This window comes from Salmonella sp. 741265055_HSA (genome assembly GCF_046569525.1).
GTDB classification, from domain to species: Bacteria; Pseudomonadota; Gammaproteobacteria; order Enterobacterales; family Enterobacteriaceae; genus Salmonella; species Salmonella enterica.
Genome location: NZ_JBKFSQ010000010.1, coordinates 1 through 114,658, shown reverse-complemented (window position 1 = coordinate 114,658; position 114,658 = coordinate 1). Strand labels below are relative to the sequence as shown.

Sequence of the window (114,658 nt, the reverse complement as noted above, 5' to 3'; positions counted from 1 at the left end):
TCTTCCGGCGTCAGTGCACCGTTATAATGGTGAGGTCTGACGCTGTTGTAGTCGTTCAAGATGTAACCATTAATTTGTCCGGTTTTCTTGTTCATTAAGTCACCTGTTTTGTGTTGAGGTGAGAATAGATGAAATGCTACCTTCAACACAGGGATATAATAATCCTGGTAATGAAAATTTATGTTTACTTATAAAGTACCAATGATATCGAATCTCTCTTTCCACAAATAAATCAACCCAATACAGTTACAATGAGTTAAGCGAATGGAATTTTAAATTCAGTTAGCTGTTTATCTATAGTTCTCTCTTTGGTCTTAACAATAATTAATTGTACTAAATAAACTATCATTTTGCCTCTGTAATAGACATCTATTTTAGTTTTATTGACGTTAGACTATGTATCTTACTACCTGCACAAGACATAGAACCAGAAACAAGTCAGGCGTTGCCAGAGTAAAATCAACGTTATGAAAAAATGGGTTATGAAAGCATATATCATTCAGATAAAGAAGTAATAATGGGGAGAGTAGATATCATGAAAAAACCTGCTTTTTTCCTTCTGACCATGATCATCTGCAGCTATATTTCTTTTGCCTGCGCTAATATCAGTGACTACAAAGTTATGACCTGGAATATTCAGAGTTCATCAGCCGCCACTGAAAGTAAATGGAACATCAATGTCAGTCGGCTTCTCAGTGGTAGTGACGGGGTAGATATTCTCATAGTTCAGGAGGCCGACGTTATACCTACCTCAGCGATTCCAACCGGGCGACATATTCAGCCCTTTGGAGTGGGTATTCCTGTCGAAGAATATACCTGGAATCCCGGAACTTCCAGTCATGAAGATATACGCTATATCTACTACTCACGTATTGATGTTGGAGCGCGTCGCGTTAATCTGGCCATTGTTCCCAGACAAAGAGCGGATACTGTTTATGTTTTGCGCCCGGTAACCGTCGCATCTCGCCCTATCATTGGCATCGGACTGGGTAATGATGTTTTTCTGACGACACATGCACTGGCCAGTGGAGGCCCGGATGCCGCGGCTATTGTCAGAGCGACTCATGAGTATTTTAACCAACTTTCGACACGGCATTTTTCCTGGCTTCTTGCGGGAGATTTCAACCGAGCCCCAGCCAGGCTTGAGAATGATCTCGTAACTGAAAGGCTGAATCGCGAAGCCACCATACTCGCGCCCAGTAAACCTACGCAAGTTGGTGGCGGAGTATTAGATTATGGGCTCATTGTCGATAGAGCACCTTATTCGCACCGGATAGAAGTATTACGTAATGAGACTACGCCACAATTGGCTTCTGATCATTATCCCGTAGCCTTTTTGGCATGAAGCTGTTAATGAGTAAATAGCGTTTACGGCATGTGCTTTGAGGGTGCAGAATATAGATTATAAGGTAAACTTATGAGTTGTTTTACCAGTCCAGCAATAATGGAAATGTTAGGTCATTATAAATGGCGTGTTTATAAACCATTTAGATTTTATCTCAGTGAAGATAAAAATGATGTCATTGAAGTACCGGTAGGATTTGTTACTGACCTTGCCACTGTTCCGCGTATTTTCTGGTCATTATTGCCACCGGATGGTGAATATGCCAAAGCGGCAATCATTCATGACTACCTGTATCATTATCCATTACGTAACAGAAAAGAGTCCGATCTCATATTCCTGGATGGGATGAAAGTTCTGGGCGTGCCAAAATGGAAAAGGATAATAATGTATTTAGCCGTAAGGATATTTGGCTGGAAATACTATCATTCTCATACCATACAACATAATTAATTTCTCGTTTTTTAACACACAAAGAACTATAGAAAAACCAGACCCTTAATATAGTAGTAATGAGACTTAGTGGCTTTCACCAGTTCTCTGTGTGAATATATCATTATATGCTGTCATCACAAACCGCCATAGTGGTAAGTAAGGGAATTACAACCTTACCCGTTCCTTTATCCACCCATAAACAAATGACTCATTCTCCTGGCGCTTTTCTGCTAACTCCAGGTAGCGTTGTCCCTGACTACAATTTAATGCCCGGATAAGTATCATTTCGCCCTCATCTCTCCGGTGAGAGAGAAAAAATGTTAGCGCCGAAAGCGTTCGTGGCCCAATCTGACCATCTGCTATCAAATCCGGATAAATTTTTTGCTGATCATTAAAAACATTAAGCCAACGCTGGAAGTACTTAATCGGGATTGAGGGTCCCATGTTCACACCAGTATCACAAAGCTCAGCTGCGATAGGGTGAGAGATAATGGCAACCTGATCAAGTCGTGGACCATACCAATAATCTGCCTCAAGGATTTTTAATGCTTGATTACGGGTAAGATTCCGCATATCCCCCATATAGCCATTAGCCCGGGCCGTCGTCAGGGTTATACCCCAATGCGTTGGTCCCCCCCTGTCGTCAGGGTGATCAACGTAACCGCCTTCTCTACTAAGGATAGCTGCAAAGATTTCATCTTTAGTCATAATGACTCCTTCTAATATTAATAAAATACGGGGAGCAAGCTGTAGAAATTATTATCTGCACGAATCTAATATCTGTATAAATTACCTTTGAAGGTTGAGCGAGAATAGTACGCTCTGGCTATAGCATATGTTTGATTAACACTTGAGGTTGTTGCAATATAGCGACTGTCACTACCTCCACCACTACATGACCTTCCACTGATAAATTGCTGAAAGTTGCGGTTATACCTAAGTAGTGAAAACCCATCGCGAAAAATAACGTCCGGTGGAGTTGAGTCCACACGATACACAAAATCTACTGCATAGTTATTAAAGCTAACTATAGATAATGTTAAAAATATTAAATTTTTCATTATTTCTTTTCCCCTCTTACTTGGGTCCAAAGCATTGTGTCGCACTGCACGATGATAGTCCCACAAGAACACCTGCTGAAAAGGTATTTACAAAAAGCGAATAGGTTCAGATATTTTTTTGAACATGAATCCTTACGGATTGCCCTGTACTGTAAAAATATCTTGCCTGGTCAAGAAGTTCTTTAAAGGAGGGTGCCCATATGCTCTGCTTTGATACCGCACATGCAACAACCTGTGTACCACTACCGTTAGCTTTAACCGTTTTTATGCAAAAATAAGGACTAGTATCTATCTGACCAACATGTACATCACTGATAACTTCGTCTGAGTAACAGGCATTCGTATTATCTCCTGTCCACTCAGCGCTGGCTTTGAAAGAATAAATGAGAATTAGTAATGTATAAACAGGCACAAACTTATTCATATACACACTACTCTCCTGTACATTTAAAATAATTAACAAAACACAAATTTATTATATCTCACCACATCAAAATTCAGTCTATCATGATTTACTTCAACACAATGTTACCGACCACAACAAACACTCAAATTACTTGTAAATAGCAATTAATACATATATAAAAATTTCATCACTGATAATAAGCACACCTATTTTATCAGTTACAGAATTCCTGCCACGGTAATAACACAGGTACTTCCGGCTCATATTGATCGCCGTCGTCTGTCTACTGGTTTTTATTTTCAGCAAAGCATGACATAACTCATTAAGAAATTGATGGTAATTTAATAATCCCGCCCTCTGCAAGAACGTTCTGGATAACTATCAGATCACTATTGTAGGATCAAAAAGTGGGGAATAAATCATTATCATCCAACTGAATCATGGACGACATCTTATTAACTGGCAATTTTTTTCCGGTGTAGTGATCTTATCCGCGTAATCTGTCTGTACCCTCCAGGTAAAGTGTCCGGCAATTTAGTCAGCCTATTGTTGATAACTGCCAGAAAAGTAATATGTTCATGAAGATGATCTGGTAAAGTTGTGAGCCGTAGGTCACTGAGATCTAGTATAAAGCAATGATATTTCGAACATTTCCGCATCCAATCGACCGCTTTACTCCGTTTTTCAATCTCTTCCGGCGGAGCATCATTTATCCAGGCTGTCCATATGGACTCATATTCCCTGTTTTCTAACGGCGCGCCAACATCTCCAGTCTGCTGAGTGTCAACGCTACATGTTACCGTACCTCCTTCCCATTCAAGTGTACAATGTTGGGAATCAATGCCAACCACCAAAACGTCCTTGCTATCGGCACCCAAAATACAAAATTGATGTATACCCTTCATACTTCAAGTCGCTTATGTGTTGGCTACGCTCACTCACCCCAGTCACATAGTTATCTATGCTCCTGGGGACTCACTCCCTTGCCGCCTTTAAGCAACTCGAATTATTTTGGGTATATACCATCCCTGTTACACTGAATATCTTCCTCCCACGCCGAGAAGGTAAGTGCTTTTAAATGCTTAAACCAACTGCTGATATGATCCAACAATGTTCCCTGAGTCGGATGGCAAATTTCAGCGAGACACCGTTATACTTCTTCGTGATTTTCCTGCGGGAAAAAACTGAATTTTTCCCATACAGTTTTTTCTGGAGATACCTTTGGTACCACTGAACCAGCAGTAGCCTCCATACTTACAGAAGGTTGCGTAGTGCGGATATTAAACATATTCTATCTCCTGATTTACAGCATAATAAGAACGCAGGCTCACGTACTAAATTTTTAATTTACGTCCAAAACTAAGGTTTACGGGAATGTCAGAATGACGCATAAATGGCGAAATAACGCTACATAAGAAGCCATTTTATGGCGTAAATAGGCTAAATTCATGGTTCAATAAATAACAAGAATGCACAATTACAACAATGCGCATTAATTCGCGTGGAATATGAGCGGCTTTTGAAGATAAAATAAGCGTAACGGTAGCCAACATACAGGCTTACGCAATGAGGTAAATTCACAACTCCCGCAATTCTTGAAATGCTCGATCACTACCTTTGGCGTGTACATGAACCCTTTGAGTTTTATCTCAGCGATAACAACCGCGATATGATAAGCGTACCAGCCAGATTCGTAACTGATCTCGCCACCGTTTCGCGTATATTCTGATCAGTCTTACTGCCAGACGACAAATATGCCAAAGCAACGATTATTCGCGATTAGCTGTATGACAACGCACGACGCACCATCCATTCGTCCTCCATTAACTGACAGTGCCTCGGGATAAAGCAGATATTGACTGGGGATCTAGTACTCCAGCTGCCTTCCATGAGCGCGCTCACTTGCTGAGCGACTTTACGAGACGCAGGGGATCAATATTCAAAAGCTGCTCGGACATAAATCACCAAATCAGACAGCCCGTTATCATGACGATTGGGGTAAAGAATGGGCTACTATTGCAGTCTAAATTGAGGGAGTTTTGATAAATTTTTTTGATAAAATTTTGATAACCGTTCGAATACTAATAATAAAAACGGGAACGTTAAGTCCCCGTTTTTGTTTTTAACAATTATCGTTATTACATATTCGCGATAATCGCGTCGCCAAACTCACTACATTTCAGCAGCTTAGCGCCTTCCATCAGGCGTTCAAAGTCATAGGTCACGGTCTTCGCGGCAATCGCGCCTTCCATACCTTTAACGATCAGATCCGCCGCTTCGAACCACTGCATGTGACGCAGCATCATCTCCGCAGACAGAATAATGGAGCCTGGGTTGACTTTATCCTGGCCCGCATATTTCGGCGCAGTCCCGTGAGTCGCTTCAAACAACGCGCATTCGTCGCCGATATTCGCACCCGGTGCAATACCGATACCGCCAACCTGAGCCGCCAGGGCATCGGAAATATAGTCACCGTTCAGGTTCATACAGGCGATAACGTCGTATTCCGCCGGACGCAACAGGATCTGTTGCAGGAAGGCATCGGCAATAACGTCTTTAACCACGATCTCTTTACCCGTGTTCGGGTTCTTAATTTTCAGCCACGGACCGCCGTCAATAAGCTCACCGCCGAACTCGTCGCGCGCCAACTGGTAGCCCCAGTCTTTAAACGCGCCTTCGGTGAACTTCATGATATTGCCTTTATGTACCAGCGTAACGGAATCGCGATCGTTGGTAATAGCGTATTCAATCGCCGCGCGAACCAGACGTTTAGTGCCTTCTTCAGAACACGGTTTGATACCGATACCGCAGTGCTCCGGGAAGCGAATTTTCTTCACGCCCATCTCTTCGCGCAGGAACTTGATCACTTTCTCAGCGTCTGCAGAGTCAGCTTTCCATTCAATTCCGGCGTAGATATCTTCAGAGTTTTCACGGAAGATGACCATATCGGTCAGCTCCGGATGTTTCACCGGACTTGGCGTGCCCTGATAGTAACGAACGGGACGCAGACAAACGTACAGGTCAAGCTCCTGACGCAGGGCAACGTTCAGAGAGCGAATACCGCCGCCAACCGGCGTGGTCAACGGACCTTTAATCGCTACGCGGTAATCACGAATTAAATCAAGGGTTTCAGCGGGAAGCCAGACATCCTGGCCGTAAACCTGTGTAGATTTTTCTCCGGTGTAAATTTCCATCCAGGAAATTTTACGCTCGCCTTTATAGGCTTTCTCGACGGCGGCATCGACCACTTTAAGCATGGCTGGAGTGACATCAACACCGATACCATCGCCTTCAATAAACGGGATAATCGGATTCTCAGGAACGTTGAGTTTGCCGTTTTGCAGGGTGATCTTCTTACCTTCCACCGGAACAACTACTTTGCTTTCCATTCACCTCTCCTTCGAGCGCTTCTGGTTTGCTCGTCTGTCATCGCGCTGCATGTGCAATGGCGTCCTGCTGCACGACTGCGTTAGAGCAATTTTTTGTTAATGTTTTGTAATGAGCATGTCAATACTACCCTATTGTTTGCCGCCATGAAAGACACTCATTATTGCGCTATAATGCGGCAATTAATAAGTTCTGAAAACACCATGCAAAAAACTTCTTTTAGGAATCACTACGTTAAGCGATTCAGCTCACGACAAGCATCTAAATCACGGAAAGAAAACCAGCCAAAACGCGTGGTTTTGTTCAATAAACCTTACGATGTGTTGCCGCAGTTCACGGATGAAGCAGGTCGCCGCACGTTAAAAGATTTTATTCCTGTGCAAGGCGTTTATGCCGCAGGCCGTCTGGATCGCGACAGCGAAGGGCTTTTGGTGCTGACTAATGACGGCGCGCTGCAGGCGCGCCTCACGCAACCGGGCAAGCGCACCGGCAAGATTTACTATGTGCAGGTTGAAGGCATCCCGGATAATGCAGCGCTGCAGGCGCTTCGTACTGGCGTCACGCTCAACGATGGCCCTACCCTGCCCGCCGGTATTGAGATTGTCGCGGAGCCTGACTGGCTGTGGCCGCGCACCCCGCCGATTCGCGAACGGAAGAATATTCCCACCAGTTGGCTAAAAGTCACCTTATATGAAGGCCGCAACCGCCAGGTAAGACGCATGACAGCGCATGTCGGTCATCCCACTCTACGATTAATTCGTTACAGCATGGGCGACTACACGCTCAACGGCCTCGATAATGGACAGTGGCGCGAGATCGCACAGGAGAAAGACAGATGAAACGGCTTCTCATTGCTTTTGCTTTATTAACACCGTTATCCGTTAATGCGGCCAGCTTCGACTGCCAGAAAGCGCAGGCTGCGGATGAAAAGGCTATCTGCGCGCACCTGACGCTGAATGATAAAGACGTGGAAATGCACACCAAATATCAGTTTCTGAAAGGGTTGTTCGCGATGGGCAGTCGCGGCGCGCTGCAGGACGCCCAGCAGAGCTGGCTTAAACAGCGTCAGCAGTGCAAGGCCGACGTCACCTGCCTGACAAAAGCTTATAACGAGCGTCTGAAACAGCTTGACGCGATCTATGACCACATTGATAAACCGCTTTAATAAGGATGCCTATGTTCAAGCCGCACGTGACCGTTGCCTGCATCGTACATGCCGAAGATAAATTTCTGGTGGTGGAAGAGACCATCAACGGTAAATCGTTATGGAATCAACCTGCCGGACACCTGGAGGCAGATGAAACGCTGGCGCAGGCCGCCGCGCGTGAACTGTGGGAAGAGACTGGCATCACGGCGCAACCACAGTATTTTATCCGTATGCATCAGTGGATTGCGCCGGATAAGACCCCGTTCCTGCGCTTTTTATTCGCCATCAAGCTTGATCATATTTGCGCGACCGACCCCCATGACAATGACATCGATTGCTGCCGTTGGGTGAGCGCCGACGAGATTCTGAACGCGCCGAATTTACGTTCTCCGCTGGTGGCTGAAAGCATTCGCAGTTATCAAACGGGACAACGTTACCCCTTATCCATAGTGGGCGAATTTAACTGGCCGTTTACAGAGGGTGTCAAGTAAAGGGCTGCGTGGTAGAATACGCCGCCTTGAAGTTCAATGTCGCGAGTATTCCAATGTCAGAAAGCCCAAAAAAAGTGATCGTCGGCATGTCCGGCGGTGTCGATTCCTCCGTTTCCGCCTGGCTGTTGCAACAACAGGGTTATCAGGTAGAAGGCCTGTTCATGAAGAACTGGGAAGAGGACGATGGTGAGGAATACTGTACCGCGGCAGCCGATCTGGCTGACGCGCAGGCCGTGTGCGACAAGCTTGGCATTGAACTGCATACCGTTAATTTTGCCGCAGAATATTGGGATAACGTCTTTGAACTGTTCCTTGAAGAGTACAAAGCGGGCCGTACGCCGAACCCGGATATTCTGTGCAATAAAGAGATCAAATTTAAAGCCTTCCTTGAATTTGCCGCAGAAGATTTAGGCGCCGACTATATCGCCACCGGTCACTACGTCCGCCGCGCGGATGTCAACGGCAAAAGCCGGTTGTTGCGCGGGCTCGACGGCAACAAAGATCAGAGCTACTTCCTCTACACGCTTGGTCATGAGCAGATTGCGCAAAGTCTGTTCCCGGTTGGCGAGCTGGAAAAACCGCAGGTGCGTAAAATCGCCGAAGATCTGGGGCTGGTAACCGCAAAGAAAAAAGATTCTACCGGTATCTGCTTTATCGGCGAGCGCAAATTCCGCGACTTTTTAGGGCGCTATCTGCCTGCGCAGCCGGGGAAAATCATGACCGTTGACGGCGATGAAATCGGCGAGCATCAGGGTCTGATGTATCATACGCTCGGTCAGCGTAAAGGGCTGGGAATCGGCGGCACCAAAGACGGTAGCGAAGACCCCTGGTATGTGGTGGATAAAGACGTTGAAAACAATGTGTTAATTGTCGCCCAGGGACATGAGCACCCACGCCTGATGTCGGTAGGCCTCATCGCCCAGCAGCTACATTGGGTCGATCGCGAACCGTTCACCGGCACTCTGCGCTGTACGGTAAAAACCCGCTACCGCCAGACCGATATTCCGTGCACGATTAACGCACTGGATGACGATCGTATCGAGGTCATTTTTGATGAGCCAGTTGCCGCCGTTACGCCGGGCCAGTCCGCTGTCTTTTACAGCGGCGAAGTGTGCCTGGGCGGCGGCATTATCGAGCAGCGACTGCCGCTGACGGTCTGATTATTCAATACACAACACCATTCAAGTCGCCTCAAAGCGGCTTAAAAGATGAAGTGTATTTTATTTGATACAAGGAAGCAGTGATTGTGGCAAAGAATTATTATGACATCACCCTCGCGCTGTCTGGCATTTGCCAGTCGGCACGCCTGGTGCAACAACTGGCGCACCAGGGGCACTGTGATGCCGACGCGTTGCACGTTTCACTCAACAGTGTCATTGATATGAATCCCAGTTCTACTCTGGGCGTGTTCGGCGGCAGCGAAGCTAACCTGCGTCTTGGTCTGGAAACACTGCTCGGCGTGCTGAATGCCAGCAGCCGACAAGGACTTAACGCCGAACTGACGCGTTACACGCTTAGCCTGATGGTGCTGGAGCGCAAGCTGTCATCCGCCAAAGGCGCGTTGAATACGTTAGGCGATCGCATTAACGGCCTGCAGCGCCAGCTTGACCATTTTGATTTGCAGTCAGACACGCTAATGAGCGCCATGGCGGGTATCTACGTGGATGTGATTAGCCCATTGGGCCCGCGCATTCAGGTGACGGGCTCCCCGGCCGTTCTGCAAAGTCCGCAGGTTCAGGCCAAAGTCCGCGCTTCGCTACTGGCAGGCATCCGTGCAGCCGTGCTCTGGCATCAGGTAGGCGGTGGTCGCCTACAGCTTATGTTTTCTCGTCATCGCCTGACGACTCAGGCAAAACAAATTCTTGCTCATTTAACCCCGGAGTTATGATCTATGGAATTATCCTCACTGACCGCCGTTTCCCCTGTCGATGGACGCTACGGCGATAAAGTCAGCGCGCTGCGCGGAATTTTTAGCGAATACGGTTTGCTGAAATTTCGTGTACAAGTCGAAGTACGTTGGCTGCAGAAATTAGCCGCGCACGCAGCGATCAAGGAAGTTCCTGCTTTTGCTGCCGACGCAAACGGTTACCTGGATACGCTTGTTGCAAACTTCAATGAAGAAGATGCCGCGCGCATTAAAACCATTGAGCGCACCACGAATCACGATGTGAAAGCGGTTGAGTATTTTCTGAAAGAAAAAGTCGCCGCGATCCCGGCGCTACATGACGTTTCCGAGTTTATCCACTTTGCCTGCACCTCTGAGGATATTAACAACCTGTCGCACGCGTTAATGCTCAAAACCGCGCGCGATGAAGTGATCCTGCCTTACTGGCGTCAGGTGATTAACGCGGTTAAAGATCTCGCTACGCAGTATCGCGACATTCCTCTGCTCTCCCGCACCCACGGCCAGCCGGCAACACCTTCCACTCTGGGTAAAGAGATGGCGAACGTGGCGTATCGTATGGAGCGTCAGTTCCGCCAGCTCAACCAGGTGGAGATCCTCGGTAAAATTAACGGCGCCGTAGGCAACTATAACGCGCATATCGCTGCCTATCCGGAAGTTGACTGGCATCAGTTCAGCGAAGAGTTCGTCACCTCGCTGGGCATCCAGTGGAACCCTTACACCACCCAGATTGAACCGCATGATTATATTGCGGAACTGTTTGACTGTATCGCGCGCTTTAACACCATCCTGATCGATTTCGATCGCGATGTCTGGGGCTATATTGCGTTGAACCATTTCAAACAGAAAACCATCGCCGGGGAGATCGGTTCTTCTACCATGCCACATAAAGTTAACCCCATTGACTTTGAAAACTCAGAAGGCAACCTCGGTCTGTCTAATGCAGTGTTGCACCATCTGGCAAACAAACTGCCGGTTTCCCGCTGGCAGCGCGATCTGACCGACTCAACCGTCCTGCGTAACCTGGGTGTCGGCATCGGCTACGCGCTTATCGCTTATCAGTCCACCCTGAAGGGCGTCAGCAAGCTGGAAGTAAACCGCGATCATCTGCTTGACGAACTGGATCACAACTGGGAAGTATTAGCCGAACCGATCCAGACCGTCATGCGCCGCTATGGTATTGAAAAACCATATGAAAAACTGAAAGAGTTGACCCGTGGCAAGCGTGTCGATGCCGAAGGAATGAAACAGTTTATTGATAGTCTGGCCCTGCCGGAAGCAGAAAAAACGCGCCTTAAAGCCATGACGCCGGCAAATTATATCGGTCGCGCTGTGACTCTGGTCGACGAACTTAAATAATGCGTGCCTCACCCTCTTTTCTTCAGAAAGAGGGTGACTATTTGTCTGGTTTATTAACTGTTTATCCCCAAAGCACCATAATCAACGCTAGACTGTTCTTATTGTTAACACAAGGGAGAAGAGATGATGCGCGTACTGGTTGTAGAGGATAATGCATTATTACGCCACCACCTGAAGGTTCAGCTCCAGGATTCAGGTCACCAGGTCGATGCCGCAGAAGATGCCAGGGAAGCTGATTACTACCTTAATGAACACCTTCCGGATATCGCTATTGTCGATTTAGGTCTGCCGGATGAAGACGGCCTTTCCTTAATACGCCGCTGGCGCAGCAGTGATGTTTCACTGCCGGTTCTGGTGTTAACCGCGCGCGAAGGCTGGCAGGATAAAGTCGAGGTTCTCAGCTCCGGGGCCGATGACTACGTGACGAAGCCATTCCACATTGAAGAGGTAATGGCGCGTATGCAGGCGTTAATGCGCCGTAATAGCGGTCTGGCCTCCCAGGTGATCAACATCCCGCCTTTCCAGGTGGATCTCTCACGCCGGGAATTATCCGTCAATGAAGAGGTCATCAAACTCACGGCGTTCGAATACACCATTATGGAAACGCTTATCCGTAACAAGGGTAAAGTGGTCAGCAAAGATTCGCTGATGCTTCAACTGTATCCGGATGCGGAACTGCGGGAAAGTCATACCATTGATGTTCTCATGGGGCGTCTGCGGAAAAAAATACAGGCCCAGTATCCGCACGATGTCATTACCACCGTACGCGGACAAGGATATCTTTTTGAATTGCGCTAATGAATAAATTTACTCGCCATTTTCTGCCGCTGTCGCTGCGGGTTCGTTTTTTGCTGGCGACAGCCGGCGTCGTGCTGGTGCTTTCTCTGGCATATGGCATAGTGGCGCTGGTCGGCTATAGCGTCAGTTTTGATAAAACCACCTTTCGTTTGCTGCGCGGCGAAAGCAACCTGTTTTATACCCTCGCCAAATGGGAAAATAATAAAATCAGCGTTGAGCTGCCTGAAAATCTGGACATGCAAAGCCCGACCATGACGCTGATTTACGATGAAACGGGCAAATTATTATGGACGCAGCGCAACATCCCCTGGCTGATTAAAAGCATTCAACCGGAATGGTTAAAAACGAACGGCTTCCATGAAATTGAAACCAACGTAGACGCCACCAGCACGCTGTTGAGCGAGGACCATTCCGCGCAGGAAAAACTCAAAGAAGTACGTGAAGATGACGATGATGCGGAGATGACCCACTCGGTAGCGGTAAATATTTATCCTGCCACGGCGCGGATGCCGCAGTTAACCATCGTGGTGGTCGATACCATTCCGATAGAGCTAAAACGCTCGTATATGGTGTGGAGCTGGTTCGTATACGTGCTGGCCGCCAATTTACTGTTAGTCATTCCTTTACTGTGGATCGCCGCCTGGTGGAGCTTACGCCCTATCGAGGCGCTGGCGCGGGAAGTCCGCGAGCTTGAAGATCATCACCGCGAAATGCTTAATCCGGAGACGACGCGTGAGCTGACCAGCCTCGTGCGCAACCTTAATCAACTGCTCAAAAGCGAGCGCGAACGTTATAACAAATACCGCACGACACTGACCGACCTGACGCACAGTTTAAAAACGCCGCTCGCGGTTTTGCAGAGTACGTTACGCTCTTTACGCAACGAAAAGATGAGCGTCAGCAAAGCTGAACCGGTGATGCTGGAACAGATCAGCCGGATTTCCCAGCAGATCGGCTATTATCTGCATCGCGCCAGTGTGCGCGGTAGCGGCGTGTTGTTAAGCCGCGAACTGCATCCCGTCGCGCCATTGTTAGATAACCTGATCTCCGCGCTCAATAAAGTTTATCAGCGTAAAGGGGTGAATATCAGTATGGATATTTCACCAGAGATCAGTTTTGTCGGCGAGCAAAACGACTTTGTCGAAGTGATGGGCAACGTACTGGACAACGCTTGTAAATATTGCCTGGAGTTTGTCGAGATTTCGGCTCGCCAGACCGACGATCATTTGCATATTTTCGTCGAAGATGACGGCCCAGGCATACCCCACAGCAAACGTTCCCTGGTGTTTGATCGCGGTCAGCGCGCCGATACCCTGCGACCAGGACAAGGCGTGGGGCTGGCTGTCGCGCGCGAGATTACGGAACAATACGCCGGGCAGATCATTGCCAGCGACAGTCTGCTCGGCGGCGCCCGTATGGAGGTCGTTTTTGGCCGACAGCACCCCACACAGAAAGAGGAATAAACATTTCTGTGCGTTCTTCCACGCATCTCGTTAAGCATCCGTTATAATCGGTGTCAGATACCAGCCTGCGGATACTTAACATGGAATACCAATTAACTCTTAACTGGCCCGACTTTCTTGAACGCCACTGGCAAAAACGCCCGGTGGTCTTAAAACGTGGGTTTAGCAACTTTATCGATCCGCTCTCGCCGGATGAGCTGGCGGGGCTGGCGATGGAAAGCGAAATCGACAGCCGACTCGTTAGCCATCAGGATGGCAAATGGCAGGTCAGCCATGGCCCTTTCGAAAGCTACGATCATCTGGGTGAGAGCAACTGGTCGCTGCTGGTACAGGCGGTAAACCACTGGCACGAACCCACCGCCGCCTTGATGCGCCCGTTCCGCGCTCTGCCGGACTGGCGTATCGACGATCTGATGATCTCCTTTTCCGTCCCCGGTGGCGGCGTTGGCCCGCATCTGGATCAGTATGATGTGTTTATTATCCAGGGAACCGGTCGCCGTCGCTGGCGCGTGGGCGAAAAGCTGCAAATGCGTCAGCACTGCCCGCATCCCGACCTGTTACAAGTCGATCCATTCGAGGCCATTATTGATGAAGAGCTGGAGCCGGGCGACATTCTGTATATTCCGCCAGGATTCCCGCATGAAGGCTATGCGCTGGAAAACGCCATGAACTATTCGGTCGGTTTTCGCGCGCCCAATAGCCGTGAGCTGATCAGCGGCTTTGCCGATTACGTCCTGCAACGGGAGCTGGGCAACACATATTACAGCGATCCGGATATGCCGTCCCGCAAGCATCCGGCGGATATCCTGCCGCAGGAGATGGATAAACTGCGTAATATGATGCTCGATTTGATCAATCAACCCGCGCATTTCCAACAGTGGCTTGGCGAGTTTCTCTCTCAGTCACGCCACGAACTGGATATTGCGCCGCCGGAGCCGCCGTATCAGCCTGATGAAATTTACGATACCTTAAAGCAAGGCGAGGTATTAGTACGTCTCGGCGGGCTTCGCGTATTGCGTATCGGCGATGAGGTCTATGCGAATGGCGAAAAAATAGACTCTCCGCATCGCCCCGCTCTGGAGGCGCTCGCCAGTCATATTGTACTGACCGCTGAAAACTTCGGCGATGCGCTGGAAGACCCGTCCTTCCTCGCGATGCTGGCGGCGCTGGTGAATAGCGGGTACTGGTTCTTCGAAGGATAAGAACATCGCAATGCCCGGCGGCGGCCGGGCTGGCGCAAACTATCCACAACGATCGCCGCCAGGGTTGGCGACATCGTTATATTGCGGATCGCCCGGATAAAGCGAGTGGGCCATTCGATGGCGAAATGATAATTGTCGGTAACGTCGCGCCAGCACGTTCTCCCCAAGACCTTCGGCAATATGAGCCAATTGCTGTAATTGTTCATACTGCATTTTTGCTGGATAAGCTGCAGTATCAAGCGCAAAGGCGCGTTCCGCAAAGTTTTTTGCTTGTTCAAGTTCTTGATTATTCTGATAAAGCAGCGAAATACCATACAACACCATTGAAACGTCAGACTGCCGACGTTTATATTCTTCCAGCAATGGGAGATAGGGGGAGGTACTGTCCAGGTCGATGTTTTCGGGCAAATAAAAGCGTAATCGTGATATTACCGTCGCCATTGGCGTTAAACGACTCTGGTAATACGCGATAAGTTTAAGGTAGAGATCTTTCGCTTCCTTATAATGATGGCCCTGTGCATAAAAGCCAGCAAGATTATTGCTGTCAACCGTCATTTCGCCGATTTCGGCACCATAAAGTGTTTGCTCAATTTTTAGCGCCTGACTTAGCGCATTAATCGCTTCGCTAATATGCCCTGCATTATAAGCAATATCCGCTTTCTGCTGCAAAAAAGAGGCGACGCGCTCACGATTATCCCAGGTTTTATCCCGTAAAATAACGCTCAGCCACTGCCGCTCCGCTGCGTCTATCTTCGCCAAATAATAGGCTTTACGCACACTATCACATTCGACATCCCGCTCTTCCAGCGCATCAGAATAAGCGTCGCGCATCCTGTTTAAGGTATAAACCAATGCCTCCGTCGATGCCTTTTTGTCTTTAAGACGCCACGTTAATGCCTGCTCTTGCCAGGCTATCTGCTGACGGTAATCAACCTTGATCTCGTATCGCCACTGCTCTGTAGGTGAATACGCTATATGGCGATCGTCACTGTAAACATAAAAGGCCGCCAGGTGTTCAAACATATCGGCCCGATCGCCCGGATAAGTGCCCGCCGGAAATGTTTTCATTATTGCCCGCGCCCGCAGCAGCATTTGCGGCGTTAACTCCGGTTTACCCAGCCATTGATAAATATCGCTTTGTAATAGCAGGCTACGAACAAGCTGTATTGAGCGTTTGCCATATTGCCGCGAGGCCAGCCTCACCGCATCATCAATAAACGTTATGCAGGTTTCATCGCCAGTCATAAAACATGCTGCAGATTGTTGCTGGCGTTGGGACCAGGAAGGCGTATATTCGGCGCTCCAGGCAGCAAAATTGATGGCGGAAAATATCCCGCCATAAATAATAAAACGCTTCACCACAATGCGTAACATCCGCTACTGGCCGCGCTTCGCCGTCAGCTCCGCGATACGCACAATCACCTGTACCGCTTTTTCCATCCCCTCCAGCGTCACAAACTCATGTTTACCATGATAGTTATATCCGCCGGTAAAGAGATTAGGACACGGCAGGCCCATAAACGACAGTTGCGCCCCGTCTGTGCCGCCGCGAATCGGTTTCATCTCCGGCGTAATATGACAGTCGCGCATGGCCTGCTGGGCGATATCGAGAATATGCGGATGCTCAACCACTTTTTCGCGCATATTGTAATAACTGTCTTCAATCACCAGTTCGATATAGCAGTCCGGATGCAGCCCCTTGCCGACTTTTTTGGCAATCTCCATCATTTTGCGTTTACGCGCTTCAAACTGCTTACGGTCGAAATCGCGAATGATGTAGTGCATTTCGGCCCGGTCAACGGTGCCTTTCATGCTGGCCAGATGATAAAACCCTTCGTAACCTTCAGTGGTTTCAGGCGCTTCATCCGCCGGCACTTCCGCGTGAATCCTCGCCGCCAACGACAGCGCATTGACCATCACGCCTTTCGCCGTACCAGGATGCACGTTATTGCCGACGATTTTGATATTCACCGAAGCAGCATTGAAGTTTTCAAACTCCAGTTCGCCCACGCCGCCGCCGTCGACCGTATAGGCCCACTGCGCGCCAAAGGCCTCAACATCGAAGTGCTTCGCGCCTTTCCCTACCTCTTCGTCAGGCGTAAACGCCACTTTAATGTCGCCGTGGGGAATAGGATTACCTTTCAGCACCGCCAGCGCGGTCATGATCTCCGCAACACCGGCTTTATCGTCCGCACCCAGCAATGTCTTACCATCGGTAGTAATCAGCGTCTGTCCCAGTAATTGATGCAGTACCGGGAACATTACGGGTGACAACACCTCATCGCCAATCCCTAATGCTATATCGCCGCCGCGATAATTCTCGACAATCTGCGGGTTAACGTTTTTACCGCTGAAATCCGGAGAGGTATCCACATGGGAGATAAAACCAATGGCGGGAATATCCCCCTCAACATTGGCCGGGAGCGTCGCCATCAACGTCCCTTTTTCACTTAATGTAATGTTAACCAGCCCCATCTCTTCGAGCTGCTGTTTGAGCAAACGTAGTAACTTCCACTGCCCCTCAGTGCTGGGAACCTGCCGAACACCCGACTTTGATTGGGTATCCAGCGATACGTAGTGTAAAAAACGCTCAAGTAGTTTATCCATGCAGTCACCCTCACTTTTCGTGACAACATTATTAATAAGCAAGAAAAGACAAATATTGCGTCAGGTCACTTTTATCCCTGCAAACAAGAATATTTCACTTTGACACGCTTTCTGACTATAAAGCTAAGTCAGTAATTCGCAACAAGGATTGGCGATTACAGTGGTTTGCCGTAGAATGGCCGCCCTCATTAAGAGTGATTAAGGTGGTTAACCACAAACCCCGCAGCGGTCAGCCATCCGTTGCGTTTACATGGGACAGAGTAAGAAATTGAATAATCAACCGCGTTCGCTTTCACCGCTGGTGCTTTTGTCGGGAATTAGCAAAAGTTTCGATGGCAAAGAGGTCATTTCGCAACTGGATTTGACCATTAACAATGGCGAATTCCTCACGCTGCTTGGCCCTTCCGGCTGCGGTAAAACAACCGTCCTTCGCCTGATTGCCGGCCTGGAAACCGTTGATGCCGGGCATATCATGTTGGATAACCAGGATATCACCCACGTTCCCGCCGAAAATCGTTATGTGAATACCGTATTTCAAAGCTACGCTTTATTTCCGCATATGACGGTGTTTGAAAATGTCGCGTTTGGCTTACGGATGCAAAAAACGCCAGCCGCCGAGATAGCGCCTCGCGTGACCGATGCGCTGCGTATGGTGCAGCTTGAAGAGTTTGCACAACGTAAACCGCACCAGCTTTCCGGCGGACAGCAGCAGCGTGTGGCTATCGCTCGCGCGGTGGTGAATAAACCTCGCCTGTTATTACTGGATGAATCGCTCTCCGCGCTGGACTATAAATTGCGCAAACAAATGCAGAACGAGCTTAAAGCATTACAGCGTAAACTCGGTATCACGTTTGTTTTTGTCACTCACGATCAGGAAGAAGCGCTCACCATGTCCGATCGTATCGTGGTAATGCGTAATGGCGTGATTGAGCAAGACGGCACGCCGCGTGAAATCTATGAAGAGCCAAAAAACCTGTTTGTCGCCGGTTTTATCGGCGAAATTAACCGCTTTGACGCGACCGTCATTGAACGACTTGATGAACAGCGCGTCCGCGCCAGCGTAGAAGGTCGGGAGTGCAATATATACGTCAATTTCGCTGTCGAACCGGGCCAAAAACTGAACGTCCTGCTGCGACCGGAAGATCTACGCGTCGAAGAGATCAACGATGATAACCACATCGAAGGGCTTATCGGCTACGTGCGCGAGCGCAATTATAAAGGTATGACGCTGGAGTCGGTGGTTGAACTGGAAAATGGCAAAATGGTGATGGTCAGCGAATTCTTCAACGAAGACGATCCTGACTTCGACCATTCACTTGACCAAAAAATGGCCATTAGTTGGGTAGAAAGCTGGGAGGTCGTACTGGCTGATGAAGAACACAAGTAAATTCCAGAATGTAGTGATTGTCACTATCGTCGGTTGGCTTGTGTTGTTTGTTTTTCTGCCCAACCTGATGATCGTTGGCACCAGCTTTCTGACCCGTGACGACGCCAGTTTCGTCAAGATGGTCTTTACGCTGGATAACTACGCACGCCTGCTCGATCCGCTCTATTTTGAAGTGCTCCTGCACTCTCTGAATATGGCGCTGATCGCCACCCTCTCCTGCCTGGTGCTGGGCTATCCTTTTGCCTGGTTTCTGGCGAAGTTACCGGAAAAGATACGTCCGTTATTGCTGTTTTTACTGATCGTTCCTTTCTGGACCAACTCACTGATCCGCATCTATGGGCTGAAAATATTCCTGAGCACTAAAGGTTATCTCAATGAATTCCTGCTGTGGCTGGGCATGATTGATACGCCGATTCGCATTATGTTCACCCCAAGCGCTGTTATTATCGGCCTGGTTTACATTTTGCTGCCGTTTATGGTCATGCCGCTCTACTCCAGCATTGAGAAGCTCGACAAACCGCTACTGGAGGCCGCACGCGATCTCGGCGCCAGTAAAATGCAAACGTTCATCCGCATCATTATTCCATTAACCATGCCGGGCATTGTCGCCGGTTGCCTGCTCGTGATGCTACCGGCAATGGGCCTGTTCTACGTCTCCGATTTAATGGGTGGCGCGAAAAACCTGCTGATTGGTAACGTCATTAAGGTACAGTTCCTGAATATTCGCGACTGGCCGTTTGGCGCGGCTACCAGCATTACGCTGACCATTGTGATGGGACTCATGCTGTTGATTTACTGGCGGGCTTCCCGCTTATTGAATAAGAAGGTGAGTGATATAAGCGATTAATTGCGCAACGCTAACAAATCCACACGCATCCAGGCATGAAGTTTATTCAAGGGTAAACTTCATGCCTTCGGCATAAAAAACACATGAAAGAAGTTGCCGCCAGTATTGCAAATCTACAGCACCATCCGCGGTAGGCCTTCTTTTACTTTTACCTGTAGCGACGCTATCACAGACAGTAATGCGTTTATACGCGAAGCTCTCAGGTTTTATACTGATTGCCAGTCTCTTTTAAAAATTATATTACATCCGATGCGCCCGCAGTTGAGATAAAAAGGGTTGATTTAATCAATTATGTAGTCATTTTTACTCCAGTTTAAGTGAGATTATTATGCCGATTACTATAGGGAATGGTTTTTTAAAAAGTGAAATCCTTATCAACTCCCCAAGGAATACGAAAGAAGCATGTTGCAAAGTTTTATGGGAAAAAATTAAAGACTTCTTTTTTTCTACTGGCAAAGCAAAAGCGGACAAGTGTCTACATGAGATGTTGTTTGCCGAACGCGCCCCCACACGAGAGCGGCTTACAGAGATCTTTTTTGAGTTAAAAGAGTTAGCCTGCGCATCGCAAAGAGATAGATTTCAGGTTCATAATCCTCATGAAAATGATGCCACTATTATTCTTCGCATCATAGATCAAAACGAAGAGAACGACTTGTTACGTATCACTCAAAATACCGATACCTTTAGCTGTGAAGTGATGGGGAATTTTTATTTTTTAATAAAAGATCGTCCGGATATTTTAAAATCGCATCCACAAATGACGGCCATGATTAATAGCAGATATAGCGAAATCGTAGGTTACCCCCTCCCTTCGACATTATGTCTCAATCTTGCTGGCGCGCCGACATTATCGGTTCCATTAGACAACATAGAGGGGTTTTTATATTCTGAATGGAGAAAAGGAAATTTAGATGAGTGGAAAACGCAAGAAAAGGCAACCTACCTGGCAGCGAAAATTCAGTCTGGGATTGAAAAGACAACGCGCATTTTACAGCATGCGAATATATCCGAAAGTACTCAGCAAAACGCATTTTTAGAAACAATGGCGATGTGTGGATTAAAACAGCTTGAAATACCACCACCGCATACCCACATACCTATTGAAAAAATGGTAAAAGAGGTTTTACTGGCGGATAAGACGTTTCAGGCGTTCCTCGTAACGGATCCCAGCACCAGCCAAAGTATGTTAGCTGAGATAATCGAAGCCATCTCTGATCAGGTTTTTCACGCCATTTTTAGAATAGACCCCCAGGCTATACAAAAAATGGCGGAAGAACAGTTAACCACGCTACACGTTCGCTCAGAACAACAAAGCGGCTGTTTATGTTGTTTTTTATAAAATCAGACGACGCTTTCTCAGACGTCACGTTCAGGGGTTACTCACGTACTCCATGTTTGCCTACAGAGTAACCTCTTGCCTGGCGCAATAATGCCGCATATGACCGGATCGGATGAGAATAGCCATTTAAATGGCCTTTTTTTCCCGCTCGTCTGGCAATTTGTTGTAAAATTCGCGGTTTCAAGCGGCAGCTTGCTTCTCTCTGGCTGCTGATAACCGCGAGACGTTTTGGAGAGATTTTGGAGAAGAGAAAAAATTGATCATTTTCAATACTCTAAAAGCACCCCATCCTCTGAATAAGAAGGTGGAACTTGAATGATCGGTCGGCTGCTCCGTGGCGGTTTCATGACTGCCATCTATGCGTATCTGTATATTCCCATCATTATTCTGATTGTGAACTCCTTCAACAGTTCGCGGTTCGGCATTAACTGGCAGGGTTTTACCACTAAATGGTACGAACTACTGGTCAATAACGACAGTCTGTTGCAGGCCGCTCAACATTCACTGACGATGGCTATTTTCTCAGCGACCTTCGCCACGTTGATTGGCTCGTTAACCGCGGTGGCGCTTTATCGCTACCGCTTTCGCGGGAAGCCATTCGTCAGCGGGATGCTGTTTGTGGTGATGATGTCGCCGGATATCGTGATGGCGATCTCCCTGCTGGTGCTGTTTATGTTGCTCGGCATTCAACTGGGCTTTTGGTCGTTGCTGTTCTCGCACATCACCTTTAGCCTGCCGTTTGTGGTCGTCACGGTCTATTCGCGCCTGAAAGGCTTTGATGTCAGAATGCTGGAAGCCGCAAAAGACCTGGGGGCCAGTGAGGTAACGATTTTACGCAAAATCATTCTGCCGCTGGCGATGCCGGCAGTGGCGGCGGGCTGGTTGCTGAGCTTTACGTTGTCGATGGACGATGTGGTGGTCTCGTCGTTTGTCACCGGGCCGGGCTATGAAATTTTACCCTTAAAGATTTATTCCATGGTAAAAGTCGGCGTTTCACCAGAAGTGAACGCGCTGGCGACCGTTTTATTGGTGCTGTCTCTGGTAATGGTCATTGCCAGCCAGCTTATTGCTCGTGATAAAACCAAGGGCCGATAAGGCCCGTAATTCAGGGGACGTTAAATGAAAAAATGGTCACGCCACCTGCTCGCGGCGGGCGCCCTGGCGCTGGGTATGAGTGCCGCTCATGCCTCCGACAACGACACGCTCTATTTCTATAACTGGACTGAGTATGTACCGCCGGGCTTGCTGGAACAGTTCACTAAAGAGACAGGCATTAAGGTGATTTATTCGACCTACGAGTCAAACGAAACCATGTATGCCAAACTCAAAACCTATAAAGATGGCGCGTATGACCTAGTTGTTCCTTCTACATACTATGTCGACAAAATGCGCAAAGAAGGCATGATCCAGAAGATCGATAAGTCGAAATTAACCAATTTCCACAACCTCGATCCGGAAATGCTCAACAAACCGTTTGACCCCAACAACGATTATTCTGTTCCGTATATCTGGGGCGCAACGGCGATTGGCGTGAACAGCGATGCTATCGATCCAAAAACCATTACCAGCTGGGCTGACTTGTGGAAACCGGAATATAAAAACAGCCTGCTTTTAACCGACGATGCGCGAGAAGTCTTCCAGATGGCGCTGCGCAAGCTAGGTTATTCCGGTAACACCACCGATCCGAAAGAGATCGAAGCGGCATATGAAGAGTTGAAAAAACTGATGCCGAACGTAGCGGCCTTCAACTCCGATAATCCGGCGAATCCGTATATGGAAGGGGAAGTCAACCTGGGGATGGTGTGGAACGGTTCGGCCTTCGTTGCTCGTCAGGCTGGCACGCCGCTGGAGGTCGTCTGGCCGAAGGAAGGCGGTATTTTCTGGATGGACAGCCTGGCTATTCCGGCGAATGCGAAGAATAAAGAGGGCGCGCTGAAGCTAATCAACTTCCTGCTGCGTCCTGACGTCGCGAAAGAGGTGGCAGAAACCATCGGCTACCCTACCCCCAACCTGGCGGCGCGTAAGCTGTTAAGCCCGGAGGTCGCCAATGATAAATCGCTCTATCCGGATGCGCAAACCATCAGCAAAGGCGAGTGGCAAAACGATGTCGGCGACGCCAGCGCCATTTATGAAGAGTATTATCAGAAGCTAAAAGCAGGACGCTAATTCAGCCAAAGCGCCTGTCGGGCCTACAGATGAACGTAACGTAAAATGTAGGCCGGATAAGGCGTTACCGGGCAAACAGCACTACAGCCCTTTCAGGAATTTATCAACAAATTCCGGCACAACCTGGCTTGCCGGGCCGTAGTGCTTCTCTTCAAACTCGCTGCCGACCTGGCTTGGCTCAAGATTCAGTTCCACCGTATGTGCGCCGTGCAGTTTTGCTTCATGCACAAAACCCGCAGCCGGATAGACATGACCGGATGTGCCAATGGCGATAAAAATATCCGCCATCGACAGCGCCATATAAATTTCATCCATGCCAAGCGGCATCTCGCCAAACCACACCACGTGCGGACGTAGCGGCGCCGGGAACTGACAGCAGTGACATTTATCTTCCGGCATCACATCGCCGTTCCATTCCAGAATCTGGCCGCTTTGCGAACAGCGCACCTTCAACAGCTCGCCATGCATATGAATGATGTTGCGGTTGCCCGCGCGTTCATGCAAATTGTCGATGTTTTGCGTCACCAGCAAAAAGCGATCGCCAAGCGCTTCTTCAAGCTTCGCTAACGCCAGATGCGCCGCATTGGGTTGTATTTCTGGCTGTTGAAGCTGCTGACGGCGGGCATTATAAAATGTCTGCACCAGCCCCGGATTACGGGCGAATCCTTCCGGCGTCGCCACATCTTCAACCCGATGCTCTTCCCAAAGGCCATCCGCCGCGCGAAACGTACGAATACCAGACTCTGCAGAAATTCCTGCACCTGTAAGGACTAATACTCTTGGGTTTTCCACCATTTCCGGTACCACTCTGTCTCTGAAAAAGATCCGCTGGCGCAGACGTTCACGCAACAGACGTTTATTTTTACGAAAGCGGCTTAATCGATGAAACCGACGCGACTGCATAACAACCTCTTTTTTTGATTAGTCGGTAAGATGTAAAAAAGCAGCGCCGCGCATCCCACCAGCATCCCCATGCCGCGCACGCTCAATGCGCGGCGCGCGAGCAACAGGGAGGAGATGGCGCGGCAGTCTTTCCGCCAGTTGCGTTGTTATTGCCGTAAAGTTCGATAGTCCGCCGCCGATCACCAACAAATCGGGATCGACAATCGTCAGTATATTCCCCAGACAAACCGCCAGTAAATCCAGATAGCGCTCAACATGCGCGCGTGCGTGCTCATCGCCCTGCTCCCACAACGCGATAATCTCCGGCGCCTGCAGCGATTGATGATAATAATGCTGATATAGCCACGCAAACCCGCGCCCGGACAAATAATTCTCAATGCAGCCCATCTGACCGCATCCACAACGGCGGAGAGGAAAATCAAACCCCATCAACGTTAGCGCGTCAACCGGCAAACGCATATGACCAAACTCGCCGGTGATATAGCTCTGACCGGTAATCGGCTTCCCATTTAGCACCAGGCCACCGCCGACGCCGGTGCCGAGGATAAGCCCCATAACCAAAGGATATTGCGTGAATTCATCATCCCAGGCTTCGGACAAGGCAAAACAGTTAGCGTCATTGTCCAGACGCACATCGCGATCCAGTCGGGCGCTGAGATCGGCGCGCAATGGCTTACCGCTGGCTGCCGGGACATTCGCGGCGTACAGCGTGCCATCTTCGGTTTCCGGCATACCGGGTATGCCAATCCCTACCGACCCTTTTACGCCAAATCGCTGGTCGGCTTCCGCGACCAGTTCGCACACAGCGTCTAAAAAGGCGCTATAGCTGGTATGGGGCGTGGGAACCCGTTTTTCCCACTGCAGCCGCCGCGTTGAGTCAAATACGCCTAACGCAATCTTTGTTCCGCCAATGTCAAACCCGTAATACATCACCGCTCCTTGTTTTTATATCCCGCGATTACTGGCCGCTCAATACTCGCGCAGGGTCAATGTTGCTCGCCCGCCGCGCCGGATACCAGCTCGCCAGTAAGCTTAACAACAACGCCGTGACCAGTACGTAAACAACGTCCAGCCAATGTAATTCGGATGGCAGGAAGTCGATAAAATAGATATCGCCGGACAAAAACTGATGCCCGATCGCCTTTTCAATCCCATTAATAATGGCGGTAAGCTGAAGCGAAACGACAACGCCGATCGCCACGCCAATCAAGCTGCCCAGCAAGCCCGCCAGTAGCCCGTACCAGACGAAAATGGCACGAATCAAACCATCTTTCGCCCCCAGCGTTCTTAATACCGCAATGTCGCCACTTTTGTCTTTTACCGCCATCACTAAGGTGGAAACAATATTAAAACAGGCCACGCCGATCACCAGAATCATCGCCAGATACATAATGGCGCGAATCATCTGGATATCGCGATACATATAGCCGTAGGTGCCGATCCAGCTCTTAATGTAGACATAGCTGTTAGTCACCTCACCCGCGTCACGCACCAGTTTGTTCGCATTAAACACGTCATGGACTTTAAGCGCGATACCGGAAACGCTGGACCCCATATCCAGATACTGCTGCGCATCCTCAAGCGGGATCATGGCGAAGCTGTGATCGAGCTGGCCGCTCAGTTGCAGAATCCCGATGACATGCAAACGCACGCGTTTGGGCTGGAGCAGCTTATGGTCGGCATTCGCATTGGGGATCATGATGGACACCCAGTCGCCCTGTTTCACGTTCAGCGCATCGGCGACGCCTTTGCCGATAATGATCTGCTGCTCGCCCGCTTTGAAATGATCCCAGGCGTGATTTTGCACAAATGACGGTAACGCGCTAAGCTGCTGCTCTTGCTTAGGGTCGACGCCTTTAACCTGAATGGCGCGCAAATTCGCCCCGCTCTCTACCAGGCCGGTAAAATTGATATACGGCGCGGCGGCGGCAATACCCGGCACCTTCTGCACTTTTGCCAGCGCTTCACGCCAGTTGGTCCACGGCTGATTGACCGCTTCAATCTCCCCGTGTGGAACCACCGCCAGAATACGGTTATTCAACTCGCGTTCGAAACCGTTCATCGCGCTTAAACCGACAATCAATACCGCCACGCCCAGCGCGATACCGATGGTAGAAATGACGGAAATGAGCGAAACCATACCGCCGCGCCGCCGTCCACGGCTAAAACGCAAGCCAATTAACAATGATAAAGGCGACGCCATTACTCAGCCCCCATCAGGCTCAGTTCCGCCGTCAGGCGACCATCGCGCATCTCAAGCTGGCGGCTCATACGTTTCGCCAGTTGCAAATCGTGAGTCACCACCAGAAACGCGGTTCCCTGCAGACGATTTAACTCGCCCAGAAGCTCAAAAATACTGTCGGCATTACGCGCATCCAGATTACCGGTCGGCTCATCCGCCAGTACCAGACGCGGGTTATTCACCAACGCGCGCGCTATCGCGACACGCTGGCGCTCACCGCCGGAAAGTTCCGAAGGTCGATGGGTTGCGCGATGCTCCAGCCCTACGGCGTGCAGCATTTCTCGCGCCCGAGCGTCAATCTCCGCCGGTTTCTTTTTGCCAATTAATAATGGCATCGCCACGTTTTCCAGCGCCGTAAAATCCGGCAGGAGATGATGAAACTGATAGATAAACCCCAGTTTCTGGTTACGTAATTCCGCTTTTGCCGCAGAAGAGAGTTTGCTCATCGGCTGGCCGCTAAAAATCACATCGCCGGAGGTGGGCGTATCCAGCCCGCCTAACAGGTGCAGCAACGTACTTTTACCCGAACCGGAACTGCCGACGATCGCCATCATTTCGCCTTCGCCGATACTGAAGCTGACATCGTGCAACACGTCGGTTTGTACGGTGCCTTCCTGATAGCGTTTGCACAGGTTGTCGCATTGCAACAGGATCTTATTCATAACGTAAAGCCTCAGCGGGTTGAGTGGCGGCAGCGCGCCAGGAAGGATAAAGCGTAGAAAGCAGCGCGATGGCCATTGCCACCAGCGCGATAACGATCACCTGTAACGGCTCTATCGCCACGGGCAACGCAGCGCCATCCAGAAACGCGCCAATGATCGGCATCAGGTTATTCAGTTGGCTGGCAAGCAATGCGCCCAGCGCGGCGCCCAACAGCGCGCCGATAATCCCGGCGCTGGCGCCCTGCACCATAAAGACCATCATAATTTGTCGCGGCGTCAGCCCTTGAGTTTGTAAAATCGCCACTTCGCCCTGCTTCTCCATGACCATCAGGCCCAACGAAGTAATAATGTTAAAAGCCGCGACCGCCACGATGAGGCTCAGCAACAATCCCATCATGTTCTTTTCCATGCGCACCGCCTGGAACAACTCGCCTTTGCGTTCGCGCCAGTCCTGCCACTTCGTGCCTTGCGGCAGCGTCTGTTGGCTGAGGGTATCGACTTGCAGCGGTTCATCCAGCCACAGACGCCAGCCAGTAATATTGCCTGCCGGATAGCGCATTAAACGCGACGCGTCCTGAATATTGACCAGCATTTCATAGCCATCGACCTCGCTATTGGCGGCAAATGTGCCAATCACCGTAAACAGACGCTGGCTGGGCAGGCGTCCCATTGGCGTAAACTGGCTGGCAGATGGCACCATTAGCCGAATCTGATCGCCGCGGTTGACCCCTAACTGTCCGGCGAGCTGCTCGCCGAGGATGACATTATACTTACCCGGCTGTAATTCGCTTTGCTTCACATTGACCAGATACGGCGTTAACGGATCTTTTTGCGCCGGATCGATACCCAACATCACGCCAACCGCAACGCTACGTGCGCTTTGCAGTACGACATCGCCCGTCGTCAGCGGCGCAATACGGTTAACGCCTTGCAGATTCACCGATTTTTCCGGCATCTGATTCGGGTTAAGAGAACCATGTTCAGCAGAGAGGATGGCCTGAGGCATCAAACCAAGAATGTTATTTTGCAGTTCGCGCTCAAAACCGTTCATCACCGACAATACCGTGACCAGCGCCATCACCCCCAGGGTAATGCCGATAGTGGAAAGCCAGGAAACGAAGCGACCGAAGCGATCTGCTGCACGCCCGCGCATGTAACGCAGGCCGATGAATAGAGCGACAGGTTGATACATGTAATCCGTCTGGTTGCTGTTAGCAAAGTCCCGAGTATATAAGCGAAAGCGGAATGCGTAAATGTCTGAACCGTAAGAGTTCGTCAGCGTTATTCTGAAAAAGGCCGACAAATCAAGTCACTTACATGTTCATACTTTACCTGTTCGGCGTGTGATCCGGCGGATTCAATTTGCTAATAAACAACGATCGCGGATAATAAAGAACATTGCTTATCAGTCATATGCCCCTGAATACCTGAGTCCTTCATGCTGTCCTGGCGCGCAGCCAACCATGAAGCAGCCTGAAGGGTGACGCGTAGAGTGCGGCGTAAAACAAAAAGAGATACTGACAACCGTTATGCCTGAAAAACAACGTTACACGCTGCCGACAAAAGCGGGCGATCAGCGCCAGTTGGGCGAACTTACCGGTGCCGCCTGCGCTACGCTGGTGGCGGAGATAGCCGAACGCCATGCCGGTCCGGTGGTACTCATAGCGCCTGACATGCAAAATGCTCTGCGATTGCATGATGAAATCCGCCAGTTTACCGATCAGATGATGATGAACCTGGCGGACTGGGAAACGCTACCGTATGACAGCTTCTCCCCGCATCAGGAAATTATCTCTTCGCGCCTGTCCACGCTCTACCAGTTGCCGTCGATGCAGCGCGGCGTCTTGATTGTACCGGTAAACACCCTGATGCAGCGCGTTTGTCCGCATAGCTATCTGCATGGTCATGCGCTGGTGATGAAAAAAGGCCAGCGGCTGTCCCGCGACGCTCTGCGCGCGCAGCTTGACAGCGCCGGTTATCGGCATGTCGATCAGGTGATGGAGCATGGCGAATACGCGACGCGCGGCGCGCTGTTGGATCTCTTTCCGATGGGCAGCGAACAGCCTTATCGCCTCGACTTTTTTGATGATGAAATCGACAGCCTGCGTCTGTTTGACGCGGATACCCAACGTACGCTGGAGGAAGTCGAGGCCATCAATTTGTTGCCCGCGCACGAATTTCCTACCGACAAAGCCGCTATTGAGCTTTTCCGTAGCCAGTGGCGCGATACCTTTGAGGTAAAACGCGACGCCGAGCACATCTATCAGCAGGTCAGCAAAGGCACTCTGCCCGCCGGGATCGAATACTGGCAACCGCTCTTTTTCAGCGAACCATTACCGCCATTATTTAGCTATTTCCCCGCCAATACTCTGGTGGTAAATACCGGCTCGCTGGAAACCAGCGCCGAACGCTTTCAGGCCGATACGCTGGCGCGTTTTGAAAATCGCGGCGTCGATCCTATGCGCCCGCTTTTGCCGCCGGAAGCCCTCTGGCTACGGGTAGATGAGCTCTTTTCCGAGCTTAAACGCTGGCCTCGCCTCCAGCTTAAAACCGACCATCTGCCGGAAAAAGCCGCCAATACCAATCTTGGTTTCCAGAAATTACCGGATTTGGCTATCCAGGCACAGCAGAAAGCGCCGCTGGACGCGCTGCGTAAGTTCCTTGAATCTTTCAGCGGTCCGGTGATTTTTTCTGTGGAAAGCGAAGGACGCCGCGAAGCTCTGGGAGAGCTCCTGGCCCGCATAAAAATCGCGCCGAAGCGAATTTTACGCCTGGACGAGGCGCAGGATGCGGGACGCTATCTGATGATTGGCGCCGCAGAACATGGCTTTATCGACACCCAACGCAATCTGGCGCTGATTTGTGAAAGCGATCTCCTGGGTGAACGGGTCGCGCGTCGCCGCCTGGATTCCCGCCGTACGATCAACCCGGATACGTTGATTCGTAACCTGGCGGAACTCCACGTCGGTCAACCGGTAGTGCATCTGGAGCACGGCGTCGGACGCTATGCCGGCATGACCACTCTGGAGGCTGGCGGCATCAAGGGTGAGTATCTGATGCTCACCTACGCCAATGACGCCAAACTGTATGTGCCGGTTTCCTCATTGCATCTGATTAGCCGCTATGCCGGCGGCGCGGAAGAAAGTGCGCCGCTGCATAAACTGGGCGGCGACGCCTGGTCGCGCGCCCGGCAGAAAGCGGCGGAAAAAGTGCGCGATGTCGCAGCGGAACTGTTGGATATTTATGCGCAACGGGCGGCAAAAGAGGGTTTTGCCTTTAAGCATGATCGTGAGCAGTATCAGTTATTCTGCGACAGCTTCCCATTTGAAACGACGCCCGATCAGGCACAGGCGATTAACGCCGTATTGAGCGATATGTGCCAACCGCTGGCGATGGACAGGCTGGTGTGCGGCGACGTCGGCTTCGGCAAAACCGAAGTGGCGATGCGCGCCGCGTTCCTGGCAGTGGAAAACCATAAACAAGTAGCGGTACTGGTGCCGACCACGCTGCTGGCGCAGCAACACTATGACAACTTCCGCGACCGTTTCGCCAACTGGCCGGTACGCATTGAGATGCTGTCCCGCTTTCGCAGCGCCAAAGAGCAGACGCAAATCCTGGCGGAAGCCGCCGAGGGTAAGATCGATATTCTGATCGGTACGCATAAACTGCTACAAAGCGATGTGAAGCTGCGCGACCTCGGCCTGCTGATTGTCGATGAAGAGCACCGTTTCGGCGTGCGCCACAAAGAGCGAATTAAGGCGATGCGCGCCGATGTCGATATTCTGACGCTCACGGCGACGCCGATCCCGCGGACGCTGAATATGGCGATGAGCGGTATGCGCGATCTCTCCATTATCGCCACTCCCCCTGCCCGTCGTCTGGCGGTAAAAACCTTTGTCCGCGAGTATGATAGCCTGGTAGTAAGGGAAGCGATTCTGCGTGAAATCCTGCGCGGCGGTCAGGTTTACTATTTGTACAATGACGTCGAAAATATTCAGAAAGCCGCAGAGCGGCTGGCGGAACTGGTGCCGGAAGCGCGAATCGCTATAGGCCACGGGCAGATGCGCGAACGTGAGCTGGAACGGGTCATGAACGATTTCCATCATCAACGTTTTAACGTGCTGGTGTGTACTACCATTATCGAAACGGGGATCGACATCCCCACCGCTAACACGATCATCATTGAACGCGCGGATCATTTCGGCCTCGCGCAGTTGCACCAGTTGCGCGGCCGCGTAGGGCGCTCGCACCACCAGGCCTACGCCTGGCTATTGACGCCACATCCTAAGGCCATGACCACCGATGCGCAAAAGCGGCTGGAGGCGATTGCGTCGCTGGAGGATTTAGGCGCCGGGTTTGCACTGGCGACCCACGACCTGGAGATCCGCGGCGCGGGCGAACTGCTTGGCGAAGAGCAAAGCGGCTCAATGGAAACCATCGGCTTCTCACTCTACATGGAACTGCTGGAAAACGCCGTTGATGCGCTGAAAGCAGGCCGCGAACCCTCGCTGGAAGATCTCACCAGTCAGCAAACGGAAGTCGAGCTGCGAATGCCGTCGTTACTGCCGGATGATTTTATTCCGGATGTTAATACCCGGCTGTCATTCTATAAACGCATTGCCAGCGCGAAGAATGAAAACGAGCTGGAAGAGATCAAAGTGGAATTGATCGATCGCTTCGGCCTGCTGCCCGATCCGGCGCGTAATCTGCTGGATATCGCCCGCCTGCGCCAACAGGCGCAAAAGCTCGGCATCCGAAAACTGGAGGGTAACGAGAAAGGCGGAACGATTGAGTTCGCCGAGAAAAACCACGTTGACCCCGCCTGGCTTATCGGGTTGCTGCAAAAACAGCCGCAGCATTTCCGTCTGGATGGTCCGACGCGCCTCAAGTTTATTCAGGATTTAAGCGAACGTAAAACGCGTATAGACTGGGTACGCCAGTTTATGCAGCAACTGGAAGAAAACGCTATTGCATAAGCGTCAGGCCGGGCGTCATTACTCTGCGTCCGGCCTAATCTTTACAAACTCTTTGCACTTCCCTGCAGTTCCAGACACAGCCAGCCGCCATAATTCTTATTTCCTCTTTTATAAAAATAACCACATAATAATCATGGGTTTATTATAATGTTCAACAATACGCGACTCTCTCGCTGGTGGGCGTTGCTTGCGCTTACCGCAACCATCATGCTTGCCCTTCCCGCGCAGGCGAATACGTGGCCTCTTCCGCCCCCCGGCAGTCGACTGGTGGGAGAAAATAAATTCCATGTCGTTGAAGACGACGGCGGCTCGCTGGAGGCGATCGCCAAAAAATATAACGTGGGCTTTTTAGCCCTGTTACAGGCCAACCCCGGCATTGATCCTTACGTGCCACGCGCAGGCAGCGTGCTGACGATTCCGCTGCAAACGCTGCTACCGGACGCGCCACGTGAAGGTATCGTCATTAACCTCGCGGAATTACGGCTTTACTATTATCAACCGGGGAAAAATACGGTCACGGTCTACCCTATCGGGATTGGCCAACTGGGCGGCGATACCCTGACGCCAACGATGGTGACGACCATTTCGGATAAACGCGCCAATCCAACCTGGACGCCGACCGCCAATATTCGCGCCCGTTATAAAGCGCAAGGTATCGATCTCCCCGCCGTGGTGCCTGCCGGTCCCGATAACCCAATGGGGCATCACGCGATTCGTTTAGCGGCCTACGGCGGCGTCTATCTGTTACATGGCACGAATGCCGATTTTGGCATTGGTATGCGCGTCAGTTCCGGCTGTATCCGTCTGCGCGACGGTGATATAGAGACATTGTTCCGTCAGGTCACGCCGGGAACCAAAGTGAATATAATCAATACGCCGATTAAAGCCTCGGTGGAATCAGGCGGCGTGCGACTGGTGGAAGTTCATCAGCCGCTGTCTAAAAATATAGGCGACGATCCGCAGGTGCTGCCGATTGTGCTGAATGGCCCGATGCAGACCTTTAAGGACGCGCCGCAGACCGACGCCGCGGTGATGGAACATGTTATGGAAGTGCGCTCCGGAATGCCGGTAGATGTAACCCGTCAATCAGAGGCGAAACCGCAGTCGCTGTAAGCGTGAATAGCTGACCGACAAAAAAGCCTCGCTATGCATCGCGAGGCTTTCTCTTTTTATTGTGGCAATCGCAGCGGCATTAATGAGGGTTAATGCTTACTTATAGATTACCGCCGTACCGTGAAGGGTATTCGGGCCGGTAACAGAGGTAATACGGAAAGACTTCGCCCCCATCTCCTGCGCTTTTTGCGCCAGCTGATCTTCCAGCGAGCCCAGATTCGTGCCGCCATTCGCGGAAATGGTGCCGAACTTCTGTTGACCTTCTGGCGTTGCCTGAACTTCAACGGCGGCGAAGCTGGCGAATGAGAGCGAACTCAGTACCACAGCAGCGATGAGGGTTTTTACGTTTTTCATAGTGATGACCTTTAGCAGATGAATGGGTGTCGTAAGTATTAACTTAACGATCGATAAGTTAATCATAGATGTGATCTACATCACACGTCAACTTTTTTTATAATGATCGTTATATAATTTATAAAGATGTTATTTTTCATGTGAATAGAATTGATTTATTTTTCTAATGAATACTCTGGAGCCAGAAGTGGTTTGTTTTTATAATAGAGAGACCGCTCTTTAAACAGGTACAACGGCATCATGACAACGGATACCACGAGTTGCGCGAAGAAAAGCCGTGGCCGACCAAAAGTGTTCGACAGGGAAGCCGCGCTTGATAAGGCCATGACTCTCTTCTGGCAGCACGGCTATGAAGCAACTTCGCTTGCCGATCTCGTAGAGGCTACCGGGGCGAAAGCGCCTACTCTCTATGCGGAATTCACTAACAAAGAAGGATTATTTCGCGCTGTCCTGGATCGCTACATCACTCGCTTTGCCTCAAAGCACGAAGCCCAGCTCTTTTGTGAAGAGAAAAGCGTGGAATCGGCGCTGGAAGATTACTTCACACAAATTGCCGCCTGCTTTACCAGTACAGACACGCCGGCTGGCTGCTTTATGATTAATACGTCCGCCACCCTCGCCGCCTCCTCGCGCGATATCGCCCGCACGGTAAAATCACGCCACGCCATGCAGGAACAGACGCTCATCCAGTTTCTGCGCCAACGTCAGGAGCGCGGTGAAATTCCGGCGCACTGTAACCCGCAGGCGCTCGCGGAATATATAAACTGTATTTTACAGGGAATGTCGATCAGCGCCCGTGAGGGAGCCACTTTCGAACAACTGATGCAAATTACGCGTACGACTCTGCGCATCTGGCCTGAACTGCTCAAGCCCTGAACAACGCGGCTTCGGATAAAAAAAAGCCCCTCAGCCTGAGCGAATGAGGGGCTAACTTGCAGAGTACAGCTTTTTTATGCTTTGTTATTCAGAACCAGTTGGCCATTGCCGTCGAGGGGAATTTGCGTTCCGGGGTCTTTATCCATGCGGATTTTGCCCTGCTGATCGCCAATTTTGTAGGTCACGTCGTAGCCAAGCATCTTTTCAGATTTGTCATACACCGTCTTACAGCGTTGCTGCGTGGTAGTGTAGGTATCACTTTCCTGCATTGATCCCTGGATTTGATTGCCAGCATAACCGCCGCCCAGCGCCCCGACGACCGTCGCCACATCTTTACCACGACCGCCGCCAAATTGATGTCCAATCACGCCGCCTGCTACTGCGCCAAGCACCGAGCCGGCAATACGGTTTTCGTCCTGAACCGGTCTGCGATGCGTGACCGTGACATTACGGCACTCCTGACGCGGCGTTTTTACCGTCTCTTTAATCGGTTTAGCCGATATCACCTGCGCATATTGCGGACTACGATTAAATACGTTGAGACTGGCCACTGCCGCCACACCCAGCGCAGCCGCTACGCCAATCCCTATACCCGCCAACATTGATTTATTCACGGGAGCTCCTCCTTCGTTGCTATTGGTAACAATTTTGCAACCAGTATGTGAACAAAGCCAATCGGAATGAGGATGAAAAATGCGGGATGAGGCGGTAAAGCTGAAGGATTCGGACAACTCCGAAGCGAGTGATGGAGAAGCGCTCACCGGCGCGAGCAGCCGGTGAGGCGCAGAAAAATTAATGCAGTTTCAGGCGCGGACGAATGACGCGGTTAATACTGCCCACCAGCATCATCAGGCCGGTTTTAAAATATCCATGCAGCGCTATCTGGTGCATACGGTATAGCGAGATATACACGAAGCGGGCGATACGTCCTTCAATCATCATTGAACCGCGGGTCAGGTTCCCCATCAGACTACCCACGGTAGAGAAGTTGGACAGGGAGACCAGCGAACCATGGTCTTTATACTGGTAAGCTTTCAGCGGTTTGCCATTCATCTGCGCCAGAATGTTATTCATTGCGCAGGTAGCCATCTGATGCGCCGCCTGAGCGCGAGGCGGCACAAAACCTCCCTCCGGACGTGCGCAGGAAGCGCAGTCGCCAATCGCATAAATATCAGGATCGCGCGTGGTTTGCAGCGTCGGTTCCACCACCAGTTGGTTAATGCGGTTCGTTTCCAGACCACCAATCTCTTTCATAAAATCTGGCGCTTTGATACCCGCCGCCCACACCATCAGATCGGCCTGAATATATTCACCTTCTTTCGTATGCAGACCGCCTTCGTCGGCGCTGGTGACCATAGTTTGCGTCAGCACGCGAACGCCCAGTTTGGTCAGTTCATTATGCGCGGCGCTGGAGATACGCGGCGGCAACGCAGGCAGAATACGCTCGCCAGCCTCAACCAACGTCACGTTCAGCGCGTCGTTGGTCAGCCCCTTATAACCATAGCTATGCAACTGTTTTACCGCATTATGCAGTTCAGCCGACAGCTCAACCCCCGTCGCACCGCCGCCAACGATGGCGATATTGACCTTACCGTTCGCGCCCAGATTAGCCGAATACTTGAGGAACAGGTTCAGCATCTCCTGGTGAAAACGGCGCGCCTGATGCGGGTTATCGAGGAAGATACAGTGCTCTTTCACGCCTGGCGTGTTGAAATCATTAGAGGTGCTGCCCAGCGCCATCACCAGCGTGTCATACGCGATTTTGCGCTCCGGCACCAGCAGTTCGCCCTTTTCATCACGCAACTCGGCAATGGTGATGGTTTTCGCTTCGCGATCGATATCCATCACCGATCCCAGTTGGAACTGGAAACCATGATTACGCGCATGAGCCAGATAGCTCAGCGCATCCACGCCTTCGTCCAGAGAGCCAGTCGCCACTTCGTGCAGCAATGGTTTCCACAGATGGCTGTGATTTCGGTCTACCAGCGTGATTTTCGCTTTTTTCTTGCGCCCCAGTTTATGGCCTAACTGCGTCGCCATTTCCAGCCCGCCAGCGCCGCCGCCGACAATCACGATCCTTTTTAATGGTGTAGTCAACGTGACCCCCTTAAATTTATTAACCAATTGTTAATTAACAAGTTATTGCAATAGCCTTTAATTAACAACAAGTTACGTTAATGAGAATAAGCTTCTGATATGAGAATAGCATGAACGGTGCATTGGTCATACCAAAATTGATGTGCATCAAGTTTTCATGCTGAAAAGATAGACAGTTTGCGAGAATTGAGCATAAAAAAACCAGCCGCAAGGCTGGTTATCCGGTCACTAATAACGCCATATTGCCGGATGGCGTTATCCCAGCGTTTTAAACGCTTTGATACGTTGCAAGTGCGGCGAAATATTTTTGAATTTGTGAGTCTGTTCCTCATCCCACACAATTTCATAATACGGGTGAAGCGCTTGCGCTGAGCGTTGGCTGTCCAGCGCTTCGTCATGACGCGAGAGGATCACCAGACAACGATCGCGATTTTTTTCGCGAAAGTTGGTCACGCACTTTGTGGCGATGTCCGCATATTCTTCCGGGCGATCGATTTTCCCCTCCATGTTTTCATAGGGGAACAAGTTCGGGTTAAAAACCACCTGACGGATATCGCACAAAAAGCCAATCCGCTCCGCCCAGTAACCGCCCAGCCCCACGCCACAGATTAAAGGGCGATCGTCCACATTCAACTGCAACATTTTGTCCACTTCTTTCAGCAGATGCTGCATATCGTGCTTAGGATGCCGCGTACTGTAGCTTACCAGCCGGACATCCGGATCGATAAACTGTAATTGCAACACTTTCTCATGGTTGCCCGGACTATTTGAATCAAAACCGTGTAAATAAATAATCATCTGGCACCCTCACGAAAACTCGAGTTAATGACCTGCTTTTTCTTCCTGCCAGCGTTCATGTAACTGATTGAGCTGGGCGCTGGCTGTTTTCCAGCGTGCTGAGTCCATGAGCTCCCGGCGTGAAAATGAACCTTTATGATACAAACGTGTAACACGTTCTGCTTTGATCGGCGACAGATTATCCAGCACGCTGACTGCGCCATTACGATTATTGCAGACCAGAATCATATCACAACCCGCATCCAGCGACGCCTGAGCGCGCTCAGCATAGCTGCCCATAATCGCCGCGCCCTCCATCGACAGATCGTCGGAGAAAATGACGCCGTCAAAGCCTAACTCCTGACGTAGTACCGTTTTCAGCCAGTACGGCGAACCGCTTGCCGGACGCGGATCGATAGCGCGGTAGATCACGTGGGCAGGCATAATCGCATCCAGTTTATTCTCGCTAATCAGCGTGCGGAACACCGACATATCTTTACCACGAATGTCCGTTTCAGGACGTGGATCGCACGGCGTCTCTTTGTGGGAGTCCGCCGTGACCGCGCCGTGGCCGGGGAAATGCTTACCGGTCGTTTTCATCCCGGCGTCATGCATGCCGTCAATAAAGCGTGTTGCCATTGCCAACGCTTTTGCGGGATCGGCATGATAAGAACGCTCGCCAATTGCCGCGCTGATATGCCCGACGTCCAGCACTGGCGCAAAACTGATATCAATATCCATCGCGATCATTTCGCTGGCCATCAGCCACCCTGCCTCCTGCGCCAGTCGTCCCCCCTCTTCCAGCCCATGCAGCGCAAAAAAAGATTGCGCCGCGGGCAGGCGGGTAAACCCTTCACGGAAACGCTGTACGCGCCCGCCTTCCTGATCGACGGCCACCACCAGATGGTTACGCGATGCCGCCCGAATCTGGCGCACTAATTCGCGCAGCTGTTCCGGGTCATGGTAATTACGCGTGAACAGAATAAGCCCGCCAACCAGCGGATGCGCCAGTATCTCGCGCTCCTCCGCATCCAGCTCACATCCTTCGACATTCAACATTACTGGGCCCACACAGCTCTCCTTATCCTTTCATACGTAGCTGGCGCCAGGTTTCATCGGCCAGCCTGATAAATTGTTGCTCGCCGGTTTGTCGCCAGCGGTATTCGAACCACCCTGCTTTTAGCATAATGACCCAGGGGTGCCATAATCGTATCTGTCGCCATAGCTGCCGGGCGTCGATTCGCGCGCGCGCGGCATAAGCGTCTGCCAGTTGTCGGTGCTGGCGTTCATCCTCAACCCATACTGCCGCCAGCTCCAACGCAATATCGCCGTCTCCGGCATACTCCCAGTCAATCAGTTTCAACCCGGCGGACGTTAATACTATATTGTCGCCATGGACATCCATATGCAAAGGCGCGAGCCGCAGCGGGCGAGGTTCACCGTTTTTTTGCAACTGTTTGAGCCGCCGCAACCAAAACGGCGTACGCCTTGCCGGATCGCAACACGACCAGTACTGCGCCAAGAGTGGCGATAGCGCAATACGCCAGCCAAAACGCGGCTGTTGATGCAAATGATACAGTAAGGCCGCGAGTTCGTCGGCATCTGGCAGAGCGGAATTTACCACACCATGCAGATATTCTACCGCCATCCAGCCTGGCGTATAAAAAAGCGCTCGCGGCGCAAGACTGGCCGGCAATTGGGATAAAGCGTGGTAATGGCGTAAAAAATGGGCTGGTGGAGCGTCGGGATCGTGATGACGGCGCAGCACGACACGGTGAGTATCGTGGGCAATAATACAGCTCCCGCCGCTTAGCCCCTGCGATGCGGCGACGGCGGGACGATACTGTGGAAAATAGCGCGACAGGATCTCGTCGCGCGTTAAGGGATTATTGTTGTTGGACCGCACCTTTACCTGACCAGATTATCTCGCCAGTTTGCACCAGCATTAACTGCATCTGTAATGCAGGCGCGTTAACGTTACCGGATGCGCTGGAGTAAAGTACATATTGCGCCCCGACATTGCGCGCAATGCCAATAGCTTTACTGCGCGTTCCCAGACTATCCTGCGGAGACAATCCTAACTGCTGTTTTGCCATCGAGAGTTGCTGTACGGAGACCAGCGTAAATTTACCGTTGTTAGCCAGCGCATTACGTAACGTTTCCGTTGCCTCGTTCGCATTTAACGCCCCATTCGTCCGGTTATTCACGCTGTCGACAAGCAATACGCTTCCGGCCGTCACGCCATCAGCCTGCAACATTTTGCTGACCAGCGGTTGCATCGCGCCGTTCCAGTCATAGTGGCGCACCTTAGGCGCTGGCTGGCCCGTTTGATCTTCATGTTCGATCGGCCCCGGTTGCTGTGGAATGGTTGGCACAGACGGCACAACAGGAGGCTGTGGCGGCTGCGCGGGTTGTTCTGGCGCTGGTTTTACCTCTTCAACTGGCGCAGGTTGACGTTGCGCCATACACCCGGAGAGAAATATCGCCAGCGCAGCAATGGCAGCGTAGCGATGCATTTTTGTCATCAAAGTTCACTCCTCACAAATAAAGATAAAGCCTGACCTTATGCGCCCCCAGATAATTGGCGCTGCCAAATAGCGTTACCGACGAACGCGCGGGTATGGTTACGCTACGCGGCGCCTCCAGCGGATGCATCTCCAGCCCCCGCGCGTCATACCAGTAAAACCGATAATGAACGGTAATGGGCTCTTGCCTTTCGTTATAGACACGGGAGGAGGCTGATGGCTGGATATCAGACGCCGACAGTTCAGGCGGCTCTGCGGTGACGCCCGCCGCCAGAACCGTGGACTCCATCACCAGCGACTGCGCGTCGCTTACCGGAATTTCAGGGTGTGACCGGCAGCCGGTAAGCAGCAGTAAGCCCAGAGAAACCGCGATGCATCCTTTGATCATACTTACAAGCCTTTATGCGCCAGCATCGGGCCTAGCGGGCGACCGCCCAGTAGGTGCATATGGATATGATAGACCTCCTGGCCCCCATGACGGTTGGTATTCATGATTAAACGATACCCGTCTTCGGCAATGCCTTCCTGTTCGGCGATTTTCGCCGCCACGGTGATCATCCGACCTAACGCCTGTTCATGTTCCGCCGTCACGTCATTGACGGTTGGGATCAGGATATTGGGAATAATCAAGATATGCGTCGGCGCCTGCGGTGAAATATCACGAAAGGCGGTGACCAGCTCGTCCTGATAAACGATATCCGAAGGGATTTCACGACGAATAATTTTGCTGAATATAGTTTCTTCTGCCACGACGTTTTCCTTTTTCATAATAGCCCTTGCAGCGCACATGCTACGCCGAGCCATACTGCGAGTATAGAGTATGAGCGAGTTACCGACGCTCTTTCAACTTTAACCCACGATTTATTAAGCGAAAAATGACTACATGCCGGACTTACCGCCATATCCCCCTGCCATGACGCCTTTGTACGCTTAAAAAATATTTTTAGTTTCCCTGTTTATACCGTTTTACACATTTAATACAAATGCGTATATTTCTCATTTGTATTTTTATGCGCATTTACTAGCGAAAAATGAAAAGGTTCAACGTCATACGTCCTGAACTGACCCCAATAACAAGCAAGGATTTTCAGATGTCTTTCATTCAATACCGCCGGGACAAACACCTTCAGTCCACCGCCGCACCGTCGCTGTTAGCCATGGGTATGGCGATGGCATTTATGCCTGCCGCCTTCGCGGCTGAGGATACCGTTATTGTCGAGGGCGCGACGACCGCTGACACCGTAAACCGTGAAGAACAAGATTACAGCGTGAAAACGACCGCAGCGGGCACCAAAATGCCGATGACTCAGCGCGATATCCCGCAGTCGGTCAGTATTGTCAGCCAGCAGCGTATGGAAGACCAGCAGTTGCAAACCCTGGGCGAGGTGATGACCAATACGCTGGGGATCAGTGGAAGCCAGGCCGACTCCGATCGCATCAGTTATTACTCGCGCGGGTTTGAAATTGACAACTATATGGTTGACGGTATTCCAACGTATTTTGAGTCCCGCTGGAATCTGGGCGATGCGCTAACGGATACCGCGCTGTATGAGCGCGTGGAGGTGGTTCGCGGCGCGAATGGGCTGATGACCGGAACCGGTAATCCTTCGGCCTCAATTAATATGATCCGTAAACACGCCACCAGTCGGGAGTTCAAAGGTAACGTCTCTACAGAATACGGTAGCTGGAATAAGCAGCGTTACGTCATGGATCTGCAAAGTCCGCTCACCGCGGACGGCAATGTCCGTGGGCGCATCGTGGCGGGTTATCAGAATAATGATTCCTGGCTGGACCGCTATAGCAGTGAGAAAACGTTCTTTTCCGGAATTGTCGATGCCGATCTGGGTGCAACCACTGGCCTTTCAGCCGGTTATGAATATCAAAAAATTGATGTCAACAGCCCAACCTGGGGCGGTCTGCCGCGCTGGAACACCGATGGCAGCAAAAACAGCTATGACCGCGCGCGTAGTACCGCCCCGGACTGGGCTTATAACAACAAAGAGATAAATAAATTCTTCGTCACGCTTAAGCAGCGTTTTGCCGAAAGCTGGCAGGCGACCCTGAATGCGACCCATACTGAGGTCAAATTCGACAGTAAAATGATGTATATCGATGCGTTAGTGGATAAAGAGACAGGTACGCTGGTGAGTCCTTATGGCGCAAGCTACCCCGTGGTCGGCGGTACTGGCTGGAACAGCGGCAAGCGCAAAGTAGATGCCATAGATCTCTTTGCCGATGGCGCTTATGAGCTGTTTGGCCGTCAGCACAATATGATGTTTGGCGGCAGTTATAGTAAGCAGAATAACCGCTATTTTAGCGCCTGGGCGAACGTCTTTCCGGACGACATTGGCAACTTCAGCGCCTTTAACGGTAATTTCCCCCAAACCCACTGGGTGCCACAAAATCTGGCGCAGGACGATACCACGCATATGAAATCGCTGTATGCCGCTACGCGCATTTCGCTGGCCGACCCGCTACATCTGATTCTTGGCGCTCGTTATACCAACTGGCGTGTTGATACACTGACTTACAGCATGGAGAAAAACCATACCACGCCGTATGCCGGGCTGATTTATGATATCAACGATAACTGGTCCGCTTATGCCAGTTATACCTCTATCTTTCAGCCGCAGAATAAACGTGACAAAGCGGGTCAATATCTGGCTCCGATTACCGGTAATAACTATGAAGCGGGCCTGAAGTCCGACTGGATGAACAGTCGTCTCACCACCACGTTGTCCGTGTTCCGCATTGAGCAGGATAACGTCGCTCAGGCAACCACTATTCCCATCCCTGGCAGTAATGGGGAGTTTGCCTGGAAGTCTACTGACGGAACGGTGAGCAAAGGCGTCGAATTCGAAGTGAACGGCGCAATTACCGATAACTGGCAGATGACTTTCGGGGCTACCCGGTATGTTGCCGAGGACAATGAAGGTAACGCCGTGAACCCTAATCTCCCGCGCACCAGCGTGAAGTTATTCACCCGCTATCGTCTGCCGGCGATACCGGAGCTGACGGTCGGCGGCGGCGTGAACTGGCAGAATCGGGTTTACAAAGATACCACGACGCCGTACGGCACTTTCCGCGCCGAACAGGGCAGCTATGCGCTGGTCGATCTGTTTACCCGCTATCAGGTGACGAAAAATTTCTCCGTACAGGGAAACATCAACAACCTGTTCGATAAAACCTACGACACCAATATTGATGGTTCCATTGTTTACGGCGCGCCGCGTAACGTCAGCCTCACCGCTAATTATCAGTTCTGACAGACTGTCGGAGAGCGGCATGTAAAGCGCCATTAAAAAAGGCAGCCGAATGGCTGCCTTAATTCTCCCCAACATCATTACTGCTTAGCTGTTACGGATGTACTCATCCATTTCCGTTTTCAGGTTATCGGATTTCGTACCGAAAATAGCCTGAACGCCGGAACCCGCGACGACAACGCCCGCTGCGCCCAGTTTCTTCAGGCCAGCCTGATCCACTTTCGCTACATCGGCTACGCTCACGCGCAGACGCGTGATACAGGCATCCAGGTTAGTAATGTTCTCTTTACCGCCAAACGCCGCAACCAAAGCCGGCGCCATTTCGCTGGTCGCGCCCGCTTTTGCGTCATCAGTAGTGTCTTCACGACCCGGCGTTTTCAGATCCAGCGCTTTGATCAGCACGCGGAACACGGTGTAGTACACAATCGCATAACCGGCGCCAACAATCGGGAACAGCCACAATTTGCTGCTGTTGCCGGACAGCACGATAAAGTCGATCAGACCGTGGGAGAACGACGTACCGTCACGCATCCCCAACAGGATACAGATCGGGAATGCCAGACCTGCCAGGATCGCGTGAATAATGTACAGGATCGGCGCCACGAACATGAAGGAGAACTCGATAGGCTCAGTAATACCCGTCAAAAACGAGGTCAGTGCGGCGGAAATCATGATACCGCCCACTTTTGCGCGGTTTTCCGGTTTAGCAGAGTGCCAGATAGCAATGGCCGCAGCCGGCAGACCGTACATTTTGAACAGGAAGCCGCCAGACAACATACCCGCCGTCGGGTCGCCCGCCATATAGCGCGGAATGTCGCCGTGGAATACCTGGCCCGCAGCGTTGGTGTATTCGCCGATCTGCATCTGGAAAGGAACGTTCCAGATATGATGCAGACCAAACGGCACCAGGCAACGCTCGATAAAACCGTAAATGCCAAACGCGACAACCGGGTTCTGATAAGCCGCCCACTGCGAAAACGCCTGGATAGCCGTACCGACTGGCGGCCATACGAAAGACAGCACCACACCGGTAAAAATAGCGGCCAGACCCGAAATGATCGGCACGAAGCGTTTGCCCGCAAAGAAGCCCAGATACTCAGGCAGTTTGATACGGTAGAAGCGGTTAAACATATACGCTGCGATTGCACCGGAGATAATCCCCCCGAGAACACCCGTATCAGCAAGGTGTTTAGCGGCGATCTCTTCAGCAGGTAAATGCAGAACCAGCGGCGCAACCACAGCCATGGTTTTCACCATGATGCCATACGCTACTACCGCCGCCAGAGCCGAAACGCCATCGTTGTTGGTGAAGCCCAACGCCACGCCGATAGCGAAAATCAGCGGCATATTGGCAAAAACAGATCCGCCCGCTTCCGCCATAACGTGCGATACAACGGCTGGCAGCCAGCTGAAGTTAGCGGAACCGACACCCAGCAGGATACCTGCGATAGGGAGTACGGATACCGGCAGCATCAGCGATTTACCGACCTTTTGCAGGTTAGCAAATGCATTCTTAAACATAATTGAGAGTGCTCCTGAGTATTTGTGCTTTTCTACGTTCTCACGCATTGGCGAGGGGGGAGAACCCCGCCGTGGACAGGACATCTAAGTGCCCTTTTATTTATTACACAGAGTAAAATAAATACGCCTGATTTTGTTTGACGGCTATCACGTTTCAACGCCAGATAGCCTAAAAAGTATCACATTCTGCCAAAATGAGTTTCTGAATGTTTCTATAAGCTGGTTCACCGCCCATTTTGTGGCGGTGAACTTTACGCGTTTTACTTATTAATTACGAGCTTTAAAAAAACTCGTTTAACGGATTGATGACAGGCGAGACGCGTCAATATGGAACAGGCGAGCAAAGTTATCGGTGGTGGTCTGCGCCAGTTCTTCAACGGCAACCCCTTTCAATACCGCCATATATTCTGCGACGTCGCGTACCATCGCAGGCTGGTTCTCTTTACCGCGATGCGGCACCGGCGCCAGATAAGGAGAATCGGTCTCGACTAATAACCGATCCAGCGGCACATAACGCGCCGCATCACGCAACTGTTCAGCGTTACGGAACGTTACGATGCCGGAAAAAGAGATATAAAACCCCAGATCCAGCAATTTGCCGGCCGTTTCTCTGTCTTCTGTAAAACAGTGTAGTACGCCGCCGCAATCCGTCACTTTTTCTTCGCGCAGGATAGCCAGCGTATCGGCACGCGCGTCGCGAGTATGGACAATTACCGGTTTATGCAATTCGCGGCCAATCTGGATATGATGAATAAAAGACGCCTGCTGGCGGATTTTGGTCTCAGGCGTGTAAAAATAATCAAGCCCGGTCTCGCCCATCGCCACCACATCGTCTTCTGCAGCAAGGAGGCGCAGTTCTTCTACGTCATATGCTTCATCCTGATTTAACGGATGCACGCCGCAGGAAAAGACCACATTCTCGCGCTTGCCCACCAGCTCGCGCATATGGCGATACCCCGGCAGCGTCGTCGCCACCGCTAAACAGAACTTCACATCGCGCGCGGCGGCTTTCGCCAGCACATCGTCCACGTCCTTATGCAAAGATTGATAATCCAGACCATCAAGATGGCAGTGTGAGTCGACTAAAAACATAATGTCTCTCTCAAAGATGAGGAACAGGCAACAAGGTGCCTGGTTGCAGGTAATGCTCGATGCGGAGAATAAGATCGGTTAATACCAGTTCGCGGTTTAATCCGGTCACATGAAGTAATTGATCACGACAGTGGCAAACATCGTTCAGGATTGCCTGAATACGCGCCGGGGATAGCGGCCCCGCCAGCGCGGCAACAACCGCGTCCGCATCAACGTTTGTCAGGTACGACGCGCCGTGCTGACGTTTAAGAGCATCAACCAGCAGCGTCGCCAGCCAGTGCAGGCGCGCCGGGGCTTGCTCATGATTGAGCGCCGTTAATAACGCATACCAGTCGCCCGTATGTAAACTGTCCATTAACGCCTGACACAGCGCCTCACGCTGCGCCCAACGTTCAGACTGCAACAGCGCCAGCGCGGCGCCGGGCGACCCCGCATTCAGGCGTAGTGCCGTGAGCAATGCTTCTTGTGACGCCGTCACTTCTCGCGATAGCCATGACATCGCATACGATTCGGACGGCGGCGCCAGATGATGCAGCCGGCAGCGGCTGCGTAATGTCGCCAACAGACGAGCAGGCTCCGGGCTGGCAAGGAAAAACCAGGTTTGCTCCGGCGGCTCTTCCAGCGTTTTGAGCAACGCATTGGCAGCGGCGTCGGTTAATAGCGCCGCATCCGCAATCCACACCACCTTCGCACCGCCCAGACGGGAGTGCTCGTACAATTTCTCGCTGACCTCGCGTACCGCATCTACGCCGAGGCTGCTTTTGCCTTTATCCGGCGTCAGCGTGTAATAGTCCGGATGCGTGCCAGCCTGCATAAGCTGACAACCACGGCAATGCCCACAGCTTTTGTGGCCCTCAGGCTGCTGGCATAACAGATAACGGCTCAGCGCATAGCACAGCGCCTCGTCGCCCATGCCAGGTAAGGCCTGAATCAGTAGCGCATGGTGCCCACGTCCCGCCTGGTAACTTTCTACCAGTTTTTCATAGGCGGGCCGTAACCATGGATACCATTTCATGCCGCTTGCTCCTGCACCCACTTCGTCACCGTGGCGCGAATGTCGCGCATGACGGCATCCAGCGGCTGGGTCGCGTCAATGGTGCGGATACGCGAGTCTTGCGCCGCCAGTTCCAGATAGCGCGCGCGAGTCCGGTTAAAGAAATCAAAAGATTCCTGCTCAATGCGATCCAAATCGCCGCGCGCTCTGGCGCGTTTTAGCCCGACTTCCGGCGTGACATCCAGATACAGCGTCAGGTCAGGGCGAAAATCGCCCAGCACGGCATCGCGTAGTGTCGCCAGCATGGTTTGATCAATGCCGCGCCCTCCCCCCTGATACGCCTGGGTCGAGAGATCGTGGCGATCGCCGATCACCCATATGCCTTGCGCCAGCGCGGGTTTGATTACCGTTTCGACGAGCTGTACGCGAGCGGCATAAAACATCAGCACTTCCGCTTTATCGGTAATCACTTCGTCGCCTACCGATCGAATATCCAACACCAGACTTCTTAGTTTTTCGGCAAGCTGCGTACCGCCCGGCTCACGGGTAAAAATCATATTACGAATACCCAGTTGCTCAAGGGTCTCCACCACCACGTCGCGCGCAGTGGTTTTTCCGGCGCCTTCCAGGCCCTCGATGACGATATAATTACTGCCCATTTTTTTCCTTAAGCACTTTCAGGTACTCCTGCACTGACCGATTATGGCTGGCAAGATTGGTGTTAAATGTGTGACCGCCTTTACCGTCGGCCACAAAATAGAGATACGGCGTTTTCGCCGGATGCGCCGCCGCCTGCAATGACGCTTCGCTGGGCGATGCAATCGGTCCTGGCGGCAGCCCGGTTATGGTATACGTGTTATAAGCCGTCGGCTTTTCCAGATCCGCACGCGACAAGTTACCATTATAACTCGTCCCCATCCCGTAAATCACGGTGGGATCGGTCTGAAGGCGCATACCGATTCTCAGGCGATTAATAAAGACTGAGGCCACCTGATCGCGTTCGCTGGCGACAGCCGTCTCTTTTTCAATAATCGAGGCCATTGTCACCAGTTGGTTCTGATCTTTATAAGGCAGCCCCTCGGCCCGACCTTTCCAGACAGTATCGACAGCTTTCACCATCTTTTGATGCGCTCGCTTGAGAATAGCGACATCGCTGGTGTTGGCGGTATACATCCAGGTATCGGGCCAGAACCACCCTTCTACCCATTCCGGATGCGCAAGCTTTAGTGCCTGAGCGACAGTGACGTAGTCATCATCCGGCAATGTATGGCGAATATACGGCGCCTCTCGTAACTGTTTCAGGTAATCGCTAAGGCGCATCCCTTCCACAAACCGCAACGGGAATTGCGCTTCTTTGCCGCTCTCCAGCAACTCAAGCATCTCCCGTACGGTCATCCCCGGCGTAAAACGGTAAGTTCCCGCTTTAAAGTGCGATAACTCAGGCTCCACGCGCAGCAGCCACTGAAATACCCGGGGGCGATTAATGATTTTTTCATCATAAAGCTGGTCGCCAAGCGCCAGCCGCCCCGTTCCCGCCTTGAGCGTAAAGATAGTCTCGTTTTTAATAAGTAACGTGCTGTTCGCCAGATGGCGAACTTTCCACATCCCCACGCCCGCGGCAATACCCAGCACAACCAACAGCAGAAGGAAAACGCCTGACAATTTTTTCATAACTAATTCGGATGCTCACAAAATGGGGCTAAAAATTGAAACAGTGTTCGCGAAGAATACGACGTCCCGTGATAGGCGCGTATGGGAATAATCGGCATTAGCGCGTTGCAAATGATAATCTCATCCGCCTGCCTGACCGCCTCCTCTCTCGCCTGTACTTCAAGAACCTGGAAAGGAGATTGCGCCAGTTGGCGTAAACAAAATTGTCGCATAATGCCGTTCACCCCAGCCTGATCCAGACGCGGCGTAAAAACAATGTCGCCTGTACGCCAGAACAAATTAGCCGCACAGCATTCCGTAACCCATCCCTCGCTGTCAAGAACCAGCGCCTCATCGGCGTCCGTCTGCTCAAGATGAGAGCGAATCAACACCTGTTCGAGGCGGTTCAGATGTTTTAATCCGGCAAGATAAGGATTGCGCCCAAGCGGTATGGGACTAAGGGTAAGAGTAATCCCCTCGTCTTTCCAGCGGGCGTAGTGGGCAGGATAAGGCGACACGCTAAGAATCCGTGTGGGTGATTGACAACTGGCGGCGCTGTAACCGCGTCCGCCTGCGCCGCGGGTAATTACCACTTTCAGCACGCCTTCCCGATGCGGTTGTGCCAGGTGGCGCATCTCTTTTGCTAATACATCCCAATCGTTAAAGGGGATCGCCAAACGAGAGCACGTTTCTTCCAGGCGAGCCAGATGACGGGAAAACAGGGTAATCTCCCCCGCCGCGATCCGAGCAGTGGTAAAGCAACCGTCTCCGAACTGCACCCCCCGATCATTCACCGCGAGTCGTTCAGTGGATTGGCCGTTAATCAGATACATTCATCCTCCAGATAACCGCCCATCAGAGTGTCAGGGGAATGGCCTGCGCGCAAGGACTTTGCCAGCAAGATAACACGTTATTTCTCAGGTTTTCCTTATTTTAATAAGAAAAGGCATATTTATGTTAATCATAACAATAATATTAATCACAACATCTTAAATGACACAGTTAATTTACTGGGTGAATATATTTAGCAAAACAAAAAGCATTAATTAGATATTATTTATGGTCATAACTTTCACAGGTAGTCAGAATGTAATCGAGTATCGCCTGACGTTACTCTATCATATTTAATATTACAATTAGAAAGTCATGAATTAATATATTTATTACTCAAAGCCATATTTATCGTGCGCTGAGTAATATCTACGTATCGTAGTCAACCATGAAAGGATATTTTTAATGAAAGGAAAATTTGCCGCTACCGTATTATTCACCGCAATGGGGCTTGCTTCGACTGCAATGGCTCAGGATGGCCAGGTTAATTTTACCGGCAAAATCATCGAAGCAGGTTGCGAAATTAACGGCAGTGTCACCAGTTCTCAGGATGTCAAGCTGGGCGAGGTCTCTAAAACAGCGTTTACCAACGCTGGTTCAACGGCAGCAACCACCAAATTTTCACTGGTATTAACCGCCTGCCCTGCAGAGCTGTTGGGAAAACCGGTTTCCGTAAAATATGACGGTATGCCGGACACCCTGAATAACGACTATCTACAAATCACCGGTTACGGTACTACCGGCGTCGCTAAAGGTGTCGCTATCCAGTTGTTGAATAGCGATACCAGCGAACTGCCGCTGGGTACTGCGTCTAAATCCGTTACCATTGCCTCCGATGCGGCAGAAGAAACGAACCTCGACTTTTTCGCCCGTTATATCGCGACAGAAGATAGCGTATCAGGCGGCGAAGCCAACGGCGTCGTTAACTTTACCCTGACCTACAACTAATCGCGCGGAATTTATTCTCTCGTTTTAGTAAACCAATAAAGCCGGATGGACCCGGCTTTGCTTCAGAGATACTCCATGAATAAATATAGTTTACTCACTGCCGCCACGCTTATATTCACTACGGCAACCGTACAGGCTGGTGTTATTATCGGTGGAACCCGTATTATTTATAACGGCGATAAAAAAGAAACGTCGATTAGCGTTAAAAATCCGGACCAATCTTCTTATCTCATTCAGTCATGGAGTGACGCCGGGGAAAAAAGCAGCGATAAATCGCCGTTTATGGTCACGCCGCCGCTCTTTCGTTTAGGCGCAGGGCAGGAAAATAATCTGAGAATTCTCCGTACTGGCAGCAATCTGCCGGAAGATCGTGAGTCCCTCTACTGGATGAATATTAAGTCGATCCCATCGACGACGGAAAAGCAGGATAACGTTAACACTCTGCAAATTGCGGTGAAAACCCGCATTAAATTAATTTACCGTCCGCAGGCGTTGACGGAGCAACCGGAAAACGTCACCGCGAAGCTGACCTGGCAGCACAGCGGTAACCGTCTTACCGTGACCAATCCTACAGCCTACTATATGAACTTCAGCACGGTGAAGATAGGAACCAGCACCGTGAAAGACGCTACCTATGTCGCGCCGATGAGCTCCGCCAGCTTTACCGCGCCCGCCGAGGCCAGCGGCGACGTAACCTGGACACTTATTAACGATTTCGGCTCTATCGGGTCTGAACACCGCACTCGCCTGTGAGACCACATCGAAAGGATATCGGGATGAATGCAGACGCATACAAAAAAATAATGACGCTCAGTCGAATCGCCTGCTTTATCGCCCTGCAGTGCGCACTGCCAGCCAGTAACACTGCGTTTGCCCGCGAATATTTTAACCCAGCGCTGTTGGGGATCGACGGGCCGGGAAAAGAACTTACCGATCTTTCCGCTTTTGAAGAAGGCATCGGCCAAATGCCTGGCACCTATCGCGTTGACGTCATTGTGAATAAAACGTCCGCTGGCGTGCATGACGTTAATTTTGTTATGCAAAAAGATACGACAGGCAACACCACTCTGCAGCCCTGCTTCAGCGTTGACTCACTGCGCGAGTTCGGTATTCGTACCGACGCGTTTCCAAATCTTGCTGATCACGGCGACTGCGCTAACCTGGCGGCGATCCCGCAGGCCAGCGCCGAGTTCGCCTTTGAACGCCAGCAGCTACGGCTGTCTATTCCGCAGGCCGCCGTAGACAGCCATGCCCGCGGCTACGTCGCCCCGGAACGGCTCAATGAAGGCATTAACGCCCTGCTGCTCAACTATAGTTTTTCCGGCGCCAACACCGAAGCGCGCCGCGGCGATATGATCGACTCTGACAGCTATTATCTGAGCCTGCGTCCGGGCCTGAATATCGGCCCCTGGCGCATTCGCAACTACAGCACCTGGAATCGCAACGTCAACGGCGATAGCGCCGATGAAAGCTGGGATTCGCTCTACACCTACGCCCAGCGCAATATTATCGCGCTGAAAAGTCAGCTAACGCTCGGCGACAGCACCGCGCCCTCCGAGCTGTTTGATAGCGTGCCGTTCCGCGGCGCGCAGTTGGCCTCCGACGATGATATGTTGCCTGATAGCCTGCGCGGCTACGCGCCGGTGGTGCGCGGTATCGCCCGTACTAACGCGCAGGTAATTATCAAACAGAATGGTTACACCATTTATCAAAGCTATGTTTCGCCGGGCGCATTTGAGATTACCGATATGTACCCGACTGGTAGCAGCGGCGATCTTGACGTCACAATTAAAGAGGCCGACGGTAGCGAACAGCATCAGACGGTGGCCTTCGCCTCTCTGCCTATTCTGCAGCGCGAAGGGCGGCTGAAGTACAGCGTGACCAGCGGCCAGTATCGCCCCTATGAGAGCGATATCGACAAAAAAATGTTTACCCAGGCCACCCTGATTTACGGCCTGCCAGCCGGGTTTACGGTATATGGCGGAGGCCAGCTCTCACAACACTACAAGTCCCTGCTCACCGGGCTTGGAAAAAACCTCGGCGAGTTGGGTGCCGTCTCGGTGGATGGCACTCAGGCATGGTCAACGCAAAAAGATCAGGATAAAGAGAGCGGCCAGTCCTGGCGCATCCGTTACAGTAAAAATATTCTCGAAACCGGCACCAATATCTCTATTTCGGGTTATCGCTACTCTACATCGGGCTACTACACCCTCCAGGAGGTGCTGGATACCTGGCGTGACGACGAGTCGCAAAATAATAACGACCGCCGCCGCAACCGTGCTGAATTTCAGCTTAACCAGAGCATCGGTGAGAGTCTGGGGTCACTGTCGCTCAATGCCATTAGCGAAGATTACTGGAACAGTGACCGGAAGATGCGCTCTCTCGGTGTGGGTTACAGCAATAACTGGAGCGGCGTGACGTACAACATCAACTACAGCTATAACCGCAATACCACCGACAGTAACGACAGCGACAAAATCTACGATGAAGATCAGGTCTTCTCACTGAGCATAAATATCCCGCTCGACCGCTGGTTGAGCCACAGTTACGCCACCTACAACCTGAATACCAGCAAACGGGGCAATACCAACCATACCGTCGGGTTAAACGGGTCAGCGTTGGAAGACAATAACCTGAACTGGAGTCTCCAGCAGAGCGAAACGAATCACGGTGAAGGCAATGGCGGTTACGCCAGCCTCGATTATCAGGGGACCTACGCACGAATGAATGGTGCCTACAGCTATGACAACGACCAGAAACGCGTTAACTACGGCATGGAAGGTGGCATTGTTGCCCACGCACATGGCGTCACACTTAGCCAGTCGTTGGGCGAAACCTCAGCACTGGTAGAAGCCCCTGGGGCGAATGGTGTTACGATAGGCAACCAGACGGGTGTAAAAACTGACTTCCGCGGTTACACCGTGGTGCCTTACGTGACGCCGTACCGTGAAACCGCCGTCTCACTGGATACCGAAACGCTGCCTGATGGTGCTGACGTCGACCTGACCAGCCAGATGATTACCCCCACGCGCGGTGCAATTGTACGCGCACATTTTGATACCCGTATCGGTAAAAGGGTACTCATGAATTTGTCGCGACCCCCTACGGAGATGGTGCCATTTGGAGCGCTGGCAACGATAGAGGGTCAATCTGCGGATAAGAGCTTCATCGTGGGTGACCACGGGCAAGTCTACCTTACCGGTGCGCCCGAACGCGGAACCTTAAAGGTAACGTGGGGCCGTACAGCGAATGACACCTGTCACGTAACATTCAATTTAACAGAAATGAATGCTGCTGATGGTGTGATGGAAACGCAAGAATCATGTCGTTAATAACGATGACCATAATCGTCATAAGGAAAACGCATTCGTGAAAAAAACAGTCGGCCTTGCGTTGTTAATATCTGTGTGTCCTTTGATAACATCCATTGATGCTCTTGCAGGTATCATAAATACAAAGAATGCAAATACATCAACTAAACCTTATAAATTCAGCTCATTTACTATGCCGAGTTCGGCCGGGGGGACAACCTGGTTTGATGACTGGGGGGAACACTGGGCATTGCCAATAATAGCTAGCAGCGAAAAAGGTTATATTGATTTTACTGTGAATGGCGAACCGACAGGGGGAACGACTACTAATGACGCAACGGTATATAAAACCAGTAACCCGGGTGTAGGCATTGCCTATCAAATGACTTACACCCCTGCGGGCGTAGTAGATCCGGATAAAGATTATACGGCGCCATTTCGTTTAGACATCAATAGTAATGTCAACTCGTCCGGCGACCTAATTATTCGCTACATGCTGGTGCGTTTAACGGATGAACTACCGGCGGGCCCCATTACTGAGGTGCCAAGCGTTACTGTTTCTTATCATAACCCAGCGGGTAGCGGGTATGGAGATGTGACTTTCGTGGCCCGTTCTGGTGTGGCCAGTCAGCCAAAGTATACGGCTTGTGGAATTAACGCACCAACAGAAATTAAACTCAACCCACTTTATGGGAATAACCTAAAAACGGGTGCACAAAATAGTATTCAGGCACCGACGATAACGCTCACAAACTGCCCAGGGGCCATCAATGGTATCTCTTATAATTTTTCCGCAGTCTATGGAGCCCACGACGAGGCCAATGGGGTTCTTAATACTGTAACGGGTGATACCTACGCGAAAAATGTTTATGTGCAGATACAGAATACCGATGGTACGCCTCATACAATTAATTCAGCGATCGCGATTCAGAATTATAACGGCTCCGGGAATTATGCGTTGCCTGACTTTAAAGTGTCTTATTTTATAGATGATGCTGAAAGCGTAACTGCGGGTAAGGTCAAAACAGCCATTGAGCTTAAAGTTACTTACAACTAATAGGGACTATATATGATCGTTACAAACAGGAAAAAAATAGTGGTATTCATCATTGCGCTTGGTGGGTTATTTTCCTCATCCAGCCAGGCGGTCAATATTGATATTACCGGTACCGTTATCGCCTCACCTTGTGTGGTTAACGGCGGCGATGAATCTCTCGCTATTAATTTGGGGACCGAGATTCAGGCCAATACTCTGGAAACAAGTGGCAGCACTACCCCATGGACTGAAAAGACATTGACGCTCACTGATTGTCCGGCCTCCACCACCTCATTTAGCGTAGCCTTTGCTGGTACCGCCGACACGGATACAGACTTCTACAAAAATACCGGCACGGCCACCAACCTGAAGCTTGAGTTGACGGATGACAAAAGCGAGCACGCCTATAAAAATGGTGCTGCTCTGAAGAACATCGCAATCTCATCCGACACGCATGCCTATGACCTGAAACTGCGCTCCCGTGCAGTGGCAACAGGCCTCGTGATGCCAGGCACCATCGAGGGCCAGGTACAGGCAACTTTCACCTACCAGTAACCCAGGACGGGACAATGGCGCAACAGATAAATAAACTGCTCCCCGCGTTGGCCTGTCTATGGGCGGCAAGCAGTATTTATTCCGTGCAGGCAACCGATATTAACCTGAGCGGTACAGTAATTGCTTCTGCCTGCATCGTGGATACGGGCACAAAGGAACAGACGGTCACGTTCCAGCAGGCTCGCGCCGTTGATTACCTTAAGGTGGGCGATACCAGTGAGTGGCAGGATTTTGAACTGACCCTCTCCTCCTGCCCGCCATCAACCACTCAGGTGACTGCCCTGTTCAGCGGTGATGCCGACACTGACAATACCACCAAATTCGCTAACAGCCAGGGCAGCGCTACCGGTATGGCACTGGAAATTATGACCCGCGATCACCGGACGGAAATCTCACCGGCGGATGCGCTGACCGTGAATGTGAACGACAATGACCACCGGGCCGTTTTCCCACTCTCTGCGCGCATGTACACACCGACGGGTCGCGTAACGTCAGGGGAATTCAAGACTGTCGTCCAACTAACCTTTACGTACCAGTAGCCTTCAGATCAAGAATACGTAAAAAAGCGGAGCGCCTGACGCTCCGCTTTTTTATTCATAACAGTACTGACTAGATACGTTTGAAAATCAACGAACCGTTAGTACCGCCAAAGCCAAAGGAGTTACACAGAGCGTACTCCAGTTCGCTTACCTGGCGCGCTTCATGCGGCACGAAGTCCAGATCGCAACCTTCATCCGGGTTATCCAGATTAATGGTTGGCGGAATGGCCCGATCGCGCAGCGCCAGAATAGAGAAAATAGACTCTACTGCGCCTGCGGCGCCCAACAGATGGCCGGTCATCGATTTGGTCGAGCTCACCATCACTCGGTTTGCGGCATCGCCAAAGACTGACTTAACCGCCTGCGTCTCAGCTTTGTCGCCGGCAGGCGTCGACGTGCCGTGCGCGTTAACGTAGCCAATCTGAGCAGGCTCAATCGCGGCATCACGCAACGCGTTAACCATCGCCAGCGCAGCGCCTGCGCCATTTTCCGGCGGCGACGTCATATGGTAAGCATCGCTGCTCATACCAAAGCCGACGATTTCAGCATAGATTTTCGCACCACGCGCTTTTGCATGTTCGTACTCTTCAAGCACCAACATACCGGCACCGTCGCCCAGTACAAAACCATCGCGTTCTTTATCCCACGGACGGCTCGCCGCCTGTGGGTTATCGTTGCGGGTCGACAGCGCGCGCGCTGCGCCAAAACCACCTACGCCCAGCGGCGTACTGGCTTTTTCTGCGCCACCTGCCACCATCGCGTCCGCATCACCATAGGCGATGATACGCGCGGCATGGCCGATGTTATGCACGCCTGAAGTACAGGCAGTCGCAATAGAGATGCTTGGCCCACGCAGACCATACATGATAGTCAGATGGCCTGCTACCATGTTAACAATCGTCGACGGGACGAAGAACGGGCTAATCTTACGCGGTCCGCCTTTTACCAGCGAACTGTGGTTTTCTTCGATCAGACCGAGACCACCGATACCGGAGCCGATAGCGGCGCCAATACGGCTTGCGTTCTCTTCCGTCACTTCAAGGCCAGAATCCTGCATGGCCTGTACGCCAGCGACAATTCCATATTGAATGAAGGCATCCATCTTGCGCTGTTCTTTGCGCGAGATAATGTCATCACAGTTAAAATCCTTTACTAAGCCAGCAAATTTCGTTGCATAGGCGCTAGTATCGAAATGGTCGATCAGGCTGATGCCACTCTGACCGGCAAGGAGAGCTTTCCAGGTAGACTCTACGGTATTGCCGACAGGAGACAACATGCCCAGTCCGGTCACAACTACACGACGCTTAGACACGGTTGTCCTCCAGGGAGGGAAAATGATTCTAGTGGGACAAAAAGATAAAACTCAGGCGGTCGAACGACCGCCTGGAGATGTTCACTTACGCCTGGTGGCCGTTGATGTAATCAATGGCAGCCTGAACGGTGGTGATTTTCTCAGCTTCTTCGTCCGGAATCTCAGTATCAAACTCTTCTTCCAGAGCCATTACCAGCTCAACGGTGTCAAGAGAATCTGCGCCCAGGTCTTCAACGAAAGAAGCATTGTTGGTTACTTCTTCCTGCTTAACGCCCAGCTGTTCGCCGATAATTTTCTTAACGCGTTCTTCGATAGTGCTCATACTCTTAAATTTCCTATCAAAACTCGCTTTCGCGATGGTTTTCGTAGTGTATAAAATGTTGAAAAATTTGCAACTAAATCCCGGCAGGTCTTACCACGATTTTACGTTATTTTGCGACCTTTCGCCCTAATAACGCAAATATTTTTCAATCGTGATTAAACCATGTACATTCCGCCGTTGACGTGCAGAGTCTCACCAGTGATGTAACTCGCTTCGTCAGAGGCTAAAAATGCAACCGCACTGGCGATTTCCTGAGCGCCGCCGAGGCGACCCGCAGGCACCTGTGCCAGGATACCCGCACGCTGATCGTCAGACAGCGCACGCGTCATGTCCGTTTCAATAAAACCCGGAGCCACAACATTAACAGTAATACCACGGGACGCAACTTCACGCGCCAGTGATTTACTGAAACCGATCAGGCCCGCTTTCGCCGCAGCGTAGTTTGCCTGACCTGCATTTCCCATGGTACCAACCACAGAACCAATAGTGATAATGCGACCACAACGCTTTTTCATCATAGCGCGCATTACCGCTTTTGACAGGCGGAAAACGGATGATAAATTGGTTTCGATAATATCGTTCCACTCATCATCTTTCATTCGCATCAACAGATTATCACGAGTGATACCGGCATTATTAACCAGGATATCCACTTCACCAAATTCTGCACGAATATTTTCCAGAACAGATTCAATAGATGCAGGATCGGTCACATTCAACATCAAACCTTTCCCGTTAGCACCTAAATAGTCGCTAATGTTCTTCGCACCATTTTCACTGGTCGCAGTCCCGATAACTTTCGCGCCGCGGGCAACGAGAGTCTCTGCAATTGCGCGGCCTATGCCACGGCTTGCACCAGTCACCAGCGCAATCTTTCCTTCAAAGCTCATGGTTTTCCTCTTTTATTGCGTAAGTGCCGCAGACAGCGCCGCCGGCTCGTTCAGCGCCGACGCTGTCAGGGTGTCGACAATACGTTTCGTCAGACCAGTGAGGACTTTACCTGGACCCACTTCATAAAGATGTTCAACGCCCTGCGCCGCGATAAATTCCACGCTCTTCGTCCACTGTACCGGATTGTACAATTGACGAACCAGCGCATCGCGGATAGCGGCGGCATCGGTTTCACATTTCACGTCAACGTTGTTCACTACCGGCACCGTTGGCGCGCTAAAGGTAATTTTGGCTAATTCAACCGCCAGCTTATCTGCCGCTGGTTTCATCAGCGCGCAGTGCGACGGTACGCTCACCGGCAGCGGCAGCGCGCGTTTCGCGCCAGCGGCTTTACAGGCTGCGCCCGCGCGTTCTACCGCCTCTTTATGCCCGGCGATGACCACCTGTCCCGGCGAGTTAAAGTTAACCGGAGAAACAACCTGCCCTTCAGCAGATTCTTCACAGGCTTTAGCAATAGAGGCATCATCCAGCCCGATGATCGCAGACATGCCGCCAGTACCTTCCGGAACCGCTTCCTGCATGAATTTACCGCGCATTTCCACCAGACGAACGGCATCAGCAAAGTTGATGACGCCGGCGCAAACCAGCGCGGAATATTCGCCCAGGCTGTGACCTGCCATTAACGCAGGCATTTTACCGCCCTGCTGCTGCCAAACGCGCCAAAGCGCGACGGAAGCGGTTAATAACGCCGGCTGCGTCTGCCAGGTTTTATTCAGCTCTTCCGCTGGACCTTGCTGGGTGAGCGCCCACAGATCATATCCCAGAGCCGCAGAAGCTTCAGCAAACGTTTCTTCTACGATAGGGTAATTTGCCGCCATCTCGGCCAACATCCCAACGCTCTGAGAACCCTGACCGGGGAACACAAATGCAAATTGCGTCATGTTTAAATCCTTATACTAGAAACGAATCAGCGCGGAGCCCCAGGTGAATCCACCCCCGAAGGCTTCAAGCAATACCAGCTGACCGGCTTTAATTCGCCCGTCACGCACGGCTTCATCCAGCGCGCACGGCACAGAAGCCGCGGAGGTATTGCCGTGCCTGTCCAGCGTGACGACGACATTGTCCATCGACATGCCGAGTTTTTTCGCTGTCGCGCTAATGATACGCAGGTTAGCCTGATGCGGCACCAGCCAATCGAGTTCTGAGCGATCCAGGTTATTAGCCGCCAGCGTCTCATCGACAATATGCGCCAGTTCAGTGACCGCCACTTTAAAGACTTCATTGCCCGCCATCGTCAGGTAAATCGGGTTATCCGGATTTACGCGATCGGCATTCGGCAGGGTCAGTAATTCACCGTAACGGCCATCGGCATGAAGATGAGTGGAGATAATACCCGGTTCTTCAGAAGCGCTCAGTACGGCCGCGCCTGCGCCATCGCCGAAAATAATGATCGTACCGCGATCGCCAGGATCGCAAGTGCGGGCTAATACATCGGAACCGACCACCAGCGCGTGTTTAACCGCGCCGGATTTAACGTACTGGTCGGCGATGCTTAACGCGTAGGTGAAACCTGCGCACGCTGCCGCGACATCAAACGCCGGGCAACCTTTAATACCGAGCATACTTTGAATCTGACATGCCGCGCTTGGAAATGCATGCGTTGCTGATGTGGTAGCGACCACAATCAAGCCAATTTGGTCTTTATCGATCCCCGCCATCTCAATCGCGCGATTCGCAGCGGTAAAGCCCATCGTCGCGACAGTTTCATTCGGCGCCGCGATATGGCGTTCACGAATACCTGTACGAGTGACAATCCACTCGTCAGAGGTTTCAACCATTTTTTCCAGATCGGCGTTAGTCCGCACTTGTTCGGGCAGATAGCTGCCAGTACCAATAATCTTCGTATACATGTACGCTCAGTCACTTTTCGGTTATATACCGTTACCTGTAAACGTCTGGCACGCTGGCGGCGCCGGGGAGACAGCGATATTATCTGTGCGCCCGCAGGTTTACGCCTTTGCCATCGTCCAGCGGTTCAAATCCGGCTGGGTATACAGATTCCAGGCGAGCGGCAATTCGCTGAGGAACTTGTCGCTGCACCGCCTGCACTGCCTGTTCAATCGCGACTGCAAATGCTCGCTGATTGGCCGCACCATGACTTTTTATCACCGTGCCGCGCAATCCTAACAGACAGGCGCCATTATACTGGTCGGGGTTGAGGTGACTGAATCGCCTCGTCAGGCTTTTTTGTAACCAACGTTTTAATAACAGCAGCCACCACGACCGTTTTTTCCCCTCGCCCTGTGATTTCAGCAGTGAAAGGAACATCCTGACAACCCCCTCCATCGTTTTAAGTGTGACATTGCCTGTAAAGCCGTCACACACCAGTACATCGGTTTTTCCCGTCAGTAACTCATTCGCCTCAAGGTAGCCGATGTAATTGATGGTTGGGACTGTTTTTAACATTAAAGAGGCTTCGCGAATACTGTCGAGGCCTTTGGTTTCTTCTTCCCCGATATTGAGTAGCGCCACGCGGGGATTTTTGATCCCGACGACCTCTTCCGCCAAAACGGCGCCCATCACGGCAAACTGCACCAGCATGGTACTGTCGCAGTCGACGTTGGCCCCCAAATCAAGCACTACCGTTTTGCCCTTTTGCTGGTGCGGTAATACCGTCACCAACGCCGGACGCTCAATCCCCTCAAGAGGCTTGAGCAATAATTTCGCCAGCCCCATCAGCGCCCCGGTATTACCGGCGCTAACGCAAGCTTCGGCTCGGCCTTCTTTCACAAGCTCCAGGGCCACACGCATGGATGTCCCGCGACTGGCGCGGATCGCCTGCGAAGGCCGGGCATCACTGGCAATAACTGACTGTGCAGGGATAATCTGCAGACGCGAACGTTGTTCAAAGTCAGCTTTGGCAAGTAATGGCGTGATAATATCGGGATTCCCGACTAAAAGAAGAGTGAGCTGCGAATTAGCGTTCAGTGCCTGCAATGCTGCAGGCACCGTCACGGAAGGACCAAAATCGCCCCCCATGACATCTAACGCCAGGGTTAGACGTGTCAAGGTATCGTCGCTGCCTGGTTCGGTGTTCTCCGCTTACGCGGAGAAATCCTCACTAAGCTTTATCACGCTTGTACTCTTCGGCTTTTACACCACAGGCACGCCTGTGATGCAAAAGGCATCGAGTATCGCGCGATTACTTAGCGATGACCTTACGGCCGCGGTAGTAACCGTCGGCAGTGATGTGGTGACGCAGGTGTTTTTCACCAGAAGTTTTGTCTACAGACAGGCTGGTGACTGCGGTCAGAGCGTCATGGGAACGACGCATGCCACGTTTGGAACGGGTTGGTTTATTCTGTTGTACGGCCATGGACCTTACTCCTCAATTACGGTTTATCCCTGCGTCCGCGGGGAAGACCTATTACTTACGCTTTAAGCTGGCTAATACGGCAAATGGGTTTGGCTTTTGCGCTTCATCAGGCAGTTCGCCAAAGACCATGTCCGCCTCGGACACTTCACAGTGTTCAGAATCATGCACCGGAACTACCGGCAAGGCGAGGATGATTTCATCTTCAACCGTCGCCAGCAGATCGATTTCGCCGAATTCGTTTACCTCAATCGGCTCATACGCTTCCGGCAGTGCTTCAGCCTGCTCGTCGGAACGGACAGGGCTAAAACAATACGTTGTGTGAACCTGATGGGTAAACGGTTTCCCGCAACGCTGGCATTCGAGCGACACCGTAACGACCGCATCGCCGGTTAAAACGGCGAGACGCTGGTTATCGATAGCGAACGACATGGAGCATTCCACATCACTGTCCACACTGACTACAGATTCGGCGACGCGCTCAACCTGATCGGGGGTATAGATACCCTGGTAATCAAGGCGTTTTTGAGCGGTACGAACCGGATCAAGAGTCAGGGGTAATTTTACCTTTTGCATAGGGCGCGCATATTAACTTCGTAACGTCATATAGTCAAAGAAAAAGGCAGCCTGCGGTTGCCTTTTGCCAATAATTCGCACACATTGCGGGTTACAGACTTATTTTCGCTCAAGACGAGTCAGTATGACAGGCTTGAAGACCGAAGAGCATAGTTTAAGATGGCTCTCATCATTACGCTATATCTGAGGGAAAAAATATGCCCCGTCTCATTCTTGCGTCTACCTCTCCCTGGCGTCGCGCGCTGCTGGAAAAGCTGACGATTCCTTTCGAATGCGCCGCGCCGGATGTTGATGAAACCCCCATGCCGGGCGAAGCGCCGCGTCAGTTGGTGCTGCGGCTGGCGCAGGCGAAGGCGCAATCGCTCGCCGCGCGTTTCCCGAATCATTTGATTATTGGCTCCGACCAAATTTGTGTTCTGGACGGTGAAATCACCGGCAAACCGCTGACGGAAGAAAAAGCGCGTCAGCAATTAGCCAAAGCCAGCGGAAATATTGTGACGTTTTATACCGGACTGGCATTGTATAACTCCGCCTCCGGGCACTTACAAACCGAAGTGGAGCCTTTTGACGTTCATTTTCGCCATTTAAGCGAAGCGGAAATAGACGACTATGTCCGCAAAGAGCATCCGCTGCACTGCGCGGGAAGTTTTAAAAGCGAGGGTTTAGGCATTGCATTATTTGAGCGCCTGGAGGGTCGTGACCCAAATACCTTGATCGGTTTGCCGCTGATCGCGTTGTGTCAAATGCTGCGGCGGGAAGAGATGAACCCACTGAATGCCTGATTAATCTGCCTGATGGAGACGCGATGCGTCTTATCAGGCCTACGGTGCATCACACGATTGTAGGCCTGATAAGCAACGCGCATCAGACTTTACTACGTAATACTTCAAGGCAGCGCTTCAATTGCTTATCCATCGGCGCTTCAATGCGCATGACATCGCCCGTTCCCGGATGCGTGAACTTCAGCGCCGCGGCGTGCAGAAAGAGACGTTTAAGACCGGTTCCCGCTTCGGTAAGCTGTTGATCAAACTCACGGTCGCCGTAGCGATCGTCGAACGCAATAGGGTGACCGGCATACTGGGTATGCACACGAATCTGATGCGTACGTCCGGTCACCGGGCTACAGCGCACCAGCGTGGCGAAGGCATAGCGCTCTTCCACCTTGAAGCGCGTTTCTGACGGTTTACCTTCCTGGCTCACGCGAACAATGCGTTCGCCGCTTTGCAGAATGTTCTTTAATAATGGCGCCTGTACGGTTTTAACGTGCGATTGCCACTGGCCGCGCACCAGCGCCAGATAATCTTTCTGCATTCCCTTTTCGCGCAGTTGCTCATGCAGCGAACGCAGCGCGGAGCGTTTTTTCGCCACCAACAGCACGCCGGAGGTATCGCGGTCAAGACGATGCACCAGTTCCAGGAATCGCGTTTCCGGACGCAACGCCCGCAGCCCTTCGATGACGCCAAAACTTAACCCGCTCCCACCGTGTACGGCGGTGCCGGAAGGTTTATTCAGCACCAGAATATGGTCGTCTTCATACAAAATGACGTCCGCCAACGCCGCCACTTTTTGCAAATGCGGCGACACGGCCTCTTCTTCGCGTTCAGCAACGCGAACCGGCGGAATGCGGACTTCATCACCCGCTTCCAGTTTGTATTCCGGTTTGATGCGTTTTTTATTCACCCGCACCTCGCCTTTACGCAAGATGCGATAAATCATACTTTTTGGTACCCCTTTCAGTTGGGTGCGCAAAAAGTTATCAATGCGTTGCCCCGCTTCGTCAGCGGCGATGGCAACAATTTTTACGGATGGCGTTTCTGTTTTCATGGGGGGCGATTCTAAATAGCCTGTGAGATTCGCGCCACACATTTTTCTATGCTTATAGAGACGTCTATGCCAGTGGATGAACATTTTTCACTGCGGTTTTGCTGGTTATTAAAGCGATCGGCTCATGCTGGTGAAAAAACTGTGAGTAAGCGGGTGATAAATGGTAAAAGTCATCTTGCTATAACAAGGTTAGCAGTGGAATAATGATGCGGTTTCCGCACCGAAACTTGTTAAAACAAAAAGTTTAGCGGAATAACCCATTTTGTCTGACCGATCATCAACGCAGCAATGGCGTAAGACGTATTGATTTTTCAGACAGTTAGCGGGCTGCGGGTTGCAGTCCTTACCGGTAGATAGGATCTTCTCTGGAGAGTAATGCCCAGGCTGCTTCCCTGATAATTGCGCTGTGTTTCCGTATGAAATACAGGCAACCGACACTCTGCGCCTCTTTGAGCTGACGATAACCGTGAGGTTGGCGACGCGAAATAGTCACGAGGCCATCGGTTCATGCCCGGTAAGGCGTCACCATGCCCGCAGCTTAGTCGTCAACGTAAGAATAATGAGTAAGTTACGATGAAAAGAATGTTAATCAACGCAACTCAGCAGGAAGAGTTGCGCGTCGCCCTTGTAGATGGGCAGCGTCTGTACGATCTGGATATAGAAAGCCCCGGACACGAGCAGAAAAAAGCGAACATCTATAAAGGCAAAATTACCCGTATTGAACCGAGCCTGGAAGCGGCTTTTGTTGATTACGGCGCAGAACGCCACGGTTTCCTCCCGTTAAAAGAAATTGCCCGCGAATATTTCCCCGCTAACTACAGCGCTCATGGTCGCCCGAACATTAAAGACGTGTTACGTGAAGGCCAGGAAGTCATTGTTCAAATCGATAAAGAAGAGCGCGGCAACAAAGGCGCGGCGTTAACCACCTTTATCAGTCTGGCGGGCAGCTACCTGGTACTGATGCCGAATAACCCGCGCGCGGGTGGTATTTCCCGTCGCATTGAAGGCGACGATCGTACCGAGTTAAAAGAAGCGTTGGCCAGCCTGGAACTTCCTGAAGGGATGGGGCTTATCGTGCGTACCGCGGGCGTGGGTAAATCCGCCGAAGCGTTGCAGTGGGATTTAAGCTTCCGCCTGAAACACTGGGAAGCCATTCAGAAAGCCGCTGAAAGCCGTCCCGCGCCGTTCCTGATCCATCAGGAAAGCAACGTCATCGTACGCGCGTTTCGCGACTATCTGCGTCAGGATATCGGTGAAATCCTGATCGACAATCCAAAAGTGATGGAAATGGCGCGTCAGCACATCGCCGCGTTGGGCCGCCCGGATTTCAGCAGCAAAATCAAACTGTACACCGGTGAAATTCCGCTGTTCAGCCACTACCAGATTGAATCGCAGATCGAGTCAGCGTTCCAGCGTGAAGTGCGCCTGCCCTCCGGTGGTTCTATCGTTATCGACAGCACCGAAGCGCTGACCGCCATCGACATCAACTCCGCGCGTGCAACCCGCGGCGGCGACATCGAAGAGACCGCGTTCAACACCAACCTTGAAGCGGCCGATGAGATTGCCCGCCAGTTGCGTCTGCGCGACCTGGGCGGCCTGATCGTTATCGACTTTATCGATATGACGCCGGTACGTCACCAGCGCGCGGTAGAAAACCGTCTGCGTGAAGCGGTGCGTCAGGACCGGGCGCGTATTCAGATTAGCCATATTTCCCGCTTCGGCCTGCTCGAAATGTCGCGTCAGCGCCTGAGCCCGTCGCTGGGCGAATCCAGCCATCACGTGTGTCCGCGCTGTAGCGGTACCGGCACCGTGCGCGATAACGAATCTCTGTCGCTGTCCATTCTGCGCCTGATTGAAGAAGAAGCGCTGAAAGAGAATACGCAGGAAGTCCATGCCATTGTTCCGGTGCCGATCGCCTCTTATCTGCTTAACGAAAAACGGACGGCAGTGAACGCTATTGAGACGCGTCAGGATGGCGTCCGCTGTGTCATCGTCCCGAACGATCAGATGGAAACGCCGCACTATTCCGTGCTGCGCGTACGCAAAGGGGAAGAAACGCCGACCCTGAGCTACATGCTGCCGAAGCTGCACGAAGAAGCAATGGCGCTGCCTTCTGAAGAAGAGTACGCCGAGCGTAAACGCCCGGAACAGCCTGCGCTGGCGACATTCGCTATGCCAGATGTGCCTCCGGCGCCGACGCCTGTCGAACCGGCGGTTAGCGTCGCCACGGCGAAAAAGGAGAATGTTGCCACCGCGCAGCCTGCCCAGCCGGGTCTGTTTAGCCGCTTCCTTAACGCGCTGAAACAACTGTTCAGCGGTGATGAAGAAACGAAAACCGTCGAAACAGCCGCGCCGAAAGCGGAAGAAAAAGCGGAGCGTCAGCAGGATCGTCGTAAGCCACGGCAGAACAACCGTCGCGATCGTAACGAACGCCGCGACACCCGTGATAACCGTGCCGGACGTGACGGCGGCGAGAGCCGCGACGATAATCGTCGTAACCGTCGCCAGGCGCAGCAGCAAAATGCGGAAGCGCGCGATACCCGCCAGCAGGAGACGGCGGAAAAAGTGAAAACCGGCGATGAGCAGCAACAGACGCCGCGTCGCGAACGCAGCCGCCGCCGCAATGATGACAAACGCCAGGCGCAGCAGGAAGTAAAAGCGCTTAACCGCGAAGAACAGCCTGTCCAGGAGACCGAGCAGGAAGAACGCGTTCAGCAGGTTCAGCCGCGCCGCAAGCAGCGTCAGCTTAATCAGAAAGTCCGCTTTACCAACAGCGCAGTGGTTGAAACGGTTGATACGCCGGTCGTCGTCGACGAACCACGCCCGGTTGAAAACGTTGAACAGCCCGTTCCAGCGCCACGTACCGAGCTGGCGAAAGTTGATTTACCTGTCGTTGCCGATATCGCGCCGGAGCAGGATGATAGCGTAGAACCTCGCGATAATACCGGTATGCCGCGTCGCTCCCGCCGTTCTCCGCGCCACCTGCGCGTAAGCGGTCAGCGTCGCCGTCGCTATCGTGACGAGCGCTACCCGACACAATCGCCGATGCCGCTAACCGTCGCCTGCGCGTCGCCAGAAATGGCGTCCGGTAAAGTCTGGATCCGCTACCCGATTGTCCGTCCTCAGGAAACGCAGGTTGTTGACGAGCAGCGTGAAGCAGATCTGGCGCTGCCACAACCGGTTGTCGCTGAACCGCAGGTTATCGCTGCGACCGTGGCGTTAGAACCACAAGCGTCGGTACAGGCGGTAGAAAACGTTGCCGTTGAGCCGCAGACCGTCGCCGAACCACAGGCGCCGGAAGTCGTCGAGGTCGAGACAACACATCCGGAAGTGATTGCCGCGCCAGTTGATGAACAGCCGCAACTGATTGCCGAAAGCGATACGCCGGAAGCGCAAGAGGTTATTGCTGACGCCGAACCGGTAGCAGAAACCGCCGACGCGTCCATTACGGTGGCTGAAAACGTAGCTGATGTTGTCGTTGTCGAGCCAGAAGAAGAGACAAAAGCGGAAGCGTCTGTTGTGGAGCATACGGCAAAAGAAACCGTTATCGCACCGGCCCAGGTGGTGGAAAAGCCGCAGGACGTTGTCTGCGTTGACGATCATAACCACGCCAGCGCGCCGATGACGCGTGCGCCAGCGCCGGAATATGTGCCGGAAACCCCGCACCATAGCGACTGGCAGCGCCCTTCCTTCCACTTTGAAGGTAAAGGCGCAGCAGGCGGACACAGCGCCACACGCCACGCCAGCGCCCCGGCGACACGCCCGCAGCCGGTAGAATGATGTAAATGCTGACACAAAGCCGACCGCCAGGTCGGCTTTTTTATGCCCCTTACAGGGCGATGCCTCACCCCATGGCGTCTTTTAGTCATGAGGTCGGGCGGGATAGTACGTACGGATGGCGTCGCTACGGGCGCGACAATATGACCACTCAATGACGACTAAAAAAATGCCCGCGCCGGGGTGGATGGCGCGGGCAGACAAAACATATCCAGTTTCGTGATATGTTTCAAAAGAGGCGTTACCGGTTCAACTGGAAAAGCGACATTCCCTGCATGTCGGTAAACGTTTTATAGGACGCCTGTAATGCCGCCTGTTGCATGACGTAGGAGGAGATGACCGAGTTCCAGTCCACATCTACCAGGTTGCTCATCTGCAGCTTCTGTCCCAGCGCACGGTCGCTTCCCAGTGAATCCAGCGTACTGAGTTCGCTCAGTTGCGTTCCCAGTTCCGCACGAACGGTCAGGACGTTATTAAGCGAATTTTTTAAGCCGCGATTGGTTTTATCAATGGCGGCAGCGGCCTTTTCTTTTTCCACGTCATTGCCTTCCACCGGGGTATTGAGCGCGGCAATTGCCGTATCGAGCATGACAAACAGATTCTTTTCGGAGTCCGAGCCATCCGGTTCCGGCACCGCATTGCTGGTGATGCTATTAAAAATTTGCGCTCCCGTATGGCCAATTACCATCGTGCGTGCGGAATCCACCTGCTGGGTAACACTTTTCTCGCCACCATGATAACCACCTGTCGCCTGGTCGAATGGCGCCGCTTCCGTTTTATATCCGGCAAAGATATAGCGACCATTGCCGTCAGTGCTGTTTGCCAGGTTCATCAGCTGATCGCGGATCCCCTGTAAATCCGTCGCCAGTGACGCGCGGTCATCGTCGCTTAATGTGCCGTTTCCGGCATAGACGATTTTTTCCTGCGCGGTTTGAATCGCCGTCGTCACCTGACTGAGTACGCTTTCTTCCAGCGACACTTTTTGGGTGGCAAACGTACGCGCCAGGGCGTACTGGCTATTCTGCGCCTGCGCCTGAGAGAGTACTACCGCCTGCGACGCGGCGATCGGATCGTCAGATGGGTTGGTAACGCGCTTACCGGTAGACATCTGCTCGCCCAGCTTCATCCATTCGGCCTGAGAATTAGTGATGCCGCTCATATTTTGTTCGTACATCATCTGGGTACTGATACGCATGTCATCCTTCTCCTTTAGCGAATATTCAGTAACGCATCAAACAGCGCATTCGCGGTCTGCAATACTTGCGCATTCGCCAGATAATACTGCTGATAACGCTGCAAATTGCCGTACTCTTCGTCGAGGTTAACGCCGGAAACCGACTGTTGCTGTTTATAAAGCTGTTTAACCACATTCGCCTGCGTGGTGCTGCTGGTTTTCAGCGTTGACGTTTTGTTACCCACATCGCTGACCAACGTGGCATAAGCATCGTTAAAGGTTTTGTTGCCGCCCACGACATTGCTGTTTTGTAAGTCCAGCAATGCCTGACCATTGCGGTTATCGCTGTCGCCGGTATCCACATCAGGATCGAGTTTTGACTCAGACGCCATCGCAATCTCGGCTTCATTTGTCACTTTAACGTTCATGTCGACGATAGCATTGCTGACCGGCTTGAGAAGAAAACTGTCGTTTTTCTGTGCGCCGGTTCCTACCGTCACTTTAAGACCGTCAATCTCCAGTTTTCCGTCAGCATCTTTTGTCGCCGTGAAGGTGGTGTTATCCGCAGTGCGAGTAACCTGCCAGTCTGTACCGTCAAAAACAATCTTATAATCCGTCGCCTGAACCTTCGTGCTGTCGACCACCTTAGCGGTTAGCGATACCGTTTTATCGGCATTATTACTGTTGCTATATACCACCGGCGAGCCAATGCTAAAGAAGTCTTTCCCTTTATTGCCGTCGGCGTCATAACCTTTGGTATGCTGCGCGTTAAACGCATCGGCAAACGCCAATGCCAACTGGCCCAGCGTATTACGAGTCTGATCCAGATCCTGAGAACGGAACGTCAGTAATCCGCCGAGCGAACCGGTGTTCAACAACTTTTCCGGAATTTCGATGTTACCGGCGGCCTCATCGACATAAGCGACAGTCGTTCGCGTCGGGTCGGCACTGGAGGGAACCGCCGCCAACTGACGCGCCGTCGACCCCTGCACCAGCGTATAGCCATTGGCCATCGTCAGGTTATAGGTGCCGCCGTCCTGTACACTCACCTCGACGCCAACGATCTTGTTAAGCTCGCTGACCAACTGATCACGCTGATCGAGCAGGTCGTTCGGCGATGCGCCCGCGCCTACGCCCGTCATACGGGAGATTTGATCGTTCAGGTTAGCTATCTGCTTCGCGTAATTGTTGATTTGCGCCACGCTGGAGCCAATCGCGATATTGACCTGTTTATCCTGATCGCGCAGATACTGATCGGTGGTTTTGAACTGGTTTACCAGCCCTTCCGCTTTACCAATCAGCGCCTGACGCGCCGCAGGATCTTCCGCATTACTGACTAACGTTTGCAGGCTGGTAAAAAAACTCTGCAACGAACCAGACAGCGAGCTGGATTTATCAGCCAGCAGGTTGTCGATTTTCGACATTTGTTCATAGCGCGTGGTTAAGCCGCTGCTCTGGTTTTGCGCGCCGCGTAGCTGATTAGTGATAAACGCATCATATTCGCGCTGTACGCCTGAAACGTAAACGCCATTACCTATCCAGCCGCCAGCCCCTAACGTACTGTTTGCCTGCGCCAGAATAGTTGTCTGCCGGGTATAACCCGCAACGTTATAATTGTTGATGTTATTACTGACCGTATTTAACGCGGCCTGCGCGGCGTTAAGTCCGCTCATGGCGTGATTAATCAAGCTGGACATGATGGTTCCTTTTAATCCTTCAATACTCGTTGTTATCGGCAGCGACTACGTGGACTTGAGCAATTTAAAAGAGATTGTCGAGATTCGCGCTGTAGGTTTTGCTGACCTTTTCACTCATCGCTTTCAACTGCTGAATCATGCTGGTCAATTTACGCGCGTAATTCGGGTCAGTGGCGTATCCGGCGTTTTGCAGGGCCACTGCGCCCTGCTCTGCCGTGGCGGCAGTGGTCACGGCAGCGTAGCGTGGGTTACGCGTTAACAGCGCGACATAATCCGATAACGCCTCCAGATACGAGTTATAGACGCGGAATTTCGCTTTCACTTTTTTCGCTTCGCCATTTTCGTATTCAGTGGTGGTGATTTCCGTCACCGGCCCTTTCCAACTGGCGGTCGCTTTCACGCCAAATACGTTATAGCTGGGTTCGCCATTCTCCCGCAGGATTTGCCGCTGCCCCCAGCCGGACTCCAGCGCCGCCTGAGCCAGAATCAGATGATGCGGCACCCCGCTTTGTTCGCTGGCCAGCCTCGCCGGGAGCGAAAGCCGGGCCAGAAAGTCTTTACTGTCGCCGGAGAGCGGCGCATCACTGCTATCCGGCGTTTTCGGGATGGCTTTGCGCACCAGTTGGGTCAGCGCCTGATTTTGATAGCTGTTTACCGTCTCCAGGGAGAATTTAAGCGGTACTTGCGGCGCGTCATCCGCAGGCATCGTCTGCTCGCCCGTCATCTGTTTAACCATCATATCCGCCAGCCCCAGTCCCTTACCGGCGGTCATCTGCTGGGCGATCTGCTGGTCATACATGCTGGTATACAGACGCGTCTGATCGCTGCTGAATAAACCATCTTTGGGTAAAGCCTCGCGCATACTTTTCAGCATCATCTGCACAAACATCCCTTCCACCTGACGGGCCACAGGACGGATATTCGCCGCCGGGTCCTGGCCCGCTTTCGCTTTCAGTTCGTTCAGAGATTGCGCATCCCAGGCCGCGCTGGCCAGCAATTTACCGTCTCCGATCATCAGATGATTTCCAGTTTGGCGCGTAGACAGCCCGCGCTCTGCATGGACTGCAAAATCGACATCAGGTCCATCGGCGTCGCGCCAAGCGCATTCAGCGCGCGCACTACGCTGTTCAGATTGGCGCTGGAACGCACGCTCTGTAGCGATCCGCCGCTCTGACGCAAATCTATCTGAGTCTGTGGCGTCACCACGGTCTGCCCGCCGCCAAATGGCGTATTCGGCTGGTTGACGTTGAGCTGGCGATTGACTGTCACTGACAAATTGCCCTGCGCCACAGCGCAGCTATCCAGCGTGACTTCCCGATTCATGACCACCGAACCGGTACGCGAGTTGATCACGACTTTTGCATCCTGCGGCGTCACGTTGACTTCCATATTTTGAATGTCCGCCAGAAAACGCACCTGCGAGCTGTTGCCGCTGGGCACGCGTACCTGTACCGTTCGCGCATCAAGCGCAGTGGCACTGCCGTAACCGCGGGCGCGGTTGATGGCGTCGGTAATTTGCTGCGCCATCGTAAAATCTTCGTCGTTCAATTGCAGATTAATGGTGTTGCCAGCGCCGAACTGAGTCGGCAACTCGCGTTCGATAATCGCGCCGTTAGTGATGCGCCCGCCATTAAGCTGGTTAACCTGCACACTACTGCCGCCTGCGGAAGCGCCCGCGCCGCCGACCAGAATATTGCCCTGCGCCAGAGCATACACCTGGCTGTCCACCCCTTTTAACGGCGTCATTAATAACGTCCCGCCACGCAGACTTTTAGCGTTCCCCATTGAGGAAACGACGACATCGATCGTTTGTCCCTGTCGCGCAAAAGGCGGATACGACGCCGTCACCATCACCGCCGCCACGTTTTTCAACTGCATGTTGGTGCCGGTGGGGACCGTAATCCCCAGTTGTGACAGCATGTTATTCAGCGTCTGGGTGGTAAATGGCGTCTGGGTCGTCTGGTCGCCCGTACCGTCCAGCCCGACCACCAGCCCGTAGCCGATCAGCGAGTTTTCCCGTACTCCCTGGACACTGGTCAGATCCCGGATACGCTCGGCGTGCGCCAAAGTGGCAACCAGTGCCAGAACGATTCCTGCAAGAGCTTTAAACACATACACCTCGCTTACATCGGCGACAAATTAAGGAAGAAACGTTGCAGCCAGCCCATATTTTGCGCTTCGTTAATATAGCCGTTCCCGACATATTCAATCCGCGCATCCGCCACCTGTGTCGAGGGAACGGAGTTGCTGCCGCTGATGGTGCGTGGATTTACCACGCCGGAGAAGCGGATGAATTCCGTTCCCTGATTAATCGCGATCTGTTTTTCCCCCACGACGTGTAAATTGCCATTGGCCAGAACCTGATCGACGGTCACGGTCAGCGTGCCGCTAAAGGTATTGCTGGCATTCGCGCCGCCTTTACCGTTAAAAGAGTTGCCGCCGGAGGCCTCCATATCCGCGCGGGAATTACCGAATAATCCCTGCAGATAACGCGGTACCGTATCAAAACCAAAGCTGGTTTTGCCGTCGCGACTGGCATTTGCCGACGAGCTTTTACTGGCGCTGACGTTTTCCTGTAACACAATCGTGAGCGTATCGCCGATATTACGCGGTCGACGATCTTCAAAAAGCGGCTGATAGCCATAATTAATCGGCTGCGCAGACTGAAATATGGAGCCATTCGCCACCGGTACCGGGCCAGGTATCGGCTGCGCCGTGGTCGCCCCCTGCACGAGCGGTTTAGCGGGTATCCAGGCGCATCCTGTCAGCGTCGCGACCATCAGGGCCATAACTGGGTAAGCGTGAAGCGCGTATTTTTGCATTACCTTCATCTTCAAAATCAGGGAGCCGGTGGCGTATCCCCCACCGGCGGCCCCTTAGAGTTGCGTCAGTTTCTGCAGCATCTGATCGGTCGTCGATACTGCTTTACTGTTAATTTCATAGGCGCGTTGAACCTGAATCATGTTCACCAGCTCTTCCGCCACGTTAACGTTCGACGTTTCGACATACCCTTGATACAACAACCCCGCACCGTTGAGCCCCGGCGTGCTTTCGTTCGGCGCGCCGGACGATTGCGTTTCGATATAGAGGTTCTCGCCGATGCTTTCCAGCCCGGTGTCGTTCATAAAGGTGGTCAGGTTAAGCTGCCCGACCTGAACCGGCGCGGCCTGCCCCTGCTGGGTAACGCTGACCACGCCGTCGCGGCCAATCGTGATGCTTAACGCGTTGGCCGGAATGGTGATTGCCGGCTGCACCTGAAAACCGCCCGCCGTCACCAGTTGACCATTCTGATCCACCTGGAAAGAGCCGTCGCGGGTATAGGCAGACGTACCGTCCGGCAGCATGACCTGGAAAAAGCCCTGCCCTTTAATCGCCACATCTTTACTGTTGTTGGTCTGCGACAGGTTCCCCTGACTGTGCAGACGCTCCGTGGCGACCGGACGCACGCCGGTACCGATTTGCAGCCCGGAAGGCAGCGTCGTCTGCTCGGACGACTGCGCGCCCGGCTGGCGGATGGTCTGATACAACAGATCTTCAAATACCGCGCGCTGACGCTTAAAACCATTGGTGCTGACGTTTGCCAGGTTATTGGCAATCACATCCATATTGGTTTGCTGCGCGTCCAGACCGGTTTTGGCGATCCATAATGAACTGATCATAAAATGTCCTGTATTAACTCATCGACAGCAGTTGGTTAGCTCGCCCTTCGTTCTCATCTACGCTGGTGATAACCTTCATCTGCATTTCAAAACGACGTGCGTTGGCGATCATGTCGGTCATGGCCTCAACCGGCTTGACGTTACTGCCCTCCAGCACGCCCGACATAATGCGAATTGACGGGTCGGCGGCCAGTACCGCCCCGCGTTCAGCCTGTGCCTCGGCGGTAAGGCGGAATAAACCGTCATCGCTCCGCTGCACCTCATTGCCTTCCGCTTTGACCAGCTTCAGTCGCCCAACGGGCGCCACCGTGTTTGGCGGGTCGCCGGGATTGAGCGCGGAGATCGTGCCGTCTGCCGCAATGGTGATTTCCGACCCTTCAGGAACGGTAATCGGGCCGCCTTCGCCGATAACCGGATGTCCCTGAATGGTTAACTGCCCGGTCGGCCCCACCTGGATATTCCCGTTACGGGTATATCCTTCAGCGCCATCCGCCGCTTGCACCACCAGCCAGCCGTCCTGCTGCAACGCAACATCCAGCGGGCGGGACGTGTAGTCCAACTGACCCGGGGTCATATCCGCCCCGGGCGTCGACGCCGTAACCAGCGTGCGCGTTGCTAAAGAGAGGCCATCAACGGGCACCGCGCGTAGCGCGTTAAGCTGCGCGCGAAAGCCCGGCGTTGAGGCATTAGCCAGGTTGCTGGCCGTTACCGCCTGCTGGTTAAGCGTCTGGCTGGCCGCCCCCATGGCGGTATAAATTGCGTGATCCATTAAGCTATCCCGTCAGGCGCTTAGCGCAGGTTAACCAGCGTATTGAGGATCTGGTCCTGGGTTTTGATGGTCTGCGCATTCGACTGGTAGTTACGCTGCGCGACGATCATATTCACCAGCTCTTTACTCAAATCCACGTTAGAGGCTTCCAGCGCGCCGTTCGTCAGCTTACCGAAGTTGCCGGAACCGGCAGTCCCCAGCAGCGCAACCCCGGAGGCCTGTGTCGCCGCCCAGACGTTATCGCCCTGGGATGCCAGACCTTCGTTGTTGGCGAAGTTAGCCAGCACAATCTGCCCCAGCACCTGCTCCTGCTCGTTGGAGTAGTTGCCAACCACGGTGCCGTCGTTGTTAATCTGGTAGCTCACCAGGTCGCCTGGCTTATAGCCGTTCTGATTGGTGGCGACGATGTTGTTAGCCCCGGTGTTCTGCTGCATAGAGTTAAGGAAACTGAGGGAGAAGGTGGCCTTAGTCGCGCCATTAATTTCACCAGTTTCGACGTCAACCGTACCACCAGACTCCAGAATCCCGTTTTCATTGAATTTCAGCGTAGTGGACGCCGTCGTTGGCGCTGTGGCTGTAGGATCGCTGCTGTCATGGGTGTACACGGCCCATTCATTATCTTTGGTTTTCACAAAATAGACGTTCATGTCATGGGCATTACCCTGGCTGTCATAAACGGTGACGGTGCCTTTTTTGTTATACGAATCCGCATCACTCACGCTAAAGGGCGTTTTAGACGGTAAAGGATCCGTCGAGTTCAGGTTGATCTGCATTGACGCGGTGGTGGTCGATTTCGCCGCCATCAGCGTGTTCGGAATGGTGATCGGCGCAGGATTCGCCCCCTGCTGAATGGTCGGCGGCGTACCGGTGGCCGGATAGCCGGTCAACTGCATCCCCTGCATATTGACCAGGTTACGGTTCTCGTCCAGTTTGAACTGGCCGTTGCGGCTATAGAACACGGAACCGTTGCTGTCTACCAGGCGGAAAAAACCGTTCTGGCTAATCGCGACATCCAGCCCGCGCCCGGTGTTCGTTGTCGTACCGTCGGTAAAATCCTGGGTAATCCCCGCCACTTTTACGCCCAGCCCCACTTTGGAACCGGCGAACATATCGGCAAATGATGCCGTACCGGACTTAAAGCCATAGGTGGCGGAGTTGGCGATGTTATTACCGATAACATCAAGGTTGGTGGCCGCAGCGTTCAGGCCGCTAACCGCTTGAGAAAAAGACATGACTGACTCCTGATAAGTGTAAGGGCTTAGATTATTTGCCGAACTTCGTCGAGTGTGGTGGTGCCGTAGGTACCCAGATCCAACAGGTTGCCGTTACTGCCCTTCGTCACGCCCTGTACCAGAGCGAATTGCAGCGGCTGCGCCACCAGTTGCGTCCCGCCATTGCTGGCGGTAATCGCAATGTTGTAAGAACCATTCGGTACCGTTGTTCCGTCCGTTTGCTTACCATCCCAGGTAAAGGTGTGTACCCCGGCTCGCAACTCACCGATCTCCAGCGTCCGTACCACCCGGCCATCTTTATCGGTAATGGTTGCCGTCACTTTGTCCGCAGGCTGTTGCAATTCCACGCCAAACGGCGTCGTGGACGTCACGGCCCCTTCTTCCGCGCCTTTACCCGCCAGAATTGTGGTGCCAGGCACCATAACGCCATGTCCAATCAGCGTGGTCGCCTGTAGGGACTGACTATTATCGATTTGCCCGGAAATAGCCCCCAGCGTCGTATTCAGTTTTTCAATGCCGCTCACGGTACTGATTTGCGCCAACTGTGTCGTTAACTCATTATTTTGTAATGGGTTAGTCGGGTCCTGGTTCTTCAATTGCGCGACCAGTAAGGTCAGGAAACTGCTTTGCAGATCGGCAGCGTTGCTTCCGGTCATCGACCCGCTGCCGGTCGTCGTTTTGACGCCCGTGTTGGTCGGGTCATTCATATTTACGGCAATAGACATACGCGCCTCCTTTACTGGCCTAATGTCAGCGTTTTAAGCATCATGCTTTTTACGGTATTCAGGACTTCGATATTTGCCTGATAGCTGCGCGAGGCTGACATCGTGTTGACCATTTCGCCGACCACATCGACGTTGGGCATTTTGACGTAACCATTAGCGTCCGCCAGCGGATTGCCTGGCTCATAAACCAGCTTTTCCGGTGCCTGACTTTCAATCACGCTGGCGACCTTTACCCCGCCAGTGGCTTGCCCCGGCGCGGCGTCCACCTGAAAAACCACCTGTTTGGCGCGATAAGGCTGTCCGTCCGGGCCGGTGACGCTATCCGCATTCGCCAGGTTACTGGCCGCAACGTTCAACCGCTTGGACTGTGCGGCAAGCGCCGATCCGGCAATATCAAAAATGTTTAACAGCGCCACGAATTAGTTTCCTCCCTGTAGCACATTCATCATGCCTTTGAGTTGGCTACCCAGAACGGTAAGCCCCATCTGATATTTGAGACTGTTATCCGCAAACTGCGTACGTTCCCTGTCCATATCTACGGTGTTACCATCCAAAGAAGGCTGATCGGGTACGCGGTAAAGCAGATCCACTGCGGGAGAAGAGACCGCCTGGGCGGGAATATGGCGAGAGGAAGTCAACGACAACGCGACGCCGCCGGTTTCTTCCCGCCCGCGCACCATCACTTTTTTTAACTCACTGGCAAAATCAATATCGCGCGCCTGATACCCCGGCGTATCGGCATTGGCGATATTCGCCGCTAATATTTCCTGACGTTGCGCGCGCAGATTTAGCGCTTCCTGCTGAAATCGTAAGGCGGCATCGAGCCTGTCGAGCATATCTCCTCCGCAAATGGCAAAATTCAGCCGACAGCTTAAATGCCTTCACGCGCGCGTTATCGCCGGAATAAACGCAAAATGCGTCGCTATTTATTGCGTTGATGCTTGCTTCACACGGGTAGAATCCTGTCATGACATCAACCAGGGGGAAGTACCATGCAAACGTTAAAACGAGGATTCGCCGTGGCGGCTTTGCTGTTCAGCCCCCTGACAATGGCGCAGGACATCAACGCCCAACTGACCACGTGGTTTGCCCAGCGTCTGGCTGGCTTCAGCGATGAGGTGGTTGTCACGCTCCGCTCACCGCCCAATCTGCTGCCGAGCTGCGAGCAGCCAGCCTTCAGCATGACGGGCAGCGCGAAGCTGTGGGGAAACGTCAATGTGGTGGCGCGCTGCGCCAATGAAAAACGTTATTTGCAGGTGAATGTGCAAGCGACCGGCAATTATGTCGCCGTTGCCGCGCCCGTCGCGCGCGGCGGAAAATTGACGCCAGCCAACGTCACGCTAAAACGTGGCAGGCTGGATCAGTTACCGCCGCGGACGGTACTGGATATCCGTCAGATTCAGGATGCCGTCAGTTTGCGCGATCTCGCTCCCGGGCAGCCGGTACAGCTTACGATGATACGTCAGGCCTGGCGCGTCAAAGCGGGGCAACGAGTACAGGTCATCGCCAATGGCGAGGGGTTTAGCGTCAATGCGGAAGGTCAGGCGATGAATAATGCCGCCGTCGCGCAAAATGCGCGCGTGCGCATGACATCGGGTCAAATCGTGAGTGGAACCGTCGATTCTGATGGGAATATTCTTATTAACCTATAATTGTGTAAAGATTTTGTCGCGGCTGCCGATGAGATATTCAACCATGATGGTAGCTGGCCGCTACAACGTAACCCTCGATGAGGATAAATAAATGAGCATTGACCGTACCTCACCTTTGAAACCCGTTAGCACTGTCCAGACGCGCGAAACCAGCGACACGCCGGTACAAAAAACGCGTCAGGAAAAAACGTCCGCCGCGACGAGCGCCAGCGTAACGTTAAGCGACGCGCAAGCGAAGCTCATGCAGCCAGGCGTCAGCGACATTAATATGGAACGCGTCGAAGCATTAAAAACGGCTATCCGTAACGGTGAGTTAAAAATGGATACGGGAAAAATAGCAGACTCGCTCATTCGCGAGGCGCAGAGCTACTTACAGAGTAAATAAGCGTATGACTCGTTTGTCAGAAATACTTGACCAGATGACCACCGTCCTGAATGACCTGAAGACGGTGATGGACGCCGAGCAACAACAGCTTTCCGTAGGCCAGATTAACGGCAGCCAGCTACAGCGTATTACAGAAGAAAAAAGCTCATTGCTGGCGACGCTGGATTATCTGGAACAACAGCGCCGTCTGGAGCAGAACGCGCAGCGTAGCGCAAACGATGACATTGCAGAGCGCTGGCAGGCGATTACCGAAAAAACGCAGCATCTGCGCGACCTCAACCAGCACAACGGCTGGCTGCTGGAAGGGCAAATCGAGCGTAATCAACAGGCGCTGGAGGTGCTGAAACCTCACCAGGAGCCGACCTTGTACGGGGCTGACGGTCAGACTTCCGTCTCTCACCGCGGCGGTAAAAAAATTTCTATCTAATCAGTGCCGGATGGCGACGTTGCGCCTTTCCGGCCTGAATGCCTTGTAGGCCTGATAGCACAGAGCTATCAGGCACTGAATTTACGCCGTCCGGCGAACAAACTCTTTAACTTTAAAGCCCAGCACGGCAAGCGCGGCAAAATAGGCCGCGATACCCGCGATCACTACCGCCATCAAACGCAGCAAACGCCATAACATCGACCCTTGCGACCACTCCGGCATAATATGCAACACGCCGAACAATACGGCGGCCATCACCAGTACGGAAATGATCAGACGCATCAGGAACCACATCCAGCCCGGTTGTGGCGTAAAGATATTCTGTTTGCGCAGTTGCCAGTACAGCAGCGACGCATTGAGACATGCCGCCAGACCAATAGAGAGCGACAGCCCGGCGTGTTTTAGCGGTCCAATAAACGCCAGGTTCATTAACTGAGTCATGATTAACGTCACGATGGCGATTTTCACCGGCGTTTTAATATCCTGGCGAGAATAGAAACCAGGGGCCAGCACTTTTACGACGATCAAGCCAATCAGCCCCACCGAATAGGCGATTAACGCCCGCTGCGTCATTGCCGCATCAAAGGCGGTGAATTTACCGTACTGAAACAGCGAGACCGTCAGCGGCTTCGCCAGAATGCCTAACGCTACCGCGCTCGGCAACGCCAGTAAAAAGCACAAACGCAGCCCCCAGTCCATCAGGCGGCAGTACTCATCATGATTGCCGCTGGCAAAGCTTTTCGACAATGACGGCAACAGGATGGTCCCCAACGCCACGCCCAGCACGCCGGACGGGAACTCCATCAACCGATCGGCATAGTACATCCATGAAACCGAGCCGGAGGCCAGAAACGAGGCGAAAATGGTATTGATGATAAGGGAGATCTGACTGACGGAAACGCCCAAAATCGCCGGCCCCATCTGTTTGACCACCCGCATCGCCCCAGTGTCGCGAAAGTTAATGCGCGGCAGCACCAGCATACCGATCTTTTTCAAATACGGAAGTTGATACACCAGTTGCAGCACGCCGCCGACGGTGACTGCCCAGGCTAACGCCAGCACCGGCGGATTAAAGTATGGCGCGGCGAATAATGCAAAACCGATCATGCTGATATTAAGAAATGTCGGCGCAAAAGCAGGAATAGAGAAGCGATTCCAGGTGTTGAGAATGGCGCCAACCAGTGAAGCCAGCGAGATCAGCAGAATATAGGGAAACGTAATCCGCAGCAGTTGCGTCGTCAGCGCGAATTTATCCGCAGTATCGGCAAAACCCGGCGCGGTTACCATAATCACCCACGGGGCGGCCAGCATACCGGCCACCGTCACGACGGCCAATGCCAGCGTCAACAGGCCGGAAACGTAAGCGACAAAGATCCGCGTCGCTTCTTCACCCTGCTTGCTCTTATATTCCGCCAGGATAGGCACAAAGGCCTGAGAAAAAGCGCCTTCGGCAAAGATCCGGCGTAGTAAATTAGGGAGTTTAAACGCCACAAAAAAGGCGTCGGTCGCCATCCCTGCGCCAAAAATTCTGGCGACAATCGCATCACGGGCAAAGCCCAACACGCGTGAAAACATAGTCATCGAGCTGACGGCAGCCAGCGATTTCAATAAATTCATTTCTTTTGTATTCCAGACCCTGGCGTAAAACTCCTGCATGGCTGATCCATCGACCGGATAACGCAACTTCTGCCGTATCCGGCTGTATCACCGAGCCTGACGGCGACGTTAAAACGTCTTATCAGGCCTTACAGACTCCCCACGGTTTGCCATTATTCACTGTGAAAAGAGGTATTATGTAGAGTGGGCATATATACCCGCCATACTTCGAGTTGCATGTGCGTTAGCTTTTCTGCAACTCGAATTATTGAGGGTATAGTACCTGGATTACGATGAATTACTACCGCCAGATGTTACAGAGGATTATTCGCTGATGGCGTCCCGCCACAGCGCCTCCACGACGCGCTGGGCCAAAATCGCCTGCTCCCCCGCCGTTTCCGGAACCGTCTGATTTTGTACGCAGTCAATGAAATGTCGCGCGCATCCGACAAAACCACGCTGTTCAAGCGTCGTTTGCCAACCCGGAATGGGTTTGATGAGAATACCCTGCCCGCGCTCTTCGCGCCATTCACGCATATCCGTCACGTCATACAGCCCGCCGTCGGTGACGGCCTGGACCGATTCACGCTGGCTTCCGGCGCGCCGGTGCATACTGGTGGTAATTTGTAGTTTGTCGGCGGAAAAATGATGTTCCGCATAGCACATTTCGCCGGACTCGCTGGTGAGCAACGTGCCGCTGGCAAGGCGCGCCTCGCCGCCCGCCAGCCACAGAGCGGTATCCACGACATGCAGATAGTCATCGAGCAAAGTAAAACGTAAGTCGTGCGGCCCGACGCTATCGGTACGATGTTTATCCATACGCAGTGACGCCGCAGTGCCGAGGCGCGTCTTCAGTTCGCGGTACAGCGGCGCGAAACGGCGATTAAAGCCAACCATCAGCGTCAATTTTTTTTGCGCCGCCAGCGCCACCAGCCGTTCGGCATCACGTAGATTTTCCGCCAGCGGTTTATCCACGCAAACATGCACGCCGGCATTGAGAAGTTCGCTGACCACGGCATAATGGCTTGCGGTACTGGAGTGGACGAAGACCGCATCGCAGCCGGACGCTAAATTCGCCAGCGAATCCACATACGGTATGCGCCAGCTTTCGCAGATACGTAAGGCTTTATCCCGCGAAGGAGACCAGGCGCCCTGTAGCGTCCATCCGGCGGTGTTGGTTAATACCGGCAGCCAGGCCTTCTGCGCAATACCCCCTAACCCGACAATGCCAATCCGTAATGTTCTCACATTACTCTCCCAGGTGAGCTAACAAAGAATCCAGCCGCTGCTTTAACTCCGCCACTTCGCTTTCCAGCGCTTCGACGCGCGACTGAAGATCGCCCGACGCACTTTCCGGCGCAGACGTCTGGAGAGACAGTTCATCGACGTCGCCGCAAAAAAGGTGCATATAACGGCTTTCGCGCTTACCCGGTTCACGCGCCAGACGGACGACATATGGGCCGTCCTCACGACTGGCAAGCCGTTCCAGCGTGGATTCAACTTCCGCCATATCGCTGAATTCATGCATCCGCGACGCCCGGCTACGCAACTCGCCGGGCGTTTGCGCGCCGCGCAGCAGCAGCGTAGTGACGAGCGCCACTTCCGCCGCGCTAAGTTTCAGATCGCCAAATTCGGAATTACAGAAGCGCTGTTCATATTTGGTGACGCGGTTGCCAAACCCGCTGACCGTGCGTAAGAAATGGCGTTTCACCAGGTTATCGAGCTGTTCTTGTACCTCTTGTTCCGTCAGGTTCATCACCGGTTCACGGTTGGTTTTCTGATTACAGGCTGTCACCACCCCGTTGACGGAAAGCGGATACTGTTCCGGCGTTGTCACCTGCTTTTCCAGCAGACAGCCAATCACTCGCGCTTCAGTGGCGGTTAATTCATATTTCATCGTTTTCTCCCTTTGCCTCTCATTCCGTAAGCCGCTCAACGCCCCGGCGTCCATAACGGCGTGGTTAACGCCGTCAGGACATGGTCGCGCCATTGTCCATCAATCAACAGGTAATCTTTCGCATAGCCTTCTTTTTCAAAACCAAGCCGCGCCAGCAACGCGCCGCTACGTTTGTTGTGCGGCATATAATTCGCCATGATACGGTGGATATGCTGAGTGCGCTGCATATAGCGAATCGCAGCGGTTAGGGCTTCAAACATCAGCCCTTGCCCCTGCCACTTTTGCGCAATGGAATAGCCCAGATAACAGGCATGAAAAGAACCGCGCACCACATTGGAAAAATTCGCCACGCCGATAATTTCTTTTTCTTCCGGATCAAGCAGCGCGAAATAGAAGGCGGAGCCCTGTTTGTGAAATTCACCGATCATTCCCAGACGCGCCTGCCATCCTGAAGGATAACAATGACTTTCATCACGGACCGGTTCCCAGGGTTTTAAAAAATGACGATTTTCCGCGTAATAATCGGCCAGACGCCAGGCATCACGCTCATGCACTAAACGTACCACCAGACGATCGGTGGTTAAGCGCACTTTTGGCACGTTACTACGATAGCCAAACATTCTATACCTACTCCTTCCTGTAACGTCTTCAGCACGCCAGTAACATTACTATACCTGCGCAACCAGGCTCTGTGAAAAGCGCAAATCGTCATTTTTTGAATTGCTGCCACATTTTGATGAAAACTCTCGATTAAAAAGGACTTTTGATAAAAAAATATTGTCCCGCTAACGGTAGGAAAAAACGAAACGCCGCCGCAGAATAGAAGACGCTCATCTTTTATTTCCCGGGAGGGGAAATGTCGCGCGTCTCGCAGGCGAGGAACCTGGGTAAATATTTTCTTCTCATCGATAACATGTTAGTGGTGCTGGGTTTTTTCGTCGTCTTCCCGCTCATCTCTATTCGCTTTGTCGATCAAATGGGGTGGGCTGCCGTAATGGTGGGGATCGCGCTCGGCCTGCGCCAGTTTATTCAACAAGGTCTGGGCATTTTTGGCGGTGCCATCGCCGATCGCTTTGGCGCGAAACCGATGATTGTCACCGGTATGCTGATGCGCGCCGCAGGCTTTGCCACCATGGGTATCGCGCATGAGCCCTGGCTCTTGTGGTTTTCCTGCTTTCTTTCCGGTCTCGGCGGTACGCTTTTCGACCCGCCGCGCTCAGCGTTGGTGGTCAAATTAATTCGTCCGGAGCAACGGGGCCGCTTCTTCTCTCTGTTGATGATGCAGGACAGCGCGGGTGCGGTGATTGGCGCGCTGCTGGGAAGCTGGTTGTTACAATACGATTTTCGCCTGGTCTGCGCGACAGGCGCTATTTTGTTCATATTATGCGCCCTTTTCAACGCATGGCTGCTTCCGGCCTGGAAGCTATCAACGGTCAGAACGCCGGTGCGTGAAGGAATGCGCCGCGTCATGAGCGATAAAAGGTTTGTCACCTACGTGCTGACGCTGGCGGGCTACTATATGCTGGCGGTACAGGTCATGTTAATGCTGCCGATTATGGTAAACGATATCGCCGGTTCGCCTGCTGCCGTGAAATGGATGTACGCTATAGAGGCGTGTCTCTCGCTGACGTTGCTCTACCCGATTGCCCGCTGGAGCGAAAAGCGTTTTCGGCTGGAGCATCGGCTGATGGCCGGTTTGCTCGTCATGTCGCTGAGCATGATCCCCATCGGGATGGTGGGCAATTTACAGCAGCTTTTTACGCTTATTTGCACTTTCTACATCGGCTCGGTTATCGCCGAACCGGCGCGCGAAACGCTCAGCGCGTCGCTCGCGGACGCGAGGGCGCGGGGAAGCTATATGGGCTTTAGCCGTCTGGGATTAGCCATTGGCGGCGCGATTGGTTATATCGGCGGCGGCTGGTTGTTTGATATGGGTAAAGCGCTTGCGCAGCCTGAACTACCGTGGATGATGCTCGGTATTATCGGCTTTATCACCTTTTTGGCTTTAGGCTGGCAGTTTAGTCATAAACGCACGCCGCGCCGGATGCTGGAGCCCGACGCCTGATTTGATACCTGTCGCTATCTCCTCCATACTGGTCAGGAACCGACAGTCAAATGGAGGAGAAACGTGAAGCTTTATATTTACGATCATTGCCCTTTCTGCGTTAAAGCCCGCATGATTTTCGGCCTGAAGAACATCCCCGTTGAACTTAACGTGTTACAAAATGACGACGAGGCGACGCCCACCCGGATGATTGGTCAAAAGATGGTGCCCATCCTGCAAAAAGATGATAGTCGCTACCTTCCTGAAAGTATGGATATTGTACATTATGTCGACAACCTCGACGGCAAACCGCTGTTAACCGGGAAACGCAATCCAGCCATTGAAGAGTGGTTGCGCAAAGTTAACGGTTACGTTAATCAGCTACTGCTGCCGCGATTTGCAAAATCCGCTTTCGATGAATTTTCTACCCCTGCGGCGCGCCAGTATTTTATCCGCAAAAAAGAGGCCTCATCTGGCAGTTTTGACAATCATCTTGCGCACTCTGCCGGACTGATTAAAAAGATCGGCGATGATTTACGTTTGCTGGATAAACTCATCGTACAGCCTAACGCCGTTAACGGCGAATTATCGGAAGATGATATTCATCTGTTTCCGCTTCTGCGTAATCTGACGCTGGTCGCCGGTATCCACTGGCCGACAAAAGTCGCGGACTATCGCGATAATATGGCAAAGCAGACGCAAATTAATTTACTCTCCTCAATGGCTATCTAACGCCCGCCAGGCGGCAACCCTTGCTTGCCGCCTTTTTCAGCTTTTTCTAGTGGCGTTATGTCCGCTGGTGCGACATGCTGCTTTGTGTCAAGATTAGGGCACAGGCAACATGCTAAGGAACGCCATGAAAAAGTTTTTTTTTGCCGCTGCGCTGGTAGTTAGCGGCCTGTTAGTGGGTTGTAATCAACTTACGCAATACACCATTAGCGAACAAGAAATCAATCAAGCGCTTGAAAAACGGAATAATTTCTCAAAAGATATTGGTCTGCCCGGCATTGCCGACGCGCATATCGTATTGACTAACCTTGCCAGCCAGATTGGTCGGGAAGAGCCTAATAAAGTCACCCTTACTGGCGATGCCAGGCTGGATATGAATTCCCTGTTTGGCAGTCAAAAAGCGACGATGAAACTCAAGCTAAAAGCCCTGCCGGTCTTTGATAAAGAAAAAGGCGCCATCTATCTTCAGGAGATGGAAGTAGTAGACGCCACCGTGACGCCGGAGAAAATGCAATCGGTGCTACAAACGCTCCTGCCCTATTTAAATCAGTCTTTACGTAGCTACTTTAACCAGCGGCCCGCTTACGTGTTGCGTGAGGACAGTAGTAAAGGCGAAGCGTTAGCGAAGAAACTCGCGAAAGGCATTGAAGTTAAACCTGGTGAAATCGTTATTCCTTTCACCAATTGATATCGGAGGGCGCGCTCGCGCCCTTTTTTTACGTGCAAACGAAAACGTTTCCGCTTATCCTTTGTTTCCGGCAAAAAGACTATTCCTCAGCCGGAGTTTATTAATGACTGCACCATCCCAGGTTTTAAAGATCCGCCGCCCGGACGACTGGCACGTTCACCTTCGCGATGGCGACATGTTAAAAACGGTCGTACCCTATACCAGCGAAATTTATGGTCGCGCTATCGTGATGCCGAACCTGGCGTCCCCCATCACGACCGTTGATGCAGCGATCGCCTACCGTCAGCGTATTCTCGATGCGGTGCCCGCCGGGCATGATTTCACGCCGTTAATGACCTGCTATTTAACGGATTCGCTCGATGCCGATGAACTGGAGCGTGGTTTCCATGAAGGCGTGTTTACTGCGGCTAAGCTTTACCCGGCCAATGCCACCACTAACTCCAGCCATGGCGTAACGTCAGTCGACGCTATCATGCCAGTACTGGAGCGGATGGAAAAACTCGGAATGCCATTGCTGGTCCACGGTGAGGTGACCCATGCGGAGGTTGATATCTTCGATCGTGAAGCGCGTTTTATCGACACCGTAATGGAACCGCTACGCCAGCGTCTGACCGCGCTTAAAATGGTCTTTGAACACATCACAACCAAAGATGCCGCGCAGTATGTACGTGACGGCAACGACAACCTGGCGGCTACCATTACGCCTCAACATTTAATGTTTAACCGTAATGATATGCTGGTCGGCGGCATTCGACCTCACCTGTACTGTCTGCCGATTCTGAAACGCAATATTCACCAGCAGGCGTTACGCGACCTGGTCGCCAGTGGTTTTACGCGCGCCTTCCTGGGGACGGATTCAGCGCCGCATTCACGTCATCGTAAAGAGACCAGTTGTGGCTGCGCCGGTTGTTTCAACGCCCCCTCCGCCCTTGGCAGTTATGCCGCCGTGTTTGAGGAAATGAACGCGCTGGCGCACTTTGAGGCGTTCTGTTCACTGAATGGCCCGCAATTCTATGGCCTGCCGGTGAATACGGGGTGGGTGGAACTGGTTCGCGATGAACAACAGATACCGGAAAATATCGCGCTGGCTGATGATTCGCTGGTGCCTTTTTTAGCGGGTGAAACAGTACGCTGGTCAGTAAAAAAATAAAAAATGCGCTTACCTGTTGCTATATATTGGATTTAACTGTATATATATCCAGTATATTCAACAGGGGGCCATTATGCGTATTGAAGTCACTATAGCCAAAACGTCACCTCTGCCTGCCGGTGCGATTGATGCGCTGGCGGGCGAACTCTCCCGCCGTATTAGCCATCATTTTCCGGAGAATTTGGGTAACGTCACCGTGCGTTACGCTACCGCCAACAACTTGTCCGTCATGGGCGCATCAAAAGAGGACAAAGAACGCATTAGCGAGATTCTCCAGGAGACCTGGGAGAGCGCTGATGACTGGTTCATCAATGAATAAAAAATGATATGCAGTGATGTATGTTTGCCGGGTCGCCCCGGCTTTTTTATTTGCGCAACTGATGATTATTTCGCCTGACCCTCAAAATAATTGCACAACATCCTAAAAAAATATGAATGAACTGCCGCTTTATTGTTCATATAATTCTTAAAAAGAGAAATTTATCCTCCGGTCTCTTTAAAAACACAGTGAATAGCCTTATTAATTGGTATACTGAAGTTGCTTCAGAAGAAAAACACGCATTGAACCTCGAGAACCGTTGTCTTATAACACGTACCAGGGGGGCATGATGGAAAAGAATAATGAAGTCATTCAGACCCATCCGCTTGTAGGATGGGACATCAGCACCGTCGATAGCTATGATGCGCTGATGCTGCGTTTACATTACCAGACCCCAAATCGTCCGGAACCGGAAGGGACTGAAGTTGGTCAAACGCTCTGGTTAACGACAGATGTAGCCAGGCAATTTATTTCAATATTAGAAGCCGGCATCGCCAAAATAGAATCAGGTGATTACCAGGAAAACGAGTATCGTCGCCATTAGCGTGACGCGCTCCCCCTCTCTCAGGCACCGTAAGGTGCCTCACTTATTTCTGGCTTGTATATCTCAGCGCAGTTATTTACCCTGAAATCATCGCGATAGCAGAGAGAAGCTGATGAAATACGACCTTATTATTATCGGCAGCGGTTCGGTTGGCGCCGCCGCTGGTTATTACGCCACCCGCGCCGGGCTAAAGGTCCTGATGACCGATGCGCATATGCCGCCTCATCAACAGGGCAGCCATCACGGCGATACCCGACTTATCCGCCACGCTTATGGTGAAGGCGAAAAATATGTCCCGCTGGTGCTTCGCGCCCAGGCGCTTTGGGATGAACTCTCCACACACAATGAAGAGCCTATTTTTGTCCGCTCCGGCGTCGTTAACCTCGGCCCGGCCGATTCCGCTTTCTTAGCCAACGTCGCACGAAGCGCGCAACAGTGGCAATTGAACGTCGAGCGCCTGGACGCGACGGCCCTCATGACGCGCTGGCCGGAAATTCGCGTGCCCGATAATTATATCGGGCTGTTTGAAGCTGACTCCGGTTTCCTGCGCAGCGAATTAGCCATTACCACATGGCTTCGTCTGGCCCGAGAGGCAGGCTGCGCACAGCTATTCAACAGCCCGGTAAGCCATATTCACCATGATGATAACGGTGTGACGATAGAGACGAGTGAAGGCAGCTACCACGCCAGCAAGGCGCTGATTAGCGCGGGCACCTGGGTCAAAGCGCTGATACCGGAGCTGCCCGTTCAGCCCGTACGTAAAGTCTTTGCCTGGTTTAAGGCGGATGGACGTTACAGCACTAAAAACCGCTTTCCGGCCTTTACCGGCGAAATGCCCAACGGCGATCAATATTACGGCTTCCCGGCGGAGAACGACGAGTTAAAAATCGGCAAACACAATGGCGGACAGCGAATACAGACTCAGGAAGAGCGCAAGCCCTTTGCCGCCGTTGCCAGCGATGGCGCGGAAGCATTTCCTTTCCTGCGTAACGTACTGCCGGGTATCGGCGGTTGTTTACATGGGGCGGCATGTACCTATGATAATTCGCCGGACGAGGATTTTATTATCGATACGCTGCCTGGCCATGAGAATACGCTTGTCATCACTGGACTCAGCGGACATGGTTTTAAATTCGCCCCGGTGTTAGGAGAAATCGCTGCGGATTTTGCGTTGGAAAAAACGCCCTCCTTTGATCTGACGCCGTTCCGGCTTTCCCGTTTTAGCCAATAATTTGTCGGCCCCGTAAAGGGGCTGTTTATTAAGGTAAGCTATGCGTCGTCTCTTTCATTTTCTGATGAATAATATTCGCGAACATTTCATGCTTTACGTTATTCTTTGGTCGCTGCTGGCGGTGATGGATATTGTTTATCTCCTTTTCTTCTGATTGCTTTTCATTGACGTTAACTGACACTTCCTGAAAATTCCTCACTTTTTATTTCATAATGTTGAAGCACGGTAATAATGCCAGTTCCTGCCGTTGCGCGGTTATCAGGGGGAAATATCTCGAAACTTCTGAAGCTGAACCGCAAACAACATCAAAATTATTGAAATAAAAATAAATATCATTCAAATTCTTATTTATAAGTTGCATTCGGCGCTTTTCCACGCCATTTTCATTCTCTCGTGAAATATTCATTGGTGTGTTTATGCAATTTAAAAATACTCCACAGCGTTATGGCGTGGTTTCCGCCGCGCTCCACTGGCTGACCGCCCTGGTGGTCTATGGCATGTTTGCGTTGGGCTTATGGATGGTCACGCTCAGTTATTACGACGGCTGGTATCACCAGGCACCGGAAATACATAAAAGTATTGGCATATTACTGATGATGGCGCTGATCGTGCGTATTATCTGGCGGCTTTATTCGCCACCGCCCGTTGCGCTGGCCAGCTATTCCCGTTTAACGCGCGCTGGCGCCGCCGCGGGTCATCTCCTCCTGTATCTCCTGCTCTTTGCGATAATCATTAGCGGCTACCTGATTTCCACCGCCGATGGTAAACCGATTAGCGTCTTTGGCTGGTTTGAGATTCCGGCCACGCTTATGGACGCGGGCGCGCAGGCTGACATCGCCGGAACGCTGCATCTGTGGTTTGCCTGGTCGCTGGTCATTATCTCGCTCTCGCATGGGGTTATGGCGCTAAAACACCATTTCATCGATAAAGACGACACACTGAAACGTATGACAGGAATGTCGTCATCTGACTATGGAGCTCAAAAATGAAAAAAAACCTGCTGGGATTCACCCTCGCATCCTTGTTATTCACGACCGGTTCCGCCGTGGCGGCGGAGTATAAAATTGATAAAGAAGGCCAACATGCGTTCGTCAATTTCCGCATCCAGCATCTGGGCTACAGCTGGCTATACGGCACCTTTAAAGATTTCGACGGCACGTTCACTTTTGACGAAAAAAATCCGTCGGCAGACAAAGTGAATGTGACCATTAACACCAATAGCGTCGACACTAACCATGCAGAACGTGACAAACACCTGCGTAGCGCGGAATTTCTTAATGTTGCGAAATTCCCGCAGGCAACCTTCACCTCTACCAGCGTGAAAAAAGAGGGCGATGAACTGGATATTACCGGCAATCTGACGCTCAATGGCGTGACTAAACCGGTGACGCTGGAAGCGAAGCTGATGGGTCAGGGCGACGATCCGTGGGGCGGTAAGCGCGCGGGCTTTGAGGCCGAAGGAAAAATTAAGCTGAAGGATTTCAATATAACTACCGATCTCGGCCCGGCATCACAAGAGGTTGAGCTTATAATCTCAGTAGAAGGCGTTCAGCAGAAGTAACGCCTGGCGAAATGCCGGATAGCGGCCTTTACGCCGCTATCCGGCAAAATATTACTCAGCTGGATCGGGAATGCTCAGTTTGCTATTAAGCCGACCACGCGATTTATTAAAAATTTTGTTGCCGTTTTCGCGACCCGCGCGACGTCGGCGCTGTTCTTCCTCCGGCAAGGCCAACTCTTCACAGCATTGTTCACTACAGCAGCCGTTAAATTTACTGGCGCACTGCGGACACTGGATAAACAGCAGATGGCAACCGTCGTTTTTGCAGTTGGTATGGCTATCGCAGGGCGCGCCGCACTGATGGCAATGCGCGATAACCTCATCCGAGATTCGTTCGCCCATTCGCTCATCAAATACAAAGTTTTTGCCGATAAAGCGAACGGGAAGCCCCTGCTCGCGCGCGCGACGGGCGTACTCAATGATGCCACCCTCAATATGCCAGACTTTATTGAAACCGTTGTGTTTCATCCAGGCGCTGGCTTTCTCACAACGAATACCGCCGGTACAGTACATCACTATCTTTTTATCTGCATGTTCCCGCAGCATTTTAACCGCTTTTGGTAACTGTTCACGAAACGTATCCGCCGGGATTTCCAGAGCATTTTCGAAATGGCCGACTTCATACTCATAGTGGTTGCGCATATCAATAAAGACCGCATCAGGATCGTCCAGCATCGCATTCACATCTGCCGCCTTCAGATAATCGCCGACATTACTGGCGTCAAAAGTCGGATCATCAATACCGTCAGCAACGATACGGTCGCGAACTTTCATACGCAGCACCCAAAATGACTTTCCGTCATCCTCCAGCGCAATATTTAAACGCAGCCCGTCCAGCGCGGGATCGAACGTATAAAGCTGTTGACGAAACGTCTCGACCTTGCTTTGCGGCACGCTGATTTGCGCATTGATACCTTCATGCGCCAGGTAAACGCGCCCAAAAACGTCCAACGCCGTAAACATCTGATACAACGCGTCCCGCGTCTGTTGCGGCGAGGCGATAGTGAAATATTTATAAAAAGAAATTGTTGTACGCGGCTCGCTTTCCGCCAGCATTTTAGCTTTCAGCTCGTCATTAGAGATGCGGTTGTGTAACACTGGCATGGTGTACGTATCCTGCAATCAGCAAAAAATAAAGTGGGCAGGCATGATAAGGCAAGTCTCGCCAATTTACATCCACACATTTTGCGCTACATTTCCTGCTTTACACTAAACAATTAACAACAATTGTCGATTTAATCGCCACTCTCCTGCTACATATTTTTGCTCAACGCAAAAAGATGCGAGAATACGGGGAATTGTTCGTTGAAAGACAGGATAGAAATGACGAAGTTGCCTAAGTTCTCCGTGGCCTTACTGCACCCGCGCTATTGGTTAACCTGGTTGGGTATAGGCGCGCTTTGGTTGGTCGTGCAACTCCCCTACCCGGTCATCTATAAATTGGGTTGCGCATTGGGCCACCTGGCGCGACGCGTAATGAAACGCCGCGCGAAAATCGCCTATCGCAACCTTGAATTATGCTTTCCGGAAATGAGCGCGCAGGAACGCCACACCATGGTGGTCAAAAACTTTGAATCCGTCGGTATGGGCGTGATGGAAACCGGCATGGCCTGGTTCTGGTCCGACCGGCGAGTGAACCGCTGGATGGAAGCGAGCGGTCTGGAGCATATCCGTGAAGTTAAGGCGCAGGGGCTGGGGTTCATTCTGGTAGGAATACATTTCCTTACCCTTGAGTTTGGCGCCCGCATGTTTGGTATGCATAACCCGGGTATCGGAGTTTATCGCCCGAATGATAATCCGTTGCTCGACTGGTTACAGACCTGGGGACGCTTACGCTCCAATAAATCAATGTTGGATCGCAAAGATCTGAAAGGCATGGTTAAGGCATTGAAAAGCGGCGAATTGATCTGGTATGCGCCGGATCACGATTATGGTCCGCGCGCCAGCGTTTTTGTACCATTATTCGCCGTCGACCAGGCCGCCACAACCTCCGGTACCTGGATGCTCGCGCGCATGTCTAAAGCCTGTATTATCCCCTTCGTGCCTCGCCGTAAACCCGATGGGAAAGGCTACGAACTGATCATTCTTCCTGCGGAATATTCGCCTCCGCTGGAGAGCGCAGAAGCGACTGCCGCATGGATGAATAAGATTGTTGAGCAGTGCATTATGATGGCGCCAGAGCAGTATATGTGGCTGCATCGCCGCTTTAAAACTCGCCCTGAAGGCGTACCGTCGCGCTATTGACAGGATTGCAGCCGTCAGGCTGCAATTTTTCCCCTCTTTTAGCTTTAAAAGCTCCCCACATTGCGAGGCTGGTAAGGTCGGCGCATAATTATAATTAGCACGCTCATAATTAAATTGATGATAGCGCAAACCGCGCATCATACTGTGGAACGCTATGTCACCCTCTGATGTCCCCATAAACTGGAAACGCAATCTAACCGTTACCTGGCTGGGCTGTTTTTTAACCGGCGCGGCATTCAGTCTGGTCATGCCTTTTCTCCCTCTCTACGTTGAGCAACTCGGCGTAACAGGCCATAGCGCGCTCAACATGTGGTCCGGGCTGGTCTTTAGTATTACGTTCCTCTTTTCAGCTATCGCTTCCCCTTTTTGGGGCGGTCTGGCGGATCGTAAAGGGCGTAAGATCATGCTGTTGCGTTCCGCTCTCGGCATGGCCATTGTGATGCTGTTAATGGGCATGGCGCAAAATATCTGGCAATTTCTGATCCTCCGCGCGTTATTAGGCCTGCTGGGCGGATTTATTCCCAACGCCAATGCGCTCATCGCCACTCAGGTGCCGCGCCATAAAAGCGGCTGGGCGTTAGGGACGCTCTCTACTGGCGGCGTCAGCGGCGCTCTGCTTGGCCCACTTGCGGGCGGTCTGCTCGCCGACCATTACGGCCTTCGCCCGGTCTTTTTTATTACCGCCAGCGTTTTGTTTATCTGTTTTCTGCTCACCTTCTTTTTTATTCGCGAGAATTTCCTGCCGGTGAGCAAAAAAGAGATGCTTCACGTTCGGGAAGTGGTCGCCTCGTTAAAAAATCCCCGCCTGGTGTTAAGCCTGTTTGTCACCACGCTGATTATTCAGGTGGCAACGGGGTCTATTGCGCCCATCCTGACGCTCTATGTGCGCGAACTCGCGGGAAATGTCAGTAATATTGCGTTCATTAGCGGGATGATAGCGTCCGTTCCCGGCGTGGCGGCATTACTTAGCGCCCCCCGGCTCGGCAAGCTCGGCGACAGAATTGGCCCGGAAAAGATCCTTATCGTCGCGCTGATTATTTCCGTACTGCTGCTGATTCCAATGTCTTTTGTGCAAACGCCGTGGCAGCTCGCGCTATTGCGGTTTCTGCTTGGCGCGGCGGATGGCGCGCTGCTGCCAGCCGTTCAAACTCTGCTGGTTTACAACTCTACCAACCAGATAGCCGGGCGCATATTCAGTTACAACCAATCTTTCCGCGATATCGGCAACGTCACCGGCCCTCTCATGGGCGCCGCAATTTCCGCGAGCTATGGCTTCCGCGCCGTATTCTGCGTCACGGCAGGCGTGGTGTTGTTCAATGCTATCTATTCATGGAACAGCTTACGACGGCGCAGACTGGCAATAGAATGATTTTTGCGCTTTCATACTTGCAATATCACAGAATCAGCTATTCTTTCCCTAAATACCTCGTCAAATCAAAGGGAGACACTGATGACCATGTATGCCACGCTGGAAGAAGCTATCGATGCAGCCCGGGAAGAATTTCTGGCTGACCATCCAGGCCTCGAACAAGATGAAGCGAATGTGCAGCAGTTCAACGTTCAGAAATATGTACTGCAGGATGGGGACATCATGTGGCAGGTCGAATTTTTCGCCGATGAAGGTGAAGATGGCGAATGTCTGCCGATGCTGAGTGGTGAAGCCGCGCAGAGCGTGTTTGACGGCGATTATGATGAGATAGAGATCCGCCAGGAGTGGCAGGAAGAGAATACCTTGCATGAATGGGATGAAGGGGAATTCCAGCTTGAACCCCCGCTTGATACCGAGGAAGGCCGTTCTGCGGCAGACGAATGGGATGAGCGTTAATTACTCATAAGGCCCGTGGTGAATATCGAGCGGCAGTAGCAGTGTATCGAAGATCAGTGAGAAGGGCAGATCGAGGATAGTGATATAGCGCCATGCGGAATCACGCATATCCCACTGCACGCCAGGGTAATACTGGTTGCCGTGTCCTTGTCCGGGGATCGTTCTGCTGATAATACTGCCGCAGCCGCTCAGGGTAATCACCATTATGCTCACCGCGAATATACGCACCTGATACCTCATTTCACTGTAAAAATACCGGCATCACGCCGGTATTTTTCACCTCACTCCAGACCTGAAGACCTTATCCCGCTGACGATGTTCGTCCCTGTAACGCCTGCGGATTCAGGACGAGAGACTGATAATGGTTTACCCAGGAAGAGTATCTCTCTGGCGCATTCCAGACCCGATAGTGTAAACGCGCCATCGTCACCGGATCGCTGAGCAAAACCAGACGCCGATCGCGGTTCAGTTTCTCCGGCGTTTCGTTTAGCGCCTGCTCCACATGACGATCGCGGGCTATTTCCAGCACCTTACTGGCGCGGTGACGCGCGGTGGCCATCGCGGTCGCCAGCGCATTAAGCGATGGGTTAAATACCGCATGCATAAAGCCATCGTCCAGAATACGGCGGCGATTCATCTCCAGATATTTATCGGTATCGACCAACACCTTAGGCGGCGAATACTCTTCCGGGATCAGGAACAGCTTCCAGCGTTTGGTACGTAATCCTACCGTTGAACGACTGGAGATCACCGAAACAAATGGCGACAGAATCAGCGAAAAGACAATCGGCGCCAGCCAGAACAGAAAGCGTAAATCCAGCCACGCCATACCCACCGCCCAGACCAGCCCCAGCAGCAGTTGAGAGCCGTGACGCATAAAGGCTTCTCCCCACGGCGTAGAATCATCGTCGCGTTGCGGTGAGTTCCAGACCACTTCCCAGCCGAGAAACGCGCTGACCACAAACACGGTATGAAACAGCATACGCACCGGCGCCAGCAACACGGAGAACAGCACTTCCAGCAACAGCGACAGCGTAACGCGCCAGAAACCGCCATACTCTTTGGTGCCTTTACACCAGATCAGCATAATACTGAGCAGCTTCGGCAGGAACAGCAGCACCATCGTTGACGCAAACAGCGCGATTGCCAGTTCCGGACGCCACTGCGGCCAGACCGGAAAAAGCTGGCGCGGCTGAAGGAAATATTGCGGCTCTGTTAACGCATGAACGACCTGCAGCGCGGTAGAAAGCGCGAGGAACATAAACCATAACGGCGCGGACAGGTATGACATTACCCCGGTCAGGAACACGGCGCGATGCACCGGGTGCATTCCTTTCACCAGGAACAGACGAAAGTTCATCAGGTTGCCGTGACACCAGCGGCGGTCGCGTTTAAGCTCATCCAGCAGGTTTGGCGGCAGCTCTTCATAGGAACCGGGGAGATCGTAGGCAATCCAGACGCCCCACCCTGCCCGACGCATTAGCGCCGCCTCCACAAAGTCGTGGGAAAGAATCGATCCGGCGAACGAACCTTCTCCCGGCAGCGGCGCCAGAGCGCAGTGCTCGATAAACGGCTTCACGCGGATAATGGCATTGTGCCCCCAGTAGTGCGACTCCCCCAACTGCCAGAAGTGCAGGCCGGCGGTAAACAGCGGCCCATAAACACGGGTCGCGAACTGTTGGCAGCGGGCATACAGAGTATCCATCCCCGACGCTTTCGGCGAAGACTGGATAATTCCGGCGTTAGGGTTCGCTTCCATCAGGCGCACCAGACCGCTCAGACACTCGCCGCTCATCACTGAGTCCGCGTCCAGCACCACCATATAGCTGTACTGATTGCCCCAGCGGCGGCAAAAATCGTCAATATTGCCGCTTTTGCGTTTCATACGGCGGCGGCGGCGACGGTAAAAAATTTGGCCTTCGCCCTGCACTTCCGCGATGAGCTCCATCCACGCCTTTTGCTCCGCCACGCAGATATCCGGGTTATAACTGTCGCTAAGGATATAGACGTCGAAATGCGCGGCGTTGCCTGTGGCTTTAACGGACTCCCAGGTCGCGCGCAGACCGGCGAAAACGCGGCTAACATCTTCATTACAGATAGGCATGATCAGCGCCGTCCGGTGTTCCGGATTGAGGGGCTCATCGCCAACCGTAGACGCGGAGATGCTGTACTTATCGCGCCCGATAAGCAGTTGCAGGAAGCCCATCAGCGCCGTCCAGAATCCAGCTGACACCCAGCAGAACAGCACGGCAAACAAAATCAGGATACCGGTTTGCAGCACGTAGGGCAGGAGCTGCATAAAGGAGACCCAAATATCCTGCCCCACCATATCCATAGGATTGATAAGCGCCCATCCCTGATAAGGCAGAATGGTCTTCATATACCAGGTCGCGACGACGGTTTGCGCCAGAGTCAAAATTAACAAAATATAGCGGCGTATAGTGCCGACGGTACGCCATTTTTGCTCGCTCGCCTGCTCTTCTTTTGTCAGACGAGAAACATAGCGCGGCGTTACATCCCGCCCACGCAGGCGATCCCAGAAACGGCCAACCGGGTTGGTTCGCCAGGGATCGGGAAACATCGAAGAGCGCGTCGCTTTTGGCATAGCCTGCAACTGATCGCGCCCTTCATCATCTTTAATTAACTGCCCCTGCGCCAATGAATCCGGCCAGGCGTGTTCAAGGCGGGCTTTTACGGAACCCTGCGGTGAATCGTCTTCTCGCGAGTAAGTCCGATGCTCGGCATCCAGCGCCTGATGTACGGCGCGGATGTCAGTTTTCGGCAATGCCGCTTTCTCACGTTCAGAAAGCAACAGTGCGTCAATATACTCAGTTGTTTTATTCATTGGCAGGTAACTGGTAGCTCCAGGTTTCACTTAGCGTCTGATCGGCATTTACCAATGCGGCACGCATTTCCGTGGTTTTCTTCGCGTCTTTGACTTTCACGCGCAGCATTAAACGCCAGCCTTTAGTGACTGGGTTATAGCGTACATTACTGTCAACGATTTCACCGTTATCGCCAATGCTGGTTTGCGCAGCGACAGGCGTATCCGGCGGCAGTTTTTTCATGTCGGCGCCAACGAAATCCACCACAAAGGCAATAGTGCCGTCGGGCTGACGAATCAGATTCGACTGTTTAACGTCGCCCGTTGAGCGGCGTGTTTGCAGCACCCAGGCATTATCCGGCGCATGAAGTTCATCTTCATCGCGGCTGAAGGTCAGAGTGTACTTGAAGTTCATCTCTTTACCCGGTTCCGGCAGTTGATCCGGAGTCCAGTAAGCGACGATGTTATCGTTGGTTTCATCATTAGTCGGAATTTCAACCAGTTCAACCTTGCCTTTGCCCCAGTCGCCTTTCGGGGTAATCCAGGCGCTTGGACGCAGGTCGTAGCGATCGTCTAAATCTTCAAAGCGCGAGAACTCGCGACCACGCTGCAACAGGCCGAATCCCTGAGGGTTTTCCATCGCATAGCTGCTCACAGCGAGGTGTTTTGGATTGTTCAGCGGACGCCAAATCCACTCGCCATTACCCGCATGAATGGATAAGCCGTTCGAGTCATGCAGTTCCGGACGATAGTTGGTCGTCGGCGACGGCTGGTTTGGCCCAAACAGGAACATACTGGTTAATGGCGCAACGCCCAGCTTGCCCACTTTATCGCGCAGATAGACTTTTGACTGCACGTCCACCACGGTATCGCGGCCAGGAATGATCACAAAACGGTAAGCGCCGGTCGCGCGCGGAGAATCCAGTAATGCATAGACGGTCAAACGCTTATCGGTGGGTTTTGGACGCTCAATCCAGAACTCGCGAAAGCGGGGAAACTCTTCACCAGATGGTAAGGCGGTATCAATCGCCAGGCCACGCGCAGATAAGCCATACACCTGGCCTGCGCCGATAACGCGGAAATAGCTGGCGCCAAGCATACTGACGATTTCGTCGTTCTTATCTTTACTGTTGATGGGGTACAGGACTTTGAACCCGGCAAAGCCTAAATCTTTTACCGTGTCTTTATCGTGCTGAACATTGCCAAAATTGAAGTAATCCGGGCTGTATTTGATTCTTTTGACCGTCGTCGCCGTCACTTCGTTAATCTTGACAGGCGTATCGAAGTACATCCCCTGATGGTAAAATTCGAGCTTAAAAGGGGTCTTTAAGTTGTTCCAGTAGGCTTTATCGCTGTTAAACTGGATCTGCTGATAATCCGCATATTTCATGTCGCGGAAAACGGAGGGCAAGTTGCTTTTAGGCGCCTCATAGCCTTTCCCGGCTAAAGATTGAGCTTGTTTTGCCACGTCATCAATACTGAACGCCCAGCTCGATGATGCGTAGAGCGTTAACATAATAGCTGCGCCCAACCAACGCATTTTCATCATTTGTTGTTTATGTTTCATAATAAGTAAGCACTTCCCCCTTTGTGTGCTTATATCGATCCGATCCATTTTAATGGATAATCAGGCATTACGACAACTGAATCCAGGCTTTGTTCAGCGCACTGGCTCATCGATTAAGCATCTCCCACACCTGTTTTCACTTTGCGTGCTTATCCTGGAGACAGGTTGTCGGAGTTGGTGTAGGGTTGCTACCGAATGTAACTATAATTCGCCTTATGGATAAGGTGAAAAATCTGAGAATACGTGACCTTATATGAGCTCTGTACCCGCGCCGCGTGAATATTTTCTTGACTCTATCCGCGCATGGCTGATGTTGTTAGGGATTCCCTTTCATATCTCGTTGATCTATTCCACTCACAGTTGGCATGTCAATAGTGCCGCGCCATCATGGTGGCTAACCCTGTTTAACGATTTTATCCACGCTTTTCGTATGCAGGTGTTTTTTGTTATTTCTGGTTATTTTTCGTACATGTTGTTTTTACGTTATCCGTTAAAACGCTGGTGGAAAGTACGGGTAGAACGTGTGGGTATTCCCATGCTTACCGCAATCCCTTTGCTTACCTTGCCGCAATTTATCCTGTTGCAATTTGTCAAAGAGAAAACAGAGAACTGGCCTACACTCTCTGCCTATGAAAAATATAATACGTTAGCGTGGGAACTCATTTCACATCTGTGGTTTTTACTGGTGCTGGTGATATTAACCACCGTCAGCATCGGGATTTTTACCTGGTTCCAAAAAAGGCAGGAAGCAAGCAAGCCTCGTCCCGCCGCTATTTCACTGGCCAAACTTTCGCTTATTTTTTTCCTGCTGGGGATGGCTTACGCCGCTATCAGGCGCATTATTTTCATCGTATATCCGGCAATCCTCAGTGACGGCATGTTCAATTTTATTGTGATGCAAACGCTATTTTATGTGCCTTTTTTTATTCTCGGCGCGCTGGCTTTCATTCACCCCGATCTGAAAGCGCGCTTCACCACGCCCTCACGCGGATGCACTTTAGGCGCTGCCGTTGCTTTTATCGCGTATCTGCTGAATCAACGTTATGGGAGCGGTGATGCCTGGATGTACGAAACCGAATCTGTGATTACGATGGTTATGGGGCTGTGGATGGTGAACGTAGTATTTTCACTGGGGCATCGCTTGTTAAACTTCCAGTCCGCGCGTGTCACCTATTTCGTGAATGCTTCGCTGTTTATCTATCTGGTGCATCATCCCTTAACGCTTTTCTTTGGCGCGTATATTATGCCGCATATCTCCTCCAACCTGATCGGGTTCTTGTGCGGGCTGATATTTGTCATGGGTATTGCGTTAATTCTGTATGAAATTCATTTACGCATCCCGCTCCTGAAATTTCTCTTTTCAGGTAAACCGCCGGTAAAACAAGAAAGCCGCGCCGCGATCGGGTAGTTTTCCGCGCGCGGGTTCACAGCAACCATTCCACAGGTAAAATTGCCGCCAACCGTACCAGAACTCGCTGCCAGAAACGCGTAGCGGGTTCTTTCTTTAACACCTTTTCCTCTTCTTGCTGACGATCGATCCAGTTAATTCGTCCCCAGCGATCCAGCCGCAGTTGCCAGGCCGCATCGCGTTGGCTCTGCGTAAAACGCTTATGAATAAGCGTCGCCAGCGTTTCACTTTCAATGACAAAGCCCATTTCAGTATTTAAAAGCGTTGAACGGGGATCAAAATTAAGCGACCCGATAAACACCTTACTACCATCAATACTGAACGTTTTAGCATGTAAGCTGGAACCTGAGTTCCCGGTGAGTCCGCGATCATGTACGGCGGTTTCATGTTCGCGGGTCGGTTTCAGTTCGTAGAGCTCCACGCCATAGCGCAGTAATTTCTTTCGCCAGCGCGCGTACCCTGCGTGAACGACCGCCACATCGTTGGCCGCCAGAGAGTTAGTTAAGATGGCGATCTTCACGCCTTTCCTGACCAGATGAAGCAACTGCGCCACACCTGCGCGCGTAGGGACAAAGTAAGCGGAAATAATGTCGATACGCTCCGTCGGCGACCCCATCACGTCAAATAATCGCTGCGGAAGAAGCGAATGGCGCTGCGCCTTCCCCTCGCCTTTAGAAGGGTCATCGCTAAGCAAGCGTGTTTTTGCCCAAATCAGCGGCAACGTTCCGCGATCGAGATCCGCCATAAACTGGCTGGTTTCCAGCTTATGCAGATAACGGCGGGTGATCTCATCGTTATACCAGGATTCGGGAAGTTCGATACGCTGCGTCAGTTCCTGCTCAGAAAGGGATAATACTTGCTGCAATGTCGACACTGAACTACAGCGCCAGTAACGTTCAAAATCATTGGCGACATCATTGACCACCGGGCCAATGGCCATCACGTCCAGATCGGAAAATAGCGGCTCCTCGCCAGCACCGAAATAGGCATCGCCGATGTTGCGCCCACCGACCAGCGTCACTACGCCGTCAGCAGTGTAACTTTTATTGTGCATCCGCCGATTCAGCCGCGCAAAATCAGTCAAATACCCCAGCGCGCGTAGCGTACGAAAAGAGAAAGGATTAAACAGACGAACTTCGATATTAGGATGGCTATCCAGCAAGTGCAACGTATCATCCAGACCGGGCGTATTGTTATCATCCAGCAACAGACGAACATGAACGCCGCGCTTCGCCGCCGACAGCAGTACCGAAAAGAGCAGCCGCCCGGACATATCGTCTTCCCAAATATAATACTGCACATCCAGCGTCCGCGCCGCCATTTCGGCCAGGCGGTAGCGGGCGGCAAAAGCGTCCAGACTGTTATCCAGCGCCAGAATGCCGCACTCTCCGGGATGGCGCGCGCATAGCGGTTCAACGGCACGCTCAAGGCGTGTTTTATCAGGCAGGGTCGTCGCCTTGCTGAGTAAGTAATCTTGCGTAAAGCCGGGCAGTTTCTTCATCATAACAGACAAAGTATACCTGTTCAGGCAGAGCGTAACGGGTAATAAAATCTGAAACCGTCCTGACGGCGACTTCAGCAGCCTGGGCGCGTGGATAACCATAAACGCCGGTACTGATTGCCGGAAAAGCGATGGAACGAAAGTGATTCGCCTCGGCAAGCAGCAAACAATTCCGGTATGCCTCTTCGAGTAGCTCAGCTTCCTGGTGTTCGCCGCCTCGCCAGACGGGCCCCACTGTGTGAATAACCGCCTTTGCCGAAAGCTTGCCAGCAGGCGTGATAACCGCATGTCCCGTCTGACATTCACCCTGTTGCTGGCGGATGAGTTTACAGGCGTCCAGCAATGCCGGCCCCGCCGCGCGATGAATCGCGCCGTCTACGCCGCCGCCGCCCATTAATGATGCGTTAGCGGCATTCACTATCGCATCGACGCTAAGTTGAGTGATATCACCCTGTATGACCTGAAGACGTGATGTCATAACCCCCCCTTTGTCTCACCTTATCTGCAAAGTGTACAGCAGGGCTTTCAACAGAGTCGCTCTTTTTATATCTATGACACCGCCGTTAACGGTACTCAATATTCATCACCGCCAGGCTTTTTTGCGCATCGAGATAATGCAGCCGTACCGTCGCAATGGACTGAATATCCTGCGGTAATCCAGATGCCTGCCGAAGGTCTATCCGGTGCATTTGCTTTTTACCTTCGCGTAGGCAGGTTAAATCAATATTTTCGGCGTGAGTAGAAATATCGCACAGTGGCTCAACAATCGCGCCGCGAAAATGGATAACGCCGCCCTGTACCGTTTGTTGCCCTACCGCAGAATGGATAAAAAAAGCGCAGATACACAGGCCTATGGCAGGGATATTTTTCTTGATTACGGACATGTTAACTCCTCAATGATTAGTCATCCTCGAGGGTTCGGCGTTACCTTTTAGCGACATGCCGAGACGATGAGACGCTTTTATCGCCTCTTTATACCCAGGTCAGCCAATCCATTTCCGCCACCATCAAAAACTACTGTGCAGAAGGCGGCCATTGTTGTGATAAATGCAGTGATTGTCCGTCCGAAACAGTAACAATAATTTTAACCGAGTCCTCTGAAGATATATTTACACTAAGACGAGACAACTCAATCGGTTGATTAGCAGGTAAAGATAGCGTTTGTTTTTGCTGTGTATGGCTTTGTCCCCCGACACCGTCACGCACAGAGAGAATTTGCACCTGACAGACGCAGGGTTCGTTTAATGTGACCTGAGGGATCACCGTGTAAATATCGCCTTGCTGAGTCGTGGTAAACGTAATCTGATTTGAAAGTGCGGCAAGGAGCAATAAAGTATGCATAATTTCCTCCCGAAAAAAAACAGGGCTTACGCCCTGTTTTTTATTAGCGCAAACGCTAAATTAATACTGGTTAGCCGTGGCGTTGTTGCCAAAACCAACCTGACGCACCATTACGCTGGAATCAGATGCGGTCTGATTAACCAGCGCGGCGTTATTACCGCCGTATTGACCGACAGTAATATCGGAGTTTTTAGCGTTCCACTGGTCGATGGTGGCATTATTTCTGAAACCATTCTGAGTCAGTTCAATAGTACTGTTATCCGCACCCTGGCCTACATCGGCGCCGTTACCATAACCGCTCTGGGTAATGGTCGTTTCAGATTTACGGGCATCGCTTTGCAAAGCAAGCGCAGCGTTAGCGGAACCGTACTGATAAATGCTCAACGTGGAATCCGGGCCGGAACTATTGCCACCGCCGTTATGATTACCGCCGCCGCCCCATTGTGGAACGACGCCAGCCAGAGCACTGCCAGAAACTACGATTGCTGCGAATGCTGCCACTTTTAAAAGTTTCATGGTAAAACCCCCATCGGATTGATTTAAAAGTCGTAACGGTATTAGCGTTGGGTGACGCGAATAGCCATATGCGACTGTTTCTGCACTACAACTGCTGTTTTCTGCGTACCGTACTGGGTAATATTGGCCTTATTTCCAGAACCTTTCTGGATAATGGCCGCACTATTACCGTAAGCGCTTTGCGATATACTGGCATCGTTGGCATTGCCCGTTTGTTCAATATACGCAAAGTTATAATTCCCTGCCTGGTCGACTTTCGCCCGATTATTTCCTCCTTCTTGTGAAATAACGGACAATAGTTTTGATCCTTCCTGGCGTACTCTGGCACTATTATCCGTGCCGACTTGACCAATAATGGCCGCCTGATTAAATGAAGACTTGCTTAATTCATTTACCGCAAAATTATACTCTGAACGAGCCAGATCATAATTTGTCGCGGTTGCAATCCCAGGCGCACCCAGTATTGTCAACATCATAAATAACAATTTGTTTTTCATGCTGTCACCCTGGACCTGGTCGTACATAGCGAAAATCATCTATTACTTTGTTAGCGACATGCGTTTTTTGTTAACGCGTCGTTACGATGAAGAGTATGTCCGTGGAAACATTTTTAATAACTCACCCACGCGTGGTATTTTGTTATTTAAACTCATACCAAAGTGCTAATAAAACGATAGCCATGTGATTTTTTATATACCCTTCATACTTCAAGTTGCTTATGTGTTGGCTACGCTCGTTCACCCCAGTCACATAGTTATCTATGCTCCTGGGGACTCACTCCCTTGCCGCCTTTAAGCAACTCGAATTATTTTGGGTATAATTGATTTTTGGCCACAGAAGATAGTATATCGCGAACCCAAAAAATGAAGGGTTGGTGTGTGTTATGCCGCCATCGGGATGTTCTTATGCTTCCCATGGGGGGGCAATACGCACAAGACGTGACACACTTCGTTTTTTTTGTCTTTGTGCTGTCCAGGTTAATGCCGCGTCTCGAATTTTAAGAAAAAATAAAATCAAAACATGACATATAATAATTAAAATAATTAAAAATCAATGAATTGTTATAATTTGTATGATTTTTTAAATCTATGCAATAACAGCGAAATGTACAACTTTACTATCAAATCTAAACTTCAAAAAAACCCAAAAACAACATTTTAATATATATTTTTACATCTTGTTACAAGTTTAACACTTGCTTTAAGATTTGTAATGGCTAGATTGAAAACAGTTAAAAGTATTTTCTTAAATATTTTTCTCTTTCTGGATAATGGGCTATTTCACCCCACAGCAGTGCAACATCTGTCAGTACTTCTGGTGCCTTTATTTTATGGGGGCAGCTGTCAGATGTGCGATTAAAAAAAGTGGAGTTTCATCATGTTTAATGAAGTCCATAGTAGTCATGGTCACACACTATTGTTGATCACAAAGCCATCTCTGCAAGCTACGGCATTATTGCAACATTTAAAGCAATCGCTGGCCATAACCGGAAAACTACATAATATTCAACGTTCTCTGGAAGATATCTCAGCCGGTTGCATTGTTTTAATGGATATGATGGAAGCGGATAAGAAGCTTATCCACTATTGGCAGGATAATTTAAGCCGCAAAAACAATAATATAAAAACATTATTGTTAAATACCCCTGACGATTATCCCTACCGTGAAATTGAAAACTGGCCTCATATTAACGGCGTGTTTTACGCCACTGAAGACCAGGAACACGTGGTCAGCGGATTACAGGGTATTCTGCGGGGCGAATGCTATTTTTCACAAAAATTAGCCAGTTACCTGATTACACACTCAGGAAATTACCGCTACAACAGCACCGAGTCCGCATTACTCACTCATCGCGAAAAAGAGATCCTCAATAAGTTACGTATTGGTGCCTCTAATAATGAAATCGCCAGGTCGCTATTTATCAGCGAGAATACGGTTAAGACACATCTTTATAATCTTTTCAAAAAGATAGCTGTCAAAAATCGCACCCAGGCAGTTTCATGGGCAAACGATAATCTCAGGCGGTAAGGCCATGAAACGCTATCTGACCTGGATTGTAGCAGCAGAGTTACTGTTCGCTACCGGAAACCTGCATGCCAATGAAGTTGAAGTCGAGGTTCCCGGATTGTTAACCGACCATACCGTCTCTTCGATAGGACATGAATTCTATCGTGCATTCAGCGACAAATGGGAAAGCGAATACACCGGCAATCTGACCATTAATGAAAGACCCAGTGCGCGTTGGGGAAGCTGGATCACCATAACGGTAAATCAGGACGTTATTTTCCAGACCTTTTTATTTCCAATGAAAAGAGACTTCGAGAAAACCGTCGTCTTCGCATTAGCGCAAACAGAGGAAGCATTAAATCGCCGACAAATAGATCAAACGCTATTAAGTACGAGTGATTTAGCGCGTGATGAATTCTAAAACATGATTTTTATCCGGAGGCTGTCATGCGTGTTAAACATGCAGTAGTGCTGCTCATGCTTTTTTCGCCATTAACCTGGGCTGGAAATATGACGTTCCAGTTCCGTAATCCTAACTTTGGTGGAAACCCCAATAACGGTTCCTTTTTATTGAATAGCGCCCAGGCGCAAAATTCATATAAAGACCCCGCTTATGATAACGATTTTGGTATCGAAACCCCCTCAGCGTTGGATAACTTTACGCAGGCTATTCAATCGCAAATTCTGGGCGGCTTGTTGACCAATATTAATACCGGGAAACCAGGACGTATGGTGACCAACGATTTTATTATCGATATCGCTAATCGCGACGGACAGCTCCAGCTCAACGTCACGGACAGAAAAACGGGAAGAACCTCGACCATCGAAGTGTCAGGTTTACAAACTCAGTCAACCGATTTTTAAGCTACAGTCACTAAAGGATATAAATCATGCCGCGCTTACTTATTTTGGTTGCCGTTTTATTGTTGAGCGGATGCTTAACTGCCCCGCCGAAACAAGCTGCGAAACCGACATTAATGCCCCGCGCACAAAGTTACAAAGATTTGACGCACTTACCTGCTCCCACCGGTAAGATCTTTGTTTCGGTATATAACATTCAGGATGAAACGGGCCAATTTAAACCTTACCCGGCAAGTAACTTTTCCACGGCTGTGCCACAGAGCGCCACCGCTATGTTGGTCACCGCGCTGAAAGATTCGCGCTGGTTTATCCCACTGGAACGACAAGGCTTACAGAATCTTTTGAATGAACGGAAAATTATTCGCGCAGCCCAGGAAAACGGCACCGTGGCGATGAATAACCGTATCCCGCTTCAGTCGCTGACGGCGGCAAATATTATGGTGGAAGGTTCTATTATTGGTTATGAAAGTAACGTCAAATCCGGCGGGGTCGGCGCAAGATATTTCGGTATTGGCGCCGATACGCAGTATCAGCTGGATCAGATTGCTGTCAACCTGCGCGTGGTTAACGTCAGTACGGGCGAGATCCTTTCTTCGGTGAACACCAGTAAAACGATCCTTTCCTATGAAGTACAGGCAGGCGTGTTCCGTTTTATTGATTACCAGCGCTTACTGGAAGGCGAAATCGGCTATACCTCGAACGAACCGGTGATGCTGTGTCTGATGTCAGCCATTGAAACCGGTGTTATCTTCCTCATTAATGATGGTATCGATCGTGGACTGTGGGATTTGCAGAATAAAGCGGACAGGCAAAATGATATTCTGGTGAAATACCGTGAGCTGTCAGTACCGCCAGAATTCTGATGAATACGACAAAGCGTGGGGAAGAACCCCACGCTTTTTTATTTTGTGACCGCCGTATTCGCTGAATGTTGCTCGCGGCGTGATGCCAGCCATAGCCCACTATTTTTCATGGCATAGCCAAAGATTAGCCCCAGCGCCAGCGACGGTAATACCAACCGCCAGTCACCCTGCCCTGCAAATGTCGCACAGGCGCCGATAAATGTTCCCGGGACAAAAGAAAGCAATAGCTGCTTTGCCTGGATACACATCAGGAATGCCACGATCCCCGTCAACACGTAACTGACAATTTCCAGATGCGGCGCCAACGCGCTACCGTGAATAATGACCAGCGCCCACACCATACCGCTTAACAGCGTACAGGCGGAAATCAACAATCCCTTAAAGCCGCCCTGCGGACAGGCGAAATAAGCCGTACAGCCTAAAAAACCGGCCCAGCTTAGTAACCCCAGGGAGACGGCCACCCATCCCCATATTCCAGAAAGGATGCCCGTCGTGATAGCAATAGAAAGAAGTATGTTCATGGCGCGCATCATAACAGAAAAGCGGCACATTAATGAGATCACGCACACATTTTATGCAATGATGTAAAACCCGTTGCAGTTAAGGGTGATTTACATCACATTATTCTTCATCTTCTTCCTGAAGTTCATCCCACATGGCTCCTATCGCATCACGCGTTAGCGGTGCCAGAGTGCGCCAGAATGGCGTAACAGCATGGGCTTCAACTTTACCGAGGAAGGTATTGCACCAGGGAAGCAGATAATCGGCAAATAAGGTTTCCAGCGCTTCACTTTCATCTTCGGTAGACTGATCTTCCAGCCAGGAGGCCGCGAGCAATAAAGTGCCAATGTGATCGGCAGGCGTATCGGCCAGCGGCATCCCTCGCGACGTTAAAAAAGCGCGCACCTCAGACTCTTCCGCGCCTTCGACCCACGCACTGCGGTATGGTGCTACCGCGCACTCTTCCCCAACAAATAACGCATTATAATCAGTGGAAATCTGCGTGATATCGCAGCTTTTCTGTAAACGCGCCAGCATGTCATCCTGCTCCAGCGGCCAGTTTGCCGCCAGTTTACCTTCACGGATTAACGTAAACAGCGGAACCAGTAAAGGATCTTGCGGTTGGCGGTAATACAACGATCCCAGCACTCGGCACAGGATTGAAAACTCATTCATTGATATCTTCCCGTAAATAACGATTAAAGTTCGGCAAATTCCGGTACAGGCGCCATACCGCGTGATTCGAGAAAGGCCAGTAAGCGCTGCGGCGAGACGTTCAGGATTCGATCTTCCGGGAAATTCACCGCATCCAGAATTTTCCGGCATTCGGTGAAATCGCCAAGCGTAAAGGCCGTATGGGAATCAGATCCTAACGCTACCCAGCCTCCTGCATCACGTACGGCGGCAGCGACCGCACGGCAATTATCTTCACTTCCTTTACGCGAATGCAAAAAAGAAGAGTTGTTGATTTCCAGCGCTACATGGTGTTTCGCCGCCGCCTGCGCGATGGCTTTAACCTCCACTGGATACTTTGGATTTCCGGGGTGACTAATTATATGCACCTTGCCGCTGGCGATGGTCGCGATCATCGCCTGGGTATTGGTTTCTTTATCATGCGGCGCAAAAACGGGCTCATGAAAGCCTGCGATAATCAGATCCAGCGAGTCGAACATCTTTCCGGAGCAATCAATTTCACCGTTAATGTTCTTGATATTCGCCTCAATGCCACGCAGTATCCCCACGCCGTCAACCAGACGCGGCCAGATGCGCATGTTAATAAAATGCCAGTGGTGCGGCGCATCTTCCATGTCCGGACCATGATCGGTAATCGCAAAAAGTTTAATGCCTTTGCGTTTGGCTTCCGCGATATAATCGCTCAGAGTACTGTAGGCATGAGTGCTGGCGACGGTATGCATATGCAGGTCAACGGGATACATTGCTCTCTCCTGTAGTCATTTCCGACAAGGATAGCAGGTATCGCCAGCGTTTTTTAGCGAAACCCGGCCCACGCCGGGTTGATGTCAATATCCTCTCGCCCGATCCACCTGCCCCGTCACCGGCTCTCCCTTCTCCAGCTGGGTAATGGTGCGGCTAATATAATCGATGGCTTCCGCCGGACGGGTTACTGCCGCAATGTGCGGCGTCATGGCGACTCGCGGATGGTGCCATAATGGGTTTTCCTGCGGTAACGGTTCCTGGCTAAAGACATCCAACATCGCGCCTTTTAGCTTACCGCTATCAAGCGCAGCCAGCAGATCCGCCTCCTGAACATGAACGCCGCGCGCGAGATTCAGCACGTAAGCGCCATCCGGCAATTGATCCAACAATTCGCTATTAATAATTCCTACCGTTTGGGCCGTATTCGGCAGCAGATTAATCAGCACCCGCGTCTGGTTCAGGAAAGCGCGCAGCTCTTCACGCCCCACATAACTTTCCACGCCAGGCCAGGATTTGCGGCTACGACTCCAGCAACGTAACGGGAACCCCCACGCCTGTAGACTTTCTGCCACTTTTGCGCCCAGTACCCCTGCGCCCATGATACCGACGCTAAATTCTTCGCGGGTATATTCCGGCAACGGCTTCCATAGCGCCTGATTTTTCAGCGCCTGATAATCATCGAAACGACGGAACCAGTGTAATACCTGGCTGACGGCATATTCCTGCATTTGCAGGCCCATTCCGGTATCTTCCAGACGGAATAGAGGAATGGAGGCGTCCAGCATTTCCGGATGCGCATTTAATTTACTCAGAATTGCATCCACCCCCGCGCCCAGCGCAAAGACGGCTTTTAAGCGTCTTCCGGCCAGCATTTCAACCGGGGGCTGCCATACAAGCGCATAGTCTACGGGGTTGTTATCACCGACCTTCCATTCACGAACGCGCGCATGTGGGAGGGCCTTCTCCAGCGCATTTACCCACCAGGCGGCGTTAAATGTCGGGTGATAAAAAATTATCTCCATGTTATCTCCTGAGCAGTATTGTGCGGAATGTGATTGCGCCTGTTATCAGCGTTTTCAACGGGATGTGCAGCATAGCAAATTTCCTGACGCGGGCAAAAAAAGCAGTTTTCGCTTATTAAAGCCACAGATTGGTGGAAGTTTGTATAAACGCGCTTTTTTTTAAAAAAGTTGATTGACGTAGAAAGGATATTTCCCTACATTAGCGCCCGTTCCAGTAATGCTGGAGCGACAATTTGGTGAGGTGTCCGAGTGGCTGAAGGAGCACGCCTGGAAAGTGTGTATACGGCAACGTATCGGGGGTTCGAATCCCCCCCTCACCGCCATATTCAAGTTGAGAGCCTGTACAGAAGTACGGGCTTTTTGCTTATATGTATCCCCCAAACTAAGGGGGGATGAGAACCACCGACCGGGGTTCGACACAAAAACGCCGGGAGCGTTTTTGAACAGAGCTTGCTCTGGCCCCGAAGGGGCGAGGCCCAGGGATGGGCTGAGTAGCGGCGCAGCCAGTTGGACAGACCGGGCGCACAGCGAACGGGCTGCCCCGAAGGGGCGAGCAAAGCGAGCCCCCCTCACCGCCATATTTGATACAAAATCAATCGCTTACAACGTAAAATTGGTTTTTTCCTGCATAAAGAAGCTCGTGTAAACGGCTTTTTTTACATCTAAATTCCGCGATTTTTCGGTGTTTTTCTCGGCTTAACTTTTTAAAATCACCAGAAGGCAGTTTCGCCGTTCAGACATGATCTGGACCAGCACCAAAAAAGTGTGTCATCTGTGTCATCGTTCCATATCTTCACGTACCCTGCTCCATGATTATCTGGGAGCAATGTACCTTTTTCGCTGTACAAGACTGATTTACCTTTTTCATATTCTTTCCCTTCTTGCACGTTCCATGTACTTACCGCCCGTTTTTTTCATCTGAGGATAATGATTTTCCCGTTTCTTACTATACCGCCATCATTCAACATCAATGAGTAACTGTAATGGAGGCCTCTTTTATGTCAGACAAATTTATCCGCTTTGCTGAAGTTGAACGTCGAACAGGATTCTGCCGTGCCTGGATTTACCATCTGATTGCGCAAGGAGAATTCCCTCGCCCTATAAAAACGGGCAACGTGCCGTATCTTTTATTGAAAGAAAGGTTGATGCCTGGATTGAGGGTAAAATCAATAACACAAACTCGCACAAGTAATACTATCACTGAAATCGCATTGTTATTGAATTACAAAAACATCACGGATATCTCTTGATATCATCTTTCACAACGTGACGTGCAGAAGAAGGGGGATGAATTAATTTATGCCCTGTACGACTACAAATTAAGAAGCAAATAGGCTATTGAGTAAGGGGGACGTATTCCCCCTTCCCCAACTAACCGCTACGCAACGATGGAGAAATTGAACTTCCCAGAATCATATGCGGTTAGCTCGAATGAGAACCAATGTGAAAAACAGATGTAGTAAAAAGGGAGCGATATCCACCCCCTTTTTATTTTTTCATGCGTAGTCAGTTAGTTGGTTCATTAATTTACGAGTTTGTAGATTAATTAACACAAACGAAACTGCTGCAATCAAGCCAGTACCGGCAAAAACCATGAACCATCCCATTACGGAAAATTGATTTGCCATTAAGAGTCCGCCTAAAGCTGGGCCAAGTAAACCACCAATTCGTCCTAGTGAATTTGGCAGACCGATTGCAACCGTTCTTAAATCATGGGGATAATGTTGAGCAATAAATGCATTAACGAGTGAATGAGCAGCAAACAAGAAAAAACCGACAAGAGTAATCAATATATACAGTACTACAATGGTAGATTTAACACCCATCAGTATCAGACAACCAGAGCCAATAAAATAAATACTCGGCATTAAAACAATAAATCCCTTTTTATCTGCTACGGAGCCCCAAAAAATAGCGCCAACAACTGTTCCTGTACATAAAAATATGGTAAAGGCGATGCTAGAACCAATAGCATACCCTGCATTTGTCATTACACCTGGCAGCCATACAATTACACCATTAATAAACAGCAACCCCATGATAGCAATAACACATGCTAATATTGAAACAAGTGCATATTTTTTACTAAATAGATCTTTGTAGTAGACTTTATTTGATTCTTTCTTCACAGTAAAGTCATTAACAGATTCTTCAATATTTATGCTGGAAGCGTAGTTTGCGTCTATTCTAGACAACACTCTCTTTAAGCCTTCTACATCTTTATTTTTTAACATAAAAAGAGCACTTTCAGGCATGGTTTTTATTATATATGGCAATAATAAAACGGGTATAAACCCTAACCAAAATACTGGTCTCCACTGCCCAAATTGAGTTGTAACATATATAGCAACAAAAGAAGCAATAATCGCACCAAATTGATTGCCACATAGTGCTGTAGCAACTGATTTGCTTTTACTTGTTTTTGGTGAATATTCAGATAACAGAGAAAGTACTAATGGGATCACACCTCCGAATCCAAATCCTGCAATAAATCTTAATATGGCAAATATATTTATCGTTGGAGCAAAAGCCTGACTAAATGTGCCGATACAGAAAATCATAACTGTTGTAATCAATACACGTTTAATGCCAAACCTTCTTGAAATGACACTACAAACTAGAGCACCAAACAACGAACCAAATTCTGACAAGCTGCCTACATATCCAAGTTGATCCCAGTTTAAATCAGCCCATTCTTTAAAAAGCATAGGAATTATTGAACCATATGCAGGTGCAGCATATCCAGTAAAAGTTATTAGAAACACGCCCAAAATAACCAGGTTCGTATCAAATCTACTGAATTTTCTTGAATCTATAAACTTAACAATATCATTATTCATATGATGCCTCGTGGTAAGATATTAACACCTTACTCTTTGTAAGAGTTATTTTTATCCATCCCTAGGTATGGAGATTATTATGAGTACAGTAATTTTGAGTGATTATAATATTTCTCAATACTTAACAAACACTCCTGTCAATTCAAAAATAATTCAAATAAACTACAGTAATGATAATTCCCATTACGCGAAAGAAAATATTCTTGGTCATTTTCAACATTAATAACTCGCTGGAGCATGATTTTTTTTAATATGTTCTCAGCTGCCATCAAATAGTATTTTAAATAATGGAGTGATGTGAAATCGATTTTACGGATACTACGTATCGCTCCGATAAATAGAATGAACAGTGGGATTTTTACTGTACTCAGCTTACTTTTTATATCACGATAATGCGTGGCCTGTCACATTTTTAACACCCCAAAATTGACATTTGCCTATAAACACAAGAGTAATTTAAACTATCGTCAACCATATTTTTAACGTAACGCTGTACAGAACCTTGCATTACGGCTGTAAATAGTTGGAGATTATTTGGCGCAGAGGTGCGCCAACGCTAAATAATCTAACGCTGTCTGGCGTAACAACTGACCATAAGATCATTAACCTCCATTTTAATAAACATGATTTCAGGAAAATTGATTGAGGGAATCATATCTATTGATGAAATATCACTAACCCCTAATCTAAATAGCTGCGCCAAATAGTAGATCACTTTGAGGGAACTCAGCCCGGATTGTGC

116 protein-coding genes, 1 tRNA gene and 4 pseudogenes (1 of these 121 cut by a window edge) are annotated in these 114,658 nt (G+C 51.4%); 53 read left to right on the top strand and 68 right to left on the bottom strand.

Features of this window, described 5'->3' with window-relative positions; all coding sequences use genetic code 11:
* A protein-coding gene (locus ACLD4K_RS08230) for a hypothetical protein (protein WP_183059005.1) crosses the window boundary here: on the bottom strand, positions 1-95 show its 5' portion. It extends 70 nt beyond the left edge of the window; only the first 95 of its 165 coding nucleotides appear in the window; the start codon lies at positions 93-95; the stop codon falls past the left edge of the window.
* A 440-nt stretch (positions 96-535) separates the two neighbouring features.
* Between ACLD4K_RS08230 and ACLD4K_RS08225 the strand changes: the two genes are divergently transcribed.
* Both ACLD4K_RS08225 and ACLD4K_RS08220 read left to right on the top strand, forming a co-directional pair.
* The gene (locus tag ACLD4K_RS08225) at positions 536-1,345 is read left to right on the top strand and encodes a cytolethal distending toxin subunit B family protein (protein WP_411011672.1); all 810 of its coding nucleotides are present in this window, start codon (positions 536-538) and stop codon (positions 1,343-1,345) included.
* A gap of 72 nt (positions 1,346-1,417) precedes the next feature.
* Entirely contained in the window at positions 1,418-1,795 is a 378-nt protein-coding gene (locus tag ACLD4K_RS08220; RefSeq protein WP_076935134.1) for a DUF1353 domain-containing protein, read from the top strand.
* A gap of 147 nt (positions 1,796-1,942) precedes the next feature.
* Here the strand turns inward: ACLD4K_RS08220 and ACLD4K_RS08215 are convergent, their stop codons facing one another.
* The 5 genes and pseudogenes from ACLD4K_RS08215 to ACLD4K_RS08195 form a co-directional block, all read right to left on the bottom strand.
* Positions 1,943-2,485, bottom strand: coding sequence for a glycoside hydrolase family 108 protein (locus tag ACLD4K_RS08215; protein ID WP_411011671.1), 543 nt, complete (start codon positions 2,483-2,485; stop codon positions 1,943-1,945).
* 68 nt (positions 2,486-2,553) lie between these two features.
* A pseudogene (gene pltA / locus ACLD4K_RS08210) lies at positions 2,554-2,838 on the bottom strand (typhoid-like toxin S-CDT ADP-ribosylating subunit PltA); the annotation flags it as partial.
* A 16-nt stretch (positions 2,839-2,854) separates the two neighbouring features.
* A pseudogene (locus ACLD4K_RS08205) lies at positions 2,855-3,268 on the bottom strand (subtilase cytotoxin subunit B).
* 431 nt (positions 3,269-3,699) lie between these two features.
* Positions 3,700-4,149, bottom strand: coding sequence for a leucine-rich repeat domain-containing protein (locus ACLD4K_RS08200; RefSeq protein ID WP_411011670.1), 450 nt, complete (start codon positions 4,147-4,149; stop codon positions 3,700-3,702).
* Between the two features lie 245 nt (positions 4,150-4,394).
* Positions 4,395-4,532 (bottom strand): hypothetical protein, encoded by a 138-nt coding sequence (locus ACLD4K_RS08195; RefSeq protein WP_411011669.1) that lies wholly within the window; start codon positions 4,530-4,532, stop codon positions 4,395-4,397.
* A 312-nt stretch (positions 4,533-4,844) separates the two neighbouring features.
* On the opposite strand from ACLD4K_RS08195, the pseudogene ACLD4K_RS08190 reads away from it, so the two are divergent.
* Positions 4,845-5,024, top strand: a pseudogene (locus tag ACLD4K_RS08190) (DUF1353 domain-containing protein); the annotation flags it as partial.
* Positions 5,025-5,083: 59 nt separating this feature from the next.
* A pseudogene (locus tag ACLD4K_RS08185) lies at positions 5,084-5,271 on the top strand (integrase); the annotation flags it as partial.
* Between the two features lie 111 nt (positions 5,272-5,382).
* On the opposite strand, the gene icd reads toward ACLD4K_RS08185, so the two are convergent.
* Positions 5,383-6,633 carry an NADP-dependent isocitrate dehydrogenase gene (icd, locus tag ACLD4K_RS08180; protein ID WP_000444508.1) on the bottom strand — a complete coding sequence of 417 codons (1,251 nt, stop codon included), beginning with the start codon at positions 6,631-6,633 and terminating at the stop codon, positions 5,383-5,385.
* A gap of 171 nt (positions 6,634-6,804) precedes the next feature.
* On the opposite strand from icd, the gene rluE reads away from it, so the two are divergent.
* From rluE to ACLD4K_RS08135, 9 genes are all read left to right on the top strand, one after another.
* The gene (rluE, locus tag ACLD4K_RS08175; protein ID WP_001249412.1) at positions 6,805-7,470 is read left to right on the top strand and encodes a 23S rRNA pseudouridine(2457) synthase RluE; all 666 of its coding nucleotides are present in this window, start codon (positions 6,805-6,807) and stop codon (positions 7,468-7,470) included.
* Positions 7,467-7,796 (top strand): lysozyme inhibitor LprI family protein, encoded by a 330-nt coding sequence (locus tag ACLD4K_RS08170; protein ID WP_000825956.1) that lies wholly within the window; start codon positions 7,467-7,469, stop codon positions 7,794-7,796. Before rluE ends, ACLD4K_RS08170 begins: the two co-directional genes overlap by 4 nt.
* Before the next feature lie 11 nt (positions 7,797-7,807).
* A complete protein-coding gene (locus ACLD4K_RS08165; protein ID WP_000476066.1) occupies positions 7,808-8,269 on the top strand; it encodes an NUDIX hydrolase in 462 nt (153 codons plus the stop codon).
* A gap of 53 nt (positions 8,270-8,322) precedes the next feature.
* Positions 8,323-9,429, top strand: a complete 1,107-nt coding sequence (gene mnmA, locus ACLD4K_RS08160) for a tRNA 2-thiouridine(34) synthase MnmA (protein ID WP_411011668.1) — start codon at positions 8,323-8,325, stop codon at positions 9,427-9,429.
* A gap of 86 nt (positions 9,430-9,515) precedes the next feature.
* Positions 9,516-10,157 (top strand): high frequency lysogenization protein HflD, encoded by a 642-nt coding sequence (hflD, locus tag ACLD4K_RS08155; RefSeq protein ID WP_001519653.1) that lies wholly within the window; start codon positions 9,516-9,518, stop codon positions 10,155-10,157.
* Between the two features lie 3 nt (positions 10,158-10,160).
* The gene (purB, locus tag ACLD4K_RS08150; protein WP_000423763.1) at positions 10,161-11,531 is read left to right on the top strand and encodes an adenylosuccinate lyase; all 1,371 of its coding nucleotides are present in this window, start codon (positions 10,161-10,163) and stop codon (positions 11,529-11,531) included.
* Positions 11,532-11,657: 126 nt separating this feature from the next.
* Positions 11,658-12,329, top strand: a complete 672-nt coding sequence (gene phoP, locus ACLD4K_RS08145) for a two-component system response regulator PhoP (RefSeq protein ID WP_183060587.1) — start codon at positions 11,658-11,660, stop codon at positions 12,327-12,329.
* Complete coding sequence (gene phoQ / locus ACLD4K_RS08140) at positions 12,329-13,792, top strand: two-component system sensor histidine kinase PhoQ (protein WP_183060515.1); 1,464 nt, start codon at positions 12,329-12,331, stop codon at positions 13,790-13,792. Before phoP ends, phoQ begins: the two co-directional genes overlap by 1 nt.
* Before the next feature lie 80 nt (positions 13,793-13,872).
* Positions 13,873-14,994 (top strand): JmjC domain-containing protein, encoded by a 1,122-nt coding sequence (locus tag ACLD4K_RS08135; protein ID WP_411011667.1) that lies wholly within the window; start codon positions 13,873-13,875, stop codon positions 14,992-14,994.
* A gap of 39 nt (positions 14,995-15,033) precedes the next feature.
* Here the strand turns inward: ACLD4K_RS08135 and ACLD4K_RS08130 are convergent, their stop codons facing one another.
* Together ACLD4K_RS08130 and pepT are read right to left on the bottom strand one after the other, a co-directional pair.
* On the bottom strand, positions 15,034-16,368 hold the full coding sequence (locus tag ACLD4K_RS08130; RefSeq protein ID WP_411011666.1) for a hypothetical protein: 1,335 nt from the start codon (positions 16,366-16,368) through the stop codon (positions 15,034-15,036).
* Between the two features lie 3 nt (positions 16,369-16,371).
* Complete coding sequence (gene pepT / locus ACLD4K_RS08125) at positions 16,372-17,601, bottom strand: peptidase T (RefSeq protein ID WP_000359410.1); 1,230 nt, start codon at positions 17,599-17,601, stop codon at positions 16,372-16,374.
* 250 nt (positions 17,602-17,851) lie between these two features.
* Here pepT and potA point away from each other — a divergent pair, with 250 nt between their 5' ends.
* The 5 genes from potA (at position 17,852) to potD (ending at position 23,340) form a co-directional block, all read left to right on the top strand.
* Positions 17,852-18,988: a spermidine/putrescine ABC transporter ATP-binding protein PotA gene (gene potA / locus ACLD4K_RS08120; RefSeq protein WP_000531607.1), complete on the top strand. Its 1,137-nt coding sequence runs from the start codon at positions 17,852-17,854 to the stop codon at positions 18,986-18,988.
* Positions 18,972-19,835 (top strand): spermidine/putrescine ABC transporter permease PotB, encoded by an 864-nt coding sequence (potB, locus tag ACLD4K_RS08115; protein WP_183060521.1) that lies wholly within the window; start codon positions 18,972-18,974, stop codon positions 19,833-19,835. The genes potA and potB overlap by 17 nt, the downstream gene beginning before the upstream one ends.
* 328 nt (positions 19,836-20,163) lie before the next feature.
* Positions 20,164-21,174, top strand: a complete 1,011-nt coding sequence (sifA, locus tag ACLD4K_RS08110) for an SPI-2 type III secretion system effector SifA (protein WP_411011665.1) — start codon at positions 20,164-20,166, stop codon at positions 21,172-21,174.
* A gap of 315 nt (positions 21,175-21,489) precedes the next feature.
* Positions 21,490-22,269, top strand: coding sequence for a spermidine/putrescine ABC transporter permease PotC (gene potC / locus ACLD4K_RS08105; protein WP_000580299.1), 780 nt, complete (start codon positions 21,490-21,492; stop codon positions 22,267-22,269).
* Positions 22,270-22,293: 24 nt separating this feature from the next.
* Positions 22,294-23,340 (top strand): spermidine/putrescine ABC transporter substrate-binding protein PotD, encoded by a 1,047-nt coding sequence (potD, locus tag ACLD4K_RS08100; RefSeq protein ID WP_000759329.1) that lies wholly within the window; start codon positions 22,294-22,296, stop codon positions 23,338-23,340.
* Positions 23,341-23,421: 81 nt separating this feature from the next.
* Here the strand turns inward: potD and cobB are convergent, their stop codons facing one another.
* From cobB to lolC, 5 genes are read right to left on the bottom strand one after another with little or no spacing between them, the layout of a single operon-like run.
* On the bottom strand, positions 23,422-24,243 hold the full coding sequence (gene cobB, locus ACLD4K_RS08095; RefSeq protein ID WP_183060525.1) for a Sir2 family NAD+-dependent deacetylase: 822 nt from the start codon (positions 24,241-24,243) through the stop codon (positions 23,422-23,424).
* An 18-nt stretch (positions 24,244-24,261) separates the two neighbouring features.
* On the bottom strand, positions 24,262-25,173 hold the full coding sequence (nagK, locus tag ACLD4K_RS08090) for an N-acetylglucosamine kinase (RefSeq protein ID WP_183060527.1): 912 nt from the start codon (positions 25,171-25,173) through the stop codon (positions 24,262-24,264).
* 28 nt (positions 25,174-25,201) lie between these two features.
* On the bottom strand, positions 25,202-26,446 hold the full coding sequence (gene lolE, locus ACLD4K_RS08085; protein ID WP_000168091.1) for a lipoprotein-releasing ABC transporter permease subunit LolE: 1,245 nt from the start codon (positions 26,444-26,446) through the stop codon (positions 25,202-25,204).
* Positions 26,446-27,147, bottom strand: coding sequence for a lipoprotein-releasing ABC transporter ATP-binding protein LolD (gene lolD, locus ACLD4K_RS08080; protein WP_001033714.1), 702 nt, complete (start codon positions 27,145-27,147; stop codon positions 26,446-26,448). Before lolD ends, lolE begins: the two co-directional genes overlap by 1 nt.
* The gene (lolC, locus tag ACLD4K_RS08075; protein ID WP_411011664.1) at positions 27,140-28,339 is read right to left on the bottom strand and encodes a lipoprotein-releasing ABC transporter permease subunit LolC; all 1,200 of its coding nucleotides are present in this window, start codon (positions 28,337-28,339) and stop codon (positions 27,140-27,142) included. The genes lolD and lolC overlap by 8 nt, the downstream gene beginning before the upstream one ends.
* Positions 28,340-28,676: 337 nt before the next feature.
* Between lolC and mfd the strand changes: the two genes are divergently transcribed.
* Both mfd and ACLD4K_RS08065 read left to right on the top strand, forming a co-directional pair.
* Positions 28,677-32,123, top strand: coding sequence for a transcription-repair coupling factor (gene mfd / locus ACLD4K_RS08070; RefSeq protein WP_411011663.1), 3,447 nt, complete (start codon positions 28,677-28,679; stop codon positions 32,121-32,123).
* Positions 32,124-32,270: 147 nt separating this feature from the next.
* Entirely contained in the window at positions 32,271-33,236 is a 966-nt protein-coding gene (locus ACLD4K_RS08065) for a L,D-transpeptidase family protein (protein WP_411011662.1), read from the top strand.
* A gap of 96 nt (positions 33,237-33,332) precedes the next feature.
* Here ACLD4K_RS08065 and bhsA read toward each other — a convergent pair whose 3' ends face one another.
* Complete coding sequence (gene bhsA, locus ACLD4K_RS08060) at positions 33,333-33,590, bottom strand: multiple stress resistance protein BhsA (RefSeq protein WP_000800161.1); 258 nt, start codon at positions 33,588-33,590, stop codon at positions 33,333-33,335.
* A gap of 240 nt (positions 33,591-33,830) precedes the next feature.
* Here bhsA and comR point away from each other — a divergent pair, with 240 nt between their 5' ends.
* On the top strand, positions 33,831-34,466 hold the full coding sequence (comR, locus tag ACLD4K_RS08055; RefSeq protein WP_411011661.1) for a TetR family copper-responsive transcriptional repressor ComR: 636 nt from the start codon (positions 33,831-33,833) through the stop codon (positions 34,464-34,466).
* Between the two features lie 74 nt (positions 34,467-34,540).
* On the opposite strand, the gene ACLD4K_RS08050 is transcribed toward comR, so the two are convergent.
* From ACLD4K_RS08050 to hinT, 8 genes are all read right to left on the bottom strand, one after another.
* Entirely contained in the window at positions 34,541-35,080 is a 540-nt protein-coding gene (locus ACLD4K_RS08050; protein WP_183060533.1) for a glycine zipper 2TM domain-containing protein, read from the bottom strand.
* Between the two features lie 178 nt (positions 35,081-35,258).
* A complete protein-coding gene (gene ndh / locus ACLD4K_RS08045) occupies positions 35,259-36,563 on the bottom strand; it encodes an NADH-quinone dehydrogenase (protein WP_000211060.1) in 1,305 nt (434 codons plus the stop codon).
* 255 nt (positions 36,564-36,818) lie between these two features.
* Entirely contained in the window at positions 36,819-37,361 is a 543-nt protein-coding gene (ycfP, locus tag ACLD4K_RS08040; protein ID WP_021000185.1) for an alpha/beta hydrolase YcfP, read from the bottom strand.
* Between the two features lie 24 nt (positions 37,362-37,385).
* Positions 37,386-38,411: a beta-N-acetylhexosaminidase gene (nagZ, locus tag ACLD4K_RS08035; protein ID WP_411011660.1), complete on the bottom strand. Its 1,026-nt coding sequence runs from the start codon at positions 38,409-38,411 to the stop codon at positions 37,386-37,388.
* Between the two features lie 10 nt (positions 38,412-38,421).
* Positions 38,422-39,246, bottom strand: coding sequence for a thiamine kinase (gene thiK / locus ACLD4K_RS08030; RefSeq protein ID WP_411011659.1), 825 nt, complete (start codon positions 39,244-39,246; stop codon positions 38,422-38,424).
* Complete coding sequence (gene lpoB / locus ACLD4K_RS08025) at positions 39,227-39,865, bottom strand: penicillin-binding protein activator LpoB (protein ID WP_052931979.1); 639 nt, start codon at positions 39,863-39,865, stop codon at positions 39,227-39,229. Before lpoB ends, thiK begins: the two co-directional genes overlap by 20 nt.
* Positions 39,866-39,878: 13 nt before the next feature.
* A complete protein-coding gene (locus tag ACLD4K_RS08020) occupies positions 39,879-40,253 on the bottom strand; it encodes a YcfL family protein (protein WP_183060537.1) in 375 nt (124 codons plus the stop codon).
* Positions 40,254-40,255: 2 nt separating this feature from the next.
* Positions 40,256-40,615 carry a purine nucleoside phosphoramidase gene (gene hinT, locus ACLD4K_RS08015; RefSeq protein WP_001532068.1) on the bottom strand — a complete coding sequence of 120 codons (360 nt, stop codon included), beginning with the start codon at positions 40,613-40,615 and terminating at the stop codon, positions 40,256-40,258.
* Positions 40,616-40,956: 341 nt separating this feature from the next.
* Here hinT and fhuE point away from each other — a divergent pair, with 341 nt between their 5' ends.
* Complete coding sequence (fhuE, locus tag ACLD4K_RS08010) at positions 40,957-43,131, top strand: ferric-rhodotorulic acid/ferric-coprogen receptor FhuE (protein WP_411011658.1); 2,175 nt, start codon at positions 40,957-40,959, stop codon at positions 43,129-43,131.
* Between the two features lie 84 nt (positions 43,132-43,215).
* On the opposite strand, the gene ptsG is transcribed toward fhuE, so the two are convergent.
* From ptsG to pabC, 6 genes are all read right to left on the bottom strand, one after another.
* Entirely contained in the window at positions 43,216-44,649 is a 1,434-nt protein-coding gene (ptsG, locus tag ACLD4K_RS08005) for a PTS glucose transporter subunit IIBC (protein ID WP_000475708.1), read from the bottom strand.
* Positions 44,650-44,943: 294 nt separating this feature from the next.
* Positions 44,944-45,741: a metal-dependent hydrolase gene (locus ACLD4K_RS08000; protein WP_183060541.1), complete on the bottom strand. Its 798-nt coding sequence runs from the start codon at positions 45,739-45,741 to the stop codon at positions 44,944-44,946.
* Positions 45,742-45,751: 10 nt separating this feature from the next.
* The gene (gene holB, locus ACLD4K_RS07995) at positions 45,752-46,756 is read right to left on the bottom strand and encodes a DNA polymerase III subunit delta' (RefSeq protein ID WP_000872450.1); all 1,005 of its coding nucleotides are present in this window, start codon (positions 46,754-46,756) and stop codon (positions 45,752-45,754) included.
* The gene (gene tmk, locus ACLD4K_RS07990) at positions 46,753-47,394 is read right to left on the bottom strand and encodes a dTMP kinase (RefSeq protein WP_000535396.1); all 642 of its coding nucleotides are present in this window, start codon (positions 47,392-47,394) and stop codon (positions 46,753-46,755) included. The genes holB and tmk overlap by 4 nt, the downstream gene beginning before the upstream one ends.
* Positions 47,384-48,406: a cell division protein YceG gene (gene yceG / locus ACLD4K_RS07985; protein WP_350379136.1), complete on the bottom strand. Its 1,023-nt coding sequence runs from the start codon at positions 48,404-48,406 to the stop codon at positions 47,384-47,386. The genes tmk and yceG overlap by 11 nt, the downstream gene beginning before the upstream one ends.
* Before the next feature lie 2 nt (positions 48,407-48,408).
* Entirely contained in the window at positions 48,409-49,218 is an 810-nt protein-coding gene (gene pabC, locus ACLD4K_RS07980; protein WP_411011657.1) for an aminodeoxychorismate lyase, read from the bottom strand.
* Between the two features lie 403 nt (positions 49,219-49,621).
* Here pabC and ACLD4K_RS07975 point away from each other — a divergent pair, with 403 nt between their 5' ends.
* The 6 genes from ACLD4K_RS07975 to ACLD4K_RS07950 all read left to right on the top strand — a co-directional run bounded on the left by ACLD4K_RS07975 (position 49,622) and on the right by ACLD4K_RS07950 (position 55,605).
* Positions 49,622-50,164, top strand: a complete 543-nt coding sequence (locus ACLD4K_RS07975; protein WP_411011656.1) for a fimbrial protein — start codon at positions 49,622-49,624, stop codon at positions 50,162-50,164.
* A gap of 75 nt (positions 50,165-50,239) precedes the next feature.
* Complete coding sequence (locus tag ACLD4K_RS07970) at positions 50,240-50,917, top strand: molecular chaperone (RefSeq protein WP_411011655.1); 678 nt, start codon at positions 50,240-50,242, stop codon at positions 50,915-50,917.
* 23 nt (positions 50,918-50,940) lie between these two features.
* Positions 50,941-53,496, top strand: coding sequence for a fimbria/pilus outer membrane usher protein (locus ACLD4K_RS07965; RefSeq protein WP_411011654.1), 2,556 nt, complete (start codon positions 50,941-50,943; stop codon positions 53,494-53,496).
* Between the two features lie 37 nt (positions 53,497-53,533).
* On the top strand, positions 53,534-54,532 hold the full coding sequence (locus ACLD4K_RS07960; RefSeq protein ID WP_411011653.1) for a fimbrial protein: 999 nt from the start codon (positions 53,534-53,536) through the stop codon (positions 54,530-54,532).
* A 12-nt stretch (positions 54,533-54,544) separates the two neighbouring features.
* The gene (locus ACLD4K_RS07955; protein WP_411011652.1) at positions 54,545-55,066 is read left to right on the top strand and encodes a fimbrial protein; all 522 of its coding nucleotides are present in this window, start codon (positions 54,545-54,547) and stop codon (positions 55,064-55,066) included.
* 14 nt (positions 55,067-55,080) lie between these two features.
* Positions 55,081-55,605, top strand: coding sequence for a fimbrial protein (locus ACLD4K_RS07950; RefSeq protein ID WP_411011651.1), 525 nt, complete (start codon positions 55,081-55,083; stop codon positions 55,603-55,605).
* 70 nt (positions 55,606-55,675) lie between these two features.
* Here ACLD4K_RS07950 and fabF read toward each other — a convergent pair whose 3' ends face one another.
* The 8 genes from fabF to yceD all read right to left on the bottom strand — a co-directional run bounded on the left by fabF (position 55,676) and on the right by yceD (position 62,079).
* The gene (fabF, locus tag ACLD4K_RS07945; RefSeq protein ID WP_411011650.1) at positions 55,676-56,917 is read right to left on the bottom strand and encodes a beta-ketoacyl-ACP synthase II; all 1,242 of its coding nucleotides are present in this window, start codon (positions 56,915-56,917) and stop codon (positions 55,676-55,678) included.
* Between the two features lie 85 nt (positions 56,918-57,002).
* Positions 57,003-57,239 carry an acyl carrier protein gene (gene acpP / locus ACLD4K_RS07940; protein ID WP_000103754.1) on the bottom strand — a complete coding sequence of 79 codons (237 nt, stop codon included), beginning with the start codon at positions 57,237-57,239 and terminating at the stop codon, positions 57,003-57,005.
* 155 nt (positions 57,240-57,394) lie between these two features.
* Positions 57,395-58,129 carry a 3-oxoacyl-ACP reductase FabG gene (gene fabG, locus ACLD4K_RS07935; RefSeq protein WP_000007236.1) on the bottom strand — a complete coding sequence of 245 codons (735 nt, stop codon included), beginning with the start codon at positions 58,127-58,129 and terminating at the stop codon, positions 57,395-57,397.
* A 12-nt stretch (positions 58,130-58,141) separates the two neighbouring features.
* The gene (gene fabD / locus ACLD4K_RS07930) at positions 58,142-59,071 is read right to left on the bottom strand and encodes an ACP S-malonyltransferase (RefSeq protein WP_000191343.1); all 930 of its coding nucleotides are present in this window, start codon (positions 59,069-59,071) and stop codon (positions 58,142-58,144) included.
* A gap of 15 nt (positions 59,072-59,086) precedes the next feature.
* On the bottom strand, positions 59,087-60,040 hold the full coding sequence (gene fabH / locus ACLD4K_RS07925; protein ID WP_000288148.1) for a beta-ketoacyl-ACP synthase III: 954 nt from the start codon (positions 60,038-60,040) through the stop codon (positions 59,087-59,089).
* Between the two features lie 79 nt (positions 60,041-60,119).
* The gene (gene plsX / locus ACLD4K_RS07920) at positions 60,120-61,199 is read right to left on the bottom strand and encodes a phosphate acyltransferase PlsX (protein ID WP_001518286.1); all 1,080 of its coding nucleotides are present in this window, start codon (positions 61,197-61,199) and stop codon (positions 60,120-60,122) included.
* Between the two features lie 133 nt (positions 61,200-61,332).
* A complete protein-coding gene (rpmF, locus tag ACLD4K_RS07915; RefSeq protein ID WP_000290727.1) occupies positions 61,333-61,506 on the bottom strand; it encodes a 50S ribosomal protein L32 in 174 nt (57 codons plus the stop codon).
* A gap of 51 nt (positions 61,507-61,557) precedes the next feature.
* Positions 61,558-62,079 carry a 23S rRNA accumulation protein YceD gene (gene yceD, locus ACLD4K_RS07910; protein ID WP_001174492.1) on the bottom strand — a complete coding sequence of 174 codons (522 nt, stop codon included), beginning with the start codon at positions 62,077-62,079 and terminating at the stop codon, positions 61,558-61,560.
* Between the two features lie 197 nt (positions 62,080-62,276).
* Between yceD and ACLD4K_RS07905 the strand changes: the two genes are divergently transcribed.
* The gene (locus ACLD4K_RS07905) at positions 62,277-62,861 is read left to right on the top strand and encodes a Maf family protein (RefSeq protein ID WP_001137603.1); all 585 of its coding nucleotides are present in this window, start codon (positions 62,277-62,279) and stop codon (positions 62,859-62,861) included.
* A gap of 82 nt (positions 62,862-62,943) precedes the next feature.
* On the opposite strand, the gene rluC is transcribed toward ACLD4K_RS07905, so the two are convergent.
* Positions 62,944-63,903 carry a 23S rRNA pseudouridine(955/2504/2580) synthase RluC gene (gene rluC, locus ACLD4K_RS07900; protein ID WP_411011649.1) on the bottom strand — a complete coding sequence of 320 codons (960 nt, stop codon included), beginning with the start codon at positions 63,901-63,903 and terminating at the stop codon, positions 62,944-62,946.
* Positions 63,904-64,476: 573 nt separating this feature from the next.
* Between rluC and rne the strand changes: the two genes are divergently transcribed.
* Positions 64,477-67,683, top strand: coding sequence for a ribonuclease E (gene rne, locus ACLD4K_RS07895; protein WP_411011648.1), 3,207 nt, complete (start codon positions 64,477-64,479; stop codon positions 67,681-67,683).
* Positions 67,684-67,921: 238 nt separating this feature from the next.
* Here the strand turns inward: rne and flgL are convergent, their stop codons facing one another.
* The 11 genes from flgL to flgB form a co-directional block, all read right to left on the bottom strand.
* Positions 67,922-68,875 (bottom strand): flagellar hook-associated protein FlgL, encoded by a 954-nt coding sequence (gene flgL, locus ACLD4K_RS07890; protein WP_058331241.1) that lies wholly within the window; start codon positions 68,873-68,875, stop codon positions 67,922-67,924.
* Positions 68,876-68,889: 14 nt separating this feature from the next.
* Complete coding sequence (flgK, locus tag ACLD4K_RS07885) at positions 68,890-70,551, bottom strand: flagellar hook-associated protein FlgK (RefSeq protein WP_000096425.1); 1,662 nt, start codon at positions 70,549-70,551, stop codon at positions 68,890-68,892.
* A 64-nt stretch (positions 70,552-70,615) separates the two neighbouring features.
* On the bottom strand, positions 70,616-71,566 hold the full coding sequence (flgJ, locus tag ACLD4K_RS07880; RefSeq protein WP_411011647.1) for a flagellar assembly peptidoglycan hydrolase FlgJ: 951 nt from the start codon (positions 71,564-71,566) through the stop codon (positions 70,616-70,618).
* Positions 71,566-72,663, bottom strand: coding sequence for a flagellar basal body P-ring protein FlgI (locus ACLD4K_RS07875; RefSeq protein WP_001518955.1), 1,098 nt, complete (start codon positions 72,661-72,663; stop codon positions 71,566-71,568). The genes flgJ and ACLD4K_RS07875 overlap by 1 nt, the downstream gene beginning before the upstream one ends.
* Positions 72,664-72,674: 11 nt before the next feature.
* Entirely contained in the window at positions 72,675-73,373 is a 699-nt protein-coding gene (flgH, locus tag ACLD4K_RS07870) for a flagellar basal body L-ring protein FlgH (protein ID WP_001174897.1), read from the bottom strand.
* Positions 73,374-73,427: 54 nt separating this feature from the next.
* Positions 73,428-74,210, bottom strand: a complete 783-nt coding sequence (flgG, locus tag ACLD4K_RS07865; RefSeq protein WP_000625851.1) for a flagellar basal-body rod protein FlgG — start codon at positions 74,208-74,210, stop codon at positions 73,428-73,430.
* A 13-nt stretch (positions 74,211-74,223) separates the two neighbouring features.
* A complete protein-coding gene (locus ACLD4K_RS07860; RefSeq protein WP_000349278.1) occupies positions 74,224-74,979 on the bottom strand; it encodes a flagellar basal body rod protein FlgF in 756 nt (251 codons plus the stop codon).
* Positions 74,980-74,999: 20 nt separating this feature from the next.
* Entirely contained in the window at positions 75,000-76,211 is a 1,212-nt protein-coding gene (flgE, locus tag ACLD4K_RS07855) for a flagellar hook protein FlgE (protein WP_079981453.1), read from the bottom strand.
* Between the two features lie 26 nt (positions 76,212-76,237).
* A complete protein-coding gene (gene flgD / locus ACLD4K_RS07850; RefSeq protein WP_000020450.1) occupies positions 76,238-76,936 on the bottom strand; it encodes a flagellar hook assembly protein FlgD in 699 nt (232 codons plus the stop codon).
* Between the two features lie 11 nt (positions 76,937-76,947).
* The gene (gene flgC / locus ACLD4K_RS07845) at positions 76,948-77,352 is read right to left on the bottom strand and encodes a flagellar basal body rod protein FlgC (protein WP_001196448.1); all 405 of its coding nucleotides are present in this window, start codon (positions 77,350-77,352) and stop codon (positions 76,948-76,950) included.
* Between the two features lie 3 nt (positions 77,353-77,355).
* Positions 77,356-77,772, bottom strand: a complete 417-nt coding sequence (flgB, locus tag ACLD4K_RS07840; protein WP_000887042.1) for a flagellar basal body rod protein FlgB — start codon at positions 77,770-77,772, stop codon at positions 77,356-77,358.
* 156 nt (positions 77,773-77,928) lie between these two features.
* On the opposite strand from flgB, the gene flgA reads away from it, so the two are divergent.
* From flgA to flgN, 3 genes are all read left to right on the top strand, one after another.
* Entirely contained in the window at positions 77,929-78,588 is a 660-nt protein-coding gene (flgA, locus tag ACLD4K_RS07835) for a flagellar basal body P-ring formation chaperone FlgA (RefSeq protein ID WP_411011646.1), read from the top strand.
* A gap of 91 nt (positions 78,589-78,679) precedes the next feature.
* The gene (gene flgM, locus ACLD4K_RS07830) at positions 78,680-78,973 is read left to right on the top strand and encodes a flagellar biosynthesis anti-sigma factor FlgM (protein WP_000020893.1); all 294 of its coding nucleotides are present in this window, start codon (positions 78,680-78,682) and stop codon (positions 78,971-78,973) included.
* Positions 78,974-78,977: 4 nt separating this feature from the next.
* The gene (gene flgN / locus ACLD4K_RS07825; protein WP_000197547.1) at positions 78,978-79,400 is read left to right on the top strand and encodes a flagella biosynthesis chaperone FlgN; all 423 of its coding nucleotides are present in this window, start codon (positions 78,978-78,980) and stop codon (positions 79,398-79,400) included.
* 81 nt (positions 79,401-79,481) lie between these two features.
* On the opposite strand, the gene murJ is transcribed toward flgN, so the two are convergent.
* The 4 genes from murJ to rimJ all read right to left on the bottom strand — a co-directional run bounded on the left by murJ (position 79,482) and on the right by rimJ (position 83,513).
* A complete protein-coding gene (gene murJ, locus ACLD4K_RS07820) occupies positions 79,482-81,017 on the bottom strand; it encodes a murein biosynthesis integral membrane protein MurJ (RefSeq protein ID WP_001537775.1) in 1,536 nt (511 codons plus the stop codon).
* Between the two features lie 303 nt (positions 81,018-81,320).
* The gene (locus tag ACLD4K_RS07815) at positions 81,321-82,244 is read right to left on the bottom strand and encodes a Gfo/Idh/MocA family protein (protein ID WP_001259728.1); all 924 of its coding nucleotides are present in this window, start codon (positions 82,242-82,244) and stop codon (positions 81,321-81,323) included.
* 1 nt (position 82,245) lies between these two features.
* Positions 82,246-82,893 (bottom strand): YceH family protein, encoded by a 648-nt coding sequence (locus ACLD4K_RS07810; protein WP_000873047.1) that lies wholly within the window; start codon positions 82,891-82,893, stop codon positions 82,246-82,248.
* Between the two features lie 35 nt (positions 82,894-82,928).
* Positions 82,929-83,513 (bottom strand): ribosomal protein S5-alanine N-acetyltransferase, encoded by a 585-nt coding sequence (rimJ, locus tag ACLD4K_RS07805; RefSeq protein ID WP_000468204.1) that lies wholly within the window; start codon positions 83,511-83,513, stop codon positions 82,929-82,931.
* Between the two features lie 236 nt (positions 83,514-83,749).
* Here rimJ and mdtH point away from each other — a divergent pair, with 236 nt between their 5' ends.
* The 10 genes from mdtH (at position 83,750) to ACLD4K_RS07755 (ending at position 91,159) form a co-directional block, all read left to right on the top strand.
* Positions 83,750-84,958, top strand: a complete 1,209-nt coding sequence (gene mdtH, locus ACLD4K_RS07800; RefSeq protein WP_411011645.1) for a multidrug efflux MFS transporter MdtH — start codon at positions 83,750-83,752, stop codon at positions 84,956-84,958.
* 63 nt (positions 84,959-85,021) lie between these two features.
* Positions 85,022-85,669: a glutaredoxin 2 gene (gene grxB / locus ACLD4K_RS07795; RefSeq protein WP_000780893.1), complete on the top strand. Its 648-nt coding sequence runs from the start codon at positions 85,022-85,024 to the stop codon at positions 85,667-85,669.
* A 124-nt stretch (positions 85,670-85,793) separates the two neighbouring features.
* Positions 85,794-86,354: a lipoprotein gene (locus ACLD4K_RS07790; protein ID WP_000713054.1), complete on the top strand. Its 561-nt coding sequence runs from the start codon at positions 85,794-85,796 to the stop codon at positions 86,352-86,354.
* Between the two features lie 103 nt (positions 86,355-86,457).
* Positions 86,458-87,504 carry a dihydroorotase gene (gene pyrC / locus ACLD4K_RS07785; protein ID WP_411011644.1) on the top strand — a complete coding sequence of 349 codons (1,047 nt, stop codon included), beginning with the start codon at positions 86,458-86,460 and terminating at the stop codon, positions 87,502-87,504.
* Positions 87,505-87,577: 73 nt separating this feature from the next.
* A complete protein-coding gene (gene dinI / locus ACLD4K_RS07780; RefSeq protein ID WP_411011643.1) occupies positions 87,578-87,823 on the top strand; it encodes a DNA damage-inducible protein I in 246 nt (81 codons plus the stop codon).
* Positions 87,824-88,112: 289 nt separating this feature from the next.
* Positions 88,113-88,367 carry a biofilm formation regulator BssS gene (gene bssS, locus ACLD4K_RS07775; RefSeq protein WP_000414441.1) on the top strand — a complete coding sequence of 85 codons (255 nt, stop codon included), beginning with the start codon at positions 88,113-88,115 and terminating at the stop codon, positions 88,365-88,367.
* Between the two features lie 112 nt (positions 88,368-88,479).
* On the top strand, positions 88,480-89,598 hold the full coding sequence (gene solA, locus ACLD4K_RS07770) for an N-methyl-L-tryptophan oxidase (protein WP_411011642.1): 1,119 nt from the start codon (positions 88,480-88,482) through the stop codon (positions 89,596-89,598).
* A gap of 40 nt (positions 89,599-89,638) precedes the next feature.
* Positions 89,639-89,752: a YceO family protein gene (locus ACLD4K_RS07765; RefSeq protein ID WP_001253282.1), complete on the top strand. Its 114-nt coding sequence runs from the start codon at positions 89,639-89,641 to the stop codon at positions 89,750-89,752.
* Positions 89,753-90,014: 262 nt separating this feature from the next.
* Positions 90,015-90,587, top strand: coding sequence for a cytochrome b (locus ACLD4K_RS07760; RefSeq protein ID WP_183060579.1), 573 nt, complete (start codon positions 90,015-90,017; stop codon positions 90,585-90,587).
* The gene (locus ACLD4K_RS07755; protein WP_000739886.1) at positions 90,584-91,159 is read left to right on the top strand and encodes a YceI family protein; all 576 of its coding nucleotides are present in this window, start codon (positions 90,584-90,586) and stop codon (positions 91,157-91,159) included. The genes ACLD4K_RS07760 and ACLD4K_RS07755 overlap by 4 nt, the downstream gene beginning before the upstream one ends.
* Before the next feature lie 51 nt (positions 91,160-91,210).
* Here ACLD4K_RS07755 and ACLD4K_RS07750 read toward each other — a convergent pair whose 3' ends face one another.
* Complete coding sequence (locus ACLD4K_RS07750) at positions 91,211-92,263, bottom strand: rhodanese-related sulfurtransferase (RefSeq protein WP_411011641.1); 1,053 nt, start codon at positions 92,261-92,263, stop codon at positions 91,211-91,213.
* 219 nt (positions 92,264-92,482) lie between these two features.
* Between ACLD4K_RS07750 and ACLD4K_RS07745 the strand changes: the two genes are divergently transcribed.
* The 3 genes from ACLD4K_RS07745 to ACLD4K_RS07735 all read left to right on the top strand — a co-directional run bounded on the left by ACLD4K_RS07745 (position 92,483) and on the right by ACLD4K_RS07735 (position 95,228).
* Positions 92,483-93,403, top strand: coding sequence for a Kdo(2)-lipid IV(A) acyltransferase (locus ACLD4K_RS07745; RefSeq protein WP_183060583.1), 921 nt, complete (start codon positions 92,483-92,485; stop codon positions 93,401-93,403).
* A 154-nt stretch (positions 93,404-93,557) separates the two neighbouring features.
* A complete protein-coding gene (gene mdtG, locus ACLD4K_RS07740; RefSeq protein ID WP_000075053.1) occupies positions 93,558-94,772 on the top strand; it encodes a multidrug efflux MFS transporter MdtG in 1,215 nt (404 codons plus the stop codon).
* 81 nt (positions 94,773-94,853) lie between these two features.
* On the top strand, positions 94,854-95,228 hold the full coding sequence (locus ACLD4K_RS07735) for a MysB family protein (RefSeq protein ID WP_411011640.1): 375 nt from the start codon (positions 94,854-94,856) through the stop codon (positions 95,226-95,228).
* Here ACLD4K_RS07735 and ACLD4K_RS07730 read toward each other — a convergent pair whose 3' ends face one another.
* The 3 genes from ACLD4K_RS07730 to mdoG form a co-directional block, all read right to left on the bottom strand.
* Positions 95,229-95,456: a YceK/YidQ family lipoprotein gene (locus ACLD4K_RS07730; protein ID WP_001217832.1), complete on the bottom strand. Its 228-nt coding sequence runs from the start codon at positions 95,454-95,456 to the stop codon at positions 95,229-95,231.
* A 73-nt stretch (positions 95,457-95,529) separates the two neighbouring features.
* A complete protein-coding gene (mdoH, locus tag ACLD4K_RS07725) occupies positions 95,530-98,073 on the bottom strand; it encodes a glucans biosynthesis glucosyltransferase MdoH (protein WP_411011639.1) in 2,544 nt (847 codons plus the stop codon).
* Positions 98,066-99,601, bottom strand: a complete 1,536-nt coding sequence (gene mdoG, locus ACLD4K_RS07720; protein WP_127175740.1) for a glucans biosynthesis protein MdoG — start codon at positions 99,599-99,601, stop codon at positions 98,066-98,068. The genes mdoH and mdoG overlap by 8 nt, the downstream gene beginning before the upstream one ends.
* A 271-nt stretch (positions 99,602-99,872) precedes the next feature.
* On the opposite strand from mdoG, the gene mdoC reads away from it, so the two are divergent.
* The gene (gene mdoC, locus ACLD4K_RS07715; protein WP_411011638.1) at positions 99,873-101,027 is read left to right on the top strand and encodes a glucans biosynthesis protein MdoC; all 1,155 of its coding nucleotides are present in this window, start codon (positions 99,873-99,875) and stop codon (positions 101,025-101,027) included.
* A gap of 16 nt (positions 101,028-101,043) precedes the next feature.
* On the opposite strand, the gene ACLD4K_RS07710 is transcribed toward mdoC, so the two are convergent.
* The 6 genes from ACLD4K_RS07710 to csgB form a co-directional block, all read right to left on the bottom strand.
* Positions 101,044-102,531 carry a phospholipase D family protein gene (locus ACLD4K_RS07710; RefSeq protein ID WP_220659764.1) on the bottom strand — a complete coding sequence of 496 codons (1,488 nt, stop codon included), beginning with the start codon at positions 102,529-102,531 and terminating at the stop codon, positions 101,044-101,046.
* A complete protein-coding gene (gene ymdB / locus ACLD4K_RS07705) occupies positions 102,467-103,006 on the bottom strand; it encodes an O-acetyl-ADP-ribose deacetylase (RefSeq protein WP_000203944.1) in 540 nt (179 codons plus the stop codon). Before ymdB ends, ACLD4K_RS07710 begins: the two co-directional genes overlap by 65 nt.
* Before the next feature lie 85 nt (positions 103,007-103,091).
* Complete coding sequence (locus ACLD4K_RS07700; protein ID WP_000111254.1) at positions 103,092-103,412, bottom strand: type 1 fimbrial protein; 321 nt, start codon at positions 103,410-103,412, stop codon at positions 103,092-103,094.
* Between the two features lie 130 nt (positions 103,413-103,542).
* Positions 103,543-103,869 carry a curli assembly chaperone CsgC gene (csgC, locus tag ACLD4K_RS07695; RefSeq protein WP_000557256.1) on the bottom strand — a complete coding sequence of 109 codons (327 nt, stop codon included), beginning with the start codon at positions 103,867-103,869 and terminating at the stop codon, positions 103,543-103,545.
* Positions 103,870-103,929: 60 nt separating this feature from the next.
* Positions 103,930-104,385: a curli major subunit CsgA gene (gene csgA, locus ACLD4K_RS07690; RefSeq protein WP_000771416.1), complete on the bottom strand. Its 456-nt coding sequence runs from the start codon at positions 104,383-104,385 to the stop codon at positions 103,930-103,932.
* A 41-nt stretch (positions 104,386-104,426) separates the two neighbouring features.
* Complete coding sequence (gene csgB, locus ACLD4K_RS07685) at positions 104,427-104,882, bottom strand: curli minor subunit CsgB (protein ID WP_000791655.1); 456 nt, start codon at positions 104,880-104,882, stop codon at positions 104,427-104,429.
* An 880-nt stretch (positions 104,883-105,762) separates the two neighbouring features.
* Between csgB and csgD the strand changes: the two genes are divergently transcribed.
* Genes csgD through csgG form a run of 4 tightly spaced genes read left to right on the top strand, consistent with a single transcriptional unit; the run spans position 105,763 to position 108,116 of the window.
* Positions 105,763-106,413, top strand: a complete 651-nt coding sequence (csgD, locus tag ACLD4K_RS07680; protein WP_000481517.1) for a biofilm master transcriptional regulator CsgD — start codon at positions 105,763-105,765, stop codon at positions 106,411-106,413.
* A gap of 4 nt (positions 106,414-106,417) precedes the next feature.
* A complete protein-coding gene (gene csgE, locus ACLD4K_RS07675; RefSeq protein WP_000833307.1) occupies positions 106,418-106,813 on the top strand; it encodes a curli production assembly/transport protein CsgE in 396 nt (131 codons plus the stop codon).
* A gap of 26 nt (positions 106,814-106,839) precedes the next feature.
* Positions 106,840-107,256: a curli production assembly/transport protein CsgF gene (gene csgF, locus ACLD4K_RS07670; protein WP_001264073.1), complete on the top strand. Its 417-nt coding sequence runs from the start codon at positions 106,840-106,842 to the stop codon at positions 107,254-107,256.
* A gap of 26 nt (positions 107,257-107,282) precedes the next feature.
* A complete protein-coding gene (gene csgG / locus ACLD4K_RS07665; RefSeq protein WP_411011637.1) occupies positions 107,283-108,116 on the top strand; it encodes a curli production assembly/transport protein CsgG in 834 nt (277 codons plus the stop codon).
* Positions 108,117-108,154: 38 nt separating this feature from the next.
* Here csgG and ACLD4K_RS07660 read toward each other — a convergent pair whose 3' ends face one another.
* The 4 genes from ACLD4K_RS07660 to ghrA all read right to left on the bottom strand — a co-directional run bounded on the left by ACLD4K_RS07660 (position 108,155) and on the right by ghrA (position 111,076).
* Positions 108,155-108,637, bottom strand: coding sequence for a DUF1097 domain-containing protein (locus ACLD4K_RS07660; RefSeq protein WP_001546652.1), 483 nt, complete (start codon positions 108,635-108,637; stop codon positions 108,155-108,157).
* Positions 108,638-108,737: 100 nt separating this feature from the next.
* Positions 108,738-109,292 carry a molecular chaperone gene (locus ACLD4K_RS07655; RefSeq protein ID WP_411011636.1) on the bottom strand — a complete coding sequence of 185 codons (555 nt, stop codon included), beginning with the start codon at positions 109,290-109,292 and terminating at the stop codon, positions 108,738-108,740.
* 23 nt (positions 109,293-109,315) lie between these two features.
* A complete protein-coding gene (locus ACLD4K_RS07650; RefSeq protein WP_000283643.1) occupies positions 109,316-110,053 on the bottom strand; it encodes a phosphatase in 738 nt (245 codons plus the stop codon).
* An 84-nt stretch (positions 110,054-110,137) separates the two neighbouring features.
* Positions 110,138-111,076, bottom strand: coding sequence for a glyoxylate/hydroxypyruvate reductase GhrA (gene ghrA / locus ACLD4K_RS07645; RefSeq protein ID WP_411011635.1), 939 nt, complete (start codon positions 111,074-111,076; stop codon positions 110,138-110,140).
* A gap of 235 nt (positions 111,077-111,311) precedes the next feature.
* Between ghrA and ACLD4K_RS07640 the strand changes: the two genes are divergently transcribed.
* Together ACLD4K_RS07640 and ACLD4K_RS07635 are read left to right on the top strand one after the other, a co-directional pair.
* A tRNA-Ser gene (locus ACLD4K_RS07640) sits at positions 111,312-111,399 on the top strand.
* Positions 111,400-112,074: 675 nt separating this feature from the next.
* Positions 112,075-112,326, top strand: coding sequence for a helix-turn-helix transcriptional regulator (locus ACLD4K_RS07635; RefSeq protein ID WP_023211245.1), 252 nt, complete (start codon positions 112,075-112,077; stop codon positions 112,324-112,326).
* A gap of 246 nt (positions 112,327-112,572) precedes the next feature.
* On the opposite strand, the gene ACLD4K_RS07630 is transcribed toward ACLD4K_RS07635, so the two are convergent.
* A complete protein-coding gene (locus ACLD4K_RS07630) occupies positions 112,573-113,916 on the bottom strand; it encodes an MFS transporter (RefSeq protein ID WP_047607804.1) in 1,344 nt (447 codons plus the stop codon).
* Positions 113,917-114,658 lie beyond the last annotated feature (742 nt).

Excerpts from the sequence above, each read along its gene's own strand:
- ACLD4K_RS07810 (WP_000873047.1), bottom strand. The coding sequence starts at position 82,893 with ATGAAATATGAATTAACCGCCACTGAAGCGCGAGTGATTGGCTGTCTG.
- flgB (WP_000887042.1), bottom strand. The coding sequence starts at position 77,772 with ATGCTCGACAGGCTCGATGCCGCCTTACGATTTCAGCAGGAAGCGCTA.
- flgM (WP_000020893.1), top strand. The coding sequence starts at position 78,680 with ATGAGCATTGACCGTACCTCACCTTTGAAACCCGTTAGCACTGTCCAG.
- rluE (WP_001249412.1), top strand. The coding sequence starts at position 6,805 with ATGCGGCAATTAATAAGTTCTGAAAACACCATGCAAAAAACTTCTTTT.
- cobB (WP_183060525.1), bottom strand. The coding sequence starts at position 24,243 with ATGCAGTCGCGTCGGTTTCATCGATTAAGCCGCTTTCGTAAAAATAAA.
- phoQ (WP_183060515.1), top strand. The coding sequence starts at position 12,329 with ATGAATAAATTTACTCGCCATTTTCTGCCGCTGTCGCTGCGGGTTCGT.
- flgG (WP_000625851.1), bottom strand. The coding sequence starts at position 74,210 with ATGATCAGTTCATTATGGATCGCCAAAACCGGTCTGGACGCGCAGCAA.
- potC (WP_000580299.1), top strand. The coding sequence starts at position 21,490 with ATGATCGGTCGGCTGCTCCGTGGCGGTTTCATGACTGCCATCTATGCG.
- flgN (WP_000197547.1), top strand. The coding sequence starts at position 78,978 with ATGACTCGTTTGTCAGAAATACTTGACCAGATGACCACCGTCCTGAAT.
- lolD (WP_001033714.1), bottom strand. The coding sequence starts at position 27,147 with ATGAATAAGATCCTGTTGCAATGCGACAACCTGTGCAAACGCTATCAG.
- ACLD4K_RS08065 (WP_411011662.1), top strand. The coding sequence starts at position 32,271 with ATGTTCAACAATACGCGACTCTCTCGCTGGTGGGCGTTGCTTGCGCTT.
- lolC (WP_411011664.1), bottom strand. The coding sequence starts at position 28,339 with ATGTATCAACCTGTCGCTCTATTCATCGGCCTGCGTTACATGCGCGGG.
- ACLD4K_RS07635 (WP_023211245.1), top strand. The coding sequence starts at position 112,075 with ATGTCAGACAAATTTATCCGCTTTGCTGAAGTTGAACGTCGAACAGGA.
- icd (WP_000444508.1), bottom strand. The coding sequence starts at position 6,633 with ATGGAAAGCAAAGTAGTTGTTCCGGTGGAAGGTAAGAAGATCACCCTG.
- ACLD4K_RS07630 (WP_047607804.1), bottom strand. The coding sequence starts at position 113,916 with ATGAATAATGATATTGTTAAGTTTATAGATTCAAGAAAATTCAGTAGA.
- ACLD4K_RS07710 (WP_220659764.1), bottom strand. The coding sequence starts at position 102,531 with ATGATGAAGAAACTGCCCGGCTTTACGCAAGATTACTTACTCAGCAAG.
- flgD (WP_000020450.1), bottom strand. The coding sequence starts at position 76,936 with ATGTCTATTGCCGTAAATATGAATGACCCGACCAACACGGGCGTCAAA.
- ACLD4K_RS08200 (WP_411011670.1), bottom strand. The coding sequence starts at position 4,149 with ATGAAGGGTATACATCAATTTTGTATTTTGGGTGCCGATAGCAAGGAC.
- pyrC (WP_411011644.1), top strand. The coding sequence starts at position 86,458 with ATGACTGCACCATCCCAGGTTTTAAAGATCCGCCGCCCGGACGACTGG.
- ACLD4K_RS07755 (WP_000739886.1), top strand. The coding sequence starts at position 90,584 with ATGAAAAAAAACCTGCTGGGATTCACCCTCGCATCCTTGTTATTCACG.
- ACLD4K_RS08000 (WP_183060541.1), bottom strand. The coding sequence starts at position 45,741 with ATGTTTTTAGTCGACTCACACTGCCATCTTGATGGTCTGGATTATCAA.
- flgA (WP_411011646.1), top strand. The coding sequence starts at position 77,929 with ATGCAAACGTTAAAACGAGGATTCGCCGTGGCGGCTTTGCTGTTCAGC.
- bssS (WP_000414441.1), top strand. The coding sequence starts at position 88,113 with ATGGAAAAGAATAATGAAGTCATTCAGACCCATCCGCTTGTAGGATGG.
- rimJ (WP_000468204.1), bottom strand. The coding sequence starts at position 83,513 with ATGTTTGGCTATCGTAGTAACGTGCCAAAAGTGCGCTTAACCACCGAT.
- rluC (WP_411011649.1), bottom strand. The coding sequence starts at position 63,903 with ATGAAAACAGAAACGCCATCCGTAAAAATTGTTGCCATCGCCGCTGAC.
- ACLD4K_RS07790 (WP_000713054.1), top strand. The coding sequence starts at position 85,794 with ATGAAAAAGTTTTTTTTTGCCGCTGCGCTGGTAGTTAGCGGCCTGTTA.
- csgG (WP_411011637.1), top strand. The coding sequence starts at position 107,283 with ATGCCGCGCTTACTTATTTTGGTTGCCGTTTTATTGTTGAGCGGATGC.
- potA (WP_000531607.1), top strand. The coding sequence starts at position 17,852 with ATGGGACAGAGTAAGAAATTGAATAATCAACCGCGTTCGCTTTCACCG.
- ACLD4K_RS08170 (WP_000825956.1), top strand. The coding sequence starts at position 7,467 with ATGAAACGGCTTCTCATTGCTTTTGCTTTATTAACACCGTTATCCGTT.
- ACLD4K_RS07905 (WP_001137603.1), top strand. The coding sequence starts at position 62,277 with ATGCCCCGTCTCATTCTTGCGTCTACCTCTCCCTGGCGTCGCGCGCTG.
- ACLD4K_RS07750 (WP_411011641.1), bottom strand. The coding sequence starts at position 92,263 with ATGCCAGTGTTACACAACCGCATCTCTAATGACGAGCTGAAAGCTAAA.
- ACLD4K_RS08195 (WP_411011669.1), bottom strand. The coding sequence starts at position 4,532 with ATGTTTAATATCCGCACTACGCAACCTTCTGTAAGTATGGAGGCTACT.
- sifA (WP_411011665.1), top strand. The coding sequence starts at position 20,164 with ATGCCGATTACTATAGGGAATGGTTTTTTAAAAAGTGAAATCCTTATC.
- comR (WP_411011661.1), top strand. The coding sequence starts at position 33,831 with ATGACAACGGATACCACGAGTTGCGCGAAGAAAAGCCGTGGCCGACCA.
- fabH (WP_000288148.1), bottom strand. The coding sequence starts at position 60,040 with ATGTATACGAAGATTATTGGTACTGGCAGCTATCTGCCCGAACAAGTG.
- csgD (WP_000481517.1), top strand. The coding sequence starts at position 105,763 with ATGTTTAATGAAGTCCATAGTAGTCATGGTCACACACTATTGTTGATC.
- ACLD4K_RS08020 (WP_183060537.1), bottom strand. The coding sequence starts at position 40,253 with ATGATCAAAGGATGCATCGCGGTTTCTCTGGGCTTACTGCTGCTTACC.
- mdoG (WP_127175740.1), bottom strand. The coding sequence starts at position 99,601 with ATGATGAAAATGCGTTGGTTGGGCGCAGCTATTATGTTAACGCTCTAC.
- tmk (WP_000535396.1), bottom strand. The coding sequence starts at position 47,394 with ATGGGCAGTAATTATATCGTCATCGAGGGCCTGGAAGGCGCCGGAAAA.
- holB (WP_000872450.1), bottom strand. The coding sequence starts at position 46,756 with ATGAAATGGTATCCATGGTTACGGCCCGCCTATGAAAAACTGGTAGAA.
- lolE (WP_000168091.1), bottom strand. The coding sequence starts at position 26,446 with ATGGCGTCGCCTTTATCATTGTTAATTGGCTTGCGTTTTAGCCGTGGA.
- csgE (WP_000833307.1), top strand. The coding sequence starts at position 106,418 with ATGAAACGCTATCTGACCTGGATTGTAGCAGCAGAGTTACTGTTCGCT.
- flgJ (WP_411011647.1), bottom strand. The coding sequence starts at position 71,566 with ATGATCGGAGACGGTAAATTGCTGGCCAGCGCGGCCTGGGATGCGCAA.
- ACLD4K_RS07735 (WP_411011640.1), top strand. The coding sequence starts at position 94,854 with ATGACCATGTATGCCACGCTGGAAGAAGCTATCGATGCAGCCCGGGAA.
- dinI (WP_411011643.1), top strand. The coding sequence starts at position 87,578 with ATGCGTATTGAAGTCACTATAGCCAAAACGTCACCTCTGCCTGCCGGT.
- ACLD4K_RS07760 (WP_183060579.1), top strand. The coding sequence starts at position 90,015 with ATGCAATTTAAAAATACTCCACAGCGTTATGGCGTGGTTTCCGCCGCG.
- ACLD4K_RS07955 (WP_411011652.1), top strand. The coding sequence starts at position 54,545 with ATGATCGTTACAAACAGGAAAAAAATAGTGGTATTCATCATTGCGCTT.
- yceD (WP_001174492.1), bottom strand. The coding sequence starts at position 62,079 with ATGCAAAAGGTAAAATTACCCCTGACTCTTGATCCGGTTCGTACCGCT.
- mfd (WP_411011663.1), top strand. The coding sequence starts at position 28,677 with ATGCCTGAAAAACAACGTTACACGCTGCCGACAAAAGCGGGCGATCAG.
- mdtG (WP_000075053.1), top strand. The coding sequence starts at position 93,558 with ATGTCACCCTCTGATGTCCCCATAAACTGGAAACGCAATCTAACCGTT.
- phoP (WP_183060587.1), top strand. The coding sequence starts at position 11,658 with ATGCGCGTACTGGTTGTAGAGGATAATGCATTATTACGCCACCACCTG.
- csgA (WP_000771416.1), bottom strand. The coding sequence starts at position 104,385 with ATGAAACTTTTAAAAGTGGCAGCATTCGCAGCAATCGTAGTTTCTGGC.
- solA (WP_411011642.1), top strand. The coding sequence starts at position 88,480 with ATGAAATACGACCTTATTATTATCGGCAGCGGTTCGGTTGGCGCCGCC.
- ACLD4K_RS07950 (WP_411011651.1), top strand. The coding sequence starts at position 55,081 with ATGGCGCAACAGATAAATAAACTGCTCCCCGCGTTGGCCTGTCTATGG.
- ACLD4K_RS08225 (WP_411011672.1), top strand. The coding sequence starts at position 536 with ATGAAAAAACCTGCTTTTTTCCTTCTGACCATGATCATCTGCAGCTAT.
- pabC (WP_411011657.1), bottom strand. The coding sequence starts at position 49,218 with ATGTATCTGATTAACGGCCAATCCACTGAACGACTCGCGGTGAATGAT.
- ACLD4K_RS08215 (WP_411011671.1), bottom strand. The coding sequence starts at position 2,485 with ATGACTAAAGATGAAATCTTTGCAGCTATCCTTAGTAGAGAAGGCGGT.
- fhuE (WP_411011658.1), top strand. The coding sequence starts at position 40,957 with ATGTCTTTCATTCAATACCGCCGGGACAAACACCTTCAGTCCACCGCC.
- flgH (WP_001174897.1), bottom strand. The coding sequence starts at position 73,373 with ATGCAAAAATACGCGCTTCACGCTTACCCAGTTATGGCCCTGATGGTC.
- csgF (WP_001264073.1), top strand. The coding sequence starts at position 106,840 with ATGCGTGTTAAACATGCAGTAGTGCTGCTCATGCTTTTTTCGCCATTA.
- ACLD4K_RS07650 (WP_000283643.1), bottom strand. The coding sequence starts at position 110,053 with ATGTATCCCGTTGACCTGCATATGCATACCGTCGCCAGCACTCATGCC.
- ACLD4K_RS08220 (WP_076935134.1), top strand. The coding sequence starts at position 1,418 with ATGAGTTGTTTTACCAGTCCAGCAATAATGGAAATGTTAGGTCATTAT.
- csgC (WP_000557256.1), bottom strand. The coding sequence starts at position 103,869 with ATGCATACTTTATTGCTCCTTGCCGCACTTTCAAATCAGATTACGTTT.
- fabD (WP_000191343.1), bottom strand. The coding sequence starts at position 59,071 with ATGACGCAATTTGCATTTGTGTTCCCCGGTCAGGGTTCTCAGAGCGTT.
- potB (WP_183060521.1), top strand. The coding sequence starts at position 18,972 with ATGAAGAACACAAGTAAATTCCAGAATGTAGTGATTGTCACTATCGTC.
- ACLD4K_RS08130 (WP_411011666.1), bottom strand. The coding sequence starts at position 16,368 with ATGTTACGCATTGTGGTGAAGCGTTTTATTATTTATGGCGGGATATTT.
- flgK (WP_000096425.1), bottom strand. The coding sequence starts at position 70,551 with ATGTCCAGCTTGATTAATCACGCCATGAGCGGACTTAACGCCGCGCAG.
- csgB (WP_000791655.1), bottom strand. The coding sequence starts at position 104,882 with ATGAAAAACAAATTGTTATTTATGATGTTGACAATACTGGGTGCGCCT.
- mnmA (WP_411011668.1), top strand. The coding sequence starts at position 8,323 with ATGTCAGAAAGCCCAAAAAAAGTGATCGTCGGCATGTCCGGCGGTGTC.
- potD (WP_000759329.1), top strand. The coding sequence starts at position 22,294 with ATGAAAAAATGGTCACGCCACCTGCTCGCGGCGGGCGCCCTGGCGCTG.
- ACLD4K_RS07860 (WP_000349278.1), bottom strand. The coding sequence starts at position 74,979 with ATGGATCACGCAATTTATACCGCCATGGGGGCGGCCAGCCAGACGCTT.
- flgL (WP_058331241.1), bottom strand. The coding sequence starts at position 68,875 with ATGCGTATCAGTACCCAGATGATGTACGAACAAAATATGAGCGGCATC.
- ACLD4K_RS07745 (WP_183060583.1), top strand. The coding sequence starts at position 92,483 with ATGACGAAGTTGCCTAAGTTCTCCGTGGCCTTACTGCACCCGCGCTAT.
- flgE (WP_079981453.1), bottom strand. The coding sequence starts at position 76,211 with ATGTCTTTTTCTCAAGCGGTTAGCGGCCTGAACGCTGCGGCCACCAAC.
- ACLD4K_RS07965 (WP_411011654.1), top strand. The coding sequence starts at position 50,941 with ATGAATGCAGACGCATACAAAAAAATAATGACGCTCAGTCGAATCGCC.
- pepT (WP_000359410.1), bottom strand. The coding sequence starts at position 17,601 with ATGGATAAACTACTTGAGCGTTTTTTACACTACGTATCGCTGGATACC.
- acpP (WP_000103754.1), bottom strand. The coding sequence starts at position 57,239 with ATGAGCACTATCGAAGAACGCGTTAAGAAAATTATCGGCGAACAGCTG.
- ghrA (WP_411011635.1), bottom strand. The coding sequence starts at position 111,076 with ATGGAGATAATTTTTTATCACCCGACATTTAACGCCGCCTGGTGGGTA.
- lpoB (WP_052931979.1), bottom strand. The coding sequence starts at position 39,865 with ATGACAAAAATGCATCGCTACGCTGCCATTGCTGCGCTGGCGATATTT.
- ACLD4K_RS07765 (WP_001253282.1), top strand. The coding sequence starts at position 89,639 with ATGCGTCGTCTCTTTCATTTTCTGATGAATAATATTCGCGAACATTTC.
- ACLD4K_RS08165 (WP_000476066.1), top strand. The coding sequence starts at position 7,808 with ATGTTCAAGCCGCACGTGACCGTTGCCTGCATCGTACATGCCGAAGAT.
- ptsG (WP_000475708.1), bottom strand. The coding sequence starts at position 44,649 with ATGTTTAAGAATGCATTTGCTAACCTGCAAAAGGTCGGTAAATCGCTG.
- ACLD4K_RS07655 (WP_411011636.1), bottom strand. The coding sequence starts at position 109,292 with ATGAATGAGTTTTCAATCCTGTGCCGAGTGCTGGGATCGTTGTATTAC.
- nagK (WP_183060527.1), bottom strand. The coding sequence starts at position 25,173 with ATGTATTACGGGTTTGACATTGGCGGAACAAAGATTGCGTTAGGCGTA.
- ymdB (WP_000203944.1), bottom strand. The coding sequence starts at position 103,006 with ATGACATCACGTCTTCAGGTCATACAGGGTGATATCACTCAACTTAGC.
- mdoC (WP_411011638.1), top strand. The coding sequence starts at position 99,873 with ATGAGCTCTGTACCCGCGCCGCGTGAATATTTTCTTGACTCTATCCGC.
- fabG (WP_000007236.1), bottom strand. The coding sequence starts at position 58,129 with ATGAGCTTTGAAGGAAAGATTGCGCTGGTGACTGGTGCAAGCCGTGGC.
- ACLD4K_RS08135 (WP_411011667.1), top strand. The coding sequence starts at position 13,873 with ATGGAATACCAATTAACTCTTAACTGGCCCGACTTTCTTGAACGCCAC.
- bhsA (WP_000800161.1), bottom strand. The coding sequence starts at position 33,590 with ATGAAAAACGTAAAAACCCTCATCGCTGCTGTGGTACTGAGTTCGCTC.
- murJ (WP_001537775.1), bottom strand. The coding sequence starts at position 81,017 with ATGAATTTATTGAAATCGCTGGCTGCCGTCAGCTCGATGACTATGTTT.
- rpmF (WP_000290727.1), bottom strand. The coding sequence starts at position 61,506 with ATGGCCGTACAACAGAATAAACCAACCCGTTCCAAACGTGGCATGCGT.
- yceG (WP_350379136.1), bottom strand. The coding sequence starts at position 48,406 with ATGAAAAAATTGTCAGGCGTTTTCCTTCTGCTGTTGGTTGTGCTGGGT.
- mdtH (WP_411011645.1), top strand. The coding sequence starts at position 83,750 with ATGTCGCGCGTCTCGCAGGCGAGGAACCTGGGTAAATATTTTCTTCTC.
- ACLD4K_RS07970 (WP_411011655.1), top strand. The coding sequence starts at position 50,240 with ATGAATAAATATAGTTTACTCACTGCCGCCACGCTTATATTCACTACG.
- purB (WP_000423763.1), top strand. The coding sequence starts at position 10,161 with ATGGAATTATCCTCACTGACCGCCGTTTCCCCTGTCGATGGACGCTAC.
- rne (WP_411011648.1), top strand. The coding sequence starts at position 64,477 with ATGAAAAGAATGTTAATCAACGCAACTCAGCAGGAAGAGTTGCGCGTC.
- ycfP (WP_021000185.1), bottom strand. The coding sequence starts at position 37,361 with ATGATTATTTATTTACACGGTTTTGATTCAAATAGTCCGGGCAACCAT.
- ACLD4K_RS07975 (WP_411011656.1), top strand. The coding sequence starts at position 49,622 with ATGAAAGGAAAATTTGCCGCTACCGTATTATTCACCGCAATGGGGCTT.
- ACLD4K_RS07700 (WP_000111254.1), bottom strand. The coding sequence starts at position 103,412 with ATGTCCGTAATCAAGAAAAATATCCCTGCCATAGGCCTGTGTATCTGC.
- ACLD4K_RS07660 (WP_001546652.1), bottom strand. The coding sequence starts at position 108,637 with ATGAACATACTTCTTTCTATTGCTATCACGACGGGCATCCTTTCTGGA.
- mdoH (WP_411011639.1), bottom strand. The coding sequence starts at position 98,073 with ATGAATAAAACAACTGAGTATATTGACGCACTGTTGCTTTCTGAACGT.